Source organism: Nocardia sp. NPDC050713 (genome assembly GCF_040654315.1).
In the GTDB taxonomy this organism is placed as follows: Bacteria; Actinomycetota; Actinomycetes; order Mycobacteriales; family Mycobacteriaceae; genus Nocardia.
Genome location: NZ_JBFAHS010000014.1, coordinates 56,351 through 171,693, shown reverse-complemented (window position 1 = coordinate 171,693; position 115,343 = coordinate 56,351). Strand labels below are relative to the sequence as shown.

The following is a 115,343-nucleotide window of genomic DNA, read 5'->3' as shown; positions in this document are numbered from 1 at the left end:
CGGGCGATCGCCGCCGAGCACGGCCGCACGTACTTCCTCGCGACCAGGCTGTTGTCGGCTCCGCGAAGACCCGCCGTGCACGCGCTCTACGCCTTCGCGCGGATGGTGGACGACATCGTCGACCACGCGGACGCGAGCCATGGACGGCAGCCGAATCCAGCGGAGACATCGCGCCAGAGCCCGGCGAAGACACGGCAGTCGAGCCCCTCGGCCGAACTCGACCTGATCGAGAAACAACTGCGCGTCGCCCTCGATCACCGCACACCCACGGAACCGGTCCCGCCGCTACACGCCCTGGTGCTGGCCGCGCTCGCCGACACCGTCGACCGCTACGCCATCGATCCCGCGCACTTCTGGACCTTCTTGGACTCCATGCGCATGGACGTCCCCGGCACGGCGCACTTCCGCACTCGCTACGCCACGCTGGCCGAGCTGCGCGAGTACATGCGCGGCTCGGCGGCCGCCATCGGCTTGCAGCTGCTTCCGGTGCTCGGCACCGTCGCGCCGCCCGCCGAGGCCGAACCCGCGGCCGCCGCGCTCGGCGAGGCGTTCCAGCTCACCAACTTCCTGCGCGATATCGGCGAGGATCTCGATCGCGGCCGCGTCTACCTGCCCGGCGACCACCTGGCCGCCTTCGGCGTGGACGACGACCTGCTCGCCCATTGCCGCCACACCGGCCGCACCGATCCGCGGGTACGCCGCGCGCTGGCACATCTGATAGCGATCAACCGCGGCGTCTACCGCACCGCCGATCCAGGGATCGACCTGCTGAACCCGCGGGTCCGCCCCGCCATTCGCGCGGCGAGCGCGCTCTACGCGGGAATTCTCGACCGGATCGAGGAATCCGGGTACGCGGTGTTCCAGGGGCGAGCGGTGGTGCCGACCGGGCGGCGGCTGCTCGTCGCGGGTACCGAATTCGTAGCGGGCGCGTTCCACCGCCGTTGACGGTGACTTCCCGTGCGGTGTCGTTCACACGCCGCACAGCGCCACCGGCCCTGCGCGGAGTGCGAAACCTGGAGTTCAGAAGGGGTCGGCGGCGGCGCGGCGCAGCACCTCACGGGCGAGCGGGCCGTGCAGCGCGTCGATCGGCTTGCCGGGAAGGCTGGCGTCGTCGGTGAAGATCCACTCGAGGATCTCCTCGTCGGTGTACTTGGCGTCCTTCATGACGGTGATCAGCCCGGGTAGGGGCTTGACGACCGCGCCGGTGTCGTCGAAGAAGACCTCCGGAACACTCGCCACTCCATTGCGGCGCAGGGCGAGGAGCTGATGGTCACGCAGCATCTGGTGCACCCGCGTCACCACGATCCCGAGGCGGTCGGCCACCTCGGGCAGCGGCAGCACGGCCACGGAATCCGGAAGGACATCCTCGCTGCAGGGAAATGCACTCACCCGCACAACGGTAGACGGTGTGGCGGCGCGCGTCGTGTGACACCCGGGCGACAGACCGGTTCGGCCGCTCGGCACGGTTACGATCGTGGGGGCCGCACGGGGCGGCCTGTCGCTGTTCGCGTCACAAGCGAGGGGTGAGCACTTTTGTGAAAGCCGGAGGACATCACTTGATCGGGCAGATGCTGGAAGGGCGCTACCGGATTGACGCGCCGATTGCTCGGGGCGGGATGTCGATGGTCTTCCGCGGCGAGGACACCCGCTTGGACCGTCCGGTCGCGATCAAGGTGATGGACCCCAAGTTCGCCGCGGATCCGCAGTTCCTTTCCCGGTTCGAGTTCGAGGCCCGCGCCGTCGCCAAGCTCAAGCATCCGTCGCTGGTGGCGGTGTACGACCAAGGCGTGGACGGCGACCATCCGTTCCTGATCATGGAGCTCGTCGAGGGCGGCACCCTGCGCGAGCTGCTGCGCGAACGTGGACCGATGCCGCCGCACGCCGTGCGCGCCGTCGCCGAACCGGTGCTCGCCGCGATCGGCGTCGCGCACTCCGCCGGCCTGGTGCACCGCGACGTCAAGCCGGAGAACGTGCTCATCTCCGATTCCGGCGAGGTGAAGATCGCCGACTTCGGCCTGGTGCGCGCGGTGGCGGCCGCGACGACCACCTCGGCGAGCGTCATCCTCGGCACCGCCGCCTACCTCTCCCCCGAGCAGGTGACCAGCGGCACCGCCGACTCGCGCAGCGACGTGTACTCGTTCGGCGTACTGATCTTCGAGTTGCTCACCGGCCGGGTGCCATTCACCGGCGACACCTCGATATCGGTGGCGTATCAGCGGATCGAGAACGACGTGCCGAGCCCGAGCCAGTTCATCTCGGGCGTTCCGCCGGAGTTCGGCGAGCTGGTGGCCCGCGCGACCAACCGGGAGCCCGCGCACCGCTTCGCCGACGCCAACGAGATGGCCGCGCAGCTGCGCTCGATCGCCGCGGAGCTGAATCTGCCGCCCTACCGGGTGCCCGCGCCCCGAGAGTCGGCCGAGCATCTGAGCGCGAGCTTCCGCGCGTTGCCCGATCACGGCGGCCGGCCCGCGCCGTCGCGTCCCGCCCCCGCGCCGGACCCGCACACACCGCAGGCGACGCAGCACACCAAGGTGGTCACCGCGGCGCGACCGCGGGTTCCCGACTACGGACCGTCCGGGGAGTACGGGCCGCCTTCCGACTACGACCCGCAGACCAGCGGCCTGCGCCAACCGCCGTATCAGCCGTACGACGACGACCGGCGCAAGTCGCGCCGGACCACGCTGCTGTGGGTGGCGATCGTCGCGATCCTCACGCTGGTCGTCGGTATCGGCGGCTGGTGGTTCGGCGCGGGCCGCTACGAGCCGGTGCCGCCGATCGCGGGGCTGAGCAGCGAGCAGGCCACCGCGAAGCTCCAAGAGGCGGGCTTCGAAACCGAGATCAGGCAGAAGGCCTCGGACACCATCCCGGTGGGGGGCGTGGTCGGCAGCGACCCGTCGGCCGGATCCAAGCTCACCAAGGGCTCCACGGTGTCGGTGCTGGTCTCCAGCGGCAAGCCTCGGGTGCCCGACATCAATCCCGGTGACGACGTGCGCAAGGTGAACCAGCTCATCAAGGACGCCGGACTCCAGCCCGTCGACGCGGGCGAGGTCGGCAGTCAGGCGCCCAAGGGCTCGCTGGCCAAGGTCGAGCCCGCGCCGGGCACGGTGCTGCCGACGGGCGGACAGGTCAAGGTCTACCGCAGCAACGGCGCGCAGCCGGTGAAGGTGCCGGACGTACGCGGCAAGACCACCGAAGAAGCCGTCGCGGCGCTCAGCGCGGCGGGCATCAAGGTTCGTGAGACTCGCTCCGAATACGACAAGGCCATCGCGGCCGACGAGGTCATCGGCACCGACCCGGCTGCGGGCAGCACGGTGAACTCGGGCGAGGGCGTCGCGCTGATCGTCTCCAACGCGGTCAAACTGCCGCTGCTGGTCGGCGACAGCGTCGGCGAGGCCCGCCAGAAGCTGGAGGGCCTCGGCCTGCGCGTCCAGGTCCAGCAGCTGACCCCGTCGGACAACTCCGTGGTCATCGGCCAGAGCCCCGGCGCGTCGGCCAAGGTCCAGCCGGGGAGCACCGTCACCCTCACCGCACTGCCCTGAGCCACCGGCGACTGCGTCGGCGGCCATCGGTCGGCGGTGTCGGCCGCGCCGCTAGGCCCTAGAGGGTCAGCGTGACCTTGCCGAGCGCGGCGACGACATCGCGGTACATCCACCGCTTCATCGCCGCGAGCGCGGGACCCGCGGTGCCTGCCAGCGCGCCCGCCCTGGCCAGCGCGACCGACAGCACCCGATCGTGCTCCTCGACCGCGTCCACGATGCCCGCGGCCAGCGCGTCGGGCCCGCCGTAGCGGCGGCCGGTCAGCATCGCCTCGTGCGCGGCGGGCCCCAGCCGAGCGGTCAGCAAGTCGGCCATGCCGCCGGGGATGACGAGGCCGTCGTCGGATGCGGCCAGTGGCAAGGTGATCTCGGGCAGGCAGAAGAAGCCACGATCACCGCGCATGACCCGCCCGTCGTGGGCCATGGCGAGGATCGCGCCCGCACCGAACGCGTGCCCCTGGACCGCCGCGACGGTCGGCGCGGGGAAGGTCAGCAGGCGCTCGAACACCCGCTGTCCGGCCATCAGGTAGTCGGCGACGTCCGGCCGCAGGAACCGCTCGGGCTCGAAACCGTTGGAGAAGAACTTGCCCGATCCGGTGGTGACCAGCGCCTTCGGCCCGTCGGCTGCCTGCACTTCGTCGAGGCAGGCGTGGACGGCGTCCATCCATCCGGGGGTGAAGCGGTTCTCGGTGTCGAGCTGATCCGGTTCGCCGAGATCGAGCACGAAGACGGCGTCTTCGCGGCGTAGGTGAGGCATCAATACTCCAGGGGTGCGATGTGTTTCGGGTCAGGCGGGCGGGTCGACGAAGATGTCGTAGCCGAGCTCGCCGCTCGGGCCGTAGCCGGACAGATCCGTGATGCCGTGGGCGGCGAGGACTTCCACGTCCAGGTAGGTGTTGCCGGTGGTCGTCGCGGCCGGGCTCTCCAGGATCAGCGCCGCGGCGTCGGCGACGATCTCCGGGGTGCGCGCGGTCGCGGCCACCTCCTCCCCACCGAGCAGGTTGCGCACCGCGGCGGTGGCGATGAGCGTCTCGGGCCACAGGCAGTTCGCGGCGATGCCCGACTCGCGGTGTTCGGCGGCCACACCGAGCGTCAGCAGGGTCATGCCGTACTTGGCCAGCATGTAGGGCGGGTGCGCGCCGAGCCACTTCGGGTCCAGGTTCAGCGGCGGCGAAAGCGACAGCACGTGCGGGTTCGCCGACTTGCGCAGGTGTGGCAGCGCGGCGCGGGTGAGCAGGAAGGTGCCGCGCAGCTGGATCTGCTGCATCAGGTCGAACTTCTTCGCGGGCAACGTCTCGGTGCCCTGCAGATCGATGGCGCTGGCGTTGTTGACCACGATGTCGATGCCGCCGAAGCGGTCGACGGCCTGGTCGACGGCGGCCTGCACCGAGTCTTCGTCGCGCACGTCGCCGACCACAGCGAGCGCCGATCCGCCCGCGGCCTCGATCTCCGCGGCCGCGGTGTGCACGGTGCCGTCCAGCTTCGGGTGCGGGACATCGGTTTTGGCGAGCAGCACGATATCGGCGCCGCGCCGGGCGGCCGCGAGTGCGATGGCCAGGCCGATGCCCCGGCTGCCGCCGGACATCACCAGGGTGCGGCCGGACAGAGTCTGTGGAGTCATGAGGTGCCTTTCGGTGTCGGCGGCGGCTGCGCATTCGTGCGCCCGGCGCCACGGCGTTGAGCAACGCATATAATTGGCTAAACAAATCGTTTGCGCTACTACCCTTTTATAGACGCAACGGTTTGTCAAGGGCACCGGCCGCTGGGCATGATGTGACGGGAGGTGAACGATGTCCGAAGACTCGGCGCTGGTTCCTGGGACCATCGCGGCGCACACGGTGTGCCTGCTACAGAAGATGGGACAGGTCGCCTTCCGGCTGGCCGAGGAACGTCTGCTCGGCCTCGGCCTGCGGGTACGGCACTACAGCGTGCTCCAGGCGCTGGCCGACCGCGGCGGCATGGCGCAGGCCGAACTCGGCGGCTACCTGCGCATCGACGCGGCCACCATGGTCTCCACCCTCGACGACCTGGAACGCCACGGCTACGCCGAGCGGCAACGCGATCCCGGCGACCGCAGGCGCTACCTGGTCATCCTCACCGACAAGGGCGGCGAAACGCTCGCGGGCATCCAGACCGCCCTGCGCGAGGTGCACGAGGAGATGTTCGCCGACCTGCCCGAGGAACGGCGCGACCTGCTCTATGCGGTCCTCTGCGAGTTGAACGATTCGGAGCAGTTGCGCGCGCGCTTCGACGCGACGCGGGGCTGAGAGCTACCGCGCTCGCGGCGATTTGGTTCGAAAGCGTCGAAACAGCTGACTGCGCAAAGAGATCCGCACTGCCAGGACGACAGTGCGGATCTCGATGTATCGAATTAGACCTACCCGCGCGGTGTTTCGAATTCAGCGCAGCATTTCGGCGACCAGGAACGACAGCTCCAGCGACTGCTGGGTGTTCAGGCGCGGGTCGCAGGCGGTCTCGTAGCGGCCGGACAGGTCCAGATCGGAGATGTCCTGGGCGCCGCCGAGGCACTCGGTGACGTCCTCGCCGGTCAACTCGATGTGCAGGCCGCCGGGGTGGGTGCCGAGCGCGCGGTGCACCTCGAAGAAGCCCTGCACCTCGTCGACGATGCGGTCGAAGTGGCGGGTCTTGAAGCCGGTGGAGGCCTCGTGGGTGTTGCCGTGCATCGGGTCGCACTGCCAGATCACCTGGTGGCCGGTCGCCTGCACCTTCTCGATGATGGGCGGCAGCACGTCGCGGACCTTGGCGTTGCCCATGCGCGAGACGATGGTGAGGCGGCCCGGCTCGTTGTTCGGATCCAGCCGCTCGACGTACTCCACTGCCTGGTCCGGTGTGGTGGTCGGGCCGATCTTGAGGCCGATCGGGTTGGCGAGCAGTTCCGCCAGCGCGATGTGCGCGCCGTCGAGCTGACGGGTGCGCTCACCGATCCACAGGAAGTGCGCCGACAGGTCGTAGAGCACCGGCTCGCCCGAGACCGGGTGCTCGCTCAGGCGCAGCATGGCGCGCTCGTAATCGAGAACGAGCGCCTCGTGGCTGGCGTAGATGCGGGCCGACTGCAAGCTGGGGTCGTTCACGCGGCAGGCGGTCATGAACGCGAGACCGCGGTCGATCTCCTCGGCCAGCGCCTCGTACCGCGCGCCCGCCGGGGACTGCGCGACGAAGTCGCGGTTCCAGTCGTGCACCTTGTGCAGGTCGGCCATGCCCGCGCTGGTCAGCGCGCGGACCAGGTTCATCGCCGCGCTGGCGTTGGCGTAGGCGCGCACCAGGCGGGACGGGTCGTGCTCGCGCATCTTCTCGTCGGCCACCAGCGCGTTCACCATGTCGCCCCGGTAGGACTTCAGGCCGAGCGCATCGGTGTCGGAGGAGCGCGGCTTCGCGTACTGGCCCGCGATGCGCGCCACCTTCACCACGGGAAGGCTGGCGCCGTAGGTCAGCACCACGGCCATCTGCAACAGCGTGCGGATATTGCCGCGGATGTGCGGTTCGGTGTTGTCGGCGAACGTCTCCGCGCAGTCACCGCCCTGCATCAGGAACGCCTCGCCCCGCGCGACCTCGGCGAGCTGGCCGCGCAGCTCCTCCACCTCGGCAGGCACGCAGATCGGCGGCACGCTCTCCAGCACGGTGCGCATCATCGCCGCCTGTTCGGGATCCCACGACGGCTGCTGTAGCGCGGGCCGGGCCAGCGCCTCGTCCAATCTCCGGCGCAGCTCGGCGGGCAGCGGTGGCAGTTCCGGCAGGCGATCGATGGGTACGTCGACGGTCCAGTTCACGAGTTCAGAATACGGACCGCGCGGTCGTGCAGACAGCAGAGGTAGGGGTGGATATCGATCCCCGGAGGTGTGGGCGATCCCCACCCGCGGTAGCCCCTCGCGTACGCCGCCCACATCGCCGCATAGGGTGACAACGACCGGCACATGCCACCGCCCGCCCGATCGAGGAGAGGTCGATCTCGCTGAGGTATTTCTATGATTGCGAGTTCATCGAGGACGGGGTCGTCATCGACCTGGTGTCCATCGGCGTCGTCTGCGAGGACGGCCGCGAATACTACGCGGTGTCCACCGAATTCGACCCCGAGCGCGCGGGGCCGTGGGTGCGCAAGTTCGTGCTTCCGCAGCTACCTCCGCCCGCCTCGCCGCGCTGGCGCAGCCGCGAACAGATCCGCGACGACCTCTACAAGTTCCTGATTCCGCGGCCCTCCGTGCAGCCGGAGCTGTGGGCCTGGGTCGGCGCCTACGACCACGTGGCGCTGTGCCAGCTCTGGGGTTCGATGGTCGACCTGCCCACCGCCCTCCCCCGCTACACCAACGAACTGCGCCAGCACTGGGAGGCACACGGCCGCCCCGCACTGCCGCCGGTCCCGCCGGACGCGCACGACGCGCTCGCCGACGCCCGCCACAACTACGCCAAATTCGAGGCCATCGAAGCCGCGCGCAGGCGCTGAGGCCCCCAGATGACAGGCCCGGGTCCGGACTCGGGGCCTTCGTGTTCGAAAAAAGGGGAAGGCCCCGAGTCGTAGTCGACTCGGGGCCTTCCCGCCTACCGTGGCTCAGTGGCCGTGCTTGCCGTTGGCCTTCTCCTGTGCCTTCTGGAGCACCGCCAGCTGCCGGTGTTCCTCGGCGTGGTCGAGCTCGAAGTTCCGCTCCGACTCCTCGTGCGGGTCGGGGCGCAGGAAGCTACCGGTGCCCGGCTTGCCCGCCGAACCCAGCTGGTTCATCTTCTTGGGCACCGGGGCGCCCTGGTATGCCAGCGGGATCGGGTGGCCGTGGTCGTCGACCGGGCCGAGCGGCTGGTGCACCTCGATGTACTCGCCGTGCGGCAGGCGCTTGATCACGCCGGTCTCGATGCCGTGCTCGAGCACCGCCCGGTCGCTGCGCTGCAGGCCGATGCAGAACCGGTAGGTGAGGAAGTACGCCACCGGCGGGGCCACGAGCAGACCGATACGACCGATCCAGGTCGTCGCGTTCAGCGAGATGTCGAACTTCAGCGCGATGATGTCGTTGACGCAGGACAGCGTCAGCACCACGTAGAAGGCGATCGCCATGGCGCCGATCGCGGTACGGACCGGCACGTCGCGCGGACGCTGCAGCAGGTTGTGGTGCGCGTCGTCGCCGGTGAGGCGCTTCTCGATCCACGGGTAGGCGATCAGCAGCGTGAACACCAGACCCATGATCAGCGCGACCCAGAACACGGCGGGAACCGTGTAGTTGCCGATGTAGAGCTCCCACGGCGGCATCAGACGCGCCATGCCGTCGGTCCACATCATGTAGAAGTCCGGCTGCGAACCCGCGGAGACCTGAGCCGGGTTGTACGGGCCGAGGTTCCAGATCGGGTTGATCTGCAGGACGCCGCCCATGATGCCCACGATGCCGAGGGTGAAGGCGAAGAACGCGCCCTGGTCCGCGGCGAACACCGGCACGATGCGGGCGCCGACCACGTTGTTCTCGGTGCGGCCGGGGCCGGGGAACTGGGTGTGCTTCTGGTACCAGACCAGCGCGACGTGCGCCGCGATCAGCGCCAGGATGATGCCCGGGAAGAGCAGCACGTGGGCGATGTAGAGGCGCGGGATGATGATGTCGCCGGGGAAGTCGCCGCCGAACATCAGCCAGTGCATCCAGGTGCCGATCACCGGAATGGAGATGGTGATGCCGGAGAACGCGGCGCGCAGGCCGGTGCCGGAGAGCAGGTCGTCGGGCAGCGAGTAGCCGAAGAAGCCTTCGAACATCGCCAGGATCAGCAGCAGCGAGCCGATCACCCAGTTCGCCTCACGCGGCTTGCGGAACGCGCCGGTGAAGAAGATACGGAACAGGTGCACGATGATCGAGGCCGCGAACAGCAGCGCCGCCCAGTGATGGACCTGGCGCACGAACAGACCACCACGCACCTCGAAGGAGATGTTCAACGCGGTCTCGTAGGCCCGTGACATCCCGACGCCGCGCAGCGGCTGGTAGGCGCCGTCGTAGGTGACGTGCGCCATCGACGGGTCGAAGTACAGCGTGAGATAGACGCCCGACAGCAGCAGGATGATGAAGCTGTAGAGCGCGATCTCACCGAGCAGGAACGACCAGTGGGTCGGGAAGACCTTGTTGATCGACCGCTTCACGAACGCCGCGGCGCGATACCGCTCGTCCATCTCGTTGGCTTGGGCTGCGACTGAAGGGCTCATGAACGACGCTCCCAGTAGGCCGGTCCGAGCGGCTCGATGAAGTCGCCGTTGGCGACGAGGAAGCCCTCGGAGTTGACGGTGATCGGCAGCTGCGGCAGTGCGCGAGCGGCGGGACCGAAGATCGGCTTACCCCATTCGGTCGCCGAGAACTGCGACTGGTGGCAGGGGCAGAGGATCCGGTTGGTCTGCTGCTCGAACAGCGAGGTCGGGCAGCCGAGGTGGGTGCAGATCTTCGAGTAGGCGAAGTAGTCGCCGAAGTTGAAGCTCTCCTGGCCCTTGCGCTTGATCGCCGACTCGGCGTCCTCGGTGCGCAGACGGATCAGCATGACCGCGTTGCGGATGCCGCGCAGCGACTGCAGCATCTCGTGGGAGTCGCCGCGCCACTTCTCCTTCCACGGGAACACCGTCTCCATGCTGCCCGCGTCCAGGTCCTCCGGACGCACCAGCACGATGTCCTCCGGACGGCCGGTGTCGCGGCGCAGGTAGATGGTCTCGCCAGGGAAGTCCGGCGTCCAGCCCGAGACCCACAGCGGCGACTTGTCGCCCTTGGCCCACGGGTTCTTGATCATGCCCCCGACGAAGAGGAACAGCGAGCCGAGGCCGAGGATACCGACGCCCGCGCCCGCGGTGCGGGTGATCATCTTGCGACGACCCAGTGTGGAGGTGTCGAGCGCGTCCGACAGCTCGGCGACCAGGGTGCGCCGCTCGACCTCCGGCGACCGACCGTCGTGACGGTCCTGGATGGAGATCTCGGCCGGGATGAACTTCTTGCGGATCAGCACCACGGCGATGCCGATGACCAGCACCGAGATGCCGAAGGTCAGACCGACCAGCGGCGTGAACAGCGAGTAGGCGTTGTGGCCTTCCTCGTTCGTGCCCTTGAACTCCCAGGGCCAGAACAGGAAGACACCGACAAGCGCGGCCGCCGCGAGACCGGAGATGGCGAACCAGAAGGTGACTTCGCGCTCGGCCCGCTTCTCGGCCCGGGTGCCCGGGATCGGGAAGCGCTCGCGCCGGTAGGCGACGTCGACGCCGTCGCGCTCGGTGCCGAGCTTGACCAGCTCGTCACGCGACATCGCGTCCAGTTCGTCTTCGGTCGGGTCGGCGGGGGTGTTCACCGGCCCCTTCTTCGACAGCTCGGTCCCCTCATCCGGGCGACTCACGTCGTCTCGCTCCTGTTCACTCATGACCGGGACCCGATCCACATAGCCGCACCGACGGTGAGCACGATGCCGACCACCCAGATCGCCAGACCCTCGGTCGCGGGGCCGAAGCCGCCGAGGCCGTAGCCACCGGGGGTCTTCTCTTCGGCGGCGTTCTTGATGTACGCGATGATGTCGCGCTTCTCTTCGGGCGTGAGCTGGCGGTCGGAGAACTTCGGCATGTTCTCCGGGCCGGTCAGCATGGCCGCGTAGATCTGCTGCTCGCTGGCGGGCTCCAGCGGCGGCGCGTACTTGCCGGAGGACAGCGCGCCGCCCTTGCCGGTGAAGTTGTGGCAGGACGCGCAGTTCATGCGGAACAGCTCGGAACCGCGGGCGATGTCGTCGCCGCGCAGCGATTCCTGGGCGATCTCGCCGTTGGCGTCGCGCACCACGGACGGTCCGCCGCCGTTCGCGGCGATGTAGGCGCCGAGCGCGTCGATCTGCTGGGCGTCGAACTTCGCGGGCTTGCGCGTGGCCTGCGCCTGGTTGGCGGCCAGCGGCATGCGCCCGGAGGACACCTGGAAGTAGACGGCGGCCTCGCCGACGCCGATCAGGCTGGGGCCGCGGTCCTGCACACCCTGCAGGTTCGCGCCGTGGCAGGTGATGCAGGACGTGTCGTAGAGCTGCTTGCCCTCGCGGATCAGCGCGGACTGGTCCTGGTGGGCCGTCGCCACCTGGGGCTCGGGCGTGAGAGCCGTCGCGAGGAAGCCGGCTCCGACCAGACCCACCAGGAGCGCGAGACCGCCCGCGATGCGCCTGCGAAGGCGACGCTGCTTGCGGGTCTTGCTGGCCTCGCCGTTCCCGGGGCTGGCGGGCTCAGGCGCTGACGGGGGAGATGAACTCATCTGTGTCCCTTTGGAGTAGACGGAACCGACTTGTGCAAAAGATTCGGGGCTGGCTCAGCGGACGAAGTAGATCGTGGCGAACAGCCCGATCCACACGATGTCGACGAAGTGCCAGTAGTACGAGACGACGATCGCGGCGGTGGCCTGCGCGGGCGTGAACTTGCTGAGCTTGGTGCGGATCAGCAGGAACACGAAGGCGATCAGACCACCGATGACGTGCAGACCGTGGAAGCCAGTGGTGATGTAGAACACCGAGCCGTAGGCGCTGCTCGAGATCGAGGTGCCCTCGTGGACCAGGTGGTAGTACTCGTAGGCCTGGCCGCCGACGAAGAACGCGCCCATCAGGAAGGTGAGGACGTACCAGCGGCGCAGGCCGAACACGTCGCCCTTCTCCGCGGCGAACACACCCATCTGGCAGGTGAACGACGACGCGACCAGCACGGCCGTGACCGGCACGGCGAGCTTCAGGTTCAGCTCGGTCGGTTCCGGCGGCCAGTTGCCGTGGGCCTGGGCGCGCGCGACGAAGTACATGGCGAAGAGGCCGGCGAAGAACATCAGCTCGCTCGACAGCCAGATGATGGTACCGACGCTGACCATGTTGGGCCGGTTCAGCGAGTGCACACGCTGGGTAATGGCCGATCCTGGGGTCCCTACTGCGGTCGTCACGGGGGTAAGTATGACTCGTCGTAGTACGACAGCAGTAGGCGGGTACGAAACTTGGCCGTCCGTGTCGGAAAACGCACGGACGGACCGGGACTGGCATGTCCGAGTCCGATCCACGGGAAGCCGCCGCACCGAACGCGCCGACCTGCGCGGACGCGGTCATGATGACAGGCGAGAGTAAGTAGAAGCTGAGACGAGGAGGCGGATGTGGCACCGCGTATCTGGCGGCGGTTGTTCGGGCGCGACGCACCGGCGCCGCTGGACCCGGCCCGTGCGGACCTGGTGGTGGTCGCGGCCAGTTTCGACGACGCCGAGGCCTGCTCGGCCGCGCTGGCCAGGGCCGAAGGGCTGACCGAGGACGCGCCCGCGGTGCTGCGGCATCACCTGCGGATTCCGGCGGAGCAGGTCGAGCGGGTGTGCGAGATCGCGGCGCAGGAGGGGTACGCGCCCGCCCCGCGACCCGATGCGACGGGCGATGCACTGGAGATGTTGATCCTGCAACGGGTGCAGCTCGTCGACGCGCTGCATTGTTCGCAGGAGCGGTCGAGGATGGCCGGGCTGGCGCAGCGCCACGACGGTTTCGCCGACGGGTGGGACGTGCTGCAACCGGGTGGGGCGGCCACTCCGCGCTGAAAACGCCTTTCCGGCCGGGCGCGCCCCCGCTTACGCTCCGGCGCGTACCCAACCCGGCGTCCGGCCGCGCAGGCCAGGCGTGGACCGTCGACGGCGCGCCGTCAGGCGCACCTCCGCCTCCGCTCCGGCCGGGCGCGAGGCTGTTGACGGACCTCGCACGACCGCGCCGATTAGGCTGCTTGCTACAGAAGTGACGGGAGAAATCGAATGAGCGTGCGCAGCTGGCCCCAGGTGCTCGGAACCCTTGCCGACGGCGGCGACCTGGCCGCGGACGACACGGCGTGGGTCATCAACGAGATCTTCACCGACAACGCGACGCAGGCCCAGATCGCCGCGTTCGGCGTTGCGATGAAGATCAAGGGTCCGACGCCCGCCGAGCTCTCCGGCATGGCCTCCGGCATGCTCTCGCACGCCCGTCTCGTGCACATCGACGGCGACGCGGTCGACATCGTCGGCACCGGCGGCGACCGCTCCGGCTCGGTGAACATCTCCACCATGTCCTCGGTCGTGGTCGCCTCGGCCGGGGTGCCGGTGGTCAAGCACGGCAATCGCGCGGCCTCGTCCAAGAGCGGCGGCGCCGACGTGCTCGAGGCGCTCGGCGTGCGGCTCACCCTCGGTCCGGACGCGGTGGCGCAGTGCGTCCGCGAGGTCGGGATCGGCTTCTGCTTCGCGCCGCTGTTCCATCCCGCGCTGCGCTTCGCGGGCCCGGCGCGCAAGGAGATCGGGATTCCCACTGTCTTCAACGTGCTCGGTCCGCTGACCAACCCGGCTCAGCCGCGCGCGGGCCTGGTGGGTTGCGCCTTCCCCGATCTGCTTCCGGTGGTCGCGGGCGTGTTCGCCGAGCGCGGGGCGAGCGCCCTCGTGGTGCGCGGCAACGACGGGCTCGACGAGATCACCACCTCCGACACCACCGACGCCTGGGTGGTGTCGGGCGGCCGGAAGCGACAGACCACCATCGACCCGACCCGCCTCGGCATCCCACGCGTCGAACTGGACGCGCTGCGCGGCGGTGACGCCGAGACCAACGCCGGTGTGGCGCGGTCGGTGTTCGCGGGCGCGCCGGGCCCCGTGCGCGACGCGGTACTGGTGAACTCCGCCGCGGCCATCGTCGCCTACGACCTCTCGCGCGGGGAGGGCGATCCCGAGGCCGACGTACACGACGCGCTTGCCGCCGGTATCGAGCGCGCGGCCGCCGCGATCGACGGTGGCCAGGCGGTAGCGCTACTGGACAGCTGGGTCAAACTCTCGAACACGCTCGGCGATCGGTGAACTTCAGGCAAACGCTCGATCCGATTGTCGCCGAACCTCTTCCACGCACGTAACAGACGGCTAGACTGACCCGGCGCGGGATGGATCGACCGCAGCGATGCGCCCGTGGCAATGAGTCTGCATATCACGATCCCGGCGGTTATCCGACCGCCGGGCACCTCTCCGGCACGGCATCCCGACGCGAATCGGTGTGCCGTCCGGTCCGACACGTGAGGAGCCGACTATGAAGCGCGCACTATTCGGAATCATGGCTGCCGGCCTGCTGCTGGCCGCGCCGACAGCCAACGCCCAGGAGGGCGACGTGATCGTGAACGGGAAGGCGATCCAGGCCCCGGTGGGCTGTGTTCAGGTCGCCGACCAACCGGATGAGCTCTCCGTGGAGAACAACACGGACAAGGTCATCAGCGTGTATAGCGACGACCAGTGCACGGGCGACGCGGCCGCCATGGTCGACCCGGGTGAGACCCGCTCGGTCACCGGCTGGTCCATCAGCGCGTCCTGACCGGTCATTCTCCCAGCGAGAAACCGGCCTCCACGTCGGCGCGGGAGTACGACTTGAACGCGATGTGGGTGGTTGTGCGCAGCACGCCGGGCGTCTTGTCGATCCGGTGCGTCACCACCTCGGCGACCTGCTCGTGATCGCGCACCCGCACGATCGCGATCAGGTCCACATCGCCCGCGCAGGAGTACACCTCGGTGACGCCTTCGGTGTCGGCGACCGCCTGCGCGGTCTCCGGGATACGGCCGTTGTCGGCGTGGATCAGCACGATCGCGTTAATCATGCTGCCAGCGTAATCGGCGCTGTCGGCCGAAGTCCGTCCTCGGACCGTGCACGGCCGGAGCGAATGCGGAGGTACGCCTGACGGACACAACCGGACGCAGCCGCCCACCGACCGCGCACGGCCACAGCGAATACGCAGGGATGCCCGACGGACGCCCCACCCAGCCCGCGCCGACCTCGCTCGAGAAGGCGGTCACCGAAGGTGGCGCGACGCTGAGCGACCTCGCCGATGCCAGGGCGCTGATCTGGGCGGGCGGCCCCGGCGAGTTTCCCGAGGAGCTGCCCGGCACCCGCCGAGTGGGTGCCAGCTGCTCGCGGCGGGCGTCGAGTACTGGTTCACCGGAGGTCTGATCGCCCGCCATCCGAGTCGGATGCAGGCCGCCCCCATACCGCGCATGGCTCGAAGCGAATGCGCATCTACGCCTAACGCTCGGCGTAGTCCGCCTCGGCCGACCGCGTCCTGGCCGCAGTGTCGGCCACCTCGGCCCAACCCAACCATCGGCCCGCGCCGTAGCGCGGCTCGTGATACCCGTCCGTGGTCCGCACGATGCGCACGCCGGGCCGCGCCAGCCAGCGCGTGACGAGGCCCGCCTCCTCGGGCGAAGCGCCGCGCAGCGGGGGCGCATCGTCCGGATCCGCGCCTCCCGCGCCGTCCGGGACGACCGTCTCCGCAGCCGCGACGATCTGCTCCACGATCGCCATCGGCGGCGTGCCGCGCCGCGCCACCCCCGATCCCGCGAGGCGGCCGTAGCGGATGACGGCGAACTCCCAGCCGCCCGCGCCGTCCGGGTGCGCGGCGATCAACTCGGTGATCCGGGCGACCGCCGCGAGCCGCTGGGTGCGCCGCAGCGCCCTGATCACCGCGACGGTGCGATCGCGCAGGCGCGCGGCGGCCTCGAAATGCTCGGCGGCGGAGTGCGTTTCGATGCGGTCTAGCATCACCCGCACAGTGGCGTCGGAATCGCCGCGAAACAGCGCGCGCACCGCGGCGGGAGCGGGTGCGTATTCCGTTGTATCTATAGGGATTCCGGAAGGGGTCGCCGCAGGGCAACCGCCGACCACCGCGGGCGGGCATTCGTGGCGGCCGCCGCGGGGCAGTCGGGTAGTGCAGGTGCGCAGTCCGGCGTGCTCGGCGACGGTGGCCGCGACATCGGCGGCATTCAGCCGAGAAGTGAAGGGGCCCAGCGCGTCTTGCGTCGGTGTACGGACGATCGCGAACCGCGGGAACGGCTCGTCGGTCAACGCGATCCACCATCCCCGCTTGGGGAACTTCGAGCGCCGGTTGTAGGGCGGGGCATGCGCGACGAGCAGCCGCAGCTCGCGCACCCCGGCCTCCAGCGCGTGCGCGCACACCACGTGGTCGACGCGAGTCGCCAGCGCGACCATCTCCTTCATCCGGCCCCTCGTCTCCGAGCCGGTGAAGTAATTGCGCACGCGGCGACGCAGATTCACCGCGGTGCCTATATAGAGGACCTCGTCGGTGGGACCGCGGAAGAGGTAGACCCCAGGCTCGGCGGGCAGGTCGGTGGCGAACACCCGCTTGGCACGCTGCCCGGAACTCACGTCCGGCAGATAGTCCATCAGCTCGGTGAGGCTGTGCACGCCTTGGTTTCCCACCCGGGCGATCAGCGCGTGCAGCACGTCGACGGTGGCGCGCGCGTCGTCCAGTGCGCGGTGCGTCGGCTGCGTGCTCGCGCCGAGCAACCGGGCCAGCGACGCGAGCCGGACCGAGGGCGCCTCGTCCCTGCCGAGCACCCGTCGCGCCAGCTTCACCGTGCACAGCACCGGCGCCTTGGGCCACTCGGTCTCGCAGCGCGCCGCGGCCGCGCGCAGGAAGGCCATGTCGAATCGGGCGTTGTGCGCGACGAGCACCGCGCCCGCCGCGAACTCGAGGAATCCCGGCAGCACCGACTCGATGCGCGGCGCGGCATAGACCATGGCCGTGGTGATCCCGGTGACGTGCACGACCGCGGGCGGTATCTCCCTGCCGGGATTCACCAGCGTCGCGAACTCGCCGAGTACCTCGCCGCCGCGCACCTTGACCGCGCCGATCTCGGTGATCGCGTCGCCGTCCGCGCGGGTTCCCGTGGTCTCCAGGTCGACGACCACGAAAGTGGTGTCGTAGAGCGGCGTATCGAGTTCGTCGAAGGCCAGCTGCTTGGCGGCGGCCTGGCGCGGCACGGGGTCGGGCACGGCGAGCAGCGTAGGACCTCGGTACGACAACTTCCGCGCGCGCGAAACCGTGCGCCATTCGTCCGATTTGTCGCGCGAGGTTCTCATTGCGATACCCCCGAAATGATCTAGATCACCGAAAAGCGATCCAGATCACATTTCCGCCGCGAAGGAATCAGCGCCCGGGCGTGTCCGGTACAGCCGACCAGTCGTCCTGGACATGCTGCGGCACTGCCGGGCCACTCTGGTCAACCGCCCGGATGGAGGACGCGTCAAGCAGCAGAGTGAGCGCTTTCACCTGCGAAAACAACGGTCATGCACGCCGCGCATGGGCCGGGCCACCACCTGGGACAGCTGAGGGTAGCGACATGGACGCCCGTCGATAACCGGCCCTCGTTATCGTTTCGTGATTGGTGTGAGATACCTCGCAGATATGCCTGGCGGAAATTGTTGATCATCGCCATTTCGGATGCCCTGGGCTTTACAAAACACCGTGATGTGTTCGTAACCTTTTCGAGACCTCACGGAGTCCGCCGCACCGAACGGAGCGGCAGCACGCAGTCCGCTGCACCACCGGGTGTGGCGTCGTGGGGCAGATTGGAAGTAACCGCATCATGGCGACCAACACCGTCAAGCGACAGGCGCAGCGTGCCGTTGCCGCCGGAGCCGTCGGCGCTGCCACCATCGGCGCGTTCCTCCTTCCGGCCGCCCCCGCGTCGGCTCAGCCGGTGACCATCCCCGGCGTGGGAACGTTCGATGTTCCGAACGAGATCCCGATCCCGGCCGACATCCCGGGCGTGCAGCTGGGCACCCCGCCCGGCGGCGCTCCCCTGCCGTTCGTCGCGCCGCAGAAGACCCTCGGCGAGGTCGCCCTGGACGCGGCCATGTCCAAGCTCGGCTCCCCTTACGTGTACGGCGCCGCGGGCCCCAACGCCTTCGACTGCTCCGGCCTCGTGCAGTGGTCCTACCGCCAGGCGGGCATGGAGCTGCCGCGCACCAGCGGCGCCCAGCTGGCCTCCGGCACCCCGGTCTCGCTGAACGACCTGCAGCCGGGCGACCTGGTGTCGTTCTACGGCGGCGGCCACTCGGGCCTGTACGCGGGCGACGGCAACATCATCCACGCCTCCACCTCCGGCACCCCGGTGATGATCGCCTCGCTGGACTCCATGCCGGTCGCGGGCGCGCGCCGCTTCTGATTCCGAGTCGAGCCGGGCCGCCCACGCGGCCCGGCTCGATCTCCCCGCGGCCGTGATCGGTTCGTTCCCCACTGGACACCGACCGCTGCCGTTTCGTAACCTAAATGAGACATACCCGGGTTGCGGAGCCGCCGAACTCGTTTCCGCGAACCGGGGTGTGGACGACAGCGTCGCTTTCGATTTCACGATTCGGCATTACGAGAGAACGGGGCACGCCAGTGGCTGCTGGTCACCGGAGACCGCGCACCAATCGTCTGGTGAGTGGAGTACTGGCGGCGGGAGCGCTGGCCACGGCCCTCTACGCGAGCGGTCCCGCGGTCGCCGATCCCGTGGCACTGCCGGGCACCGCGAGCGAGGCGGTGCAGCGGATGATCGATCTCTCGCGTCAGTCCGAGCAACTCAATCAGCAGGCGCTGAGCGCCCAGGACGAGCTCGACGCCAAACTCGCGGTGCAAGAGGAAGCCGACGCGAAGCTGGCCGCGACCACCCAGGTCGCCGACGCCGCCCGCGCCGAGGTCCGCAAGTTCCAGCCGGTCATCGACCGCACCGCGATCGCCACTTATACCGGCGCGCGTACCAACCGCATGTACGCCGTGCTGGTCAGCGATTCCCCGCAGCAGCTGCTCGACCAGATGTCCACGCTGGACGTGCTCAGCGCGCAGACCGCCGATCAACTCAAAGAGTTCAAGAAGGCGACCGACGCGGCCGAGACCGCCGAGTCCGCCGCACGCGCCGCCGCCGACGCGGCCCGCGGCGCCGCCGAGAAGGCCGAGCAGGTGCGCGCCGATCTGGAGCGCAAGCGCAGCGAGCTGGGCGGCGCGATCGCCCAGGTGATCGAGGCGTGGAGCTCGCTGTCCGTCAAGGACAGGTCCGCGCTGGCCGGATCGCCGTTCCCGCCCGGTTTCGATCGGGACACGTTGCTGCAAGGACTGGTTCCCGGCAGCGGAACCAGCGCGCTGGCCGCCGGGCTCACCCGCGTCGGCGACCCGTACGTCTGGGGCGCGACCGGACCGGACCAGTTCGACTGCTCGGGCCTGGTGCAGTGGGCGTTCAAACAGGTCGGCAAGAACGTGCCGCGCACCAGTTCCGCGCAGGCGTCCTACGGCACGCCCGTGCCGAAGGAGAACATGCAGCCCGGCGACGTGGTGTTCTTCTACTCCGACATCTCGCATGTCGGCATCTACGCGGGCAACGGACTCATGTTGCACGCCTCCACTTTCGGCGTGCCGGTGGCCGTAGCGCCCATGGGGACGACACCGTTCCACTCCGCTAGGCGATACTGATCCGCTATGGAGGGTTGGCGACGGGCACGCGGCTGGTGCATGGCCAAGGGGCGGTGTCAGTTCGTTCTCACCGTCGCGATGATCACCTTGTTGACGGGCACCTGCTGCGCACTGGCGATGGCGCCCAAGTGGGCGATGCCGAAAATCCGCGCGGCCCAGCACGTCTCCACCGAGAGCCTGGGGCAAGCGCCCGCCGACGACCCGCGCCTGGCCGCGGTGCGCCGCACCCTGGAACCGTTCGGGCCGATCGAAACGCTGCGCGTCCCCGGCGGTGACGGCACGGAGTCGCTGGTGGTCGGCCACCCCGGTCACCGCGCCGAGCTCGAGATTCTCGCGCGCGAGCTGCCCGACGCCACGGCCGCGACCACCGAACTGTGGGGACCGGAATGGGCGCAGTCGGCGCTCGTCCTGGTCGCCGCCAATCCGTCGGAGTTCGCCGCGCTGGTGCGCGCGGGAGCCGACATGCCCGAAGAGGTCGCCGCGGCCTCGGTGGCCGATCCGTTCGTGCGGGGCAGCCAACCGACCGGTCAGCGAGTGGTTTTCAGCCCCGACGCGGGTCGGCGCCTATCCCCCGCCGGATTGCGCACGCTGCTGCGCCACGAACTGACGCATATCGCGGCCCGCGCCGTGACCGCCGACGGCGCTCCGCAGTGGATGCTGGAGGGCTTCGCCGAGTACGCCGCCCACCGCGGCGAGGGCCACGCCTTCGCCGACATCGCGCCGACGGTGGTCGCCGCACTGCGCGCCGGGACGCTGCCCGCCGACCTGCCGCGGGACACCGCGTTCGCCGGTGGCACTGCCGTCGCCGCCTACGAGGAGGCCTGGACGGTCTCCGCGTTCGTCGCCGAGAAGTACGACGAACACCGCCTCGTCGAGCTCTACCGGCGCATCGCCGCGGACCGCCTCGACACCGCGGGCGAGGATCGCGTGCTGCGCGAGGTGCTCGGCGTCGGGCGCGCCGATTTCGTCGCGGACTGGCGCGCTTGGCTCTCCGCTCAGGCCATGTGAGCAGGCCCCCGCGCAGCCCGACCGGATCGGCGGCGAGCCGATCGCACCAAGTAGGTTGTCCCCATGGCCCGAACTCTGCTGGTTACCAATGATTTCCCGCCGCGGCCGGGCGGTATCCAGTCGTATCTGCAGACGCTCGTCGGCGAGCTGCCGCCCGACGATCTGGTGGTCTACGCGCCGCGCTGGCGCGGTGACTCGCACCTGAAGTTCGATGCCAAGCAGAAGTTCCAGGTGGTACGCCATCCCACCACCCTGATGCTGCCGACGCCGCTGGTCCTGCGCCGGGCCGCGCGGCTGCTGCGCGACGAGAAGTGCGACACCGTCTGGTTCGGCGCGGCGGCGCCGCTCGCCCTGCTCTCACCACGGCTGCGCCGGGCGGGCGCCGAGCGAATCCTGGCCAGCACGCACGGACACGAGGTCGGCTGGTCGATGCTGCCGGGCGCGAGACAGGCGCTGCGCGCGATCGGCGACCACACCGACGTCGTCACCTACGTCAGCAAGTACACCCGGGGCCGGTTCGCCTCGGCCTTCGGCGCCGGCGCGGCGCTGGAATACCTGCCGCCGGGCGTCGACACCGAGACGTTCCGCCCCGATCCCGCGGCCCGCGCCGAACTGCGCGAGCGCTACGGGCTCGGCGATCGCCCGACCATCCTGTGCCTCTCCCGGCTCGTCCCGCGCAAAGGCCAGGACGTGCTGATCGCGGCGATGCGCGAGATCCGCGATCGTGTCGACGGCGCGGTGCTGGTCATCGCGGGCGGCGGCCCCTACGAGGACAAGTTGCGCGGTCTGGCGGCCGCGCTCGAGGTGAGCGACAGCGTGGTCTTCACCGGCCGGGTCCCGTCGGCCGAACTCGCCGCGCACCACACCATCGCCGACGTCTTCGCCATGCCGTGCCGCACCCGCGGCGCCGGACTCGACGTCGAAGGTCTCGGCATCGTCTACCTGGAGGCCTCGGCCACGGGCGTCCCGGTGGTCGCGGGTCGCTCCGGCGGTGCGCCGGAAACCGTGCTGGAGGGCAAGACCGGCCGAGTGGTGGACGGACGCAAGGTCACCGAGATCGCCGACGCGCTCGTCGACATCCTCGCCGACCGCGACGCCGCCGCGGCCATGGGCGCCGCGGGACGCGCGTGGGTGGAGCAGAACTGGCGCTGGGACACCCTCGGCGCGCGCCTCCGCCACCTCCTCCGCTGAGCGAACCCCGATCAACTACGCTCAGCGGTGTGAGCAGCATTCAGGTCGCGGACCAGACGTTCGTCGCCGCCTCGGGCGCGGCGGTCGCCGAAGTGCTCGATGGTCCGAACAGATGGCGCCAGTGGTGGCCGGATCTCACCCTCGAGGTGCGGGAGGACCGCGGCGACAAGGGAATTCGCTGGTCGGTGTCCGGAGCGCTGACGGGCAGCATGGAGGTGTGGCTGGAACCCTCGCTGGACGGGGTGATCCTGCACTACTTCCTGCACTGTGAACCGCAGGGCGCCGAACGGATGTCGCCGCGCGAGTTGCTCGCCGCCAACCGGGCCCGCCGAGTCGCGGGCAAGAACATGTCCTTCGAGATCAAGGCGCGGCTCGAGGCGGGCCGCCCGGCCGGAGTGACGCCCGCCGCGACACCCGCAGCCTGAGGACGGGCGGCACGCAGGCCGCGCCCGCGCGGCCACTCAACACCGAAAGGAACCGTTGACCACCATGGCCGACCGGACCCAGAGGTCGATCCTCATCGAGGCCCCCTCGCAGCGGGTGATGGCCGTCATCGCCGACCTGGAGTCCTACCCGGAGTGGGTCTCGGCGGCGAAGTCCGTCGAGGTGCTGGACAAGGGCGCGGACGGCCGGGCGCGCACCGCCCGCTTCGTGCTCGACGCGGGCGTCGTCAAGGACACTTACGTGCTGACCTACACCTGGCGCGCCGACGACAAGGCGGTCAGCTGGAAGCTGATCAGCGGTGATCTGCAGAAGGCGCAGGACGGGACCTACGAACTCGTCGACCAGCCCGACGGAAGCACCCAGGTGATCTACGAACTCACCGTGGATCTCAACATCCCGATGATCGGCATGTTCAAGCGCAAGGCCGAGAAGGTCATCACCGATACCGCACTGAAGGAACTGAAGAAACGGGTCGAAGGCTGACCGGGCAGCGCAAGCCCGGCGAGCGGACCCGGCTCGAGCTGTTCGTCGGCAAAGGCGGCGTCGGCAAGACGACCCTGGCGTGCGCCACCGCCATGTCCTACGCCCGCGCCGGGCAGACTGTCCTGCTGGCCTCCCTCGATCAGGCGCATTCGCTCGGCGACGCGCTCGGTTTCCGTTTCCCGCACGATCCGGGCACGGTCACCGGAATCACCAGGGTGCTGCCGGGACTCGACGTCATCGAGGTGGATTCCCTGGCGCTGCTGGAGGATCGGTTCCGCGAGGTGACCCGCATGCTGTCGGCGGGCGGCGCCCATACCCACGACCACGGCATCGATCTGGCCGCGCTCGACCCCGCCGAGCTGACCGGCCTGCCCGGCGTGCAGGAACTGCTGATGCTGGTGGAGATCGCCCAGTTCGCCGACGACGACGAGTGGGACGTCGTCGTCGTGGACTGCCCACCCTCGGCGGACATGCTGCGCATCGTCACCGCGCCCGACACCCTGCTCGGCTACCTGGAACGCATCTGGCCCCCGCACGCGCGGGCGATGAGCACCATCGGCACCGACCTGCGCAAGGCGGTGCTCGCCGCCACCGTGGACCGGATCGTCAAGGCCGTCGGCGCGGTGCGCGACCTGCTCGCCGACCACGACCGCACCGGCGCGCGACTGGTCACCGTCGCCGAGCGGGTCGCCCTCGCCGAGTCCGGGCGGGTGCGTTCGGCGACCGCGTTGCTCGGACTGCGGCTGGACGCGGTGATCGTCAACAAGGTGCTGCCGCCGATGCCCGAACCGACCGGCCCGGCCGAGGAGGCGCATCCCGCGGTGCACTGGTATCACAACCGCAGGGCCGAGCAGTTCGACGTGATCGAGGCGCTCGGCAAGGCCATGCGCGACATTCCGGTGCTGATCGCCCAGCACACCGGCGCGGAACCGGTGGGTCTCGGGTCGCTGCAGGCGCTGTCCTTCGGCGTCGGTTCCGCCGCGTCGGACACCGAAACTGCACCTATGCTGGGCGACAATCCGGCGGAGGTTCGCACACGTTCCGGTGAACCGGTGGTTCGATTGGAATCGGGCACGGGTCTGCATTCGGTGTACGCGATGCGGATGCACCTGCCCGTCGTCGATCCGGCGACGCTGCGACTGGGACGAGTGGAGGACGATTTGATCGTGGGAGCGGACGGTGTGCGGCGCCGGTTGCGCCTGGCGCCGGTATTGCGGCGGTGCACGGTCGACGACGCCGAACTCGACAGCGGCTACCTGGTCGTGCGATTCCGCCCGGACCCGGACGTGTGGCCGCTGACGTCCGAGGGCCGCTGAGATGGAGCGCGAGATGCCGGCCGGCGACGGATTCAGCGAATTCGCCGAGGAACTCAAGCTGCTGGCGGAAGCGGTGCTCGAACGCGTCGAGCCGGTGCTGCGGCGCAGCGCGGCGCAGGGTCAGCCGGACTGGTCGGCGTGCAGCTGGTGCCCGGTCTGCGCGGCCGCGGCGCTGGTGCGCGGGGAGCACCACGACGTGGTCGCGGCCATCGCCGATCACGGCACCGCCATCGTCACGGTGCTGCGCGAGGCGCTGGCCGGGGTGCCGGTGGATCCGCTGCTGCCGGACGACGAGGATGCGGAAAGCGGTGTGGGGCAGCGTCATCCGGGGGGAGACGATGGGACGCGGTCGGATGCGCGGCGCGGCGCCGGGGACGGTCGATCGGGTGCGGCGCACCGTTCGGCTCACCAGCGCACGGGCGCGGCCGATCGACACGACGCCGGGTCCCCCTCGGATGGCCGGAGCACGGCTACATCGCGGGACGGTCACCGGCACGGCGATGCGTCGCGGTCGAGCGGCGCGCATGTTTCCGTCGGTGGCCGGGAGAACAAGGCGGGCGACGTCCGAGGCGCGGCGTCCCGCTCCGGAAATCGACACAGCGACGAGGCCCACTCGAGCGGTCCGCGCAACGGCGCCGCTCGCTCCGACGACGAGCGCAGCGACAGCTCCGGCGCACCGCCCGACCAGCGCACCAACACACCGCTGTCGTCCGACACGCCTTCCTCCGCCCGAAGCAAACGGTCCGGATACGTCGGTATCCCCGTGACGATCAAGGCATGACACACCAGGTGGCAGCCGCGCTCCCGCTGACCGTCGGTATCGACGTCGGCGGCACCAACATTCGCGCCTCGGTGGTGGACGGCGACGGCGAGGTGCTCGACACCGTGCAGTCGCCGACCCCGCACAGCGCACGCGCGCTGGAGGACGCGCTCGACCGCGCCGTGCGCGAGCTGTGCCGCCGCCACCCGATCGGCGCGGTCGGTCTGGCCGTCGCCGGTTTCATCAACGACGATCGCTCCACCGTCCGGTTCGCACCGCACCTGCCCTGGCAGGACGCGCCCGTCGCGGCGCGGCTCGGCGAGCGCCTCGACCTGCCGGTCATCCTCGAGCACGACGCCAACGCCGCGGCGTGGGCCGAGTACCGGTTCGGCGCGGCGGCGGGCGGGCACAACGTGGTGCTCGTCGCGATCGGCACCGGCATCGGGGCGGCGCTGCTCATCGAGGGCAAGCTCTATCGCGGCTCGCACGGCGTCGCGCCGGAACTCGGTCATCTGCAGGTGGTGCCGCAGGGACGGGTCTGCCCGTGCGGCAAGCACGGTTGCTGGGAAAGGTATTGCAGCGGAACGGCGCTCGCCGACACCGCGATCGAGCTGCTGGCCACCGACCCCGGGCGCTCGACGGTGCTGGCCAGGGAGGTCTACCGCGATCCCGGTTCGCTGACGGGTCGTCGGGTGGCGGGCGCTGCCCAGGACGGCGATCCGGTCGCGCTCGCCGCGATGGCCGATTTCGCGCGCTGGCTGGGGCTCGGGCTCGCGTTCGTCAGCGACATCTTCGATCCCGATCTGGTCGTCATCGCGGGCGGGGTGAGCAGTTCGGCTCCGCTGTTCCTCGACGAGGCGCGCGAGGAGTACGCCCGAGCACTCACCGGCGCGGGCCACCGACCGCTGGCTCGTATTCGCACCACCCAGCTCGGCGAAGCGGCGGGCATGATCGGCGCCGCCGAACTGGCCCGCGCGGTGCTCGACGAGCCGGGGCGGCGGCCGTCGCGCGTCGCGCGCAGCGGGCGCTGACTTCGGCGCGCAAGGGCACACCCGTTCGAATCAATCGGCGGCGGAGGGACCTTCGAGAGCCGCTTCGGCCCGATTGTGGTGAGATACACCGCTGTAATTGGATGTGATCTCCAGCCAGCGGTAAAGTCGGCAACTGACGCAGGTTGCCCGCTACTATCCCGGTCCCGGGGGAAGGACGTCATGTTCTACTGGCTGCTGAAGTTCGTGCTCGTGGGACCCTTCATTCGCCTCTACAATCGGCCGACCGTAGAAGGCGTGGAGAACATCCCGGCGCACGGGCCGGCCATCATGGCGGGTAATCACCTATCCTTCGCCGACTGGCTGTTCGCTCCGCTATCGAGCCCGCGGCGCATCAACTATCTCGCCAAGGCCGAGTACTTCACCACTCCCGGCTTCAAGGGTCGCCTGCAGAAGTTCTTCTTCAGCGGCACCGGCCAGTACCCGATCGACCGCAGCGGCGCCTCCGCCGCCGAAGACGCGCTGAACGCCGCGCGCAAGCTGCTCGACGAGGGTCGTCTGGTCGGCCTCTACCCCGAGGGCACCCGCTCCCCCGACGGCCGCCTCTACAAGGGCAAGACCGGCCTGGCCCGGCTCGCGCTCGAAACCGGCGTGCCCGTCATCCCCGTCGCGGTCATCGGCACCAACGAGGTCTCCCCGCCCGGCCCCTTCAAGTGGCGCCGCCGCAAGGTGACCATCAAGTACGGCGCCCCCATCGACTTCTCCCGCTACGAGGGCATGAGCGGCAACCGCTTCGTCGAACGCGCGGTCACCGACGAAGTCATGTACGAACTCATGCGACTGAGCGGCCAGGAATACGTCGACGTCTACGCCCACAGCCTCAAGGGCGTCCCCTCCGGCTCGAAGCCCGAAGCCGCCCGCATCCCCGACACCGCCGCCAGCTGACCTCCCCGAGAACGGCCCCGGAGACCGAAAAGTCCCGGGGCCGTTCTCGTTTCCGCGACGGTATCGTGGCCGCGTGTCGGTGCGTGCGAAGCTATGCGGAATCAGGTCCCAAGGTGATTTGCGGATCGCGATCGCGGCGGGCGCCGACGCGGTCGGTTTCATCGCGGGCGTCACCCACGTCAGCGAGGACGCACTCGACGCCGACCGGGCAGCATGGCTCGCCGGGCAGACGCCGCCGTTCGTCACCAGGGTTCTGGTCACCCATATGGAGAGCGCCGAGGCGATCCTCGAGCTCGCCGAACATGTCGGCGTGGACGCCGTTCAGATCCACGGCTTGGTGACCGACGAGACCGTTCGACAGGTTCGCGCGGCCTCGCCGCACCGGATCATCCGAGCCGTGCACGTCACCGGTCCCGAGGCCGTGGACGCCGCCCGTTCCGCAGCGGCGAATTGCGATGCGGTCCTGCTCGATTCGCGTACGACCGAGCGCCTGGGCGGCACCGGCCGAACCCACGACTGGTCAGTGAGTGCGGCGATCGTCGACGACCTGCGCGGGCTCGGCCGCCCCGTCATCCTCGCGGGTGGCCTGAGCACGGCCAATGTCGCCGACGCCATCCGTACGGTCCGCCCCTTCGCCGTCGACGTCAACAGCGGAGTCGAGCACCCCTCCGGCGACAAGTCCCCCGATGCCTGCGCTGACTTCGTCACTACCGCCCGCCGCTCCTTCTCCTGACCTTCCCTATGTTTCGCACACGAGGCGACCTCGTGCGGCGTACGACGGCAGGGCCGCGGATGACGTTGGTCACAGCGCAAGGCAACGACAAGGTGTCGGTAAGGCGGGGCGGGGAGACTGCGGGGCATGTTCAAGAAGTTGTTGGCGGCGGCAGGGGTCGGCGGGGCCGAGGTCGAGACCGAGTTGTTCACACCGGGCGTGCAGCCGGGCGGGGTGGTCGAGGGCGTGGTTCGGCTGCGCGGCGGACAGGTCGGGCAGGACATCGCGCAGGTCGCGGTGGAATTCGTGACCAGGGCCGAGCAGGAGTACGAGGACCACGAGGGCTTGCGCGACATCGCGTTCGGGCGCACCGGGGTGCACGGTCCGCTGCACCTGCCGCCCGGCGCGGTGCTGGATTTCCGTTTCGCGGCGCGCGCGCCGATGGAAACGCCGATCACGTTCTACAACGGCAGGCATCTGCCGGGCACAGTGGTCTCGCTGCGCACGATCGTGGAGATCCACGGCGCGGTGGACGCCGCCGACACCGACCCCATCGGAGTCGGCGCGCTGCCCGCACAGCACGTGCTGCTGGCGGCCGTGGAGCGCTTGGGTTTTCACCTGCGCAGCGCCGACGTGGAGTCGGGCCGGGTGCACAACACGCCCCAGACATTGCCGTTCTATCAGGAGATCGAGTTCGCCGGATCGCCGCACTATCCGCGGCTGAACCAGCTGGAGGTGACCTTCATCGCCACCGAGACCGGCATGAGCGTCGTGCTGGAGGCGGACAAGCGCGGCGGCTGGATCTCCGAGGGTCGCGACGTCTTCGACGCGCTGTGGGTCGACTACCAGCGTCTCGAGGGCGTCGACTGGGCTGGAGAACTGCACCAACGCCTGGCACGGCTCGCGCACTGAGGCCTCGTTGGTAGCCTTGTCACGCACAACGTCGACGCGGGACCACGGGTAGGGGTGGTCTTTCTCGGCGTGCGAGTGAGGTGACCATGGCCCGCCGCGACAACGGTGGTCGAATTCTGAAGCTGCCCAGGCGTATCGACGCCGAGCCCGCCGGTGATCCGCCGACGGGCCGACTCGCCCGCACCACGAAGCTGGCCGGTCTACCGGTCGCGTTCGCGGGCAGGCGGGTCGCGGGCGCGGGCAAACGCATGCTCGGCCGTTCCGCCGACGAGGTGAACCGCGAGATCCAGGCGCGGACCGCCCAGCACCTGTTCGACGTGCTCGGCGAGCTCAAAGGCTGTGTGGCCAAGCTCGGGCAGCTGATGTCGCTGTACGAGCTGGCGCTGCCCGCGGATTTCGCCGCGCCGTACCGCGACGCGCTGAACCAGTTGCAGGATTCGGCGCCCGCCATGTTGCCCCCGATGGTGCACGCGGCGCTGGCGGCCCAGCTCGGTCCGGACTGGCGCGGGCTGTTCCTGGAGTTCGAGGACCGGCATGCGGCGGCGGCGTCGGTCGGTCAGGTGCACCGCGCGGTGTGGCACGACGGCCGCCGGGTGGCGGTGAAGGTGATGTATCCCGGCGCGCGCGAGGCGGTGCTCAGCGATCTACAGGCGCTGCGCCAGATCGCGCCGCTGTTCACCGCCTTGCTGCCCGGCGCGGATTCGCGCGCGGTGATCGAGGCGCTGTGCGCCTACATCGGCGAGGAGCTGGACTACGAGATCGAGGCCGCGCACCAGCGCAGCTTCGCCGCGGCCTACGCGAACGACCCGGATTTCGTGGTGCCCGACGTGGTCGCGCAACAGGGCGACGTGCTGATCACCGAATGGCTGGACGGCGTCTCGCTGTCGCGGATGGTCGCGCAGGGCGCGCCGTTCGACCGCGACCGGATCGGTTTGCTCGTGCTGCGCTTCCTGCTCTCCGGTCCGACGAAAGCCGGTCTGCTGTACGGCGATCCGCACCCCGGCAATTTCCGCATCATGCCCGACGGCAGACTGGGGGTCGTCGACTTCGGCGCGTGCGCGCCGTTCCCGCCCGGCTACCTGGAGGCGCTGACCGACATCGCCCGCGCGATCCTCTCCGGCGACCCGACCGACCTGGAGGCCGCGATCCGCCGCCGCGGTTACGTCGAACCGGACCGCGCGCTGGACAGCCACACCGTGCTCGAGCAGCTGGCGCCGATGCGCGACGCCATGCTCGACCCGACCTTCCGCCTGACCACCGACTGGCTGCGCAAACGGGTCTCGGCGACGGTGGACCTGAGCCTGTCCAACGTCATCCGCCAGCTCACCATGCCCGCCGAACACACCCCCATGCTGCGCACCTTCCTCGCCGGCGTGAGCGTGATGTCGCAACTCCAGCCCGAACTGCCCCTGCGCACCGAATGCATCCGCTGGTTCCCGGACGTCACCGCGGCCCTCGGCCTGGACGACGCGAATTTTCCGTGGATGCCGGACCGCCCGACCGAACCGCTGCGCCGAGTACGTCCAGCCGCACCGAGCGCACGACTGTCGGTGGCCCCACCTGCCCCAACCACCAACCCGGCCCGGCCAGCAACCGCGCTCGGCCCCGGGGCACCCACCGCGTGCGGACCTGGCGCTGCCGACGAGCCACCGACCAATCGGCCACCCGAACCCTGAACGCCCAACGCCCAACCGAGCTCGCGGCACCCGGTTGCCCGACGGCCGCCCCCTGACAACCGAGCGCGCCGAGCCGCCCGACTTCAGGCACGCGCCGCCGAACCCAGCAGCCAGGTCTGGCGCTACCGACGAACTGAACAGCCGCCGTCGAAACCGCCGCGTGATGGGCGACCACTACCGACGACCTCGGGCGGCAAACATCCGACCCGAGCCGTGAACGAAGGCCGCCGAATGCGCGCGCGACCGACAGTTGCGCCGATGGCCGCCACCGATGGTTCAGTGCGGCGAACGGTTATGCCGAACAAAGCGCGCCGGGCGGCGACCCCACTCACCTGTTGGCCCCGCGGACCACACCCGTTCACCCCGCGTTGAATTCCCTGCGTGAGGGTGAAATCCATGGCTCCCGGTCATTCGGAACTCTCCCGGCGCACCCTGCTGCGCACCTCCGCGCTCGGTCTGGTGGCCGCGCCAGCGCTGGCCGCCTGCGGCACGGACGACGGTCCGGTGCTGGTCCGGCAGCGTCCCACCCTGACGCACGGGGTCGCGGTCGGCGATCCGCGCTCGGACGGCGCGCTGATCTGGGCCCGCTCGGACCGGCCCGCCACGCTGATCGTGGAGACGGCCGCCACCGAATCCTTCGCCGACGCGCGCCGTTTCACCGGCCCGCTGCTCACCCCCGACACCGACGGCACCGGACGCGTCCGCGTCGCCGGTCTCCCTTCCGGCTCGCTGGTGCACTACCGCGTCACCCTCGAAGCCGAGGACGGCGCCACCTCCGAGCCACTGCGAGGCGTGTTCCGCACCGCGCCGACCACCCAGTCCGGCATCAGGATTCAGTGGTCGGGCGACGTCGCGGGCCAGGGGTACGGCATCAACCCGGACCTCGGCGGGATGACGATCTTCGCCACCATGGCCGCGCGCGACCCGCACCTGTTCCTGCATTCCGGCGATGTCGTCTACGCCGATGTCCCGCTCCAGGAGTCGGTCACCCTGCCCGACGGCCGGATCTGGCGCAACACCGTCACCGAGGCCAAGAGCGCGGTCGCGCAGACCCTCGACCAGTTCCGCGGCCAGTACGCCTACAACCTGACCGATCAGAACTATCGAAGGTTCAACTCCTCGGTGGCGCAACTGGTCCAGTGGGACGACCACGAGACGGTCAACAACTGGTTTCCCGGCGGCACCGTCGCCGCGGACAAGGGCTACACCGAACGCAGCATGGACACCCTCGCCACCCGCGCCTGGCAAGCGTTCCACGAGTGGATGCCGCTCGATCCGAAGGAAGCCGTCGACGGCAGGCTGTATCGCAGAATCTCCTATGGCCCGCTGCTGGACGTGTTCGTCCTGGACATGCGCGCCTACAAGGACGCCAACGGCGCCAACACCGCGCCCGAGGGCAGGATCTTCGGTGCGGCACAGACGAAATGGCTGATCGAGGGCCTGCGCGACTCCCGGGCCACCTGGAAGATCGTCGCCAACGACCTGCCGCTCGGCGTGATCGTGCCGGACGGCAAGACCGCGTTCGAGGGCCCCGCCAACGGCGCACCCGGCGCGCCCTCGGGCCGGGAAACCGAGATCGCGCAGGTGCTTTCGGCGATCAAAGCGAACCGGGTGACCGGCGTGGTGTGGCTGACCGCCGACGTGCACTACACCGCGGCGCACCGCTACTCCCCCGAGCGCGCGGCGTTCACCGATTTCGACGAGTTCTGGGAGTTCGTCTCCGGACCGCTCAACGCGGGCGCCTTCGGCCCCAACCAACTCGATCTCACGTTCGGTCCCGAGGCGGTGTTCGTGCACGCGCCGCCCGCGCCGAACACCTCGCCGCTGGACGCCGCCTATCAGCATTTCGGCGAGGTCCACATCGACGGCCGCACCGCCGAACTGACGGTGAATCTGTGCGACGCGACGGGCGCGGTGCTGTTCGCTCAGCGCCTGCCCGCGCCCGGTCGCTGAGCCGCGATCGGAAGCCGATGCGCGCCGTGCCGATTCGGGCGTCCGGCGGACCGATTCCCGAGGTGGACGAGATACGCATAACCGCAGGTCGAAGGGGGTTGTCCGGGTGCGAGGAAAGAGCCTCCGACTTCGGGTGCGCACCGAGCGCCAGACTGTGGTTAGCTGTCGTGCCATGAGCACGCCGCAGTCTGTCTCCGCCGAAGAATATCTACCTCGTGACACCGCGGATGTCGTTCGCACGGTGCGGGATTCACGCGGTCGCGCGGAACGTCTGACGGTCCGCGGCGGCGAGCCGCTCGACGACAACCTGACGCTGCCCGATCAGCGCACCGTGGTCTCGCTGCGCCGGATGAACTCGGTGCTCGACATCAACCTGGGTCGTCGCACCGTCCGCGTGCAGGCGGGCGCCAAGCTCTCCGACATCGACCGCCGCCTCGGCGCGCACGGGCTCGGCCTGCCCATCGTCGGCGACCACCGCGACATCACCGCGGGCGGGTTCGCCTCGGTCGGCGGCGTGAGCAGCGCCTCGCACCGGTACGGGCTGTTCATCGACCAGATCGTGGATCTGGAATACGTCGACCCGGACGGGCGCATCGGCACCTGCGGACGCCACCACCACACCGAGCGCTTCCACCGCATCCTCGGCGCGGGTGGGCGCGCGGGCATCATCACCGCGCTCACCCTGGACGCGGTCGACATCGACAAGGACCACACCTGGCTCACCACCGACGCCGACCGGTTCCTCGATTTCGATTCCTTCGTCGAGCACGCGCATTCGGAGATCTTGCGCCCGGGCAACGCGGCGTTGCAGGTCGGCCGCTGGGTCGACACCGCGCCGCTGAAGGTGGCCCGGCCGGTCGGCACCGGCCACGTGCAGCTCGGCACCGTGCGCTTCGGCCAGTGGTCCAGCCTGTACCCCACCACGCCAACCCGTTCGCTGCGCGCGCGCCGCGAGGTCGGCACGCGTACCCGGAAGTCGTTGGGCGCCATCGCCTCGCACGCGGGCGGCAAGGCGGGCATGCCGGTGCGCAACGCCGCGGCGGGCGCGCTGATGTTCGCCCCCAAGGTGCTCACGCTGCGCGACGCGGAATACCTCGCCGACACCGTGATCAGCTCCTCCGAGCGCGGACCCGCCTATCGCGTCGGCATTTTCGCGCCGCTGTCGACCTACGCCTCGGTGTTCTACCGGCTGCACGACCTGTTCTCCGGCCACCGGGAACGCACCGGCTGCTTCACCGTCATCTCCGCGATGACCTACGGCGTGCGCTCGACCTACCTGCGGTCCGAGGCGGCCGCGCGCAGTCTGCCCGCCGAGGACCACGGTCTGATCACCTTCACCTGCCGGTTGCGTCCGTCCGCGCTGCCCTCGGAACTGCTGCGCGACATCGTCGCCGGAATCGATGAGATCTGCGCGTCCGAACACGCCATGCGCTACGAATCGGCCGATTAGACTGTGCCGCACCGTATTGGTCGCCGAGTGGTAGCTCCGTAGCCACTCGGCGACCGCGGTCGACTCGGCATTGTCGGCGGGGTGCCGATGGGTTCGTTCAGCATGTCATCGGATGCGAAGGTAGCTGTATCGATGCTCGAATTCCGCCCCGCCCCGGCCCGTTTCGTCGAACGCAAACTCCGCGCGTCAGCATCACGCGCCGAACAATCCGGCAGCCGCCGAAGCGGCGCGGACCGGCCCGGTAGAGATCGGCTCGGTACGAATCGGCCCGATACAGACCAGCCCAGCACGGATCGCCCCGCCGGGAAGCACACAGGCGCGGACCAATCCCTCGCGGGCAAGCGCGTCCTGGTCACCGACGCCTGCTCCGAGGTCGGCCGCGCCACCGCCACTCTCTTGGCCGACCGGGGCGCCCAACTGCTACTGGTCGCCCGGCGCGGCGACCAGCTGATCACGACCTGCGCGGAGATCACGTCCGCGGGCGGTCGGGCGCACTGGTTCCGGTGCGACATCTCCGCGCTCGGCGATGTCGACCAGCTGGTCACCTGGGTGCTCACCGAGTTCGGCTCGGTCGACGTCCTGGTGAACAACGCGGGTCGCCCACAGCACCGCCCGGTCGTGCAATCCCTGGACCGCTTCCGCGACTATCAGCGCATGATGGCGATCAACTACTTCGGCCCGCTGCGGCTGACCCTCGGCCTGCTGCCAGCGATGCTCAATTCCGGCTCCGGCCACGTCGTGAATGTCGGCCCGGCGCACCACAACGCCACGGCGGCGGCCAGTTTCGCCTCCTACGCGAGTTCCCAAGCCGCGTGGACCACCTTCGCCGAGTGCGCCGAGGCCGAACTCGGGTCACACGGCATCCAGGTCACCGCGATCGACTATCCGGCCGTACACGCCGATCCCGCCGCGGCCGGAACCGAGGTGGCATTCGCCGACCAGTACGACCGCGACCCCGCCGAAGTCGCCCGCGCGGTCGAGACCGCCATCACCGCCCGCGACGAGGAACACCCGCGCCTCGCCCGCACCCTACGCGGCCTTGCGGGCGTCGCGCCCCGCTCCACCACTCGCCTTCGGCACGCTTTCGGCCTCTGAGGTCTCCCGGGAACAGCAAAGCGCCCCACCGGAAACCGGTGGGGCGCTCGGTGCTTACGCTCAGTGCTTCTCGGGACCGAGGTGGTACTCGAACACCAGCCCCGCGGCCGCGGCGAGCACACACAGCACGCCGACCGCGATCAGCCACGGCTCGAAGAAGGCCAGGCCAAGGGCGGTGACCGAACCGGCGGCCGCCAGGGTGATGGGCCAGAAGCTGCCCGGCGAGAAGAAGCCGAGGTCACCGGCGCCGTCCACGATCTCGGCGTCCTCGTAGTCCTCTGGACGCAGGTCAAGGCGACGGGCGACGAACCGGAAGTAGGTGCCGACGATCAGCGACAGGCCCGCGGTCAGCACGATCGCGGTGGTGCCCGCCCACTCGACGCCGGTGCGCGACTGGGCGGTGAAGAAGCCGTACACCACGCCCACGATGACGAAGAACACCGTGAGCAGTTCGAAAATGCGCGCTTCGATCTTCATGTCAGATCAGTCCTCACTTGGTCTCGGGCGCGGCCGCGCTCTTGACCGAGCGGTCGGTGTTGAACGGCCGGGTGGAGGTGGCGACGGGGGACTCACCGATGGCCTCGAGCGCCTGGGCATTGGTCTTGCCCGCGCGACGCTCGTCCAGGTACCGGGTGAACTTCTCCGGCGAAACGGCGCGGACCTCGAAGTTCATCATCGAGTGGAAAGTACCGCACATCTCGGCGCAGCGGCCGACGAACGCGCCTTCCTTCTCGATCTTGGTGATCTGGAAGACGTTGTCCGACTGGTTTTCCTTCGGGTTCGGCATCACGTCGCGCTTGAACAGGAACTCCGGCACCCAGAAGGAGTGGATCACGTCGGCGGCGGCGAGCTGGAACTCGATGATCTTGCCGGTCGGCAGCACCAGGACCGGGATCTCGCTGCTGGAGCCGACGGTCTCGACGGTGTCGTAGTGCAGGTAGGAGAGGATGTCGTTCTCCGGCTTGCCGTGCACCGGGCCCGGCTGCGGGTGACCGTCCTTGGTCCGCTCCTCGTACTCCGCCAGCTGCGCCTGCGCGGCGTCCTCGCGGACAGAGTCGATGCCGTTGAACTGGTAGCCGTCCTTGAAGTCGACCTCGCGGTAGCCGAACTTCCAGTTCCACTGGAAGGCGGTGACGTCGACCGTCACGTCCGGGTTGTCGACCTTCTCGTGGACGTAGTTCTGCACGACCACGGTGAAGTAGAACAGCACGGCGATGATGACGAAGGGGATCGCCGTGTAGGTCAGCTCGAGCGGCACGTTGTAACCGGTCTGCCGCGGGAACTCCGGGGAGTCCTTCTTCTTGCGGTGGAACGCGATCGTCCAGAAGGTCAGACCCCAGACCAGCACACCCATCGCCAGCGCGGCGACGACCGACCAGGTCCACAGCTCCCGCATCCGGGTGGCCTGCGGCGTGACACCGGAGGGCCAGCCGAACCGCAGCCAAACATTGTCGATCGAGCAGCCCGAGACGAGCATCGCGGTGATCCCCAAGGACACCGCCAGCCCGGCCCGCCGAAGGACGCGGCCCTGCCGACCCTTCACGGGTCGTGCCCCGATCTCTTCGCTCGCCTTGTGCGCCACGCTCACGCCTTCCTGGTCGCCACACATTCCGACAGTGCGCCGCCGGGGCCGCGATCGCCCTGACGACACTTTCCAAGCACATGTCAGGCCGTCTCGACTCCGCGCACGCGTCGCCTGAGAATGGCCTGAGTACTACGCAGCGTAGACCAAACCGGCGTCTTGCTTGTCGTCGGGTCGCCCTCGACACTCCGCCGGGGCGGGGACGAGGGCGATCACCAGCGCATCCGCGCAGGACAAGACGCGCGCGCCGCGCGGATCCCCCGCGTGCGGCATACTCGGACACAATATTTCGGCCCGCGGTGTGCGTGGCGCGCGCCGCAGCTCCCCCAGCCATTTCGGACGCCCGGACGGGTGGCGTCCCCACCGGAGAAACGAGGTTGCCGACACCGTGTGCGGACTGCTCGGATTCCTGACATCTGACGCGGCGACATCCGACGTGGTCGACCAGGTCTACAACGCGCTGCACTGCATGCGCCACCGCGGCCCCGACGAGCGCGGCACCTGGCACGACGACCACCTCGTCGTCGGCTTCAACCGCCTGTCGATCATCGATATCGAGCACTCGCACCAGCCGCTGCGCTGGGGTCCCGCCGAGAACCCGGAGCGCTACGCGCTGACCTTCAACGGCGAGATCTACAACTACATCGAGCTGCGCGAGGAACTGGCGGCGGCGCACGGCGCCGAGTTCCCGGACGGGAAGATGTTCGCCACCGAGGGCGACAGCGAGGCGATCGTCGCGGCCTTCCACTACTGGGGCGCCGACGCGGTGCGGCGACTGCGCGGCATGTTCGCCTTCGCGATCTGGGACACCGAGACCAGCGAGCTGTTCCTGGCCCGCGATCCGTTCGGCATCAAGCCGCTGTTCCTGGCCACCGGCCCCGGCGGGACGGCCTTCGGCAGCGAGAAGAAGAGCCTGCTCGACCTGCTGCCCGCGCTGCGCTCGTCCGACGAACTGGACCCGCGCGCGCTGGAGCACTACACGGTGCTGCAGTACGTCCCGGAGCCCGAGACGCTGCACAAGGGCATCCGGCGGCTGGAGTCGGGCACCTACGCCACGGTCCGTCCCGGTGCGGAGCCGAAGATCACCCGCTACTTCCGGCCGTCCTTCAAGGTGCGTCCGTTCGCGGCGGGTTCGGAAGCCGCCCGCTATCGCGAGATCGCGGCGGCGCTCGAGGACTCGGTCGCCAAGCACATGCGCGCCGACGTGACGGTCGGGTCGTTCCTGTCCGGCGGCATCGACTCCACCGCGGTCGCGGCGCTGGCCATGCGGCACAACCCGAAGCTGATCACCTTCACCACCGGCTTCGAGCGCGAGGGCTACTCCGAGGTGGACGTGGCCGCCGAGAGCGCCGAGGCGATCGGCGCTCGCCACATCGTGAAGGTGGTCTCCCCCGCCGAATTCGCCGCCGCCATCCCCGAGATCGTCTGGTACCTGGACGACCCCGTGGCCGACCCGGCGCTGGTTCCGCTGTACTTCGTCGCCAAGGAGGCGCGCAAGCACGTCAAGGTGGTGCTCTCCGGCGAGGGCGCCGACGAGCTGTTCGGCGGATACACCATCTACCGGGAGCCCTTGTCGCTCAAGCCTTTCGAGTACCTACCGAAGGGTGTGCGCAAGCTGGCGGGCAAGCTGTCCGAGCGCATTCCGGACGGCACCCGCGGCAAGAGCCTGCTGCACCGCGGCTCGCTCACGCTGGAGGAGCGCTACTACGGCAACGCCCGCAGCTTCAACGACGCCCAGCTGCGCGCTGTGCTGCGCGAGTTCCGCCCGGAGTGGACCCACCAGGACGTCACCGCCCCGCTCTATGCCCAGTCCCGCGGCTGGGACCCGGTGGCGCGGATGCAGCACCTGGACCTGTTCACCTGGTTGCGCGGCGACATCCTGGTCAAGGCCGACAAGATGACCATGGCCAACTCGCTCGAGCTGCGGGTGCCGTTCCTGGACGCCGAGGTGCTGAAGGTCGCCGAGCAGCTGCCCTTCGAGCAGAAGATCACCAAGGAGACCACCAAGTACGCGCTGCGCCAGGCGCTGGAGGGCATCGTGCCCCCGCACGTGCTGCACCGCGCCAAGCTGGGTTTCCCGGTTCCGCTGCGGCACTGGCTGCGCGGCACCGAGCTCTACGACTGGGCGCAGGTGCAGATCGCCGACTCGCAGACCGACCACCTGCTGGACAAGGCCGCGATCAAGACCATGCTCGACGACCACCGCGCCGGTCGTTCCGACCACAGCAGGCGGCTGTGGACGCTGCTGGTGTTCATGGTGTGGCACGGCATCTTCGTCGAGGATCGGATCAAGCCGGAGATCCAGGAGCCGGTGTACCCGGTGTCGCTGTAGGCCCGCGCGAACGCGCGCGGTGTAAAGCCCCGAATACGACAGCGCCCCTCGGTAGACCGAGGGGCGCTGTGCTTGTACGGCCGGAGTCCGGCGTCATCCGATGGGCAACGCAGCCTGGTGCTGCGACGGGGATTTGTCCGATGCGGCCGCCTTTCGACGGACGGCCGCTAGGCGACCATTCAGAGCAGCGGCTTGATCTCGGCGGCGGCTTCCGCGCCGTACGCCTGGGTGAGGCGCTCGAGCGCGTCGTCCTTGTTGAGCGTCCACTCCTGGGTGCCCATGGTCTCCAGGACCAGGACCGCGACCAGCGACCCGAGCTGGGCGGAGCGCTCCAGGCTCAGTCCGGCGGTGTGGCCGGTGAGGAAGCCGGCACGGAAGGCGTCGCCGACGCCGGTCGGCTCGACCTTGGTGCGCTCGGGGACCACGCCGACGTGGATCTCGGTGCCGTCGTTGTCGACGATCTGCACACCGTCGCCGCTGAGGGTGGTGATCCGGATCCCGACGCGCTTGGCGACCTCGTCCTCGCTCAGGCCGGTCTTCTGCAGCAGCAGCGCCCACTCGTACTTGTTGGTGAAAAGGTAAGCGGCGCCGTCGATCAGGCGCACCGCCTGGTCGCCGTCCAGGCGAGCCAGCTGCTGAGAGGGGTCGGCCGCGAACGGGATGCCGAGCTCGCGGCATTCCTCGGTGTGGCGCAGCATCGCCTCGGGATCGTTGGCGCCGACGAGCACCAGATCCAGCCGCTTGGTCTCGGCGAGTTCGGCCAGGGAGATGTCGCGAGCCTCGCTCATCGCGCCGGGGTAGAAGGACGCGATCTGCGCCATGTCGTCGTCGGTGGTGCAGACGAACCGGGCGGTGTGCGCGCGATCGGAGATGTGCACGGTCGAGCAGTCGACGCCGTGCCGCTCCAGCCAGGCGCGGTAGTCGGCGAAATCGGCGCCGACCGCGCCGACCAGCAGCGGCTCGCGGTTGAGCACGCCCATGGCGTAGGCGATGTTGCCCGCCACACCGCCGCGGCGGATCTGCAGGTCGTCGACGAGGAAGCTCAGCGAGACATGGTCGAGCTGATCGGCCAGGAGCACATCGGCGAACCGTCCGGGGAAACGCATGAGGTGGTCGGTCGCGATGGACGCGGACACGGCGATAGACACGAGGCTGAGCCCTTCAACGGTAGGCGGCAGGCGGTGGAAGCGGAGATCGAGATCCCGCTCCCACCGTAGCCGATCCGCAGTGCGCTACAGAGGCACTGGCGTCAGCTCGCGCGGCTGCACGCGGGTGGTCGACAGCCGCGCATACTCCGAGCTAACGCTCGGCTCGGCTGCGCGCCGAATCACAGGCCGTCGATTTCCGCGCATGGCCGGAGCGAAGGCGGACGTTCGCCTTTCGCGGGTCAGTTGAAGGAGTCGCCGCAGGCGCAGGAGCCCGTGGCGTTCGGGTTGTCGATGGTGAAACCCTGCTTCTCGATGGTGTCGACGAAGTCGATCGAGGCGCCCTGCACGTAGGGGGCGCTCATCCGGTCGACGGCCAGGGTGACGCCGCCGAAGTCGACGGTCAGGTCGCCGTCGAGCGAGCGGTCGTCGAAGAAGAGCTGGTAGCGCAGGCCCGCGCAACCACCCGGCTGCACGGCGATGCGCAGCGCCAAGTCGTCGCGGCCCTCCTGATCCAGCAGCGCCTTGGCCTTCGAGGCGGCGGCATCCGTCAGAGTCACACCGTGGGTGGTCGTCTCGTTCGGCACAGTCATGAACTCTCCTAAGGACAGCTGTGGGTCAACCCGTGAACAGCGCACGGCTCGTGGAGTCAACACCACTCAGCGGGCTGCTATTCCCCATCTTGCCACTCGGCCCCTCGCGCGTTGACACAACCTCGGTGTTCGGTGGCCGGACTCACGGCCGCATTTCCGGCTGGCTGGCACATCGAATAGCCTGGTTGCTGTGAAATTGTTCCGTCGCGGCGAGTCCAGCACCACCGACGCGACCGCCGACAGCACGGCGGACGCGAACGGCGGCTCGACCGCCATCACCACCAAGACGCCCCCCACGCTCACCCCGGGCAAGGGCCGCCCCACCCCGAAACGCCGTGAGGCCGAAGGCAAGCGGCGCGGACCGGTCGCGCCCGCGCCGTTGACCGCCAAGGAGGCCAGGGCCCGCCGTAAGGCCACCCGTGGCACCAAGGAGGAACGCAAGGCCGCGAGCGCCGAGCGCAGGCAGGCGGCCCAGGAGCGCCGGGCCCGCATGCTCGCGGGCGAGGACAAGTACCTGCTGCCGCGCGACCAGGGTCCGGTCCGCGCCTACGTGCGGGATCTCGTCGACGCCCGGCGCAACCTGGTCGGCCTGTTCATGCCGATGGCGCTGGTGCTGATCATGTCGATGTTCGCCGCGCCCGGTCTGCAGACGATCGTGACGTTGGCCATGCTGGTGATGATGCTGTTCATGGCCATCGAGGGCGTCGTCCTCGGCCGGATCGTGAACAACCGGGTCCGCGAGCGGTTCCCCGACAACACCGACACCGGCTTCCGTCTCGGCTGGTACGCCTTCGTCCGCGCGTCGCAGATCCGCAAGATGCGGGCGCCTAAGCCGCGGGTCTCACCCGGTGAGGCCGTATAGGCGTACCTCCGCCTTCGCTCCGGCCATGTGCGGTCCGTCGACGGACTGTGCCCGGCAGCGCATAGGCACTCCGAAGTTCGGCCGTTCGTGGCGAGTGCCGCGAACGGCCGTTTTCGTTCTCAGCGGTGGTGCGAGAAGCGAATGGCGTTCAGCTCGGCTTGCAGGCGCTGGGCGTCCCGGTCGACCACATGCGCGGAGCCGGCGAGTCCCCGCCCGCGCGCCAGGAAGACGGAAACAGCTACCACGACGATCGCGATGAGAAGGAAAGTCAACATGGCAGAAATTTTTCGCCTATAAACTTTCCGCCGAAAGTGGCAGCCAAGCCATTGTTCGCAAAGATCCAGCCAGGTACCCTCGGACCATGCTGTCGAAGGTCGCCGTCGTGCTGTTCGAGAAGCTGGCCATGTTCGAGTTCGGGGTGGTCTGCGAGGTCTTCGGGCTCGACCGGACCGCCGACGGACTGCCCGGCTTCGACTTCAAGGTCTGCGGCGCCGAACCAGGCCGCGCGCTTCGCTCCACCACCCCCGGCGTGACGATCACACCGGAGTTCGCGCTGGACGAACTGCCCAAGGCGGATCTGGTCGCCATCCCCGCCGCTCCCGCCACCGCGCTGACCGACGGACTCGACCCCCGGATCGTCGACGCCGTGCGCGCGGCATCGGAGGCGGGCGCGATCATCCTGACCGTCTGCTCGGGCGCGTTCGTCGCGGGCGCGGCCGGTCTGCTCGACGGACGCAAATGCACCACGCACTGGCGCTACGTCGACCAGCTCGCCGCTCGCTACCCGTCCGCCACCGTGGACCCGGACGTGCTCTTCGTCGACGAAGGCAACCTCATCACCAGCGCGGGCACCGCCGCGGGCATCGACGCCTGCCTGCACCTGGTGCGCAGGGAGATCGGCAGCGCCGCCGCCAACGGCATCGCCCGCCGCATGGTGGTGCCGCCCCAGCGCGACGGCGGACAACGCCAGTTCATCGAACGCCCGGTCCCCGCCTGCACCTCCGACAGTCTCGCCACCACCTTGCAATGGATGAGCGAGAACCTGGATCTGCCGCACACCATCGACGACCTGGCCGCGCGCTCGATGATGTCGACGCGCACCTTCGCCCGCCGCTTCGCCGCCGAGACCGGGACGACCCCGGTGAAATGGCTCACCAACCAGCGCGTCCTCTACGCCAAGCACCTGCTGGAAGACACCGAACAGGGTCTCGAACAGATCGCCGCCCGCGCGGGCTTCGGCTCCGGCGCGCTCCTCCGCCACCACTTCCAACGCCTGGTCGGCATCTCCCCGACGGAATACCGCCGCCGCTTCGGGGCCACCGCGTCGACTAGCTGAGTCATTCGCCCGATCGCTAGCGGACGAGTCCGTCCGACAGCGGCCGGAGCAGGCGAATCCGCTGCCCGCGCTTGGGCCGCAACGACGTTCCGGTGGTGCTCGCCCCTCCCCTGTCTCGCTTCGACGCCTGCGACCGGCGGCGCCCGTCCTGTTTCGAGAGCAGCCGTTCACGCTCGGCACCGCGCAGCCGGTATCAGCAAACGTGCGACACGCGCGGCAGAGTTAGCTCGGGACCGCCGACCGCCCTCGGCGGCTCAACCACCCGGCATCGCGCCGATGATGGCGAGCAGCAGGCCCGGACGGCCGCACGGCCTCTCCCTCGGATCAGCGAGTTCAACGATCGAGGCCAGCGGCAAGCAGGTCGAGCCCTCGGGCTCGCCGCCAGGTCCCGGCAAGGCTAGTGCCGCGTCCACAAAGGTGCGCCAAATCGCCGCATTCCGGCTCAGCGACGCCGGGCGAGCCGCTACACCCGAGCGGGGCTGCCAGCACTCCGTCGAAAGTCGCGGGGATGGCTCGGGCAAGCCTGTTGATAGCGTGCGGGGGTGTCGCAGGATTCCGGAACCGCGCGTCCTCCGCGGACGCTTGTGCTCGGCGGGGCTCGCTCGGGAAAGTCGGCGTTCGCGGAGCGACTCGCCGCGGCCTCGGGTGCGGTGCGATACCTGGCGACCTCGGTCCCCGATCCCGACGACCACGACTTCGCCGAACGCATCGCCCGCCATCGCGACCGCAGACCCGGCGACTGGTCGGTGGTCGAAAGCGCCGACGCCGCAGCGGTTCTCGCCGACCCCGCGCCCGGAGCCGCGACGTTGGTCGATGACATCGGCACCTGGCTGACCGCGCGCATCGACGCTCTGAACGCTTGGGGCTCCCCGCGCGGCACCGTCGGCCCGGATGCCGACGCCCTGGTCTCCGCCGTCGCCGACTACCGCGACCGCCTGATCATCGTCAGCCCGGAGGTCGGCATGGGCGTCATCCCCGCGACTCGCTCCGGTCGTCTGTTCCGCGACGAGATCGGCCTCCTCAACCAGCGCCTCGCCGCGGTCTGCGACGAAGCGTTCCTCATCGTCGCCGGGCTGCCCCTCCGCCTGAAGTAGATCCGAGCGGCTCCCGTCGAATCCGTATGAGTCCGCTCGGTAGCGAAACGACGGTCGGTGGCGGAGGTTGGTGCGGTGCGGGCGGCGGGCTCCGGGCAAGATTGGGCGTCGGAAGCACGTGCGGCGGACGCCGCCCGACCGGAGAGGCTCGACAGTGACACACGGATTCGGACCGGTTGCGCCCCCCGACGCGCGGATTCGCGCGGCCGCCGAACAGCGGCAGACGCAACTGACCAAACCCGCTGGCGCGCTGGGCCGCCTGGAAACGCTGGGCAATTGGGTGGCCGCGTGCCAGGGCGTGTGCCCGCCGAAGCAGTTCGAGCGCGCCAGGGTCGTCGTCTTCGCCGGTGATCACGGCGTCGCGCGGCACGGTGTGTCGGCGTATCCGAGCGAGGTGACCGTGCAGATGGTCGCCAACTTCCTCGCGGGCGGCGCGGCGGTGAACGCGCTGGCCGCCGTCGCGGGTGCGACCGTGCGGGTCGCCGACATCTCGGTCGACGCCGAGACCGATCCGCTCGTGGGCAAGCACAAGGTGCGCAGGTCGAGCGGTTCCATCGACCGCGAGGACGCGCTGAGCCAGGCGGAGGTCGAGGCCGCCATCGCCGCGGGCCGGGCCATCGCCGACGAGGAGATCGACGGCGGCGCCGACCTTCTCGTCGCGGGCGACATGGGCATCGGCAACACCACGCCCGCCACCGTGCTCATCGCCACGCTCACCGACACCGAGCCGGTGGTCGCGGTCGGACGCGGCACCGGCGTGGACGACGCGGGCTGGTCGCGCAAGGTCGCGGCGATCCGCGACGCGATGCGCCGCGCTCGGCCCGTCCTGAAGGATCCGGTGGATTTGCTGCGCGTCGCCGCGGGCGCCGACATCGCCGCCATCGCCGGATTCCTCGCGCAGGCCGCGACCCGGCGCACGCCGGTGATCCTGGACGGCGTCGTGGTCACCGCGGCGGCCTTGGTCGCCGAGGATCTGGCCGCGGGCGCGAGCGCGTGGTGGCTGGCCGGGCACCGCTCCACCGAACCCGCGCACAACCTCGCGCTGAAACAGCTGCGCATGGAACCGCTGGTCGACCTGAGCATGCGACTCGGCGAAGGCTCCGGCGCGCTCACGGTCTTGCCGATTCTGCGCGCCGCGGTCGCCGCGCTCACCGAGATGGCCACCTTCGGCGAGGCGGGCGTCAGCACCTCCGACGCCGAGATCCCGGCCGCGCCCGATCTGACCAAATGACGCCCGGGGTTCGCCTGGCCGTCTCGTGGCTGACCGTGCTCCCGGTGCGGGGCCCGGACGACGTCGATCGGGCCGCGGCGGGCCGCGCGATCGCGCTCGCCCCGCTGGTCGGTGCGCTGCTCGGTGCAATCGCGGCGGGGCTGGCGTGGGCGCTGACCTCGGCCGGGGCGAGCGCCCCGCTGTCCGGACTGCTGACCGTGGCGGCGCTGGCGCTGCTCACGCGGGGCATGCACCTCGATGGCTTGTCCGACTCGATGGACGGTCTCGGCAGTTACGGGCCGCCGGAGCGGGCGCGGCAGATCATGAAGAGCGGCGGGGTCGGGCCGTTCGGGGCGGCCGCGCTGGTGTTCGCCATCGGGGTGCAGGCGTTCGCCTTCGCCGCGCTGGCCGACGCGGGACGGTGGTTCGCGGTGGCGCTGGCCGTCGCGATCGGACGGGTCGTCGTCGTCCTGGCTTGTCGCCGCGGCATTCCCGCCGCGCCGGGCACCGCCTTCGGCGCGCTCGTGGCGGGCACCCAGTCCCCGCTGACCGGGGCGGCGTGGGTGATCGTCGCGCTGGCGTGCGGCGTCGTCGCGGTGCCGGAGCATCCCTGGCTCGGACCGCTCGCGATCGCGGTGGCGGTCGGTATCGCCGCGGTGGTGGTGCGGCACATGCTGCGCCGGTTCGGCGGTTTGTCCGGTGACGTGCTCGGCGCGGCGATCGAGATTTCGGTCACCCTCTCCGCTGTCGGACTCTCGCTCGCCGGATAATTCACGAATTCACGTAACCGTCGGTATCACGCGAATTCATATCTTGTTGGACAGTGTATGAACTTCGTCTCTTCTCCGAGCGCCGAGAATGGGCGCATGGCGTTGCGGGGCGGTTCGCTGACCACTGTTTTCGGGAAGGCTCGGGCGGAGTCGCGCGGTGCGGCGACGCGCGGCCCGATTCGCGCGCCTGGCGCGCAAGCCCGGAAAACCTTTGGCAGACAACCGAAGTCGGCGCCGGTGTGGCGGCAGGGTACAGGCGCGACGACGATCAGGGCCTGCACCGCGCGCCCGAAGACGGCGACCCTACCCACTCGCCACCAGTTTGCGCACGCCGTGATCCGACCTATCGGAATCTTTCACGCACTTGGCGCACGAACCGTCTGGGTCAGGATCTAATGTGTGCGGTATGTCTTCCGAGCGCCTCTATTTTCGGCAACTGTTGTCCGGGCGGGACTACGCCGTCGGTGATCCGATCGCGACGCAGATGCGAAATTTCGCCTACTTGATCGGTGATCGGGAGACGGGCGAATGCGTTGTGGTGGATCCGGCGTACGCCGCGGGCGATCTGGTGTCCATCGCCGAGGCCGACGGCCTGCGCCTCACCGGCGTCCTCGCCACCCACCACCATCCCGACCACGTCGGCGGCACCATGCTCGGCTTCACCCTGCGCGGTGTGCGCGAACTGCTCGAGAAGACCAGCGTCCCGGTGCACGTGAACAACAAGGAACTGGCCTGGGTCGCCAACGTCACCGGCATCGCGCCCAGCGAACTCACCGGCCACGAGCACGGCGACAAGGTCGAGGTCGGCGCGTTCGAGATCGAGCTATTACACACCCCTGGCCATACGCCAGGCAGCCAGTGTTTCCTGTTCGACAACCGCCTCATCGCGGGTGACACCCTCTTCGTCGACGGCTGCGGCCGCACCGACTTCCCCGGCGGCGACTCCGACGAGATGTTCCGCAGCCTGCGCTACCTCGCCGGCCTGCACGGCGACCCGGTCGTCTACCCCGGCCACTGGTACTCCCACGAGCCCAGCGCCGCCTTGTCGACCATCCGCGACAACAACTACGTCATGCGCCCGCAGACGCTGGAGCAGTGGCAGATGCTGATGCCGGGCTGAGCCCGCGCGACGCAGCGGCATCCTCGGCCGGCCCGCGCTGCCGGTACCCGACGACATCGGCCGCTCGGCCGCCCTACGGCGAGACGTGGCGTTCCGCCGCCCGCGTCGCCCTCGGACCCCGGCCACGCCCGCCGTCCAGCGGGCCCGCGCTGCCCATTCGGGCCTGGTGGCGTCGGGCATGACCGCCGAGGCGGGGGCCACGCAACGGCCACCACGAAACGGCGACCGAGGCTCGAGAACGCGGCGGGTGACCTTCCCGGCTCAGCGATGGAACTCCAGCACCGGCTTCCCGTCCCACTCGCCAGGATCCGGCAACGGCCTCGATCACCTCCACCAACGCCGGGTCGCCGGGTTTGCCCTGGTCCTCCAGGAAGACGACGGCGTCGCCGCTCACCCGGTAGGAGTACTTCTCGGGCCGCTTGGGTTCCCTGCGCCACAGCTCGGAACCGGTCGATCGATTCACCGCGACCAGCGCGTCCTGAGCCGGGACCGGCACCGCGTCACCGGCGTAGAGATTTACGAGAGCGGTGTATTGCCGATCCCCAGGGCGGCTTTCGACCACACCGGTTCGGGATTGGCGGGACGTCCGGTGCTGGTCGGCGCGGCAACGACGGTGGTGCTGCGTTGTCCGGCACCGACGCGTCACCCCCTGCACGCCGAAACACCCAGACTCGGCAACGCGATTCCGGCCACTACCGATCGACGCCCGATGCCCCTCCCCAATCTCCGGCTGTCCGACAGCCGGAGCCCTACGGCCCGCCCTCAGGGCGAGCCTTGCTCACATACCGCGCATCCAGCCGTGGATGTCCGCGAAGGTACCGCGCTGGATTCCGGTCAACGTGTCGCGCAGCGCCATGGTGACCTCACCCGGTTCGCCACCGCCGATGGTGAATTCGCCCTCGGCGGAACGCACCCAGCCGACGGGGGTGATCACGGCGGCGGTGCCGCAGGCGAAAACCTCGGTGATCGCGCCGGATTCGGCGCCCTTGCGCCACTCCTCCACCGAGATCTTGCGCTCCTCCACGGGGTAGCCCGCGTCGGCGGCGAGGGTCAGCAGCGAGTCTCGGGTGATGCCGGGCAGCAGCGAGCCGGACAGTTCGGGGGTCACCAGCCGCGCTTCGGAGCCGGAGCCGAAGACGAAGAACAGGTTGTTGGTGCCCATCTCCTCGACGTAGCGGCGCTCGCACGCGTCCAGCCACACCACCTGGTCGCAGCCCTTCTCGGAGGCCTGCGCCTGGGCGAGCAGCGAGGCGGCGTAATTGCCCGCCACCTTGGCCTCGCCGGTACCACCGGGCGCGGCGCGCACGTACTCCGTGGACAGCCACACCCGCACCGGCTTCACACCGCGCGGGAAGTACGCTCCGGCGGGCGATCCCAGCAGCAGGTACTTGTAGGCGGCCGCGGGCTTCACGCCGAGTCCCGCTTCGGTGGCGAACATGAAGGGCCGCAAGTAGAGCGAATCCTCGCCGCCCGCGGCGGGCACCCAGCGCTCATCGACCGCGAGCAGCTGGCGCACCGACTCGATGAACAGTTCCTCCGGCAGCTCGGCCATCGCCATGCGGCGCGCGGACTTGCGGAAGCGGGTCGCGTTGGCGTCGATACGGAAGCAGGACACACTGCCGTCGCTCTGCCGGTACGCCTTCAGCCCCTCGAAGATGGCCTGGCCGTAGTGGAAGACCATGGTGGCCGGGTCCATCGGCAGCGGCCCGTACGGCTCGACCCGCGCGTTGCTCCAGCCCTCACCCGCGGTGTAGTCGATCGACACCATGTGATCGGTGAAGAACCGGCCGAACCCCGGCGCCGCCAGAATCTCCTGTACCCGCTGCGCCGGTGCGGGCGCAGGATGGGGAACATGGGCGAACTGTGCGGCAACGGTCATGCAGGTGATCCTATCGGTGCCCGATTCGCGTCCGTCCACCTGTCGGGATTCGGCTCGGCCTCCACGCGGTTCCCGCCGTCACGCCCTCAGTTGGACCGTAGGCCCCGAGTGACCACACGCAGCGCGCGGCGAGCCCGAGGATGCCCGGCGCTCAGGCGGTACGCGCCTGCACGAACGGCGGCTTGACGACCTCACAGCGCAACCGGCGGCCGCGCACATCCACCTCCACCTCTTCACCCGGCTGGAGATCGGCATCGGTATCCAGCAGGGCGAGCGCGATGCCGACCTTGAGCGTGGGCGAGAAAGTGCCCGAGGTGGTCTCGCCGACGGGTTCGCCATCGCGCAGCACCGACTGTCCCTGACGCAGCACGCCGCGGTCGAGTGCCTTGAGCCCCAGCAGGGTTCGCTGCGGTCCCGCCGACTTCTCCTGTTCCAGTGCGGACTTGCCCCAGAACTCCGGCTTCTTCCAGCCGACCGCCCAGCCCGCTCGCGCCTGCACCGGCGAAATGCGCAGGGACAGTTCGTGTCCGTGCAGCGGGTAGCCCATCTCGGTGCGCAGGGTGTCGCGCGCGCCGAGACCGGCGGGCTGGCCGTCGGCGGCCTTCACCTGTGCCGCGAGGGCGCGGAACACCGCCTCGGCGTCGGCCCAGCGCGGCAGCAGCTCGTAGCCGTGCTCGCCGGTGTAGCCGGTCCGGCAGACGCGGACCGGACGCCCGTCCCACTCGGCGTCGGCGTAGGCCATGTACTCCATGTCGGTGGGCAGGCCGAGCGCACCGAGCACCTCGGCCGAGCGCGGGCCCTGCACCGCGAACACCGCGTACTCCCGGTGCTCGTCGGTGACGGTGATCCCCTCGGGCGCCGCCGCGCGCAGGGCCGCGACCACCGCCGCGGTGTTGGCCGCGTTCGGGACGAGGAAGATCTCGTCGTCACTGACGTAATAGGCGATCAGGTCGTCGATCACGCCGCCCTCCGGCGTGCAGCACAGCGTGTACTGCGCCTTGCCGGGACGGATCCGGCCGAGATCGTTGGTCAGCGCCGAATTCACGAACGCCGCCGCACCGGGACCCGCGACCGTCGCCTTGCCGAGATGACTCACGTCGAACAACCCGACGGCAGTCCGCACCGCCTGATGTTCCCCGACCGTCCCCGCGTACGAGACCGGCATCTCCCACCCGCCGAACGGCGCGAACGTCGCGCCCAACTCGACGTGGACTCGGTGAATCGGGCCTTGCAGCAGGTTCGTCTCGGTCACCCGGCGAGCTTAACCGCTCGGCGCACGCGCCACGGCGACCCGAACAGCCGGACGCGGGTCGACCGGGGAACCCATCGCACCTCAGGGTGCGCCAGCGGCAACGAACGGGAACCGTTCAGGTTCGCTGGAGAGGCGGCAGCAGCGCGTGTTCGCGCGAGTCGGTTACCGTCGGTCGGGTGGACATGCCGCCCGCCATCGATTCGGCTGAGCCTCTGACGCGTCGGGGTGAGTGGTTTGTTTCGACGCAGTGTGTTCGCGTCGAAACGCCCAGTTTCGAGAAGCTGGGGGACCAGTGGCTCGAGTTCGGCATTCCCGCAACACAGGTCGATCGCATCCTGGATTTTCAGAAGCGCTGGGGTGGACTGGTCCTGCCGCCGTCGGTGGACTACGACGGCGGGCCGAAAATGCTGTGGGGCGACCTGCCCGCGGGGAAGCCCGATCGTGTCGGGTGGTTCGACGCGGGTGTGCAGCGTGTGTCGATGGGCTACGCGTTCATGATCGGTCCCGCAGGGGAGTTCGGCATCGACGCAGATCAATGGGTGCCCTTGCACGCGAGCATCGAAGGCTGGATCGAATCGGTCGCGCTGGCTCACCACGCATCGACTCGAGCTCGACAGATCACCACAATTCGCGGTGACGCGATCGATGAGCTGCCGCCCCGCGACTTCGAACCCGTGCCCGAGGTTCGCGGCCTTGCCGATACCTGGTGGCGAGGGCCGGATTCGCTGATCGCGATCCATACCGGAGAGGCCGCAGGATTCGACCAACCAAGGTTGCGGGTCGCCCGCGTCTACAACGGTGATTTCGTCAGTCATCTGTGATAGCGGTGTCGACGAATGGGGACCACGCGGCGGACCACGATGAGCGGGCCGCGCGACCGGCACCGCTCCTCCACACGTCAGCCCCGGAACCACAGCGTGATCAGGACGAACCGGGACGCCCCGCCCACACCGGAGCCGCCTCCGCTGCTCGTCAGCCTCGGAACCACATCGGGATCAGCGTCGGGCCGTTGTCGGGCAACGTATGAGTGACGCCGGTTCGGACGAACCCGTTGCGGGCATAGAGGCGGGACGAGCGTTCGGTGCTCGCCTCCAGGAAAGCGGTCTCGGAGGCGTCGGAATACGCCTTGATCCGGTCGGCGAGGATGGCGCCGCCCGCGCCTTTGCCGCGGTGCTCGGGCACGGTGACGATCGCCTGGAGGTAGCGGTGCGGGAACTCGCGCGGATGATGTTCCGCGAGCAGCGCCGTGACCGCCACCAACCTCTCCATCGGACGAACGTTCGGGACCGCCTTCGCCATGGCGCGCGCCTCGGCCGCCTCGGCGAGCACCCGATCGGCCGAGGTCACCTTCTGCCAGAGCGAGACCGCCCAGATCTCGTCGCCGGTTCCCGCTAGCCAGACCTCGTCGTCGTGGATCGCGCGTTCGACGAGGCGCGGCGTGTGTTCGGTCCGGAAGGCCTCCGCCACCTCGGGATGGTCGGCGAGTACCCAGGCCGTCACCGCCTCGTCCGTGGACCCTCTCGCGAAGGCGGCCGCGACGGCGTCGATCTCCTGAATTCCCGCTCGGCGAACTGTGGGCTGCATGATCAACCTCCCGTTGTGAACGACGTCAACGTTCGCCAATTTATGGAGCACGGTGCGGTTTAGCCACCATTTCGTCACACTTGTTGGTGTGTCGAAATCATCGGCCTGCGCCACCTGCCGACAGGCTTTGACCCAGCCGAGCCGCGGCCGGTCACGCCGCTACTGCTCACGCTCCTGTCAGGCCCGTGCCTACCGCGCTCGCCGCGACCGGCGCGTGCCCGCCGCGCGTCCGCGTCCCGCCCGGCTCACCGCGGTCGCGATCGCCCGGACCGCGGTCGAGCTGACCAATCGCGAGGGCATCGACGGCCTCACCATGCGCCGCCTCGCCAGCGAGCTCGGCGTCGCGACGGCTGCTCTCTACCGGCACTTCCCCGACCGGGAAGCGCTGCTGACCGCGATGACCGAACTCGTCCTCGCCGAAAGCCCGCCGCCCCCGGTCACCCCGACCGACTGGCGTGCCGCGCTCACTCACGAGGCCGAGCAGGAGTGGCTGCTCTACCAGCGCCATCCGTGGGTGCTGCCGGTGCTGGCCCGCACCAAGCCGCCGATCGGACCCGCCCTCTTCGACGTCCTCGAGCGCGCGTTCACCGCGCTGGACGACAGCGGCCTCACCCGTGACGAGGTGATCACGGTCTATCTCGCCTACTCCGGCCTGGTTCAAGGCTTGGCGCTGCTGCGTTCCGATCGCGGGGAGCAGTTCGAGACGCTGCCCGAGTCGCTGCGAGCCGAATTCGCCGAACTTGTCGATACTCGGCCGACCATGCGCAAACTGTTCGCCGACGGGCCGCCCGGCCCCGAGCTGGACCTCGACGCGCTGGTCGCCACCGGCGTCGAACTGCTGCTGGACGGCGTCGCCATGCGGCTGTCGAAGCAGACCGAATAGCCTGTGCCAATGACCGCTGTTGCAGATCGCTCACTCGGACCGGAATTGGCGCGCACCCTGACCATCGGGCCGGACACCGACGTGCTGGTGATCGGATTGACGTCTTCGGAGAACGGTCCGTCGATCGCGCCCGACGACCTGTTCGGCGATGTGCTCACCGCCGAGGTCCGCGCGGAGCTGCTCGACCAGCTGGGCGCGGTGGGCGCCAAGGGCAAGGCCGAAGAGCTGACCAGGGTGCCCGCACCGGCCGGGCTGGACAACGTCACCAGCGTGCTCGCCGTCGGGCTCGGCGCCGCCGACAAAGTGGACGCAGAGCAGATCCGCCGCTCCGCGGGTGTCGCGGGTCGCTCGCTCAACGGCACCGAATTGGTGGCGACCACGCTGTCGGGCCTGGATCTCGGCGCCGCCGCGGAGGGCTTCTACCTCGGCGCCTACTCGTTCAACCCGTTCCGGTCCGAGAAGTCCGCGCCCAAGCCGGACGAACAGCCGGTCGCCCGCATCGAATTCCTGGTCCCCGAAGCGGATTTCGGTGAGGAGGCGTTGTTCCGCGCCGAGCTGATCGCCGAAGCCGTCGCCACCGCACGCGATTTCGTGAACACCCCGCCCAGCCACCTGTTCCCCGCCGAATTCGCCTCGCGCGCCCAGGTATTGGCCGAAGCCGCGGGTCTCGAGGTCGAGGTACTCGACGAAAAGGCCTTGGCGGCGGGCGGTTACGGCGGCGTGCTCGGCGTCGGCAAAGGCTCGTCGCGGCCGCCGCGCCTGATTCGGCTCAGCTACTCCGGTGGGCCGAAGAAGATCGCGCTGGTCGGCAAGGGCATCACCTTCGACACCGGCGGCATCTCCATCAAGCCCGCGCAGAACATGGAGAACATGACCTCGGACATGGCGGGCGCCGCCGCGGTCATCGCCACCACCCTGCTCGCCGCGCGACTCAGCCTGCCGATCACCGTGACCGCCACTGTCCCGATGGCCGAGAACATGCCGTCGGCCACCGCGCAGCGCCCCGGCGACGTGCTCACCCAGTACGGCGGCACCACCGTCGAGGTGCTCAACACCGACGCCGAGGGCCGCCTGATCCTCGCCGACGCCATCGTCCGCGCCGCCGAGGACTCCCCCGACTACCTCATCGACGTCGCCACCCTCACCGGCGCCCAGATGGTCGCCCTCGGCACCCGCACCCCGGGCGTGATGGGCACCGACGACTTCCGCGACCGCGTCGCCCGCCTCTCCCGCGAGGTCGGCGAAAACGGCTGGGCCATGCCCCTTCCCGCCGAACTCCGCGCCGACCTGAACTCCAAGATCGCCGACCTCGCCAACGTCGCGCAACACCGCTGGGGCGGCATGCTCTCCGCGGCGCTGTTCCTGAAGGAGTTCGTGCCGGAGGGCGTGGAGTGGGCGCACCTGGATGTCGCGGGGCCCGCGTACAACACGGGTGGGCCGTTCGGGTACATCGGGAAGGGTGGTACCGGCGTGCCGGTGCGGACGTTGATCGCGGTGATCGAGGACATCGTCGGAGAGTGAGTTCGGGTGCGCCGTTCGGGTTGTCTCGGGCGGCGCACTCCTCGTTCTCTGCTGTGGTGCGGGGGTTGACCGCGTCGTCCTGACGCGCTGCGTGAGGGCGCGGTGCGGGGCGGAACGAGCAATTCCGGCGCGCTCCGCGAGCATTTCGCGCGAGGCGGGGGCAAAGCGAGCAATTCCGGCGCGGTGCTGTTCGCGACGTCACCCAGCGTATGCGTGTCCAGATCGATTACGTCCCAAGGTATTCCTCGAACAGGACTGGGCGCGTTGGGAGCCGTACCGGACCAACCTCCCGCAGTCGGTGAGCGCGCGTGCGGCGTCCGGCGTGGTCGACTGGCTGTGGTTGCGTTTCTTGGCTCGGGTCGGTCGTTCGATCGTCGTGTCTGCCGGTCCGTGCGTTGATAGACATTGTTTCTCGAATGAACCTGCGGATGGCGCACGTTATCCGGGTTTCCGCCAACGACGCTAGGCGCAAGTGTCACATACTGGCGGCCTCGCCGAAGCTGCTCGACGAGCCCAGTCGCGTGAGGCTGGCGACGGGCGAAATACGCGGGCGGAGAAACACGTCGAAAATCGACGGTAGTCAAATGGCTACTATTCGATCTTCAATTGCCGCCATATGACTACCGTCGAATCCATTTCTCTATCGATGGTAGAGAAATGGTGGTCAGGGGGTTTACAAGGCAAGGGCATTCACTTCGACAAAGCTCTCTGAACGCAACCAGAGCCGGTCGACCGGACGGAAGCCGCACCCCCGCACAATGACTGCGGAAGGTAAGCCGGGTACGGCACCCGCCGCGCCCAGCACTGCCGAACTCACAAATCCCGCAACTCCTCCTCGAACGCCCGCTGCCGCTCAATCCTCTTCCGAGCGTCGTAATCCCGCATCCGCTGCGGATACCCCGTCTTCCGAACCTCGTACACCGGAATGCTCAGATCCCGCGCCAACCGCTGAGCCCCGCGCTCCCCGACGATCCGTCGCGTCCACTCCCCGTCGGCGGCGACCAACACCACCGTGACATCCGTCATAGTGGTCTTCGGCTCCAAGTACCCCTCGACACCGATGTGGGTGCGCACCCAGTCGGCGAGGTAGCGGGCGTCGTCGTTGCCCGAGGTCGACGCACGTGCGGCGGGACCGCCCCGGTTCAGAGCGCCACGGAAACGATCCAGCAGACCCATCGACGCCGACCTCCTTTTGTACACCGGACAAATGCTCACACCCGGTCCTCCCATACTGCCAGCTTCCCGGTAGAGACATGCCCTGTGCTACACGCCACGCGGACGAGTGCAAGGATGGACCGCGGTACAAGAACCGCACAGATCTCCGGTGCCACTCAGAATGATGGTGGCTTCCGGGTTTTCACCGCGACCAGCGGAGGGCGACCCGCCAGAGATCAACTGTTGTAGAACCCGTCGAGCAGTCAGAGGAGTCAACGGACATGGCCTTCTCCGTCCAGATGCCGGCTCTTGGTGAGAGCGTCACCGAGGGAACGGTGACCAGGTGGCTGAAGCAGGAAGGAGACACGGTCGAGGTCGACGAGCCGCTGCTCGAGGTCTCCACCGACAAGGTCGACACCGAGATCCCGTCCCCGGCGGCGGGTGTGCTGTCGAAGATCGTCGCCCAGGAAGACGACGTGGTCGAGGTCGGCGGTGAGCTCGGCGTGATCAGCGACGCCGGTGAGGCGCCCGCAGCCGAAACCGCGCCCGCGCCCGAAGCCGCCGCACCGGCCGCCGCCGAAGAGTCGGTCGAAGCCGAACCCGAACCCGAGCCCGCCGCACCGGCTCCCGCCGAGCAGCCCGCCGCCGCGTCGGCAGGCGCCGCCGACGGCACTCCGGTGAAGATGCCCGAGCTGGGCGAGTCGGTCACCGAAGGCACCGTCACCCGCTGGCTGAAGTCGGTCGGCGACACGATCGAGGTCGACGAGCCGCTGCTCGAGGTCTCGACGGACAAGGTCGACACCGAAATCCCCTCGCCCGTCGCGGGCACCCTGCTGGAGATCACCGCGCAGGAAGACGACGTGGTCTCCGTCGGCGGACAGCTCGGCGTGATCGGCAGCGGTTCCCCCGCCGCCTCCGCCCCCGCGCCCGCTCCGGCCCCCGCGCCCGAAGCCAAGCCCGAACCGGCCCCGGCCCCGGCTCCCGAGCCCAAGCCCGAACCGGCCCCCGCCGCCGCGGCTCCCAAGCCCGCCCCGGCTCCCGCCCCGGCCCCCAAGCCCGCCCCGGCTCCGGCCAAGGCTCCGGCCGCCGACGGCAACGGCGCCACCCCGTACGTCACCCCGCTGGTGCGCAAGCTCGCCGAGGAGAACAACGTCGACCTGGCCTCCGTGCAGGGTTCCGGCGTCGGTGGTCGCATCCGCAAGCAGGACGTGCTCGCCGCCGCCGAGGCCAAGAAGGCTCCGGCTCCGGCCGCCGCGCCCGCTCCGGCCGCCGCCGCGCCCGCCGCCAAGGCTCCGTCGGCTCCGGCCGCCTCGCAGCTGGCGCACCTGCGCGGAACCACCCAAAAGGCCAACCGGATCCGGCAGATCACCGCCACCAAGACCCGCGAATCGCTGCAGACCACCGCGCAGCTGACCCAGGTCCACGAGGCCGACGTCACCAAGATCGCGGCGCTGCGCGCGCAGGCCAAGCGCGCGTTCAAGGACCGCGAGGGCGTCAACCTGACGTTCCTGCCGTTCTTCGCGAAGGCGGTCGTCGAGGCGCTCGGCGTGCACCCGAACGTCAACGCCTCCTACGACGAGGGCGCCAAGGAGATCACCTACCACGCCTCGGTGCACCTCGGCATCGCCGTCGACACCGAGCAGGGCCTGCTCTCCCCGGTGATCCACAACGCCAGCGACCTGTCGCTGGCCGGTCTGGCCCGCGCCATCGCCGACATCGCCGACCGGGCCCGCAACGGCGGCCTGAAGCCGGACGAACTGTCGGGCGGCACCTTCACCATCACCAACATCGGCAGCCAGGGCGCGCTGTTCGACACCCCGATCCTGGTCCCGCCGCAGGCGGCCATGCTCGGCACCGGCGCGATCGTCAAGCGCCCGGTGGTGGTGACCGACGAGACCGGTAACGAGTCGATCGGCGTGCGCTCCATGTGCTACCTGCCGCTCACCTACGATCACCGCCTCATCGACGGCGCGGACGCCGGTCGCTTCCTGACCACGATCCGCCACCGCCTCGAAGAGGCCGCGTTCGAGGCCGATCTGGGCCTCTGACCCGGGGAAGGTTCGTCCCGCATGAAGGTCGTGATCGCCGGTTCGTCCGGGCTGATCGGGACGGCGCTCGTCGCGGCACTGCGCCGCGACGGGCACGAGGTGGCTCGGCTGGTGCGCCGTCCCGCCGCCGCTCCGGACGAGTTCGTCTGGAATCCCGCCCGCGCCGAGCTCGACGAGCGGGCGTTGCGCGGAGCGGACGCGGTGGTCAACCTGTGCGGGGCGAGCCTCGGACGACGCCGCTGGAACGGCAGCTACAAACAGGAGTTGCGCGACAGCCGCATCACCCCGACCGACGTCCTCGCCAACAAGGTGGCCGCCGCGGGCGTGCCGGTGCTGGTCAACGCCAGCGGCGTGCACTACTACGGCGGCGCCACCGGCGACCGCGTCGTGGACGAATCCTCCCCCGCCGGTTCGGGTTTCCTCGCCACGCTGTGCCGTGACTGGGAAGCCGCGACCGGTCCCGCCACCGCCGCGGGCGTGCGCACGGTGCTGTTGCGCAGCGCCGTCGTGCTGTCCAAGCACGGCGGGATGCTCGGCATGCTGCACCCGCTGTACTGGCTCGGCCTCGGCGGACGGCTGGGCAACGGGCGTCAGTACACCCCGTGGATCTCGCTGGACGACGAGATCGGCGCGATCGTCTTCGCGCTCACCAACGACACCGTGTCCGGGCCGATCAACACGGTCGGCCCGGCCCCGGTCACCAACGCCGAATTCAATCGCGCACTCGGCCGCGCGCTGCACCGCCCCACCCCGCTGGTGCTGCCCGCGTTCGCGCTGCGTGGGCTCATCGGCGAGTTCGCCGACGAGGCTATTCTGCGCGGGCCGCGGGCGATCCCGACGGCGTTGGAGGAGGCGGGGTATCCCTTCCGTCACCCCACGATCGGCGCGGCGTTGGCGGCGACCATCGGTCGCGACGGCGACGACAGGTGATCCAGCCCGCATTGCCGCAGGTTCCCGGACGCGCGATGATCGGGTTCGAACACCGACGGTAGGCCCGCACACAGCGCGCTCGCCGCCGACCTCCTTCGCCGAACCACGGAGCACACCGTTGACCGCCATGGACACCCGTCACGCCACCGTCATCCGCGACGCGCGCGAAGGTGACCTGCCCGCGATCCTCGACATCCACAACGCCAACATCGCCACCTCCACCGCCATCTGGGACATCGACGAAGTCGGCATCGACGAGCGCCACACCTGGTTCCGCTCCCGGGTCGAGGCGGGCATGCCCGTCCTCGTCGCCGAGGTCGACGGCGAAGTCGCCGGATACGCCAGCTACGGCCAGTGGCGGCCGAGGGTCGGATACCGCTACTCCGTGGAGAACTCGGTCTACATCGCCGACCGCTTCCAACGCCGCGGCCTGGCCAGCGCCCTGCTCACCGAATTGATCGACCGCGCCGCGACATCCGGACGCGTGCACGCGATGATCGCCGCCATCGAATCGGGGAACGCCGCGTCGATCGTGCTGCACGAGCGATTCGGTTTCATGGTGGTCGGCCAATTGCCCGAGGTGGGACACAAATTCGGCCGCTGGATGGACCTGACGTTGATGCAGCTGACGCTGCCGGTCGAGGTGGGCTGAATCCGCCGCGTTACCGGATCACGGCAAATCCGTAGAGTCTGCTGCCCGCCAGGATGAACCGTCCCATCGTCGACGCCCTCGGCGATGCGGGCTCCCTCGCCGACTACCAGGTCTGGCCCACCGGCCACCTCGGCAACATCGAGGCGGCCGACCGCTGCCTGCCGATCGAGGCGGGCACCGTTTCAGCTGACGGGGTAAGCCCCTGGCGTACACGAATTCGGTCGTAACTAGGTCACCACGTAACGGACCACCGCGCCGACGATGCTGCCGCCGTTCCCGACCACGCCGTTACCGAGAGAACTCACACCCAACCCGCTTCAGACCCTGCCGGCGCGCTGGCTACCTCGCGCTCACGCCACATCGCGACTCGCTCGCCGGACCCGTGGCGTGCTCACAGCTGGAACGGAGTTGCTCCGGACAAGCCCTTCCCCGCGGAGCTCCCGAGCCCGACCGAGCCATCCGTCCGGCGATGCACCCCGCAGCGCGAAGCACGTCCCGCGGCGCCCTGACGATTCCGTCCGGACCTACCATTTCACTCGGGCGGATGAGCCCGAACCTCGGCGGCCGACGGGACGCACCCGGGCGGCACCGCAAGCCTGTGGCATACCGCACACCCAGTCCCTACCGGCCTCCAAACCGCGGGGCGTACCGTCAACGGCGTGAACGACACGCGCACCACTTGGTCCGCCCGCTTCGATCGCACCCCGATCGTCGTCGAGGATCTCGGTCTCATCGACTACCACGCCGCCTGGGACCTGCAGCGAACCATCGCCGCCGAACGTGCCGAAGGCCTCGGCTCCGACCACCTGCTGCTCCTCGAACACCCCTCCGTCTACACCGCGGGCCGCCGCACCGAGGACGCGGACCTGCCGATCGACGGCAGCCCCGTGGTGCAGGTCGACCGCGGCGGGAAGATCACCTGGCACGGTCCAGGACAACTCGTCGGCTACCCGATCATCCGGCTGGCGGAGCCCGTCGACGTCGTCCAGTACGTGCGTCGCCTCGAGGAGGCGCTGATCTCGGTGTGCACCGAACTCGGCCTCATCGTCGGCCGCGTCGAGGGCCGCTCCGGCGTCTGGCTGCCCGCCAACGACTGGTCCCCCGAACGCAAGATCGCCGCCATCGGTGTGCGCGTGCAGCGCGGCGTTGCCCTGCACGGCCTTTCGTTCAACTGCAATTCCATGGACGGTTTCGGGGCCATCGTCCCCTGCGGCATCCGCGACGCGGGCGTCACCACGTTGACCCGCGAACTCGGCCGTGAAGTCACCGTCGCCGAGATCAAGCCACTGGTCGCCGATGCGATCGTGCGCGCGCTGAACGGCGATCTCCCGGTCAGCGACCACGACATCAACCGGCCCGCGGCCAGCCCCACCGCCGGCATCACGGCGACCACGACCGCCATAAAAGCCGCCGACGGCGCAGGCGAGGCTGCCGCAGACTCCGCGGCACCGAAGAGTTCGACAGCGGACGTGAAGGTCGCGGACAACGGCACCGCGCCCGCGGGCGCGGCCACCGCCTCGACGGCAGACCGCGCCATCGACGCATCCCACAGCGCGGCTCCCGCCACCCCGACGGCGGCCGACACCCGAGGCGTAAGGTCGATCAAGTGACCTCAGTCGACACCCCGACACCGCACAACGCGTCCGCACCCAACGGCCGCAAACTCCTGCGCATCGAAGCCCGCAACGCGGAAACCCCCATCGAGCGCAAACCCAAGTGGATCCGCACCCGCGCCACCATGGGCCCCGAGTACACCGAACTCAAGGGCCTGGTGAAGCGCGAGGGTCTGCACACCGTGTGCGAAGAAGCAGGCTGCCCCAACATCTTCGAATGCTGGGAAGACCGCGAGGCCACCTTCCTCATCGGCGGCGAACAGTGCACCCGCCGCTGCGACTTCTGCCAGATCGACACCGGCAAACCCGCCGCCCTCGACCGCGACGAACCCCGCCGCGTCGCCGAAAGCGTCCAGGCCATGGGCCTGCGCTACTCCACCATCACCGGCGTCGCCCGCGACGACCTGGAAGACGGCGGCGCCTGGCTCTACGCCGAAACCGTCCGGGCCATCAAGGCTTTGAACCCCAACACCGGCGTGGAGTTGTTGATTCCGGACTTCAACGCCGACCCGGACCAGCTCGCCGAGGTCTTCTCCTCACGCCCAGAAGTCCTGGCGCACAACCTCGAAACGGTTCCGCGCATCTTCAAGCGCATCCGCCCGGCGTTCCGCTACGAGCGCTCCCTTGCCGTCCTGACCGCCGCCCGCGAAGCAGGCCTGGTCACGAAGTCCAACCTCATCCTCGGTATGGGCGAAACGCCGGAGGAAGTCACCCAGGCCATGCGCGACCTGCACGAGGCGGGCTGCGACATCCTCACCATCACGCAGTACCTCCGCCCCTCCCCCCGCCACCACCCCGTGGACCGCTGGGTGAAGCCGGAGGAATTCGTCGAACACTCGAAGGTCGCCGAAGAAATCGGCTTCGCCGGAGTCATGGCAGGCCCCCTCGTCCGCTCCTCCTACCGCGCAGGCCGCCTCTACGCCCAGGCGATGACCCACCACGGCCGCGAAATCGCCCCCACCATGGCCCATCTCGCCGAGGAAGGCACCGCCTCCCAGGAAGCCTCCTCCGTCCTCGCCCGCTTCGGGAGTTGATTCCCGACCGTCACGTCGACGCACAGACAGCGAGCCGGCCAGAACCTCACAAGTTCCTCGGTAACCGCGGAAAACGTCAGCGCCGTGGGCGTCGCGCCCGGCGGATGGTCAGAATGGCCGAACTTGGTTGTCGACAACACCGACCCAGATGTAGTCGCGTGCTCTGGTCAGCGCGACCATCGTCTGTCGGGCAGCCAGTTCGGCTCTGTCGCGTTCGGCCCCCGTCAGCTCGGCGACCGGTGCGCCGGAGCGAGTGGTGATGTGGAAGACCGCGGCGAAATCCACTCCCTTCGCCCGGTGCACGGTGCCGGTCTTCACCGCTCCGTGCTGTGTGCCGTCGTAGCGGGTGAGCGGCAAGGTCGGTATACCGGCCTTGGTGAGCCGGTCGGCCAGCCGTGCCGCTTCACTCTTCGTGTTCGTCAACACGGCGATGTCGGTGATCGTCGCGGCCGCGTTCTCGACCGCCTCGATCAATCGCGTCTCGACATCCGACCGTCGCCCCGTGTATCCGTCGGCGCGGCCGCCGGGTAGGACCACCTCGGTGTCGCGCAGGACGAATCCCGGGCCACCATCGAGATCGTCGACGACGTTGGTGGCGTCGATGGACTTCGCATAGTCGTGTACGGCCATGCGGTTGCGGTAGTTGACCCGCAGAACAGCACCGCGGCCGACAATCGGGATGCCCGCATCCGACAGCGTCCAGCCACCGGGATACACCTGCTGCTGGCCATCCCCCACCAGCAAAGCTGAGAATCGGCGCGCCCACCCGCGATCTGGTGCACGAGCTGGAGTTCCAAGAGGGTGAAATCTTGGACCTCATCGACAACGACCAGCCCGTACGGTTCCTCGAACGGACGACGCCTCAGTTCCGCCAGAGCGGCGCTGACCACGTCGTTCAGATCGCAGACTTCGTGCTGCTCCAAAATGGCCTGGTAGGGCTCATATATTGCCTTCCACACGGTTTCGCGCCGACTATCGGTGAGGATGACACGGTTCCGGCCGGTGCGGTTGATCCCCTGATACTCCTTCAAGGAGGTGACACCGCGCCCCTTGATGACGCGTTCGAGTTCGTCTTTCCAGTATTCGACACCGGTGCCTTTGATATCGGCCAGGTGTTCGCGCGCCTTCAACCAGGTATGGGAGTAGGCGTTGTCGCATACGTCGGTGTTCAGCCGGGGCATGACATCGCGTTGGCGGAGAAAGCGAACCGCCCATGCGTGCAGACTGGTGAACTCGGCACGATCGCCGACGTGCGGCGCGAGCCTTTCGAATCCCGACCGATGGTAGGTAGGCAGCGTCTTGACGAAGCTGGTGAACAGCAGGCGCCCGGAATTGTGTTTAGCGAACCGGGCCATCCGATGCAGCGCGACTACGGTCTTTCCGGTACCGGCTGGCCCGCTGAACCTCGCCGGGCCATTGAAATTGCGGTTGACGAGGGCGAGTTGCTCGGGATCCAGGAACGTCATCCACTCGGCGAACGGGCGTCCGAGCATGCGGTCACGCTCATGCTCACGCACCTCGACCTCGGTGAAAAGACCTTCCGCTTCGACAGTTTCCGCGGCCGGCGCTTCGTCGGTGGTAATGCGTTCGTACCCACTCAGCCGAGCGGAGGCTGTCTTGGCAAGGTGGCGAGCAGAATTCGACTGCAGCGCCTTGTCGTTTCCGAGCAGGTTCGAGCGCAGAGTCGCCGCGGTCGCCACCCGAAATCGGCCGTCGGCCGCCATCGGCGTGTCGGCCGAAGACACCAGAACCACTTGTATCATGTGCGGAACATATTGCCTGCGACCGGAATAGAGATTCGCGAACGTCTCCTCCGCATGCCGTCGCACCGAACGCAGTTCCGATTCACCCGGCACCTCATCGGCGAAGACGAGCGCGAACACCCCGGTCCGTCCCACCGCGAATGCCGCCGCACGGTCGACAGGCGGATACTCCGGTTCCCGCGCCACAAGCAGATGCCACCCGGATTCCATCAGAGCAACCGACAGAATCCGACGATGCCATGGCCCCAACCCGGTGAGTGTGGCGAGCTTTCCCTCGACCCAATGCCTGCGACGTTCCCGTGCGATCGAGACCATCGCACCCCCTCCCATTCGAATCAACCCCTACCGAGCAGAATAACCGCGAACCCGTCTGCTGTCCCGAGTTATGCCCAGCTTCAATACATTTCGCGCTGTCAACAGGTTCGCTGATCAACGATTCAGCGCACGCGATCGCCGGTACGTCATCAGCGGCGGGAGGCTGGGCGGTGAGCGCCTCGGTGCACGCACCCGCCCGGACTCGGCCAACGCCACCGCCGCCAGCGCGGCGGTGGGTCGCCCGCCAGCTGCCTCGCTTCCGCGATGAGCGCGCTCGCCTCCTCCAGTGGCAGGGCGAGGGTGATCCGGCTCTGCCCACGCCCGCTGCGGTCACCCCGAAAGAGATCGACCCCCCGGACCACCAGCGCGATGTGCGGCTGGAACGGTGCCTGCTGTTCGTCGCATGCACCCCCGCCGGTGAGGAATTGTCGTCACCTAGCACGGAGCACCGAGCCGATTCCTCAGCGCTGGCATCCGCACAGCGCTCGATCGGTCGCTACGGTGTTCACCAAATGAACGGTTACGGTCGATGAAAGCAATACGCGCGCGGTTCCGAAAGTCCTTGATAGCCAGCATCATCACCCTCGCCTGCGGTGCGACGCTCACAGTGTCGCTCACCTCCTGCACAAAAGAATCCCGGACCGACGGCCGCGGCTATCAGCACTCGATCGATCCCGATCACATCAGAGAGGCACTGGAATTCGCCCGGTTCGAGCTCGCGCCCGGCGTCACCGTTCTCGGCGTGAGCTTCACGAGCGGACTCGACGACTATTACGACATGTCGATGACAGCAACGCGAGAAGCGATCGACGAAACGCTGCGAATATCCGACTTCCACGGCGAATTCCAGACCTCGTACGCCAGGTATCCGGATGTCGTCGATGGGCCACGGCTGGTCGACAACTCACCGCTCGTCCGAGCTGCATGGGATCGGAGCAGGACCCCGGACGGTAACCATCGAACGTCCCGCACAGTTCGCGTCGACGAGCGGGAACCTCAGCGGATCCTGCTGCACGTCATGGTCGCCGAGATATAGAGCCTCTCGGATGCCATGTTTCGAATGACGACGAACTCCGCGATTACCGTATTGCGGCCCGGCTCAGCGATGCTCGGCCGCGCGGGTGAATCGCGCGCCCCATTCCTGCACGCGGTCCACGAGCACCGCTGGGCTCAGCACGCGGAACTCGGCGCCCACGGTGCCCAAGGCCAAGAGCGGCCAATGTAGTTCGTCGGCGGTGAGGTCGATGCGGGAGCGGTTGTCCGGGAGGTCGGTGACGGTGCACCAGCGGCCGATGCGGGAGCGGACGAGGTCGGCGGGCGCTTCGATTTCGGCAGAGACCTCGTAAGAGGGTCGGAGGGAGCCGATTCCGTTGCGGACGAAGGTGGCGGCGTCGGGGGCGGGGAGATCACGGGGGCGGAAACGAGCGCCGGTGGGGACGGAGCCGGAAATGCGATCGACGCGGAAGCTGCGCCAACCGTGGCGGGTGAGGTCGTAGGCAACCAGATACCAGCGGCGGCCGAGGGAGACCAGCCGGTGGGGTTCGACTTCGCGATCAGTGGTGGCGTTGCCAGCGGCGGTGTAGGTGAAGCGCAGGCGTTCCTCCGCGCGGCAGGTCATCGCGAGGTCAGTGAGGACGGCCGGGTCGACGTCGGCGAGCGGGACGGTCCAGCCGGTGGAGACGGTCATCGCGCGCAGGGCGTCGACACGGCGGCGCAGGCGGGTCGGCAGGACAGTAACCACTTTGGCCAGGGCGCGGATCGATGGTTCGGCCAGACCGTCGACGGCGCCCTGGGAACCAGCCTGAAGACAGACGGTCAACGCGACTGCTTCCTCGTCGTCGACGACGAGCGGGGGCAGCGCGGCGCCCGCGGCGAGCTGGTAGCCCCCGTCAACACCGGGGCGGGCATCGACGGGGTAGCCGAGGTCGCGCAGGCGGTCGATATCGCGGCGCAGGGTGCGGGCGGAGACGCCCAGGCGCTCAGCCAGTTCCGCTCCCGGCCAGTAGCGATGGGTCTGCAGCAGCGACAGCAGTCGCAACGTGCGCGCACTCGTATCAGCCATATTCTCAGTATCGCGGACATTGCGGACGAAAACTGGCCGCAATTGCTTCTACCTTGGGATTCACACCGATCACGAGAGGAACCCGCTCATGACCACCGCCACGCTCCCCCAGCTCGACTCCGAACGCGCCGACATCCTCGAAACCCTCACCAAGGCCCGGCATTTCCTGCGCTTTACCGCTCGGGATCTCACCGACGAGCAGGCCGGTCAGCGCACCACCGCCAGCGAACTGTGTGTGGGCGGGCTCATCAAGCACGTGACGCTGGTAGAGCGGAAATGGGCGCAGTTCATCGTGGAGGGGCCCACGGCGCAGCCGGACTTCGAATCGATGACCGAGGCGGATATCGCCGAGTGGAGCAGCCAGTTCACGATGCTGCCGGGTGAGACCCTCGCCGACGTGCTCGCCGAGTACGAGAAGGTCGCGGCCGAAACCGACCAGCTGCTGCGCGAACTGCCCGACCTCGACGTCTCCCATCCGCTGCCGAATGCGCCGTGGTTCGAGCCCGGTGCGCGGTGGAGCGCGCGGCGGACGCTGCTGCATATCGCCACCGAAACCGCCCAGCACGCAGGGCATGCCGATATCATCCGCGAATCGCTCGATGGTGCGAAGTCGATGGGCTGAGCGGAAACGGTTGCGGCGGAGTCGAGTCGGGACATCACCTGTCGGTGGCATTGGCACCGACAGGTGACAACCGGTAGCAAGTTCGAGATCGCCGAAACTCGCCTGCAGAACCCTCCAGGCAAGCACCGAACCAGCGCGAGTGAACTCCCGATTGCCGTAGCCCGCACCCGCAGTCGTTTCCAAGAAACCGCTGCCGCAGCATCGGCGTGATGCTTTGGAACGCCCAGTTCGCTCGCACTGCGGACAGCAAGGGTCGTCCGTCCAGCTCCAGTCGCGAGTCGGCACACTTATACCTATCCGAATCGTGGCGCTCGCCGGATCTCAGGACGCGGAAAAGACATCGCCGCAGCCGAGGCGAGGTCACTTCGCCATTGAGTGAGATCACCTGTTCTATCTAGCTTCTGGATAGACTCTCGCCGTGCTTTCCCAGAAGAAGATCCGATTCGGGTCAGGTCGGCGCGGCGGTGTCCGTCTGCGGCAGTTGATGATTCGGCTGAGCATGGGCGTGGCTCCCGTGCTTGTCGCCACGGCGGCTGGGTCGGCCGCGCTATCCCACGAACGGCTGACCGAACCGAATCATGCGGTGGCGGTGCCGGTTCCAGCGGTGCATGAGATCCGCCTGATGTCCGCACAGACAATTGTCGCGGTGGATGGCAAATCGCAGGTGACCGTGCCCGACAGTTGGGGGATGTCCCCGCAGAACGTCTGGGGCAAAGGGGAGACTCTTCAGGTCGCGGACTCCGCGGGCCACGGCAACCTGATGATCGCGCCGCAACCCAACCGCGGGGACTTCGCCGCCTTCACGCGAAATGTCCGTGCAAACCTGGTCAACGGCAAGGTATTCCGCACCGGCCATGTCTCGGAGGATCGCCCCCTGTCGATCGCGGGCAGGGCCGCGGTCCAATGGGAACTGACCACCACCCACAACGGCATCGACGCGGTCGGATGGATGACCGCAATCGAGGGCGACAGCTCCTACTTCCTGGTCTTCGGCTGGACCTCCCCCGATCGAGCGGCTGCGGACGGGGATACCATCCAGAACATCATCCTGTCGTTCCGGGAACTGTCCTGACTCCTGTGTATTGAGCGAGTGCGCGATTCGGAAGGGCCGGGTACGGCCGGAACGGGACGAGCGGGCGACAATTGCTCACGATGATCCACCCGACCCGAGCCAATCGCCCCGAGGCCACACGTTGAACGCCGAGCACGCGATAGCTCGGCTTTCTCCCGACCTCGCGCCGCTGTGGGACGCGCTCTATCAACGCTTCGCCTCGGGTCGTGCGGTCCAGCGGGTGCGCGTGGGTCCCCTGACCGCCGCGCAGCAGGTCGCGGTGGCCGACCTGCTCGGGCTCGCTCGCCTACCGGTGAGTACGCGACCGTGTCTCTGGCCACCGTCGGCAATGCCCGGAGCTGAGCGGTATCGGGATATATCAGATCATCAGCGGGGATGGGCAGGACGCGGTAACTACGGCGAGGTTCACGTGGGATGGGGAGGAGCTACTGCCGGTGTGAGCGCCACACCTGGCGGCGCGGCCGTAGGCCGAGCGTTCACGATCCGTGCCGGAGCTTGGCTGCGGCGATCGCCTCTCGGGTGTCCACCAGCTCGGCAGCCGACAGCTCCACCGGACGATGAACGAACGTATTGTCCTCCACCGTCTCCATCGTCATCCCGCCCGTGCGCAGCGCCTTCTGGATCCAGCCCGTCGCACTCAGCAGCAGACCGATGGCTTCGGTACCCTTGTCTACCGACTGATGCTGTTCGAAGCTCTCCGAGAGAGCCTCGAACGCGGCAACGATTTCTGGGCCGGAGTCAGAGTCGAGCGCAGCAGCGGCCTCGGCGAACCGATATCCCCAGTTCTCCCACGTCCAGCCATTCCATCGTGCGGCGATCGCCTCCAGATCGCCGGCCGTGCCGTCGAGAGCCCACAACGCACCGGATCGTCGCGCGGGATCGAGGTGCAGCCCGTGGGCAGGGACGGCAGGTATCCGTGTCGCCTCCGCCCACCCGGCGATCGTCTCGACCACCGCTGGCCCCTGCGCCACGAGCGAGGCGAGATCGATTGCCGGTGTGTAACAGCGGGCCCGTTCCACCCCGGAGACGAGAACCAGGCATCTCGGCCACCGGCCGTCGCAATAGTCGGCAAGGTCCCGCTCCCGGTATCCCGCCCAGCGCACCTCCCATTGTGGCCAGGTGATCGCCATCGTCTCGAACACCGCACTCCGGATGGCATCTTCGGCACACGCGTTCGAAAACCACAGCAGCACTCGCCGATCGATGTCGATCACCGCCGCCGCCTCCAGGTCGTAGACCCACGCATCGAGGGCACTCTGCGCGGACGCGAACCGGACCGCGGCCTGCGGCCCCGGCAGCAGATCTAGATGCAGCGACCCACCACCCCAGTGGGTGTAGTACTTCTGCTGCGATCCCCCCTCGATGACGACAATTTCGCCCCGTGACCCCATGCCGAACCACGATACGCTTCGGCATCGTCAGCCACGCCGAGGCGTCACGGGTGCCGAGACGTCCGCCAGACAGGGCTTAGTCCGCCGGTTGTTCGATGTGCTCGCACCCGGCATAGGCCCCAATCAGCTTGGTACACAGCAGAAAACCGCTCAACCCGACCGATCCTCGGATACGGTTGCCGACAAACTGCGCACCAGGCAGGAACCGGGGGCCTCCTATGCCGAACATCAACCGCGAGCGCCGCATGCGCTGGGCCGAGCGCAGACTCGCGCAACTGCCGATCGCACCGCACAGCAACGTCGTTTCCTGTCGGTGCCGCTGACCGCACGCGGCTGGCAGCTGCTCATCGACCGCTCACCGGCCAGATCCGGACGTGCGCCCGCATTCGCGGTCGGCTCGACGGGCGTGTACGCCTTGGTATTCACCGACGCGGTTCCGGATCGCGCCGAGCTGCGCGCGATCCGCAAGCACGCCGAGGAATCATTCGCGGGGCTACTGTTCGAACGCTCCCAATTCGTCGCGCACATGCTGGAGATCGCACTGCTGATGCCGCGCGCCGTGGCCACGAGGCGCACGACCCGTTTCTCGCGGTCGACGAATCCACGATGTGCAGCACCCTGATTTCGGGTGAGCACCGCCTGTCCTCGCGTCGTGTCCGCGAGATCGCTGCCACCGTTGCGGAGCGTTCGACGTGGTACGAGTGGATCTCCGCCGACGACGCGCCCGCCGCCGAATCGGTCACCTCCGACGGCCTCTTCACCGCCGGAGAACTGCGGTCCGACACTCGCGGGAATGCGCTCGCAATCGGTTCCGGGAATGGATGACCTTCCTCGATCCCGATCAGCTTGCCCTCGTGCACACGAACTTCACCGGACCGGCGCGGTTCAGCGGGCCTGCGGGAACCGGCAAATCCATTGTGGTACTGCACCGTATGGCGCATTTCGCCAAACGCAATCCCGGTCGCCTGCTGTTCACCAGTTTCGTCAAGACCCTGCCGACCTAGCATCGGTCGGGATTTGCGCAGCTGGCCCCGCACTCGGCGGACCGCGCCCAGTTCACCGGTCTGCACGCGTGGACGATAACGTTCCTCAATCGACGCGGAGTCGCCTACAACCTCGACGACGCGGCCAGACAGGATTGTCTCGCCCGGGCGTGGCAAGGCGCTCGCGAGGTGCTCGGCAACATCGACGCTACCGACTACGCCTACTGGACCGACGAGATCGACCGCGTGATCAAAGGCCGAGGCCTACGAGATCTCGACGCCTACAAGGAGATCGAGCGAACCGGTCGCGAAGGCATCAGTTTGCACGGCAACCGCCGCAAGTACGTCTGGGAGAACTGGTATCTGCCGTATCAGCAGCGCATGGACACGAGAGGTGTGCACGACTTCAACGACGTCGTCGCCCTCGCAGTCGACGAACTGCGGCAGCGCCCGCTCGACAACAGCGAGGACTACGCGCTGGTGGTCGTCGACGAGGTGCAGGATTTCACCCTGATGGAACTGCGTCTGGTGCACTTGATCGCAGGCGGCGGACCCGACGCCCAACTGCTGCTGGTCGGCGATGGGCAACAGCAGGTCTACGCGGGCGGCTGGCGACTCTCCGACGCGGGAATCCCCCTGGCTGCACACCAACTACCGCAATCGCGAAGCGATCCTGCGCTACATTAAACGCATAGAAGCGGGCAATACCGTCGATGACCTCGACGGCGGCCCCGGCTTCGTCCTGCGCGACAGCGACGCCACGTTGTCGGACGGCACCGCGGTGGAACGACGCCTATCGCGCAAGGACCTCGACACCGAGCTTCCCCGTGCGATTACCGAATCCGGCCTACCGATCTCCGACATGGCCGTCATCGTTCATTCCAACAAGGAAGCCGAGCACTATCAAAGAGTGCTGGAGCGATCCGGCTTCCCCACACTGTCCCTGGAAAAGTACGACGGCACCCAATTCGACGCCATCAAGGTCGGCACGGTACACCGCGCCAAAGGTATGGACTTCGCCGCGGTCTTCCACATCGCCGACGAACCACCGGCCAACTCGACCCAACTCACCGGCGCCGCCCGCGACCGCGCCGAACTACTCGCTCGCCAGACCTTGGTGGCTACGAGCCGACCTCGCGACTACCTATGGGTCGCTTACGTTTCGGGTTGAACCGCTGGCAGCTCGGCCAGCCCGCACGGACAGCGCACCATCGGCAACGGACGAAGGTGACTACAGCGAACGCAGTTTGCAGCGCAACGGCGATCTCCCACTCGGTTCGGGGTTTTGGCAGAACACCCGGGTGCACAGGTATCGGCCAGTCCGTTCGCGCCCGCGCAGCAGCGGCGTCGTCGACTGGGCAAAGAGCCGAAGCAATTCGACCGCAGCGGCCCAGTGGAACTTCCAACCCTCGCGAAGGACGGATTGGGCCACCTCGGCAAGAACCTCTCGCGCACAACGTCGTCAGCCGATTCTGTTGCGGCCACGACGAATACCGCCTGCACAGTGCGAGAACTTCCGATACCGTTGCCCGCGGACTGTTCTACAGGAGGGATTCGGGGCCTCCTATCGCGGAATCGCTCGGGGGCGCCGCCGGCCCACGATTCGGATCCGTGTCGGCGGCACCGGAAAGGGAGACCGATACATGTCGAACGATACGCGACAGCCGCAGGCGTGGCTGATCCGTGCCGGTAGCGTCGGCGAACGGGAGCGCCGCGCCCTGGACGAGGGACTTGCGATCATCGGCTGGGACGAAGTCGGCGACCTCGGCCGGTACCCGACCTGGCACGACCTCAAGGTAGGGTTGCGGTCCGCCTATCCGGACGCGACCAGCACGGTGATCGGCAACTGGACCGGCCAGCTGTGGAAATTCGACACCACAATCCAAGACGGTGACCTCGTCGTCATGCCGCTCAAGACCCACCCGGGACACGTCGCGATCGGCAGGGTGAGCGGTCCATACGAGTACCGCGCCGACGAACCGAAGGGCTTCCGTCAGGTCAGGAAGGTCGATTGGATTCGTCCCGACGTGTCGTGGGACGCGATCCGCCCTGACCTGCGAGCCAGTCTGGGCTCCCTGCTCACCGTGTGCGGCCTTACCCGCCACGACGCCGCGGCCCGCATCCAGCATCTCGCGACTTATGGCACCGACCCCGGTTTCGACGGCGACGAAGAAGCCACGGATTCCACCAAACTGCTGGAGGAAGCTACGGCCAGGGACGCCTCGAACCCGCGAGAACTCACCATCCGGAGCCTCCTCGAACACTGGGGCGCCGAACGCCGGACCGCCGCGGCGGTCTCGACGATCAAGGCGGATCTCGCGAGCAACGGCCTGACCACTCGCCCGGCTTTCACCGAGGGGGCGCTCAGCGATGTTGTCGCCCTGGTGCCGATCGACACCGAGCCAGGTGTCGACGCGGGCAACGGGAAAATCGAGAACGTCGAGAACGTGATCGAGCCCGAGCCGATGTCTCGCCGCCTCGGCGACCTACCCGCGCGCTTGGAGTCGGTGACCTCGACGGCCGATCTCACTTACGCGAAAACCAAGATGCTGCGGTACCAGTTTTCGCAGCTCGCGGTCATCGATGAGGACGAGACGTACCACGGTGCGGTTACATGGGAATCGATCGGGCAGGCGCACATCTCCAGCGACGATCCCACGCTCGCCGACGCGACGGTCCCTGCCCTGGTCGTCGACCACGACGCGCTACTGCTCGATCAGATCGATTCTATCTACGACCGAGGGTTCATCTTCGTCCGCAACCCCGACCGGGTCCGGGTCACCGGCATTCTCACTGCCTCCGATCTGACTCGTCAATTCGGGACTCTGGCAAGGCCTTTCGTGCTCATCGAAGAAGCAGAGAACCGGCTGCGCCGCGCGGCTGAGGACCACTTCGACCTCGACGACCTGAAGGACGCGGTACCCAATCACCAGAAATCGCGCGTCCACGACGCTTCCGACCTCACCTTCGGCAACTACGTCCAGCTGCTGAAGGATCCCGACCGGTGGCGCAAACTCGGCTGGCGGCTCGACCGCAACCAAGTCGTCGAACTTCTGGAACAGGTCAGGAACGTGCGCAACGACCTGATGCACTTCGCCACCGACCCACTCTCGGAGGAGAAGTACGCCGTAGTGAACGGTCTTCTGCAGCTGTTGCGCACAGCCGAACCGAACCCGTAACGCAGAGAGGGAACCAAGTCACGATCGTTCTGCTCCACGCGCTGCTGGATCATCGTCGATGAGCCGCTCCAGCGCTGCCCCGGCTTCCTGGGTCAGGAGATCATCGATCCCGCGCAGGAGCAGCAGATCCTCATACAGCTCACTCAACGTGGTGCGCGCCTCCGCGTGATGACCGATGAGCGCGAGTAAGCGCCCGAGAGCCAGCCGCAGCTCGAGTGCCATCTCGCTGCCGTCGCTCTGGGTAGCGCGCACGTCGTCGAGTACCGCGCGCATCCCCGACAGGGCTTCGGTGAGTTCGCCGAGCTCGACGCGGCAGTTCGCGGCGAACTTCCGACATTCGATCGTCAGCTCGTCGGCGAAACCCTTCACCCTGGCCGATGCCGTGGCAAGAGCATCGAATTCCATTCTTGCCTTGCGGAATTCGCCACCATGGAAACGGGCCAGCGCGATATCGAACCGTAGTTCCAGTACCCGCGGGCTATCGGCGCCGAAGACACGGCCCGCCGGCTCCAGGATGCCGCTGAGAACATCAGCCGCCTGCAGTGTGCGGCCCGCGGCCACCAAGTCGCGAAACTCGGCCAGCCGATGTTCCAGCCGTTGCTCGAGCACCTTGTCGCTGATCGGCGCGGTGGCCGGCAACGCACCCCGAAACTGGACAGTGGGCGCCGCCTGCTCCGGACGCAGCGGTGCGTTGGGACGTCGGAAGATCACGGTCGGATCGGGCATGCCCGTCAGATGCGCCTCGCTCGGTCCGGGAACCGACCCCGGCGGGGGTAACAACGGGAGTAGCCGCTCATACACCTCCGCGGCGTCACCTGGTCGTTTTTCGGGCTTCTTGGCGAGAAGTTCCAAGACCAACCGGTCCAGCTCGGCGGGCACCTCGGCACGCAGTTCCCGGGGCGGAACCGGCGCGGTGGAAGCGTGGTGGTGCAACACGATCGGCCCCGCACCGTCGAACACTGGGTAACCGCACAGCATTTCGTAGAGGATGCAGCCGAGCGCATACAAGTCGGTGCGCGGTGTCGGCTTGGCGCCGATGGCCTGCTCCGGCGACATATAGGGCATCGAACCGAGGAGCGCACCCGTCATGGTCAGCTTCGGCGCGCCTGCCGTCAGCAGGGCGGCGATGCCGAAGTCGATGATCTTCACGGCGCCACCAGGCGTGAGGAGGATGTTGTCGGGTTTGAGATCGCGGTGGACAACCGGCAGCGCGTGCGCGTACGACAGCGCGGTGGCGATCTGCGCGGTCACCGAGACCGCCCATGCGATCGGCAGCGGGGCGCTGGGTTCTAGATAGTGCCGCAACGTGTTGGCGCCCTCGACGAGTTCCATCACGAGGTACACCTCGCTCAGGTCCGCGCCGAGGACCGCGTCGTACACCTGCGGCACGCCATGGTGGCGGATCTGCGCGGTGATCCTGGCTTCCCGACGGAACCGTGCGGCGAACTCGGCGGCATCGGTCGGCGAGTGGATCTGGGTGTATCGGATCATCTTCACAGCGATCTCACGGTCGAGCACGGTGTCGTACCCGCGCCATACCGACCCCATCCCACCGAACCCGATCTCTTCGATCAGGTCGTACCGCCTGCCGATGCGCCGAGCCGGCACCGTCTACCCCCTGCCATACCGCGACGGCCGCATCACCGTCGGCTACATCTCGGGCAGTCCATGCCGCCGCCCGAGCAGCCGGAACGCCGCGGTGCGCGCCTGCCGATCCAGGTCCTTCTTGAACTCGTTGTCCCGGGCGAAGTACCGCTCGCCCAGGTCATTGAGAGTATCGAAGTGTTCGACCATCTTCTCGGCGAACACCTTGTCGAAGACAACGCCGAAGTCGTCGACATTCTTGTTCGCCAAGCGCGCCTGCTCCACCTGCGGTTCGTTCATGGCGGCGTTGAACGGCACAGCGAGATGTTCCTCGGAGAACTCTGTGCCGAACCGTTCGTTGAACCGCTCGATCAGCGCGGACAACAGCGACTTCTCGGGCTCCTTGGCCGGCCCGGCGCCGTCACCGAATCCTCGTAATTCCTGTGCGCCTTCCGGCGCGAGTCCGAGATCGTGCTCCCCGGTCTGCTCGAGCCGAAGGTGGCTCAAGTCGACCTCGCCGATGTCGATGCCGCCATCGGCGCGTCGCGGCAACCGATTCAGCAGGTGACGCCCGTACAGGTGCAGGAGTTCGAGGTCTGGGTCCTGATATGGCACGATCTGCGCGAGGAACCCGTACTTGCGGACGTAATCGTTGAGATCGGCCCGGAACGACTCAGCGAGTGCGACATCGTCTTCCTCCTCCCTGTTGAGAAAGACAGTGAACCGGTCGACAGCCGGTGCGAGGTGCCGATACAGCTCGGCATGCAGCTTGGTCCACTTCGCGGCCGATCCGGCCGCCTTCTGCTCGGCGACGAGATATGCCGCCGCGAAATCCTTCATCTCCTGCGTGATCAGAATCGGTGCGGCCAGCACCCGGTCGCGTGCGACGTACAGCAGATTCGGGTCCGTCGGCATGGTGAACGCGTCCTCGTAGTACGGCGCGAACGATTTCTGGATCTTCTCGGCGTCGTTGACGAAGTCGAGCACCACCAGATCCTGCTGTGATTTGCCTTCGCGGGTGCGGTTGAGTCGCGACAGCGTCTGCACGGCGGCGATACCGGTGAGCGTCTTGTTCACGTACATGGTGGTGAGCAGCGGCTCGTCGAACCCGGTCTGATACTTCTCGGCGACCACCAAGATCCGGTATTCCCGCTGCCCCTTGCCGCCCGCCTGGGTCGCCCGGTCGTCGGCCCGCGTGTACCGGAATGCCTTGGGCAGCGCGGATTCGGCGAGCCCGCCGTTCTCCGACGACTCGGTGACCTCCTCACCATCGACATCGAGGCTGCCGGAGAAAGCCACCAGCACGCCGACATCCGGGTACTTGATGTCGTACTCGCGAACCTTCAGGTATTCCTTGATCGCCCGAGCCATCGCGACCGCGCTTTGCCGGGAGGCGGTCACCACCATCGACTTCGCTCGGCCGCCGAGCCGCCCGCGGGTATGCGCGATGAAGTGCTCGACGATCACCTGCGCGTGCTGTTCCACCGCGTACGGATGCATGAACGCGAACCGTGCGAGCAAGCTCGAGGCTTTGGCCTCGGGCACCTCGACATCGTCGGGGTTCTGGTTCACCAGCCGGTAGTAGGCCTTGTAGGTGATGTAGTTGCGCAGCGGGTCGAGGATGAACCCTTCCTCGATCGCCTGCCGCATCGAATAGGTGTGGAACGGGCGGTATTGATTGCCGTCGGGAGTGCCGAAGTTCTCGAGCGTCTTCGCCTTCGGAGTCGCGGTGAACGCGAAATAGGAGATGTTGGCGGCCTTCGCCCGCGCCTCGGCCTTACGCCGCAGGCGTTCGTCGATGGGCACCTCGACCGCGCCCTCTTCCTCGTCATCCGCGTCGAGGCCCATATCGCGCAACGCGGTTCGCACCGCGGCGGCGGCGTCGCCGGACTGGGAGGAGTGCGCCTCATCAATGATGACGGCGTAGCGGCCACCGGCTAGCTTGGCTCGCTCGCGCCGCAGATAGTCCAGCAGCGCCGGGAAGGTGTGCAGCGTGACGGTGATGATCTTGCCGCTCTGCGAGTTCAATGCCTTCGCCAGTTGCTCGGACTTCGAGCCTGCCTTGTCGTCGATCTTCACCACCAGCCCGGAGACCTGCTCGAACCCGCCGACGGTGTCGCGCAGCTGCGAGTCCAGGTTGCGCCGGTCGGTGATGATGATGATCTTGTCGAAAACGGGCACGCCCGGCGGCAATTCGGCCGCTCGCGCTTCGGAGTCGAGGTTTTCCAGCCGCTCGGTGTGCAGATCACTGAGCCGGTGCGCGAGCCAGCCGATGGTGTTCGACTTGCCGGAGCCTGCCGAGGCCATCACGAGGTAGTCGTGCCCGGAACCGTGCGTCGCGGCGTGCGCGGCGAGCTTCTTGACCACATCCCACTGGTGGAATCGGGGGAAGATCGTCGAGCGAGTCGCCTTGCCGGCCGACCCCTTCTTCTCGGTGGTGTGCACGAACCGTTCCAGCAGGTCCAGCCAGTTGTCCGGCTGCCACACCTGCTCCCACAGGTACGAAGTCGCGTACTTGCCTGCCACGGTGGCGGGCGGATTCCCCTTGCCGCCAGCATTTCCCGGCCCTTCCGAACCGGTGTTGAACGGCAGGAACACCGTCTTCTCCGCGCGCAGCTGGGTGGTGACGAACACCAGATCCGGGTCGACGGCGAAGTTGGCGATCACCCGGTGCTTGAAGATCAGCTCGGTGGGATCCCGGTCCTCCCGATACTGTCGCTTCGCTTCCTCGACCCCCTGCCCGGTAAGCGGGTTCTTCAACTCCGCCGTCGCCACCGGAATCCCGTTGAGCAGCAACGCCAGATCCAGGCGGGGGCGCGATGCGCCGGGCTTGGTGGCGTAGGGCAGTTCCCGAACTACCGTTAGCCGATTCGCTTTATAGGCTTTCAGCACCTCCTCGGAGCCGACCAGGTTCGGCTTGAAGTAGGCAACTCGGATCAACACACCGCGGTCCTTCACCCCCTCCCGAAGCACCTTCACCAGCCCCTTGGCCGCCAACTCCTGCCCCAGCCGCTTCGCGAACCCCCGCTGCGCCTCATCCTGATCGTCTCCGTAGGTGGCAACCAGGTCATCCCACTCCGTCTGCTGAGTCTGCGAGATGAAGGTCAGCAGCTCCCCCATATCCAGCCCGAGCTCCGTTTTGTACTCGTGCGGATTCCCCTCCCGCCAGCCGTTCTCCACCATCGCCTGGACGATGGCCTCCCCGAACACCTGCTCACTGTGCACGGACATGTTTCGTTATACCCCCTGGGTGAGATTCCGCCGGGAGGCGGTGGTGACGTCGAATTGGCCGGTGACGGCGGCGGTGATAAGAGACTGGCGACGTTCCAAAAGTAGACCGACGCCTCTCTCCAGCACTGAAACACAAGAATCGATATGATCGGAGTATAAATCAATCTTTTCGACTACACTTGCTTGACGATCCAACGGAAGTAGCGGCATAATTCGCTTGTGCACATCGTTGCGATTAATACCCGGAACCGCTGATCGCGCCTGCTCCATATCATACGGAATATTCCGTAAAACATAATAGCAGTAGCGTGGCAAGTTTCCATAGAAGTTTTTGACGTAGAGCGTCGTGTTATGCGGCCAATAGTCCTGGCCCACCCAGTGAACCGATCCAGCTGAACCGTAACGGCCAACGACAACGCCAGGACCCTTTGCGATACTCACATCATGAAATCCGGAAACTCCGGCGGTAGTAATGACCGGAATTGTTCCTGGATTGCGTTGGCCCTCGGTCAGGTCAACCCCGCGTTGAAGTTGCAGAATTCGCTGGAGCGGAACCAATGAAACGCTGGGGTCGACCAGTCCTATCCATGCGATTCCAGACTCAACCGCACATGAGTCGAAGGCACCGGCGATCGCCCCGCGTTCAAATTCTGCACCCCGCTCGCGCAGTAAGCTTATCTGTTTCGTGCGCGCAGCCACTAATTCCTCGATACGGGAACTTTCGGCGTCGAGGAAGTCGGCGATGCGGCGCTGCTCCTCCAGCGATGGCAAGGCCACTCGAATGTCGCCAAGCTCGTCCGCATTAATCCGTGGTGTTCGAACAACACCGTTGTCAATACCGCCGATACCCCGGAGGCGCAACGACATCTGACCTACAAACCACCGCGACCGAAACAGATGATGCAGGTACCGGCTTTCCACTCCATCCACCGGCCGAATTACTAGATAGTCAGGACTAACGAGTCCATCCTCCGAGCTCCGACCAACGGCACCCTGGTACGCACTCATTCTATTTAGGACGATATCGCCTGCCCGGCAAATCTTATAATTGCTCAGGTCGTCGGCTCGATGTGGTCCATCAGAAATATCCGACCTGCGAATCACCCCATAGCGTGCGGAAACCGATAACAAGGGAAGCGCACTACTTCCGGCTCGCTCATCACGGATTGAGTATGAATACTTAATTCTAGCTTCACTGCTCACGTGTCACCTCTCCCAGCAGCTCCTGGATATCAGCCTCAAGCTCCTTCAGTTCCGAGTCGATCTCTGCAAGCGACCGAGGCGGCGTGTACACGTAGAAGTGCCGAGTAAATGGGATTTCATAGCCCACTTTGGTTTTGGCATGATCGATCCATGCATCAGGAACGTGCGGCAGGACCTCGCGCCTCAGGTATTCATCGACGTCCTCGGTCAACGGAACGTTCTCGTAGTCGCGCAGCTCAGGGTCCGGTTCGGGGGCGCCCTTCACCAGCTGAACCTCCCCCTCTGGATCGCGCACGCCAACCGCCTCACGGAAGACTTTGGCAAATGGCGCACCGCTGGGCCACGTTTCACCCGCACCGACCACAGCGTCGCGCATGGCGGACACGGCCTCGGCCTTCGTCTGCCAGGAGGCGCCGACCAGCGGCGTGAGGAGGACGCGGAACGCGTCGGATTCGCCGTAGTGCTTCCGGACCGGCGCCGAGGAGGCCAGCTTGTCCAACCCTTCGCTGGTGAGCTCGAACCGCAGCTTCAGCGGCCGTTCCACGGTGATGCGGCGGTACCCGAAGTCCTCGTTGTTGAAGACCTTCACCTTGCCGTGCAGCGGGTGGGTCGGGTCCTTGGCGACCGTAAGCGCTTCCCCGTACAGCCGGGTGATCTCCTCGATCTGCTCATCGCTGATCTTCTTACGCTTGTCACCCAGCGACTTTCGCATCTTCACCCAGTAGTCCCGCGCATCGAGCAGCACCACCTTGCCCAGATGATCGGGCTTCTTGCGGTTGGTGAGAATCCAGAAGTAGGTGGAGATGCCGGTGTTGTAGAACAGCTGATCCGGCAGTGCGACAACGGCTTCCAGCCAATCGTTCTCGATGATCCACCGGCGGATCTCGGACTCGCCGGACCCAGCGGCGCCGGTGAACAGCGGGGAACCATTGAAGACGATGGCGATCCGGCTGCCGCCCTCGCCGGTGGCGGTCACTGGCTTCATCTTCGAGATCATGTGCTGTAGGAACAGCAGGGAGCCGTCGTTGATGCGGGGGAGCCCGGCGCCGTAGCGACCCGCCTCGCCGAGGTTGGCCGCCTCCCACTCGACGTCGTCTTTGATCTTCTTCCACTCCACACCGAACGGCGGGTTGGCAAGCATGTAGTCGAACTTGGTCTTCGGGTGACCGTCGTTGTCGTCGAGAGAGTTGCCGAGCACGATGTTCTCGGAGTCCTCACCCTTGATCATGAGGTCGGACCGGCAGATCGCCCACGACTCCGGGTTCAGTTCCTGCCCGTACAGGTCCACCGTCGCCTGGGGGTTCACCTTGGTGATGTGGGCTTCCGCGGAGCTGAGCATGCCGCCGGTGCCGCAGGCCGGGTCGAGGACGCGGCGGACCACGCCGGGCACACCGAGCAGTTCGGCGTCCGGCGCGATCAGCAGGTTCACCATCAGCTCGATGACTTCGCGCGGGGTGAAGTGTTCACCGGCGGTCTCGTTGGACTGTTCGGCGAAGCGGCGGATCAGTTCCTCGAATACGTAGCCCACCTGATGGTTGGACACCACTTCGGGGCGCAGGTCCAGATCGGCGAACTTGCCGACCACCTGGTACAGCAGCCCCGCCGCGTCGAGTTTGCGAATCTGCTGGGCGAATTCGTACTTCTCCAGCACCTCGCGCGCGTTCTCGGAGAAGGCCCCGATGTAGGTGATCAGGTTCTTCGACGCGTAGGTCGGATCGGCGGCGATCTTCTTCAAGGTGAGGTCGCTGGTGTTGTAGAACACCGCGCCGGCCGCCATGGTCAAAAACTTGTGGACATCGATGTCCTTGCCCGCCAATGACCTCGCTTTGGCGAGGACCGCCTCCCGCGTCGGCTCGAGCACGCACTCCAGTCGTCGCAGGACCGTGAACGGCAGGATCACCTTGCCGTAATCGGACTGTTTGTAGTCGCCGCGCAACAGGTCCGCGACCGACCACGCGTGGTCGGCCAGCTCTCTGTGCTTGCCGGTGTTCACTCACTGCCTCCTCGGCGATCATTGATGTCTTCGTTCAACGCGCTGCTCGCGGCCGGTTCCAGCGCACCGGCGACCAGACCGGTGGTCACCACCTCGGCGATCTGATCCACTGCCGCGCTGACCTCGGCCAACGCCGCCCGCAGCTGGTGCACGCGGCGGAACGCTTCGCCGTAACGCTGTTGCTGGTCCAACGGCAACAACGGTATTCGCGTTCGGTGCAGTGCGGCGTGAATCGCGGTCGTGCCTGGGGCAGGACCGTCGTCGAGGCCGCCGATGAAACCGGCGACGAACCACGGGTCGAGCCGTCGCGGGTCCGTGCGCACGAGTTGCACGTTAGGGCCGAGCGCGGTCCCCGCCTCATCGGGCCCCGCGATCCGGAAGGTATGGCCGCGAGGTGCGCGCACGGTCGGCACCAGGACATCGCCGATCTCGATGTCGACCGCCGAGCTGCCAGGTTCCCCCCGTACCGTGCCGGATGGCGGGCTGCCGGTGGCGATATCGCGGCCGGTCAGGGCAGGCCGGGGTTCTTCCTTGCCAGCCGCGGGCCGCGATGGCTGAGCACGCAGGATACGCACAGCCCCTCCCGAAGCGAGATCGGAGATGGTCGCGGTCCGCCACGCCGGACCCGAGATCGGCGCGACCTGCCCGACGTCCTCGGACGCGTGCGTCAGCTCCGCTACGCGGGCGCGCAGCCGCGCGAGTGCCGAATCGGCCTCGTCTGCGACGATTCCGGGGTCGATCGCCAGTTTCACCCGCGGGCCGGGCGCGAGGTCGACCTCCTCGTCGAGGAGATCGACAACCCGGACAACGGTCGACACGTTGGGCTCTTCGGCCTGCGCTAGTCGACTCGCGACGAATGCCGTCCATACGCGCAGTACCGTGTCGGCGACCGGCGGCCAGTCGACGGCATCACCGACGCCGCTCTGCGCGGCCTCGCCCGCGGCAGGCGCGGTATCGACCAGCAACACGCTGTCGGGCACCGCTGCGCCGGGGTCGGGCTTCTCCAGGATCCAGATCTGCAGATTCAGTCGAGTCCACAGCAGCTGAGGCAGTCTCGGCGGCAGGTTGACGACGGCGCGAAGCGCTCCCGCCCGCAGCAGCGAACCACGGATTCGCCTGCCGGATGCCTTCGACGCGACCGGCGCGGGGAGCAGGAGGACCGCGAGTCCACCCGGACGCAGGTGCGCGAGCGCGTGTTGGACCCACGCGAGCTCCGAATCCGTCCGCCCCGGCGTGCCATACCCCCATCGTGGGTCGTCGATATGCACCCGATCCGCGGCCCAGTCCCGAAGGCTCGGTGGACTGCTCAGCACCGCGTCCACTTCCAGGTCGGGGAACGCGTCGTCGTGCAAACTGTCGCCCGCGGCGATGGTCGCGTCGACCTCGGTTTCGGCCTGCACCACCAGACGAGCCAGGGCTGCTTGGATCTCCGAAATGTCCTGTCCGTAAAGCTCAGTGGCACCGCGCTCCGCCGCGGCGACGAGCAACGAACCACCACCGCAAGCCGGGTCGAGCACCCGTCCCTTCCCAGCCTCGAGCGGCTGCAGCAGATTTGCCATGAGGCCGGCGACCAACTCTGGCGTGCGGTAGAGGGCGATGTTCTGCTCACTGCCGTGCGCATGGTCGGCCAGCGCCTGAAGCGCGGCTTGTGGCCCCTCGGCCTCGGCGGCACGCGCCAAAGTTTTCAGGACGCGAGACAAGGCATCGGTCGTCGCGGAGCCCGGCGACACCCAACCGGATCCGGAGGGCTTCAGGTCGGCGAGCAGAGCCCGCGCGTCGTCGCTGGACAACGACGAGCGCAACACCGTCCGCAGCGACAAGATCGGCGCTTCGGTGGCATCTTGGCCGCGGTCGGCCAACCACGCCTGCACCGCGTTCCAGTCGAAGACGGGCCGGAACTCCGTGCCGCCCACCGGCTTCGGGAAGTCCTCATGACGCTTGCGCCAGTTGCTCACGGTCGCGCGGGTCACGCCGACCAGTTTGGAGATTTCCGTGGCGGTCACGGGTGGAACCAGGTCCGACATGTCACCCCTCTCGTGTACATCACGATCCTGGCGCATGTTGGTGTGAAAATCAAGGCGACGCGAACCGCTTGACAACATTCACACCGTATCGCACGATGTGTACATCACCGACGGCGCTCAAACGCCGCGCTCCCTCTGGCTCCACCCGAATCACCTACACGAAAAGGGTTCACCGCCATGACCGATCCGCTTCCGGACAGCACTCGCCTCGCACCATGGCTCGCCGAACAGATCGACGCATCGAACCTCCCCGATGAGGTGGGACTGCTGATCCTGGCGGCCTTTGAAGGCGACCAGGCACTCGACGACTACCTCGGAGGCGCAACACCGGCCCAGCACGCCGCCGAATCTCCCTCCGCTGCAACCTCATCAGAGGCTCGCGGCACATTCCTCACTTCGGTGCAGGTTGAGGGATTCCGGGGGATCGGACCGGCCACCACCTTGAATCTGCGGCCCGAACCGGGGCTGACGATTGTGGCGGGACGCAACGGATCTGGAAAGTCCAGCATCTCCGAAGCAGTCGAACTCACGCTCACCAATAGCGCTTTTCGCTGGACCGGCAAGAAGTCGACACAGTGGCGTGACCAGTGGCGCAATCTGCACCATCGGACCGCACGCATCGCGGTGAGCTTGGTGGAGGAGAACAACGAGCCGGTCGTGGTGACCCTCGACTGGCCCGACGACGAGACCGACGTGAACCGGCATACCACCCGCACCCAACGACGCGGCGGCAAACAGCGGCTCGGTCGCGGCGACCTCGGATGGGACGCACCGCTGCAGCGATTCCGCCCGATCCTGTCCTATGACGAGCTCGGCGCGATGCTCAACGGCACCCCCAGCGATCTGCACGACGCAATCTCACGGGTCCTGGGGGTCGAACAGCTCACCGAGGTGATCAATCGAATCGCGCTGCGGCACAAGAACCGCAAGACGCCCGGTGACGAACTGGCAAAACGACGTAAGACGCTTGCCGACGCGGTCGCAGAGCTCGACGACGAGCGCGCCGCCGCGGTGGCGCCGCTGCTGAAGAAGACCGCGCCCGATCTGCTCCGGCTGCGCGCGTCGCTGCACGAGACCGAAACCGGTGCGAGCGGGCCGGTTCCCCGGCTGCGCGAGCTCGCGAACCTGACGGCCCCGGTAGCGCCGGGAGAAGCCGTCGCGATCGCGACGCGGTTGCGCGAAAGCCACGCCGAGTTGGCCGAACTCGCTGATGGGGCCAGTGAGCGCAAGCTGTCCACCTTGCGGTTGCTCGAGCAGGCTCTGCGAGTCCACGACGAGCACGGCGACATGCCATGTCCCGTGTGTCACGAAGGCACACTCGACGCGAACTGGGCTCGTGCCGGCCGTGCCGCGGTGAACGCGGACCGCCAGCGCCTGGCTGCACTGAGCGAGGCCCGGAAATCCGCGGAACTGGCGCGCTCCGAGGCTCTTCGCGTGCTGCGGCCCGCGCCGACCATCCTCGACCACTCCCCTGTTCAGGAACTCGAGGAGACCGTGGCCGCCGCCCGCGACGCGTGGCAACAGTTGGCCGCGATCGCGCACGACCAGGTCGCACAGACAGCGACCAAGCTGGCCGACCACCTGGAGGCCAACGCCGTGGCGCTCAGCGAGGCGGTCGACGCGCTCATCAAGGCAGCGGCGGCCTCTCTGGCGGAGCGCGAGGACCGGTGGCAACCCCTGAACGCCGAGCTGCATGCCTGGTGCGCGGATTGGGAGGTTTGGCTCGCGGACAAGCCCGCGGTCGATCAGCTCAACGAGGCCAAGAAGTGGCTGCAGGACAACGATCGCCGCCTGCGCAACGAACGCCTCGCACCGATACGCGACGGCGTCCAGCACGCGTGGTCAATGCTGCGGCAGGAAAGCAACGTTGAGATCGGGGACCTGTGCCTGGAAGGCACCGCGACCCGGCGCAAGCTGCGCATCGATTCGCTGGTCGACGGTGTGGCCGCGGATGGGCTCACCGTGCTGAGCCAGGGCGAGCTCCACGCACTGGCACTGGCTCTGTTCCTGCCTCGCGCCACCATGGCAGAGTCACCATTCAGATTCCTGGTTCTCGATGATCCCGTGCAAGCCATGGACCCGGCCAAGGTGGACGGGCTCGTGACGTTGCTGAGCGAACTCGCCCAGACCCGGCAGGTCGTGGTTTTCTCCCACGATGACCGCCTGCCGGCCGCGGTGCGGCGCGGCAACTTCGCGGCCACCATCGTCGAGGTCAGCCGCGGCAAGGACTCTCAGGTGTCGATCACGACACTCACCGATCCCGCGCGCCGCTACATCCAGGACGCGTTCGGTCTGGTGGCCGAATACGAGAATGACAGGCTCCCCGAGGAGGCGATGCGCCGGACGCTGCCCGGCATGCTTCGCTTTGCCGTCGAAACAGCCGCTCGGCACGCCTATTTCACCCGCAACATCAGGGCCGGACGGTCGTTGGAAACGCTCGAGAGCGAATGGGGCGCGGCGGCCACCACGCGATCGAAAGTGATCCTCGGAGTTTTCGGCGAAGCACGCGAACCCCAGGTGCTCGACCAGTGGGCACGCGCGCCGTATCAAAAGTCCGCGCTGCGAATCACCGGACCCCAGATGCACTACGGGCTCAGCCCGACCACCGATCCACGCGTTGCGACCAGGGAAGTCGAGCGGCTGGTCGACGACATCGAGAAGGCGGGAATGTGATGACCAACCTCCTGACCCTGGCCGGTGCGCAGATCGCCCGGCAATCCCCGCACAGCAATCGGATCGCCGCCTGGCTGACCCGCACCGCGCTGGAACAAATCGTCGATGAACTCCTGCGCGCCAAGGGAATCGAAGCTGGGAAAGCCAGCGGCCGAGCCCGCTTGGCCTGCCTCGAGGTCGCCTACCGCGATCAGCATGAGGTCCCGTCTCGGTCCCAGTACGCGTGGACGCGACTGTCGGAGGCATGTCACCAGCACGCCTACCAGCTGTCCCCCACATACCAGGAAGTGCGGCATTTGCTCGAGATCGTGCGAAATCTGCAGGCGAGCCGGCCACCAGTCCCCGTCGCCCGGAGTCGCCGATCACCGATCAGTTCGGAGCCATGCGCCGGCGGTGATGGCGGGGTCCACGAAGCATGACGGACTCGCTTTCATGAGCATGGAGATCACGAGCAACGCCATAGCGCTCGGTTCTCGAGCGTGCGGCGCGGTAGCGCTGCACGCTCTCGCCGAGAGAACTGAGCAAGGCTGCTCGAGTTCCGTTCCAGCACAGTACGATTCGGGACCTAGCGCAGCCGGTCGGGAATCCCGTGACCCGCTCCGGCTCAACAGCGTCCGAGGGGGAAGAATGCTCGACTTCACAACGATCGATTTCGAAACCGCCAACTCCTACCGCGGATCACCGTGCTCGGTCGGCCTGGTGCGGGTCCGTGACGGCAAAGCCGTCGATGATCGCCATTGGCTCATCCGCCCGCCGGAGCGAGCGGGCCATTTCGATCGTTTCAACGTCGGTCTGCACGGGATCACGGCCGACCATGTTTTCGACGCGGCTCCGTGGAAGGAGATCCTGCCGGACATCGTCGACTTCCTCGGTGGTGACGTCGTGGTCGCCCACAACGCGGCCTTCGACATGGGCGTCATGCGCGGCGCGTGTGTTGCCGATCAGATCCCCGGGCCGGAGCTGATTTTCCTGTGCTCACTGGTCATTTCTCGACGCGCACTCTCCCTGCCGTCTTACCGACTGCCATACGTCGTCGAATCGCTCGGCGGCATTCACCCCGGTCATCACGATGCGCTCGCCGATGCCCAGGCCGTCGCGGATGTGGTCGTGCGGCTGGCCGCCGACCGCGAAGCCAGCGACCTCGCCGAGCTTGCCGGGTCGGTGGATGTTCGATTCGGACGGATGGCAGGCGGCGAATACCGGGGCAGCGTGGCCATTTCGAGCGGAGGTGGCAGCGCCCGCCTCATTCAGGGTGAGCTCAACCCCGACGCCGATCCAGACGGCTACCTTTACGGCCGGGTAGTGGTCTTCACCGGAACCCTGTCCTCGATGGGTCGAGAGGCCGCCTGGCAAGAATGCGCGCGACTCGGCGCGACAGCAGAGAACAACGTCACGCGCAGGACCAATGTCTTGGTCATCGGCGAGATCAATCCCGCGGTCCTCCGCCCAGGCGCCGAGCTAACCGGCAAGGCCCGACGCGCAGTCAATTTGCAGCGGGACGGTCAAAGGATCGAGCTGATGACCGAGGAGGATTTTCTGCGCTGCCTCGCCGACAAGCCGCTGGACGAGCTTGGCCCAATCATGTCGGGTCGCTGACCACCCGACTCGATACGACGCCCCCGTCCCTGCGCCGGTCCGTCCGAACAAGCGGATCGCTCGATCCGCGCCCAGAACACCTGTTGAAGAAAGCTGATCCCATCGTGAATTCGCCGACCCTGCCCCTCCCGCCTCGACGTAGGGACATTCGGGCGCTGAAGGCATCGCTCACTGCCCTCGGTCCTGGTGGGCCTGCGACAGCGGTCTTCCGATCCGAGCTCTACGGCACCTACGCCGTCCGCGGAACAGTAGTTCGTTCCGTCGCGACCGATGGCCTGCTCATCGGCGGCCAGGCACTCGACACCGCGTCATCGACTGTGAACCCCGTACCGGACCTGTTGGATTTGACCGCCGATCCCGTCGAAGTCGGCGATCCGCCGACTGGACTGGCCGGTGCACTCGCCGACCTGAGTCACGGCGATGCCGTTGTCGGCTACTTCGAGCAGAAGCCATACGGAATATTCACGGTCACCGGCTTCGCCGTCGAAGCGCCGACGGCCCAGATGTACCTGGTAGGTGGTCTGCTCTTGACATCGAAGGGCAGCCGGATGCCTGGAGCTCTGCTCATCGCCCTTCACCGATTCACCGACGCGAACGCCTGCCCCAATCCGGCCCGAATCACGCGCTGGCCGGACGCGGATAACGACTGACCCCCGAACAACCCACTTGGAGCAAGGAGAATAATGCTGGGGTTCGCAACCGTCGATCGGCAACCGCTCGCCGAATCCACCGCCGTGTGGTTGACCAGCCGCACCGACAACAACTTCGTCCGCAATACGAACGCTGTCGTCATCCGGCACGACGATCCCGACTACCTCGACAAGGTCCGATCACTCACCCGCGAACGCTCGGTGGTCCTCACCGACGGAACCGAGCCTCCGGTCACGTTCGCCCACGCGGTACGGATCGACGCTTTCGACGATCTCATCGAGCAGACAACTCGGCGCCAGGAATCCATCTGCGCCGCGATTTCCGACTACGCCAGACGCAAACGCACCGAACTCGTCGTTCCCCGGTTCCTGCCGGTTCCGGCTCTTACCACTCTTGAGCGAAACGAGCCGCAGTTGCGCGCCCTGTCCGTTGCCAACTACATCGGGGCGGTCTGGACGGCCTGGCTGTTCACCGAAGATCAGCGCCTGCGGCGCACCGTCTCGCCGAGGACCCAGGAGACGCCGTGGATTATGCCGGCCGAGCTGAACAGCCCGACCATTGCCGTCCTTCCGGCGGATTTTGCGGACCGAGTGAAACCCGAGCCACTGTCATGACAGATCACCCGACCCCGACCACGGATCGTTCCCTCACCCTCACACCGGAATTCGCCGAAGGACTCGAGCGCCTGGAACGTGGCGAAAACATGTTCCTCACAGGACGTGCGGGTACCGGCAAGTCGACCTTGATCCGCCACTTTCTGGCCACGACGAACCGCAACGTTGTCGTGGCCGCACCTACCGGGGTCGCCGCTCTCAATGTCGAGGGCTACACCATCCACCGACTGTTCTCCTTCTGGGCGGGCATCACGGTCGGGGACGTCCGCTCGGAGCGTTATTTTCCTTCCAGATTCCGGAAGACCCTCGGTCGACTCGATACGCTGATCCTCGATGAGGCGTCGATGATCCGCGCCGACCTGTTCGACTGCTTGGCCGTCGCGCTGGAAAGGTTCGGACCCAAGCGCGGAACTCCTTTCGGCGGAGTGCAATTGGTGCTGGTCGGCGATCTGTTCCAGCTGCCGCCCGTCGTCACCGAAGGCGAGAAGGAGTACTTCACACACCGATACCCTTCGCCATACTTCTTCTCAGCCGATCACTACGAACGCGAGCAGCTTCCACTCGTCGAGCTGACCACCGTCTTCCGGCAGATCGGAGACGCTCGGCTGGTCGAACTCTTGAACGACGTCCGCGACGGCACGCTATTGGAAAACGCTCGAGCCGAGCTGAATACGCGAACCAAACCCGCGTTCCAGCCACCGGTCGACGAGTTCTGGCTCACGCTGGCCACCACCAACAGAATTGCCGACAAGCGGAACAAGGACATGCTCGGTCGCGTGCCCGGTGAAGAGTTCACTCATCTCGCAGTCACGACCGGCGATGTGGACGGCTTCGACCGCCCAGCCGCGCACATCCTCACCTACAAAGTCGGCGCCCAAGTCATGCTGCTCACCAACGACCCGTCAGGCCGCTGGGTGAACGGGACCATCGGCCGCATCACCGGATGCAGGGACAACCACGGCAATCCGATCGTGACCGTCGCCATGCCCAACGGCAGGCAGGTCGACGTCGGCCCGCATACCTGGGAAATCACGCGTCCGGTGATCGAGAACGGCACGCTGCGACACGAAGTCGTCGGCACCTACAGTCAGCTGCCCTTTCAGCTCGCCTGGTCGATCACCATTCACAAAAGTCAGGGCCAGACCTTGGACCGGCTCGTCGTCGACCTTAGCGGTGGCACATTCGCCGACGGTCAGCTCTATGTGGCGCTCAGCCGGTGCACGTCGATGGAGGGGCTCGTCCTGACGCGCGACGTCCAACCCAAGGACCTGAGAACCGATATCCGTGTGCGGCGTTTCCTCGCCACCAGTCGGCCGCGGGGCCCGCACGGCGGAAAGGTTTATTTCGGCGTCTGCACAGTTGGGGACGAGGGGCGTATGTGGAGACCACGCCCGGTGGAGATCGCACTGGTCACCGACGACGGATTCGAAATCACCACACTCGTCAACCCGCTCCGCGACCTCGGCGACGCCCGCCTTGCCTACGGCATCACGGCCGCCGATGTCCTGTTGGCCCCTACCTTGGACCAAGCCTGGGCGGCGTTGGGACCGTACCTCACCGGACGAACCCCCGTCGGCATAGACATCGACAACCAATTGCGCGACATCGACTTCGAGCTCAAACGCCAAGGCTGCGTCGTGCCGATGCCATTAGGCATTTCTGTCGACACCGACTTACTGCCTGAAGGCGACCTCGCTCGGATCGAGGCGCCGAATGCCCTCGACCGTGCGCAGGCAGTTCGCGACATCGCAGCGCGGACGCACTCGGAGGCGCTCACCGCCGTCGACGCATTCCCAGCTCATGACGACCACTTCGGATACACACTCGAACGCGGCGGGAAGCCGGACTGCTTCCGGGCAGGAGGGAAGGCGCCGACCTCCTCCACACCGGAAGCCGAACTCGCGAAAGCGCTCCGCCGCAACCTTCAACGTATTCAACAGGACGAACGCGTCCACGCGCTGCTGCGCGATCTCGGGCTGGCCCTGGGACACACCATCGTGGATTCCACAGACGTTCGCCCGTCAACCGACATCGCCGCGACGCTTGCACCCGGTGCCCGGGTTTGTTTCACCGGCTCCGTCGTCGACGCCTTCGGCAGGGAGTTGACCCGCACCGACATAGAAGAATTGGCTGTGAAATGCGGCCTCACTCCGGTCGACAGCGTCACGAAGAAGCGATGCGACGCCCTGATCGCCGCCGAGTGCGGAACGATGTCGGGCAAAGGCCGCAAGGCCGCCCAATACGGCAAGCCGGTCTTCACGGCACAGCAGTTCATCACCTGGGCGACCGCTTCCGCACCCAGTGCGTCCGAGCAGTGACACAACACCGGTACAGCTCTCGGCTCGACACGGCGGCGACAGGGCACGTGGCAGATACGGGTGTCGTGCTGGCCCGGCCTCCGTCCGGGGGTCACCACCACCGACCGGGCACCCCGTGCCCCGGATTCACAACCCCACCGGATCTGCCCGCGGCAGATGCCCGGCAAGCGTGTCGAAGTAGCGTTGGGTCGACCAGGATCGATGATCGCCGATCACGTACAGCCGCCGTTTCGCCCGGGTCACGGCGACATTTGCTCGCCGCCCACGGCCGGGCGCCGGGCCGGGCCGGATCGCCGCCGAGGACCAGGATCACCACATCGGCTTCTTTCCCTTGTGCGGTGTGGATCGTGCCGGCTGTCAGGCTGGGATAGGGGCGGGCCCGTCGGCCGATCCGCGGGCCGCATCCCGGAACTGGCTGATGACCATGACTTCCGAAATATCGATACCGAGACCGGCGAGGGAGCTCAGAATCCGATCCAGTTGCGAGCCCTCGTCGGGTATCCAATGTCCGTGCGCGGCGGCACCGACCAGATCGATCCACTTGGATTCAGGAAGGGTGGGATAGGTCGTGGCGAAACGTTCCCGGGCAGCGGTGCCGTTGCCGTTGATCATCAGCCCGTCGTAGGCGATGGCGTTGACGATGTCGAACATCGGACCATCGCAGCGCCGGTGCACGGTGAGCGGGACACCCACCCAAGCTGTCCCCTCGTCGTCGGGCAGCGAAGTCCCAACGGGGTGAGCCGATCGGCGATGAGCAACCAGCCTAGTGCCGAGTCGCGACTGGATGAACGTCGAGAGCATCGTCCGCAGCAGGTCAGGACTCGCGGCGGCGAGTTGATCGGACAACATCCTGGAGGGGTCGATAGGCTCGACAGAGGTCATCGCGTGAACTTGCCTTCGTTGAGCTTGGCGGTTCAAGAAGGATCACGCGGTGACCGCCCACTACCCGGCTACGACATGCTCCCGTGTTCGCGCCGATGTCGCTGCTACACCACTCTGGCGGACGCAACCGCGACGGCGTAGGCCAAACACCCCAGTGCCCTGACTTCCTCGAGATCGATCGACAACGATGCTTCGGTCACGGCAGCCCCCTTCCAACCGAACTGGTCCCAACGCAACGACACCCGAGGCTCATAGAATTTCTCGGCAAGAGGCGCATCAACCAGCACGTCGTGCAACCTACCTTTGACATGCGGAAATACGACTGCGGCGGCAACCTGCGCACTCTCCGAAGACTTTGAGCGCTCACCAACCGGGCGACATGACCGATCCCGATCAGAACAGCTCCGCGGATGCCCGTTCTTCCCTCTCTATCTCGTCGACCTCCCACATGCACGAATCGCAGAGGACCGGAAACGGTCGGCGCCGGGATCGGGTGTGCACCAAACCCTGTCCACGTCCGAGGCCGTCGCCGCACATCACACACGCCGCGTCGAACTCATTTCTCATCACGCCCACCTCTCAGTCGAGGACCGAATGACGCCACCAGCGTCTACGAGCCAGGATGACTCGTGCCACCGACAAGTACGCCCAGGTATCACCTACGGCCTGCACGCGGCACTCACGCTGCTCAGCTGCGGCATGTGAGCACCGAAATGGATCGGTCCGTGGTCCGTAGACGCCATGAAATGCAAGTGACCGGAGTCTTGCCCCCTGTCCCCTAGACAACTTTCGGCCAACTCACACGCCTCCGTCACGGACGAGCCCTCGATACGAAATCAAGCACATCGATTCGCTCGATGGTTCGGGGTGAATTACCGCCCGGTACTGCATGATCCGTGGGCAGATACGTGGCAAACTCTCGACCGCAACACAACTGGATGGAGAACAATGAAGTACATCGTCACCCTCGCTTCGGCCGCGATCGCCGCCTTCGGCTTCGCTCTCGCAACCCCGCAGACGGCCACCGCCGAACCGTCCAACTGCCACGACTCCTACATCCCCTGCCTGCCCATCGTCAGCGACGTGGACTGCGAAGGCGGCAGCGGCAACGGTCCCGTCTACACCGGTCGCGTCCAGGTCATCGGTCCCGATGAGTACGGCCTCGATCGCGACGGCAACGGCATCGGCTGCGAGTAAACGACAGGGGCGCCCGCTTCGGTACGGGCGCCCCTCCCCCCAACGGCGAACTCCGCGCACACCGGAGAAACAAAGTTGTCGGCCCCTGCGGATACGGTGCGGGCATCCTTCCGCAGTCACCGAGTTCCACCATCGGGCAAATGCTGGAAGTTACTGGATTTCACTGGAAGATATGGATACGCTCGCGCCATGACCGACGCCGCCGAGAAGCTGGAGGCGCGCATCGCCGAACTGCGCGCCGAGGTGCGGCGAGCGGTGACCGCTGGGGATCGCGCGACCGCCCGCCAACTTCGAGCCGAGTTGCGGCGGACCGAGGATGCCTGGGACTCAGCGGTTTTGGGCGCCGAAGCGCCGCAGGCGGAGGAGTCGGCGGAACGAACGGAAGCGGCCGCGATGCCGATCCGCGAGCACGTCCACCGCGCACTCACACTGATCGGAGTGCCCGCGTCGCCGAAACTGGTTCTCGCGGTCCATGAATCGTTCTTCTCCGGCGCCGTCGCTCCCGCTCGGCTGACCAGCCTTCGCCGCGACGAGGAGCGCTCGTTCCGCGCTTCGCCGTTCACGCGCCCGTACTACATCTGCGCGGCACTCACCGCTGATCATCTCGCCCCGGCGCGCGGGCTCATGGCGGTGAGCTCTTGGCCGTTGGCGCAACGGATGATCGGGCCACTCAGCCCGCGCGTGGATCTGCTCAGCGTGGCAATCCGGCTCGCCGAACACATCGCCGCACAGCCCGACTGCGGCGCTGGTGCGCGGCGGGTGTTGTGGAAGCTGGCGGTTACCGTTCCCGGCGTGCAGGGTTCGCCGGACACGATCGACCATGCGGCGGTGATCGACGCCGCCACCAGGGAACTCGAGGTCCACCGTGAGGAGGACACGCGCCGCCGCGCCGATGCCGCGCGACGCGCGAATCAGCAGCTCGACGAGGCCGCCCGGTTGTTCGGTGTCCGGCTCGGCATGGCCAATAGAAGACGAAACGAGGTGGGATGAACACACTTTCGGCACGGCTGGACGAACTGCGCGGTGCAGCGCCGGCGTGCCGCCACAACGCCCGCACCATCGCGGCGTTGACGGCGAACCCCGGCTGCGCGCGGCGCGCACTGCTGGACGCGGCAGCGGCCGACAAGGCCGCCATCGCCAGGGAGCTGGGCTTTCCACCCCGATTCGGTCAGTCGCAGTTCGCGATCACGCGCGGTAACGCGTTCGAGGTGATGGTGAAGGAGAACGGCTGCGCGGAGCTGCTCGCGTTGCTGCGCGACAAGCTGAACCTCCCGATTCCCGAGGTCGGCTATCACGATCTGAACTCTGTCGGCGACAACGCGGGTAATGCCGTGCGCTACAAGCGGACCCGTCAGCTGCTCGCCCACGCGATCAACTCCGGCGAAGGCACCCTGTTCGACCATCCGATGCTGCGGCTCGATATCGCGGGCGCCGCGGCCTATCTGGAGCCGGACGTGGTCGCCTTGCAGATCGGCGGCCGCTTCCACGTGGTGGAGATCAAGTCGTTCCCGGTGGTCGACGGCCAGGCCGATCCGGTGCAGGTCGCCGCTGCCGCGCGGCAGTCCGCCGTCTACGTCATCGCGCTGCGCGAACTCATGACCGAGATCGGCGAGTCACCGGACCTGGTGTCGCACAATGCGATCCTGGTCTGCGCCAGGGATTTCACCAACCGGCCCACCGCCGAGCTAGTCGACCTGCGCAAGCAGATCGCGGTGATCTCGCGTCAGCTGTCGCGGCTGACGTCCATCAGCGAGCTGATCGAAACCCTTCCGGAGGGTGCGTCGTTCGCACCCGGTGAGCACCTGACGAAGACGATCACGGATATCCCCGCCCGCTACGCCCCCGAATGTATGTCGTCGTGCGAGCTGGCTTTCGCGTGCCGTGCGGACGCGCGGGCGAACGGCTCGGTGGACGTACTCGGCCGCGGTGTCTGCGACGATCTCGGCGGCCTGGACGACATCGATACCGTGCTCGCCGTCGCGAACGGTTCGCGCGACCTCGGGCCCGAGTTCGCCGACATCACCCGGATGCTGAGGGAAGCCGACCGGCTTCGGCTGGAGATCGCGGGATGAGCAAACGGAGTGAGCGAATCAATGTGCCAACGCACATGCCGGAACTGAGTGTCGGCGAGGTGCAGGCAGGGGCGAACCGATCAGGAAGCGGCGCATGAGCAAGTGCATCGCTCGCCGGTGCGCGATACGCATGCCGACGCTCGGCGACGGTGAGCCTCGGAAATGAGTGTCCTGACCGCCCTCGCTCGCTTGCACGCGGTACGCGCGGGCCGCGCCCAGCCGATCGCCGACGTGCGCCACACCCACGTTTCGGACAATCCGCTCGTCCTGGTGCCGCTGAAGCTGGCAGGTGAGGCCGCCGCACCGCTGGCGGTCATGGTGGGCACCGATCCCGCCGCACCGACACTGCTGACCGTGCCGCAGCCACGAGACCGGGTGCTGCGCTTGGGTTTCCTCGCCGAACTCGCCGAGATCGTGCTCCCCTACCTCGCGGCCTACGCCGAGAACACCGAGGAGGTGACCACCAAATCGGGCGAAACCTACGAGCGGTGCCTCGACGCACCTCAGCTGTGGGTGCCGAACTCGGGCGGGGTCGGGTTCCTGAAACTGCTCGGCCGCTCGGTGCGTTTTCATCGAACCGAGGGCGACAACCCTGTCCCCGAATCGATTCCACTGCTCGGTCGTTGGCTCACCTGGTTCTGCGATCGCGCCGAGCATCCCGGCTCCAGCACGCTGGTTCCCCTCACTTCGGCGCTGTCGGCGCATTGGGCAACCGGCCAGTCCGCCCTCGAGGATGCGAACCTCGCCGCGTTGCTCGGGTGGATCGCTCCCCCGCCCGGCAGCACCGGCGCCGAAGCCGCCGCGCGGGCGGAAGACCCGCTGTCGGTGCCGCCTGCCGGTCCCGCAACCGACCCCGGCTTCGACAACGAAGAGCTCGCGCCGCTCATCGCCGCCTACGACGCGGCCGAGGACGACGCGACGAAATCCGCTGCGGTACGACGCATCGAGCGTGCGCTGCACGCCCAGGTCGAGCCGACCTGGCAGCTCATGTGGCAGGGGCTCGCGCTACTGCGTGAACTCCCGGCCGGTGCGCGAGTCGCCCGGCGGTGGAACGAGGACGTCGGGTCGTTCTCCTACTTCGCCGGATCGGTGTCCGAAGGTGTGCCGCAAGCGCGGCGGGATTCGGCGGTGTCGGCCGTGCGGAAGTTGCTCGATCGGGAGCGAGCACTCGAGAAGTACGAGGCGGAAAAGGCGTTCGACGATCCGCGGATCATGCTCGAACACCGTTTGACCGGAACGGCTTTCGTGGGATCCGTGATCGGTGTCGATCCGGCCCGTGTGGTGATGAGTGAGAAGAACCGTCCCCTGCTGCGACCGATTCTTCAGGTGCGCACCGCCGATCCGATCATCGCGGCCGAGGGCGACGAGTTCTGCAATGTCGACAATCCCAGCCAAACGGCAACGGTATTGCCGGTGGACGGCGATCACGACTACATCGTGCTGGAGCTGTCCGGCGGGATGGGCACCGGGAAGGCCGCCCGTCCAGGAACCGTCCCCGACCTCGGCGCCACCGTCCGCTTCGCCGGTTTCAAGATCGGTAGTGGCGGGCCGCCCGCGAAGCTTCCCGCCCGCGAAGACACTCCGTGGACGCACGGCGGTCCGCCGCCGGAGTGGACGCCGGACTCCGAACCCCTCGAGGAACTGTGATGCGAACAGCGGATGCGGCCGTCGACGGCATCCTCACCGACCTCGCCGACACCTCGCACCGCGCCGTCGTGGTCGACTCACCGCCCGGCGCGGGCAAATCCACGCTCGTGGTGCGTGCGGCGCGACAGCTCGCCGAATCCGGTGGGCAGCACATCGTCGTAGCCCAGACCAACGAGCAGGTCGACGACCTCATCGACCGCCTCGCCACCGCCGATCCGGCATTGCGTATCGGAAGGCTTTCCCGCACCGGCTATCTCAAACCGGAACGCATCGATCGGCCCAACGTGACCGTCGGACAGAAGGTCACGGACCTCACCGAGAGCACCATTCTCATCGGCACCGCCGCCAAATGGGCGACAATCGACGACGGTCGCTGGCCGCACGCGATCGTCGACGAGGCGTATCAGATGCGGTCGGACATGTTGCTGCGCATCGCGAATCGCTTCGACCACGGACTGTTCGTCGGTGACCCCGGTCAGCTCGATCCGTTCGCGACCGTCGAGGTCGGTCGGTGGGCGGGCCTGGACTGGGATCCCACGATGAGTGCGGTCACAGTGATGCTCGCGAACAACGACGACATCCCCGTGCACAGCCTGCCCGTGTCCTGGCGGCTGTCCGCGACGGCGGCGCCGGTGGTCTCGAAGGCGTTCTACCCCTTCAACGAATTCCGAGCGGGAACCGGCATCCACGATCGCCGAATGGAATTCGCGGCAGCCGGTTTGCGAGGTCCGATCGATGACGTGCTCGATGAAGCGGCCGAACACGGTTGGGGCTGGTATGAACTGCCCGCCCGGCACACCCTGCGCACCGACAGCGAAGCCGTCCGCGCGATCGCCGAGATCACCTGCCGCCTGCTCGAACGCGGCGCGACCGCCCATTCCGAACAAGGCTCCCGCCCGGTGACGGCCGAACGAGTCGCCGTCGGCACCGCCCACCGCGACCAGGCCGATGCCGTGCGCACCGCGCTGCGCGGCACCCCGGGCGAGACGGTCACCGTCGACACCGCCAACCGCCTGCAAGGCCGCGAATACGACGTCACCGTGGTCCTGCACCCACTGTCCGGCCGCCGGGACGCCAGTGCGTTCCACCTCGAAGCGGGACGTCTCTGCGTCCTCGCCTCCCGTCACCGTCACGCCTGCATCCTCGTCGGACGCGCCGGCATCCCAGAACTCCTCGACGCCCATCCCTCCGCCGAACCCGTGCACTTGGGCGTTCCCGTGAAATTCCCCGACGGCTGGGAGGCCAACCAGGCCATCCTCACCCACCTGTCGCACCACCGTGTCGCGGCCAACGTCTGACGTCGCAAACGCCGTTCACGCCTGCCCTGGCGAAGAACGCCTATCGGGCTGAACTCTGGGGCCCGGTCCGACGTTTTCCGCGCTGACCTACCGACCCTGAAAGACGGCGACCGCTGCTCGAGTCACGGCGATGATCTTGTCGCAGCTGCCGCCGACGACTTCCACAGCATTCATGTCGTACACGATGCTGGAGTCCACTGGAGGTAGTGGGCGAAGTAGTCCCACGAAAACCTTTATTCGGCACCAGCCTGTGCTGGTGTCCTCCACAGCTGGGACACCGTCGACCAAGACCCGTCGCTTCCCGTTCGAGAGCGGGTACGACGGACTTGTCGCCTGGTCACGGCTGGTGTTGGAGTGCAGGATTCGGATCTTTTCGGCGTATCGATCCGGGCGGTCGAGAATGAAAGCGCATTCGTACGATGAGGTTCCATCGACCACGTACGGCGTGTGGTTCGGTACGAACGCCGCCAGAGCCGCGCACAGGTCCGCGGTTGCTGCCAGGCCGCGAACCGCCGCCGCCGGAGCCGGTTTCGTATCGATAAGCCGAACCGATGTTCCGACCATCTGCTCGAGTACCGAACAGTCTTCCCGCCCATCGGGATCCAACCCTTGCGTGTACACGATCGCGGCCGTGGAACCGTCGGTGAGTTGGCCGATCGGAATCGAGAATTGGCACAGGCCGACGGTCAGTGCGCTCGCGTTCCGCCCGGCGATCTCGATCGGCCGTTGATCCGACGATCGCGCGCGTGCGGGCGACACGAGTTCGATATCGACGGTCACATCGTTGGCCCGTTTGCCCTTGGTCGGCCAGTCGAACATCACGACACATCGTTCGAGAGGTTCAGCCGGAACGATCCGGGCGGGCCCAACAGCAGAGATCGACGTCTCGTCGATCAGGCCACACGGGTCGATGGTGCGCATCTCGTCGAGTACGACGAGATCCGCCAGAGCTGTTGTCGGCTGGACATGGTCGCGGTATCCGGTGGCAACTGATAAGAGGGGTCCACCATGGCCGATCTCCGGCGCCGCCGCGAAATGCGGCGCCAGCGACACGACGTTCGCGGGACCAGTTGCCGAATTGTCGGGCTTCCCGTCCTCGGATTCGTGCGTCGTACATGCGCTGAGCAGCGCAGCCGCACCGACCATCGCGAGCACGCGAAGGATTGATCTGCCAGACAACATCCCACCCCTTTTGAGTTCCGATCGACAGAACATGGATCGGGTGGAGCATAGTTCGCGTGGGATCAGGTGAACGACCACACCGGACCACCAACGATCACAGTCGAACTGCATTGCATGCTCCGGGCGGGTGCCCAGCCACCTCCGCCGCACCGTATACCGCGATTAGGGCAAGGGTTCCGCACTCCTTCGACGCCAGTATTTCGCGTGGCTCAATATCGTTCGCGCAGAGCGGTTTCCACCAGTTCTCATCGACCGGCTCGGCCTGCCCACCTCCCGAGCCAACCGCGACTTCCCGACCACACTCGCCACCAACGCCTCTTCCCGCGCCGCGTCCGCGCTCCCCTGCGCGATCACTTTGCTGTACCGAACCGCGTCGACAATGACGGACTTCACCCGCTCATGCTCGAGATAGATCCGCAGATCACGCAGCCACTCCCCGATGGCGGCCTCGGTTTCGGCGGCGGTCCACGCAGCAAGAAACGCCTCCTGATCCTCCGGAAGGTAACCGATCTTGTGCAGGTGGGACGCCACGTCGTACACCGGGCTTCTTGTCGACCCGCCTGCGCAGCTCGGTGATCAGCCGTGACTTGCCGATTCCCCCGACACCGCTGAGCAGCATGACCCGGGGATGTTCGGCGGTTTCGGTCAGCAGCTGGTCGAATCGCGTCAGGACCGGAACACGGTCGACGAACGGGCGGCTGGAAGCTCCCGGCTGGAATCGCGCGGTCAACACCATGGTGTGGTCCCCCTCGTGACGAGCACCGCACAAGTCTGCCAGAACGCATATCGCGAACAGCCCTGAAACACGCAGGACTTCAACCGGTGGAAAGAGCCGGTGCGATCGCGGCGGGATCGGGCAGGTGCTGCGTCGAAGTCTCCCCAGGTAGTGAGGAAAAGTGATGGAACCCGACGCGGGGTTGGTGCGTCCAACCTGAGCATGAGGAATGACAGGGACAACGTGGGCGAGGATATTCCTGCTGGTGGTGCCCACCGCCGGGAGGCGCACCGGAAAGGGCGGCAGGTGGGGTGTCGGGTCAAGAGAGAAGGCGGGTGCGTGCCGCTTCCCCGCCACAGGAGGTCACGCCGATGAGCTCGGTCGGGCACTGCGCGGGTGCGACGAGCCTGTCATGGGAGGACGTAGCAACCCATTTCGACCCGCGTGACGGTGGTGTTCTCCCTGATGTCCATGTACCGGGCACGTCTGTCGAGGATTGGCAGTCGTTGTTCGATCTGTTTCGGGAGAACAAGTGGGGATGTGAATATCGGGAAGGGTTCGCGCGCCTGCCATTTCCTACGGCCGCCGAAGTGTTCTCGCGTTCCGCGGATGGTGAGTGCGTGGAAATGTATGTGCGGCCGGTGCCGGACATGTTGGCGATCTTTCGTGCGTATTCGGCGGATGAGATCGATTTCGACGTCGACCTGAGGGAACTTCAGGGGCAGGATCGGCTGGATATCCTGTGCGATTTCCTGAGTGCGGTCGGGCGGCGGCTGGGCAAGCCGGTGATCATGACGGCGGAAGGGTTTCGCGAGTTTCCGATACTCGGGTTCGATCCCGAGGTCGACCGTGTGGTGCTTTTGGCCGCGGACGCGGAAGGTTGAAAGGCACTTGGCCCCGCGCAATCTCGGGTAACAGTCAGCAGTCCGGAGGGAATGGGAGACACAAAGGCGGCCAGGGCATCGCGCCCGACTGCTCGACGACTTGCGGCGGTGGCGGGACGACTTCCGACTGCGGAACAGGCTGGGGTGATTCGACGGCGTTTCCGGTCCGCGCTGAGCAGGTGGAGGCCATGAGCCAGACCGCGCAGAGAGTCGCCGCGATGACGGCACAGGCGGCCAGTTGCTGGAGACGATGCCCCTCGAGCGGTATCGAACCCCTGACGGACTCGAATGTGCGCGAAGGAGAAATCGTCCGGCCGAGGACCATCGCGCTCTGCCGAGGTTCCGGAGCGGGTGTCGAGACGCGGCGCAGCGGTTTCGGTTCGATCTTCGGTGTGGCCCAGGTGCGGCGGGGAAGGGGTGCGGCGGTGGCGAGCGGCCGGGCAGGGCTTTCGGTTTCCGGCAGTATCCAGGACGACCAACGGTCCGTGAACTGCGGTTCCGAGGCGCTCTCCGGGGGCGTGGGAGCGGGAACGTCGGCGCTTACGGGATTGGGGGCGTCCTCGACCAGAACCGCGGGCCCCGACGACGATGGCATCTCGACCTCGTCGGAGCGCGAAGACCGTTGGAGATCCACCGCGTACGGGACAACAGGCGCGGATACCTCTTCCGCTTCGGCGAATTCGTCTTCTGGCGGGTTCACGTCCTCCGGTTCGATCAAGGGCGCGTGTCCGGTGCCGATTCCGGACCTGCGTGGCTGCGGGATCGGTTCGACGTCGGGGTCGGGCTCGATCCACGGCGGTTGCTGTTCGCGCGGCCGCCGATCCGACACCGCGTCGGGAAGCTGCTTTCGCTCCTTCGGAAAACCCTCGGCCACAAGGTCTTCCACCATGACCCACGCACCGACATTCAGCTCCGCCAGCAAAGCGTGGACATCCTCGGCGGTCCACACGAACCTCCTGCCCGCGGTGCGGTGAAACCAGGCACGCAGTTCGCTCGGCGTGGAGCCGAGCACGACAGCGCAGCCCTGCGGCCGCGATTCGACGTCCAAGAGCACGGTGGATTCCCGCGGCGGCACGACGACGACCATGCCGTCGACGAACGCTTCGGGATGGCGACGGTCTACCAACGCCTTCAGGCTCGCGACGTTGTCCGTGACTCGGTCGAATGGGCTCTGGTCTCGAATCGGATCCCCTTCGAGCCCCGAGAGTCGCCAGCGGCCGTCGGCCTCGACGGTGAGCGTTCCGGAACTCGCCTCGGGAACCATGTCGACGGTCTCCAGGACCACGACCGCACGGGGCGTGATCACCACCAGGTCCGCTTCCAGCGCTCCGCCCTCGGGATCACCCTGCGGAAGAGGGCAGCCGGAGATGGCCAGTCCGACAATGACGTACTGACCCGTCCAAGTCCGTACCCACTCGAGCACACGCTGCTCGGTGCCCGGCATCGTCGTTCGTTCGTCGATGACCAACATCGGCGGCCACCTCCATCGCGTCCCAGACCAATCGACGGTTCAACGTTATTCGCCGCCGCGCCACACAGCGAATCGAAAGGCACTGCAAGAACAGGGGATTGGCGACACCAGGGCAGACAAGGGCAGCGTGTCGGCAGGACACGCCCGCGCTTCCCCGGCCGGGAGTTCGGGAGCTAGCCCACATCCGACCAGGTCCGTCCGATCCTGCCGACTGAAACGAATACCTCCCCGAGTTCGACAGACCCAACGACCTGTTCGGCCACATCGAGTCCGAGGAGTATTCGCGTATGGAACGCATCGTGAGGAAGATCGCCGGGGTCGCGGCGGCCGCCGCTGTGGCGCCGGTGGTGGTGGCGGCGACCGCGCAGGCGGATCCGGGGCCGTTGTATTTCAGCGTGGGCGGCACCAACTGCGCGATCCACGACAACGGCACTGTCGGGTGCGATCTCGGGTCCCCGACGCGGTTGCAGTACAGCTTCCTGCCCTTCCTGCTGACCGTGAACGAGATCGTTATCGACCAGCAGTGGCTGCCCGCACACCCGATGTTCGATGCCGGAACGTCGTACACGCTGCCCGGCGGCAATCCGTCGATCAACGACGTGAAAACCGGCGACGGGCAGTGGGGTCCGTTCGTCGAGTACGCGGGGGCGCGGTGTTCGGTCGGCTTCCACGGCAGCTTCGGCTGCCAGTCGAAGGGACGGTCGTTCACATCCTGGAGTGGGACGATCTCGGCCTGAAAACGTCGGACCCAGAAACACCGAACCCGCTGGCACCTAGGACAACTCGGGCGCCAGCGGGTTCGGGACGGATCAGGCGCGGCGCCGGGCGACGAACCAGATCGCCACCCCGATGCCGATCACAGCGACCACGCCGACACCGATGGCGACCCACAACGTGTTCGAGTTCGAACCGCTCACGGCCACCGGCTTCTCGGCGCCGGGCCCGGACTGCTCACCGAGGACGTCGGCGCTGCCGGTCGGGTAGATCGGCCCGGCTTCCGGGGTACCGGCGACGGTCAGATCGAGTTCGACCGGAGTCGGCGGCATCGCCGTCGCGCCGGATGGCAGACCCACCTTGACCGCGATGTAGTACCACCCGGCCACCGACTGACGCTGCACCTCAGCGTCGTTGGCCTCCCGGTTGGCGTAGCGGATCGGCACCGACGCGAGTTCCAGCTCGGCGGCCGCCCGGCCGGTGTAGGCGCCGGTGTCGGAGTCGACCCGGCGGCCGAGCGGCGAGTACAGCGTGGTCTCGACATTCGTGGCCGAGGTGTATCCCGCCCCTCCCGTCTCGCCGAAGCGCACCCGGTAGGCCAGGCCCTGGCCCCAGTCCAGCCGGACTTTGTAGAAGACGTACTCGCCGGATTGCACGGTGTCGGTGTACTTGCCGCTGCCCTCGAGCGTCGAGGCGACGGTGAACGACCCGCCACCGCTGACCGGCCGCGCGGCTCCGGCCGGATCGGTGAATGTGGTGGCCGTGCCGATCGTGGACGGCCCCGGATCGGTGACGCCGGGTTCGATGCCGACGAGGATCTCCACCGGCAGGCGCGCGGGCGCACCCTGCGGTGCGATGTCCCAGTGCAGCTCGTAGTAATACCGGCCGCCGCCCTTGCACTTGTCCGAGCTGCCACCGGACGGTGTCGCGGCCGCACCCTCGAAGGTGCTGCTGACGGTGATCGCGACACCGTCGCTGGCCCTGGACTCCAGCTCTCGTTCCCTGACATTGCAATCGGTGCCGTCGCGACCGTAGACGCGCAGTTCCAGCACACCCATGTCGTCGGTGACGGATACGCCGGTCGTCCGCGGGAACGAGACGATGCCGGTGAAGTAGGCGGTCGCGCCCGCGGGCACATCCACGGCGTAGAAACGCTTCTCGTGCTGGCCGATGGTGTCGAGGTACTGACCCGGCTTCGCGACCGGCGCGGTCTGGTAGCCGTCGGTGCCGGTGATGGGCGTGCCGGTGGCCTGGTAGTTACGCAGGGCGGCCGAACTCACCCGGGGCAGAATGCGTTTCAGCGCGGCGCCGTCGGTGGCGTCGCTGTAGCTGCCACCGGTCGCCTGGGCCATGCAGGTCAGCTGGGCGCGCGCCTTGTCGTCGACGGCGAAACCGATCGAGTGGACGACGAGGTCGACACCCTTCTGCTTCAGTTCCTTGGCGACGTCGCACGGATCGGGCGGCGCGCAGGTGTCGTCACCGTCGGAGACGAGCACGATCGAGCGCGGCCCCGAGGACGGCAGGGCGTCGGCGGCCTGGCGCAGCGCGGTGCCCATGGGCGTCCAGCCGCGGGCCTGGATGCCGTCTACGGCGCTGGTGAGCGCGGGCTTGTCGACGGTGTCCGGCTGCCGCAGGATCTGGACGTCGCGGCAGCCCGCCGCCTTGTCGGCCTCGTCGTTGCCGGTGCCGGTGCCGTAGGTGGTGAGCCCGACCTTCGCCTCGGCAGGCGCCGAGTCGACGAAGGTGCGCACGGCCTGCTTCGCGGAATCCATCATCGTGGCGCCCTGATCGGGCCGCTGCATGGACCCGGACGCGTCCAGGATGAGCATGGTCGGGGCGTACTGCGCGGGTTCGGCGTGCGCGACGGCCGATAGCGCCGCGGGCGCGAAGGTGAGCGCCGCGACGGTCAGCGCCGCGGTCAGCGTGCGGTATCTCGACATTGTCCTCGATTTCGTCTACCGAATGAAACCGGACAGACGTTACCGGTGGCGTGACCCACCCTCTACCCCCAAAACAATTGGCACCAGCCACGTTTGCCGCGCGAAATCGACACTGTCCAGGTCCGCGGGCGCGTCTTAGCCGCACATATCCGCGAGAGCCGCTCGTTCCCTGACCTGGCCGAAGTGCGGTACGAGCGGCCAGTTGCCGCCGTCAGCGACCTTGCGGCCCGCCCGTCGCGCCGATCGGGCGCTGCGACGGCTGTCGGGTACGAGTCCATCGGCGGAAGGAACCGATGCGATCGTCGATCACCACGGACCTTCGGCACAGCTCCTCGCCCTTCTCCCCCGATTCGTGGACGCACACCTCCCGATGGTGGGAAGCTCGATACAACCGCGGTGTCGAGGCGAGGAAGCGTGACACATGGTGGACAAATCGAGTGGACCTGCCGGAGGCAACGGCAGAGTGGTGACGGTGGATCGGCCGGAACGCATTCGAAATGTGGTCCTGGTCGGTCACAGCGGGGCGGGGAAGACGACGCTGGTCGAGGCGATGGCGCTGACGGCGGGCGCGGTGAATCGCGCGGGGCGGGTGGAGGACGGCACGTCGCTGTCGGATTACGACGAGATCGAACATCGGCAGCACCGGTCGGTGCAGGTGTCGGTGGTGCCGGTGGCGTGGCAGGAGGTGAAGGTCAACCTGGTGGACACGCCGGGATACGCGGATTTCGTCGGCGAGTTGCGGGCCGGGTTGCGCGCGGCGGACGCGGCGTTGTTCGTCATCTCGGCGGCCGAGGGCGCGGAGGGGGTGAGCGGGGCGACGCGCGCGCTGTGGGAGGAGTGCGCGGCCGTCGGCATGCCGCGGGCGATCGTGATCACGCACCTGGACACCGCGCGCGCGGACTTCGACGAGATGGTGCAGACGTGCCGTGACGTGCTCGGCGGCGGAGCGTCGGAGAACATCCTGCCGCTGCACCTGCCGGTATACGGGCCGCGCGGCGCGGACGGTCATCGGCCGGTGACAGGGTTGATCGAGTTGCTGCCCAACTGCGTGGCCGACTACGCCTCCGGTGAAGGAGTGCGCGGCGAGCCGTCGGCGGAGCAGGCCGCGGAGCTGGACGAGGCGCGCAATCGGCTCATCGAGGGCATCATCGCCGAGAGCGAGGACGAGTCGCTCATGGAGCGCTACCTCGGCGGCGAGCCCATCGAGCTCGACACACTGGTCGCCGATCTGGAGCGCGCGGTGGCGCGCGGCAGTTTCCACCCGGTGCTGTTCGGCGCACCCGCGCCGGAGGGCGCGCGGCAGGGCCTGGGCACGATGGAGTTGCTCGACCTGATCACCGGCGGTTTCCCGCCCCCGACCGAGCACATCGTCTCGGCGGCGCCCGCCACCAACGGCGCAGCACCGACCCCGCTGGCCTGCGACCCGAGCGGCGCGCTTGCCGCGGAGGTCATCCGCACCGCGTCGGACCCGTACGTCGGCCGGATCTCGCTGGTGCGGATCTTCTCCGGCACCCTGCACGCCGACGACACCGTGCACGTCTGCGGGCACGGACTGGCCGATCGCGGGCACCCGGATCACGACGTGGACGAGCGCGTCGGTGCGGTAACAGCGCCCTTCGGCAAGCAGCAGCGCCCGCTGGGCGAGGCCATCGCGGGTGACATCGCGTGCGTCACCAAGCTCGGTCACGCGGAGACCGGCGACACCCTCTCCGGCACCGGCAAGCCGCTGGTCATCGAACCGTGGCCGATGCCGGATCCGTTGCTGCCCATCGCGATTCGCGCGCACAGCAAGGCCGACGAGGACAAGCTCTCGCAGGGGCTCGCGCGGCTGGCGGCGGAGGATCCGGCCCTGCGCGTCGAAAACAACAGCCAGACACACCAATTGGTGCTGTGGTGTCTGGGCGAGGCGCATCGCGATGTCGCGCTGGAGCGGCTGCGCACCCGGTTCGGAGTGCAGGTGGACACCGTCGATCACAAGGTCGCGCTGCGGGAGACGTTCGCGGGCAAGGCGACAGCGCGCGGCAGGCACGTCAAGCAGTCCGGCGGGCACGGGCAGTACGCGGTGTGCGAGATCGAGGTGGAGCCGCTGCCGGGTGGTTCGGGGATCGAGTTCGTGGACAAGGTGGTCGGCGGCGTGGTGCCGCGCCAGTTCATCCCTTCGGTGGAGAAGGGCGTGCGTGCGCAGGCGGCGCGCGGGGTGGCCGCGGGGTATCCGCTGGTGGACGTGCGGGTCACGCTGTTCGACGGCAAGGCGCATTCGGTCGACTCGTCCGACGCCGCGTTCCAGACCGCGGGCGCGCTGGCGTTGCGTGAGGCGGCGGCCGTCGCGGGCATCGATTTGCTGGAGCCGTTCGCCGAGGTCTGGGTGGTGGTCTCCGACGACTACCTCGGGCCGGTGTTGAGCGATCTGTCGAGCCGTCGCGGACGGGTGCTCGGCACGGAACCGCACGGGACCGGTCGCACCAGGATCCGCGCCGAGGTGCCGGAATTGGAACTCAGCCGCTACGCGATCGACCTGCGATCGCTGTCGCACGGGACCGGGGATTTCAGCCGGACCTACGCGCGGCACGAGGCGATGCCATCGCAGATCGCGGGGGCGCTCCGGGAAAACGGCAAGGGCTGAATCCGACCGCCGTCCCGGCGCAAATGGTGGGCTCGGCGGCCACTATTCTGAAACACATGGCAGCAGGCAAGGGCGGTAACCCGTCGAAGGAAGCGAAGGCCGCGGCGAAGGCGGCGCGCAAGAAGGCGTCGAAGGAGCGGCGCCAGCAGCTCTGGCAGGCGTTCCAGATGCAGCGCAAGGAAGACAAGCTCCTGCTGCCCCTGATGATCGGCGCGGTGCTCGGCATCACCGTGTTGTTCCTGGTGATCGGCCTGATCTTCGATCTGCAGTGGTTCCTGCTTCCGGTCGGCATCCTGCTCGGCGTACTGGTGGCGTTCATCGTCTTCGGGCGTCGCGTGCAGAAGAACGTCTACGCCAAGGCCGAGGGCCAAGCGGGCGCGGCCGCGTGGGTGCTGGACAACCTGCAGGGCAAGTGGCGGGTCAGCAACGGCGTCGCGGCGACCACCCAACTGGACGCGGTGCACCGCGTGATCGGCCTGCCCGGCGTGATCTTCGTCGGTGAGGGTTCGCCGCAGCGACTCAAGGCGCTGCTCGCCCAGGAGAAGAAGCGCACCGCGCGGCTCATCGGCGACACCCCGATCTACGACGTCATCATCGGCAACGAGGAGGGCCAGGTCCCGCTGAAGGAACTCCAGCGCTACCTGACCAAGCTGCCGCGCAACATCGACACCAAGCGCATCGACAACATCGAGGGTCGGCTCGCCGCCCTCAGCTCGCGCAGCGGGCCCGCGCTGCCGAAGGGTCCGATGCCCGCGGGCGCCAAGATGCGCGGGGTGCAGCGCACCATTCGCAGGCGCTGAGTTCGGTTTCGAGAGGCCCGCGTTCCACAGCTCGGGACGCGGGCCTTCGCCATTTCCGTGGTCTCGAGACCACGCGCTGGAGACTGAACTCGGCAGTGGTCACTCCGCGCGACCGGGCGGCCAATCGTCCGGTGAACGCCGATGAGTTTCGAGCGCGTAGGAGGTCTACCCGTCATGAGGAAACTGATCTACGGGTTCAGCGTGTCCCTCGACGGTTACATCAACGACCGCGACGGCAGCATCGACTGGACCAACCCGGACGACGAGTTGCACCAGTTCCACAACGACCGCTACCGCGAGATCGAGATCTCGCTGCACGGGCGTCGCCTGTACGAGCTGATGGCCGAGTACTGGCCGCACGTGCCCGAGGACGCGCCACGCATCCAGCGTGAGTTCAGCAGGCTCTGGACGGAGAAGCCGAAGGTCGTCGTGTCCCGGACGCTCACCGAGGTCCGCTGGAACAGCACGCTGATCAGCGAGAACGTGGTCGAGGAGGTCCGCAGGCTCAAGGCCGGAGGCGAGGGCGTCATCGAAGTCGGTGGCGCGAGCCTCGCGGCCTCGCTGATGCCGCACGGGCTCATCGACGAGTACCAGCTGTTCGTCTTGCCCGTAGTGCTCGGCGGCGGCACACCGCTGTTCCCAGCACTGGACAAACGCATCCCGCTTCGATTGGCCGAGACGAGGCACTTCGACACCGCGGTGATGCTGCGTTATCTCGTCGACTGAGGTCCGCTCGACCCAGCAGCACCCCTCCGCCGCCGTCCAGCCTCGAGCCCGCCGCGTTCACGCGCTCCAGCCCGCCGCCTTCGCCTTCGGATGCCGTCATATGCGCGGCGGTAGTAGCGAACGCCGGGCCGGAAGCAGCGGCCAGCTGAGACGGATGACATTGGCGACGGCCCGAAACAGCCGTTCGTCACGACCAGCCCAGGTCAGGGGGCGTTGGTCGCCGATCCGCAAGCGTTCGCCTCAGCGGCAGGGTCAGCCTTGACCCAGCGCTGGCCTCAGCGTCTGCGCGTCAGCGCGATTTCACCAGCGCTGTCCCCGTCGCCCGATCGTGCATACCCCGGCCGTCACCATCGGTGAACAACGCGGGCACCACGAAAATCAGCAACACCTGGCGGGCCAACGCTCGCACGAACCCGACCGGCGCGGCCGCATCGATCCGCACCACCCGCAACCGCAGGAAGTACTGCCCCGGCGTGAAGCCGAACAGCGTGACCGCGGCGACGCCGATGACGAACCAGATGAGCAGCGGGAGGTTGGCGTTCACCCCGCGCACGATCAGCGCCGAGACGCCGACGGCGATCATCCAGTCGACGAACAGCGCGGCGATCCGGCGGCCCATCCCGGCCAGCGAACCGGCGCCATCGCGGGGCAGACCGAGGTGTTCGCCGGGAAACTCGGGCGTAGCCGGGTCACCGGGGTCCGCCGAAGGTCCGGAAAGCCAGGATCCGGTGATACGCGCCATGGCCTCCAGAATAGGCTGCCGCCTCCCCCGCCCTCGGCCCGGCGCAGGTTTGTGGACGTACTGCGTCCGACGGCGCCTGACATGCGGCTACCGCGGTTCGCCGACGGGAGTTCAGCCTCACAGGACGCGTCGCGAACAGCAGGACTACCATGCTTGTCGAGCCCGGGTGGCCATCGCCACTCGACCAGGCGCACGTGTAACACTGGCGAAACACAGCCTTGACTGTAGGGAAACACCGCATCCATAGCGTCTGGTCGCGACGAACCCATGCAATCGACACTGGCTGGGAACCGATCCGTAAGGAGAACAAGTGACGTTCAGCACGGCCGATGAGGTCATCCAGTACATCAAGGAAGAGGACATCGAGTACGTCGATATCCGCTTCAGCGATCTTCCCGGTGTGCAGCAGCACTTCTCGATCCCGGCCAAGGCCTTCACGGCCGACCTTGCCGAAGAGGGTCTAGCGTTCGACGGTTCGTCCGTCCGCGGCTTCCAGTCGATCGACGAGTCGGACATGCTCCTGCTCCCCGACTACACCACCGCGCGCATCGACCCGTTCCGCGCCGCCAAGACGCTGAACCTGAACTTCTTCGTCCACGACCCGTTCACCCGCGAGGCCTACTCCCGCGACCCGCGCAACATCGCGCGCAAGGCGGAGGAGTACCTGCGGTCGACCGGCATCGCCGACACCGCGTACTTCGGCCCCGAGGCCGAGTTCTACATCTTCGACTCGATCCGTTACGAGTCGAACATGAACGGCGCCTTCTACGAGATCGACTCGATCTCCGGCTCCTGGAACACCGGCGCCGAGTTCAACCTCGACGGCACCCCGAACCGCGGCTACAAGGTCCGCAACAAGGGTGGTTACTTCCCGGTCGCGCCGTACGACCACTACGTCGACCTGCGCGACAAGATCTCGACCAACCTGCAGAACGCGGGCTTCGAGCTCGAGCGCGGCCACCACGAGGTCGGCACCGCGGGCCAGGCGGAGATCAACTACCGCTTCAACACCCTGCTGCACGCTGCCGACGACCTGCAGCTGTTCAAGTACATCGTGAAGAACACCGCGTGGCAGGAAGGCAAGACCGTCACCTTCATGCCGAAGCCGCTCTTCGGTGACAACGGCTCGGGCATGCACGTGCACCAGTCGCTGTGGAAGGACGGCAAGCCGCTGTTCCACGACGAGGCCGGCTACGGCGGTCTGTCGGACATCGCGCGTCACTACATCGGCGGCATCCTGCACCACGCGCCGTCGCTGCTGGCGTTCACCAACCCGACCGTGAACTCCTACCACCGTCTGGTTCCGGGCTACGAGGCCCCGATCAACCTGGTGTACTCGCAGCGCAACCGCTCCGCCGCGGTCCGCATCCCGGTCACCGGCAACAACCCGAAGGCCAAGCGCATCGAGTTCCGCGCGCCGGACTCCTCGGGCAACCCGTACCTGGCCTTCGCCGCCATGCTGATGGCCGGCCTGGACGGCATCAAGAAGAAGATCGAGCCGCTGGCCCCGGTCGACAAGGACCTCTACGAGCTCCCGCCGGAGGAGGCCAAGAACATCCCGCAGGCCCCCACCAGCCTGGCGTCGGTCATCGACCGCCTCGAGCAGGACCACGACTACCTCACCGAGGGCAACGTCTTCACCCCGGACCTGATCGAGACCTGGATCGACATCAAGCGCACCCAGGAGATCGCGCCGGTGAACCTGCGTCCGCACCCGTACGAGTTCGAGCTGTACTTCGACGTGTAAGTCGTCGTACGGCAAGACGTTTCGAGCCCTTCCGCACTTCGGTGCGGGAGGGCTCGTCCCGTTTTCGGGATATCGTCCTGTCGCTGACGGCTGCGAAAGAGTCCGCGCAAGCTCCAAGCCGATAGCGGCGACAACCGCGGAGGTGTGCCTGGAAGTAGCCGGGCAGCGGCGCGGCTGTGTGGCGGAAACACCCGATCCCGTTGGGCGGGTTGGGGTTCCCGGTGAGTGGGTGGGTTGGGCGGGAAGCTGAGAGGTTCCTTAGAACGCGTTCTAGTGTCGCCTCGCATGAAGATTTCTTTCATTGCTCTCATCGGTGCGGCGTTCAGTGCGCTGGCCCTCGTTTCCACTCCCCTTCCGCCGAGCGCGGTGGCCGAGCCGACGGTCGAGGCGTCGGCGACGCGGATCGACTTGCAGGGGGCCGTCAATGTTCGGGATATCGGCGGGTATCGGACGTATGACGGGGCAAGGGTCAAGTCGGGCAAGGCGTTTCGGGCCGATTCGCTGGAGAAGTTGACCGACGCGGACGTGCAGAAGCTCGGGACGCTGAATTTGCGTGCGGCCGTGGATCTGCGGACTCCGGCCGAGGTGCAGTTCGCCGGACGAGACAAGCTGCCCCCGGGAGTCCAGGCGGTGGCGCGGCCGATCGACGACACCGGTCTGTTCCAGCAGATGTTGCAGGCGATCCAGTCGCGGGATCCGCAGAAGCAGGAGGAGTTGCTCGGCAACGGACGGGCCGAGCAGATCATGGCCGGGGTGTATCGCAGCTTCCTGAGTGACGCCTCCCGCAATGCATTCGGGCAGACCATCCGCGATCTGGCGAACTCCGACCGGGCGACGCTCTACCACTGCACGGCGGGCAAGGACCGCACCGGCTGGCTCACCTACGTGGTGCTGCGCGCGGTCGGCGTGCCGGAACGCACCGCGCGCCAGGACTACCTGCTGTCCAACCAGTACCGCGCGGCCGCCGACGCCAAACTTCGCGAGCAGGTGAAACAAGCTGGGCTGATGCAGAATCCGGACCTGCTGATCCCACTGCAGGAGGTGCGCGACGCCTACCTGGACACCGCGATCCAGCAGATGGAGCAGAGCTACGGCGATTTCGGCAAGTTCCTCACCCAGGGACTCGGCCTCGATCCGGGCACGATCCTGAAATTGCGCAAGAACCTCGTCAGCTGACACGTCCCGATCCCGAGCCCTCGCCACACGGGTGGCGGGGGCTCGGTGGTGTTCAGTTGTGCGTGCTGGGTTTCGAAACGAGGCCGAGGACGGTGAGATCGAGGTCGCCGGAGGCTTCGGTCCAGCCCATGGCGCGCAGTTCGGTGGGCGCTGCGACACCGAGCGCGTGGTGCAGGCCGAGGGCGACGGATCGGGCGAATTCGAGCAGCACGTTGTCGGCGAGCGGCCAGAAGAGGCTGCGCTGCCAGTTGTCGATCTCGCGCCGGGAAACCGGTTCCTGCCAACCGAGTTCGCGCAGCATTCGCTCGGCGTCCGACGACATCGGCTGGTCCAGATAGCGATTGCCCGCGAGTTCGGCGGACAGCTTGATGTCGTACTGCACGAATTGGACGTAGCGGTTGCCGGGCGCGGCGATGATCAGCGTCGCGCGCGAGGGCAGTTGGGCCAGACAACGGGCCAGTGCCTGCACGAATCGGTCCCAATCCGTGGTCACCGGCTCGCTCATACTTCCCCCGGTCGATCGCACTGGAGCACGATCATACGCCGACCTGGCTGAGACACCAGAGTGAATCTTTTTGGCGCGACGCAAGGTTCGCGAGATTGATGCACTTCGGCAACAACTCTCGCCGCCGGATGACGCCGCAGGTGATCTCGACGACCCCGCAGGCTCTGCGACGGCTGGACGCCTGCACTGGCCGCCAGGCAGCTGCCGATCGCGGGCGATGACCAGCCGGTGCCCCTCGGAGAACCTTCCGCGGCGGGTCTCGGGCACCCACCACCGTTGACTCGACCTGGACGGCGACATTTCCCTCCGCACCCCAGATTCCGGGGCTGGACGCAAGCCCAGGTGACACACCATAGTCCTCTGGTGCGAGTGGGTTCTGTGGTGGCGCGGGTCGTAGCCGGGGTGGCGTTGATGCTTGGGATGGCGATGCCCGCTGTGGCCGAGCCGCCCGACGTTCCGTTCACCTGGTGGCAGACGTTCTTGACCACCCCGGACGGCACTCGCCTGCACGCCGACGTGCTGCGTCCACCCGGCATCGCCGACGACGCCAAGACGCCGGTGCTGCTCACGGTGAGTCCGTACCGCTCGCACCTGGCCTACCTGACCCATCCGCTGCCCGAGGGCGGGCCGTCGGTCGAGAACCTGCCGGTCGAGCAGGCGCTGCGCGCGGGCTACACCTACGTGCTGGTGGATCTGCGCGGGTTCGGCGGCTCGAACGGCTGTCCGGACTACGGCGGGCCCGGCGAGCGGTCGGATGTGGCGACCGCGGTGGAATGGGCGGCTGCCCAGCCGTGGTCGACCGGGCGGGTCGGCATGACCGGCACCTCCTACGAGGCATGGACGGGCATGCTGGCGCTGGCGGCCAAGCCGAAGGGGCTGGCGGCGGTAGCCGCGTTCGCGCCGGTGGTCGACCCGTACTCCTACCTGTACATGCGCGGCGTCTCCTGGAAGTTCTCCGGAAAACCGGTGACCGACAACGGCATCCGTCCCGCCGACCAGGTCGGGTTGGAGCATCTCGCGATCGCCTCGACCCCGGCGCACTGGGGCGACTCCCCCGAATACCAGGCCAACGCCGTGAGTATGCCGCCGGGCTGCGCCGAGCGCTACGTCGACCTCACCACCGACCACGACGCCGCCAATCCCGGATGGATCGAGCGCGACCTCGTCGACGACTTGCGCGGCAACACCATTCCGCTGTTCGTCAGCCAGGGCTTCCTCGACGGGAACACGCGGGCGGATCGCGTCTTCGAGATGTGGCAAGGCCTCGGCCCCGGCGAACACCGCGCCTGGTTCGGCCAGTGGGGTCACACCGACTGCCACGAGAAGTGCGGCACACCGTTTTTCGACGCCGAGCTCATGGCGTTCTTCGACCGGCACGTCGCGGGCAAGGACGTCGAGGTGCCCGGGCCGACGATCAGGGTCAACCAGTTCGACGGCGGGTGGCGTTCCGAAACCGCCTGGCCACCCACGGATTCCGAGCGCGTCACCGTGCAGCTGCGTACCGGCTCCTATACCGACCGTGGGCTGCTGCCGGGCCGCGACCGCGAGATCTGGTCGGTATCACAACCTTTGACGGAACCGACGCACCTGTCCGGCGTCGCGACGGCGAAGCTCCAGCTCGCGGGTCCCGAGTCCGCCACGGTCACCGTCGAGCTCTACGACATCGCTCCGGACGGCCGCGCCACCATCATCACCCGTGGCGTCGCCCCGGTTCGTCCGGACACCGACATCCGGCTGCTGGGCCAGGACTGGCCGCTGGCCGCGGGACACCGGCTCGGCGCGAAGATCACCGACGTGATCGACGACGTGTGGTCGCACGCGCCGAGCAACGCGGTCGTCACCGTGCATTCCGCGCGACTCGAACTGCCAGCGCTCACCACACCGCGCAGCCCCGACCTCCCTGGCGGCACACCCGACTGGCACGCCAGGTGGCGCGCGGAGAAGACCTTCCCGATCGACCCGGACCTCTTGAACAACCCGGCTACCGCCATCGACCTGCCGACGACACGGTGACCGAGAAGGCACACCGACCGGCCGGTCTGCCTTCCCGCTCCGAGTGTTGAAGAATGCAGTGATGCTCACGAACCCCACCGGCGCCCGATGACGCCGGAGACCACCCCCGCCGACGTCGACGACCGCGTCGCCGAGCGGCTCGCCGCGGCCCTGCGCTGCGCCACGGTCTCCACCGAGGACTCGACCGGCGCCGCCGACGAAGCCTTCGAACAGCTCGCCGCGCATCTGGAGCGCTCGTTCCCGCTGGTGCACGCGGAACTCGAACTCGAACTCTTCGGCCACAGCAGGCTCTACCGCTGGCCGGGCGCGGAGCCGGATCGGGTGTCCGCGATCCTGCTTGCCCACCAAGACGTGGTGCCGGTCGACGACGCGCGCCGGTGGACGCACCCGCCGTTCGACGGCGTCGTGGACGAGGAGTTCGTCTGGGGTCGCGGCGCCATCGACG

At 67.7% G+C, this 115,343-nt stretch carries 101 protein-coding genes and 2 pseudogenes (2 of these 103 running past the window's edge); 67 read left to right on the top strand and 36 right to left on the bottom strand.

Annotation, left to right across the window (positions count from 1 at the left end):
• Positions 1–945, top strand: the 3' portion of a protein-coding gene (locus AB0H49_RS25020; protein WP_357254781.1) for a phytoene/squalene synthase family protein. It extends 156 nt beyond the left edge of the window; the window shows 945 of its 1,101 coding nt (coding positions 157–1,101); its start codon lies off the left edge, out of view; the stop codon is at positions 943–945.
• 75 nt (positions 946–1,020) lie between these two features.
• On the opposite strand, the gene AB0H49_RS25015 is transcribed toward AB0H49_RS25020, so the two are convergent.
• The gene (locus AB0H49_RS25015; protein ID WP_355004230.1) at positions 1,021–1,389 is read right to left on the bottom strand and encodes an Rv2175c family DNA-binding protein; all 369 of its coding nucleotides are present in this window, start codon (positions 1,387–1,389) and stop codon (positions 1,021–1,023) included.
• A 167-nt stretch (positions 1,390–1,556) separates the two neighbouring features.
• Here AB0H49_RS25015 and pknB point away from each other — a divergent pair, with 167 nt between their 5' ends.
• Complete coding sequence (gene pknB, locus AB0H49_RS25010; RefSeq protein WP_357254779.1) at positions 1,557–3,539, top strand: Stk1 family PASTA domain-containing Ser/Thr kinase; 1,983 nt, start codon at positions 1,557–1,559, stop codon at positions 3,537–3,539.
• 58 nt (positions 3,540–3,597) lie between these two features.
• On the opposite strand, the gene AB0H49_RS25005 is transcribed toward pknB, so the two are convergent.
• Positions 3,598–4,293, bottom strand: coding sequence for an enoyl-CoA hydratase/isomerase family protein (locus AB0H49_RS25005; protein ID WP_355004228.1), 696 nt, complete (start codon positions 4,291–4,293; stop codon positions 3,598–3,600).
• Positions 4,294–4,323: 30 nt separating this feature from the next.
• Complete coding sequence (locus tag AB0H49_RS25000; RefSeq protein WP_357254777.1) at positions 4,324–5,157, bottom strand: NAD(P)-dependent oxidoreductase; 834 nt, start codon at positions 5,155–5,157, stop codon at positions 4,324–4,326.
• A gap of 169 nt (positions 5,158–5,326) precedes the next feature.
• Between AB0H49_RS25000 and AB0H49_RS24995 the strand changes: the two genes are divergently transcribed.
• Positions 5,327–5,803 (top strand): MarR family transcriptional regulator, encoded by a 477-nt coding sequence (locus AB0H49_RS24995; RefSeq protein WP_357254775.1) that lies wholly within the window; start codon positions 5,327–5,329, stop codon positions 5,801–5,803.
• A gap of 132 nt (positions 5,804–5,935) precedes the next feature.
• On the opposite strand, the gene AB0H49_RS24990 is transcribed toward AB0H49_RS24995, so the two are convergent.
• Positions 5,936–7,324 (bottom strand): class II 3-deoxy-7-phosphoheptulonate synthase, encoded by a 1,389-nt coding sequence (locus AB0H49_RS24990; protein ID WP_355004225.1) that lies wholly within the window; start codon positions 7,322–7,324, stop codon positions 5,936–5,938.
• Positions 7,325–7,506: 182 nt separating this feature from the next.
• On the opposite strand from AB0H49_RS24990, the gene AB0H49_RS24985 reads away from it, so the two are divergent.
• A complete protein-coding gene (locus AB0H49_RS24985; RefSeq protein ID WP_141812579.1) occupies positions 7,507–7,995 on the top strand; it encodes a polyadenylate-specific 3'-exoribonuclease AS in 489 nt (162 codons plus the stop codon).
• 105 nt (positions 7,996–8,100) lie between these two features.
• Here AB0H49_RS24985 and AB0H49_RS24980 read toward each other — a convergent pair whose 3' ends face one another.
• Genes AB0H49_RS24980 through AB0H49_RS24965 form a run of 4 tightly spaced genes read right to left on the bottom strand, consistent with a single transcriptional unit; the run spans position 8,101 to position 12,430 of the window.
• Complete coding sequence (locus tag AB0H49_RS24980; protein WP_357254773.1) at positions 8,101–9,717, bottom strand: cytochrome bc complex cytochrome b subunit; 1,617 nt, start codon at positions 9,715–9,717, stop codon at positions 8,101–8,103.
• A complete protein-coding gene (locus AB0H49_RS24975) occupies positions 9,714–10,904 on the bottom strand; it encodes a ubiquinol-cytochrome c reductase iron-sulfur subunit (protein WP_355004223.1) in 1,191 nt (396 codons plus the stop codon). The genes AB0H49_RS24980 and AB0H49_RS24975 overlap by 4 nt, the downstream gene beginning before the upstream one ends.
• Entirely contained in the window at positions 10,901–11,764 is an 864-nt protein-coding gene (locus tag AB0H49_RS24970) for a cytochrome c (protein ID WP_355004222.1), read from the bottom strand. The genes AB0H49_RS24975 and AB0H49_RS24970 overlap by 4 nt, the downstream gene beginning before the upstream one ends.
• A 54-nt stretch (positions 11,765–11,818) precedes the next feature.
• Positions 11,819–12,430 carry a heme-copper oxidase subunit III gene (locus tag AB0H49_RS24965; protein WP_355004221.1) on the bottom strand — a complete coding sequence of 204 codons (612 nt, stop codon included), beginning with the start codon at positions 12,428–12,430 and terminating at the stop codon, positions 11,819–11,821.
• 204 nt (positions 12,431–12,634) lie between these two features.
• Here AB0H49_RS24965 and AB0H49_RS24960 point away from each other — a divergent pair, with 204 nt between their 5' ends.
• From AB0H49_RS24960 to AB0H49_RS24950, 3 genes are all read left to right on the top strand, one after another.
• A complete protein-coding gene (locus AB0H49_RS24960; protein ID WP_357254770.1) occupies positions 12,635–13,060 on the top strand; it encodes a hypothetical protein in 426 nt (141 codons plus the stop codon).
• A 207-nt stretch (positions 13,061–13,267) separates the two neighbouring features.
• Entirely contained in the window at positions 13,268–14,329 is a 1,062-nt protein-coding gene (trpD, locus tag AB0H49_RS24955; protein WP_357254768.1) for an anthranilate phosphoribosyltransferase, read from the top strand.
• A 223-nt stretch (positions 14,330–14,552) separates the two neighbouring features.
• A complete protein-coding gene (locus tag AB0H49_RS24950; protein ID WP_357254766.1) occupies positions 14,553–14,831 on the top strand; it encodes a hypothetical protein in 279 nt (92 codons plus the stop codon).
• A 4-nt stretch (positions 14,832–14,835) separates the two neighbouring features.
• Here AB0H49_RS24950 and AB0H49_RS24945 read toward each other — a convergent pair whose 3' ends face one another.
• The gene (locus AB0H49_RS24945; protein ID WP_067785820.1) at positions 14,836–15,111 is read right to left on the bottom strand and encodes an Lrp/AsnC ligand binding domain-containing protein; all 276 of its coding nucleotides are present in this window, start codon (positions 15,109–15,111) and stop codon (positions 14,836–14,838) included.
• A 140-nt stretch (positions 15,112–15,251) separates the two neighbouring features.
• On the opposite strand from AB0H49_RS24945, the gene AB0H49_RS24940 reads away from it, so the two are divergent.
• The gene (locus AB0H49_RS24940) at positions 15,252–15,461 is read left to right on the top strand and encodes a hypothetical protein (protein ID WP_357254764.1); all 210 of its coding nucleotides are present in this window, start codon (positions 15,252–15,254) and stop codon (positions 15,459–15,461) included.
• Between the two features lie 72 nt (positions 15,462–15,533).
• Here the strand turns inward: AB0H49_RS24940 and AB0H49_RS24935 are convergent, their stop codons facing one another.
• Positions 15,534–17,303, bottom strand: a complete 1,770-nt coding sequence (locus AB0H49_RS24935; RefSeq protein WP_357254762.1) for a DEDD exonuclease domain-containing protein — start codon at positions 17,301–17,303, stop codon at positions 15,534–15,536.
• A 593-nt stretch (positions 17,304–17,896) separates the two neighbouring features.
• On the opposite strand from AB0H49_RS24935, the gene AB0H49_RS24930 reads away from it, so the two are divergent.
• The 16 genes from AB0H49_RS24930 (at position 17,897) to AB0H49_RS24855 (ending at position 34,695) form a co-directional block, all read left to right on the top strand.
• Complete coding sequence (locus AB0H49_RS24930; RefSeq protein ID WP_355004215.1) at positions 17,897–18,478, top strand: C40 family peptidase; 582 nt, start codon at positions 17,897–17,899, stop codon at positions 18,476–18,478.
• Positions 18,479–18,735: 257 nt separating this feature from the next.
• Positions 18,736–19,761, top strand: coding sequence for an NlpC/P60 family protein (locus AB0H49_RS24925; RefSeq protein WP_357254760.1), 1,026 nt, complete (start codon positions 18,736–18,738; stop codon positions 19,759–19,761).
• Between the two features lie 6 nt (positions 19,762–19,767).
• The gene (locus AB0H49_RS24920) at positions 19,768–20,769 is read left to right on the top strand and encodes a hypothetical protein (protein ID WP_357254758.1); all 1,002 of its coding nucleotides are present in this window, start codon (positions 19,768–19,770) and stop codon (positions 20,767–20,769) included.
• A 63-nt stretch (positions 20,770–20,832) separates the two neighbouring features.
• Positions 20,833–21,960 carry a glycosyltransferase family 4 protein gene (locus tag AB0H49_RS24915; protein WP_355004212.1) on the top strand — a complete coding sequence of 376 codons (1,128 nt, stop codon included), beginning with the start codon at positions 20,833–20,835 and terminating at the stop codon, positions 21,958–21,960.
• 29 nt (positions 21,961–21,989) lie between these two features.
• Positions 21,990–22,385, top strand: a complete 396-nt coding sequence (locus AB0H49_RS24910) for a polyketide cyclase / dehydrase and lipid transport (protein ID WP_357254756.1) — start codon at positions 21,990–21,992, stop codon at positions 22,383–22,385.
• A gap of 64 nt (positions 22,386–22,449) precedes the next feature.
• Positions 22,450–22,887, top strand: coding sequence for an SRPBCC family protein (locus AB0H49_RS24905; protein WP_355004210.1), 438 nt, complete (start codon positions 22,450–22,452; stop codon positions 22,885–22,887).
• The gene (locus AB0H49_RS24900; protein ID WP_357254856.1) at positions 22,884–24,203 is read left to right on the top strand and encodes an ArsA family ATPase; all 1,320 of its coding nucleotides are present in this window, start codon (positions 22,884–22,886) and stop codon (positions 24,201–24,203) included. The genes AB0H49_RS24905 and AB0H49_RS24900 overlap by 4 nt, the downstream gene beginning before the upstream one ends.
• 13 nt (positions 24,204–24,216) lie before the next feature.
• Positions 24,217–24,984 carry a hypothetical protein gene (locus tag AB0H49_RS24895; protein ID WP_357254754.1) on the top strand — a complete coding sequence of 256 codons (768 nt, stop codon included), beginning with the start codon at positions 24,217–24,219 and terminating at the stop codon, positions 24,982–24,984.
• Positions 24,981–25,994, top strand: coding sequence for an ROK family protein (locus AB0H49_RS24890; RefSeq protein ID WP_355004208.1), 1,014 nt, complete (start codon positions 24,981–24,983; stop codon positions 25,992–25,994). Before AB0H49_RS24895 ends, AB0H49_RS24890 begins: the two co-directional genes overlap by 4 nt.
• Positions 25,995–26,174: 180 nt before the next feature.
• On the top strand, positions 26,175–26,897 hold the full coding sequence (locus AB0H49_RS24885) for a lysophospholipid acyltransferase family protein (protein WP_355004207.1): 723 nt from the start codon (positions 26,175–26,177) through the stop codon (positions 26,895–26,897).
• Positions 26,898–26,970: 73 nt separating this feature from the next.
• Positions 26,971–27,630 (top strand): phosphoribosylanthranilate isomerase, encoded by a 660-nt coding sequence (locus tag AB0H49_RS24880; protein ID WP_357254752.1) that lies wholly within the window; start codon positions 26,971–26,973, stop codon positions 27,628–27,630.
• Between the two features lie 126 nt (positions 27,631–27,756).
• Positions 27,757–28,521, top strand: coding sequence for a sporulation protein (locus AB0H49_RS24875; RefSeq protein WP_357254751.1), 765 nt, complete (start codon positions 27,757–27,759; stop codon positions 28,519–28,521).
• A gap of 86 nt (positions 28,522–28,607) precedes the next feature.
• Positions 28,608–30,197, top strand: coding sequence for an AarF/ABC1/UbiB kinase family protein (locus AB0H49_RS24870; protein WP_357254749.1), 1,590 nt, complete (start codon positions 28,608–28,610; stop codon positions 30,195–30,197).
• A gap of 396 nt (positions 30,198–30,593) precedes the next feature.
• Positions 30,594–32,150 (top strand): alkaline phosphatase D family protein, encoded by a 1,557-nt coding sequence (locus tag AB0H49_RS24865; protein ID WP_357254747.1) that lies wholly within the window; start codon positions 30,594–30,596, stop codon positions 32,148–32,150.
• 172 nt (positions 32,151–32,322) lie between these two features.
• Positions 32,323–33,600 carry an FAD-binding oxidoreductase gene (locus tag AB0H49_RS24860; RefSeq protein ID WP_355004201.1) on the top strand — a complete coding sequence of 426 codons (1,278 nt, stop codon included), beginning with the start codon at positions 32,323–32,325 and terminating at the stop codon, positions 33,598–33,600.
• A 132-nt stretch (positions 33,601–33,732) separates the two neighbouring features.
• A complete protein-coding gene (locus AB0H49_RS24855; protein ID WP_357254745.1) occupies positions 33,733–34,695 on the top strand; it encodes an SDR family NAD(P)-dependent oxidoreductase in 963 nt (320 codons plus the stop codon).
• A gap of 60 nt (positions 34,696–34,755) precedes the next feature.
• On the opposite strand, the gene AB0H49_RS24850 is transcribed toward AB0H49_RS24855, so the two are convergent.
• Together AB0H49_RS24850 and AB0H49_RS24845 are read right to left on the bottom strand one after the other, a co-directional pair.
• The gene (locus AB0H49_RS24850; RefSeq protein WP_355004199.1) at positions 34,756–35,172 is read right to left on the bottom strand and encodes a cytochrome c oxidase subunit 4; all 417 of its coding nucleotides are present in this window, start codon (positions 35,170–35,172) and stop codon (positions 34,756–34,758) included.
• A 13-nt stretch (positions 35,173–35,185) separates the two neighbouring features.
• Positions 35,186–36,238, bottom strand: a complete 1,053-nt coding sequence (locus tag AB0H49_RS24845; RefSeq protein ID WP_357254854.1) for a cytochrome c oxidase subunit II — start codon at positions 36,236–36,238, stop codon at positions 35,186–35,188.
• Between the two features lie 427 nt (positions 36,239–36,665).
• On the opposite strand from AB0H49_RS24845, the gene asnB reads away from it, so the two are divergent.
• Positions 36,666–38,609 carry an asparagine synthase (glutamine-hydrolyzing) gene (gene asnB / locus AB0H49_RS24840; RefSeq protein ID WP_357254743.1) on the top strand — a complete coding sequence of 648 codons (1,944 nt, stop codon included), beginning with the start codon at positions 36,666–36,668 and terminating at the stop codon, positions 38,607–38,609.
• Positions 38,610–38,788: 179 nt separating this feature from the next.
• Here the strand turns inward: asnB and AB0H49_RS24835 are convergent, their stop codons facing one another.
• On the bottom strand, positions 38,789–39,757 hold the full coding sequence (locus AB0H49_RS24835; protein ID WP_357254741.1) for a carbohydrate kinase family protein: 969 nt from the start codon (positions 39,755–39,757) through the stop codon (positions 38,789–38,791).
• 239 nt (positions 39,758–39,996) lie between these two features.
• Entirely contained in the window at positions 39,997–40,347 is a 351-nt protein-coding gene (locus AB0H49_RS24830) for an iron-sulfur cluster assembly accessory protein (RefSeq protein WP_067785873.1), read from the bottom strand.
• Positions 40,348–40,537: 190 nt separating this feature from the next.
• Here AB0H49_RS24830 and AB0H49_RS24825 point away from each other — a divergent pair, with 190 nt between their 5' ends.
• Positions 40,538–41,209 carry a DUF3043 domain-containing protein gene (locus AB0H49_RS24825; protein ID WP_355004196.1) on the top strand — a complete coding sequence of 224 codons (672 nt, stop codon included), beginning with the start codon at positions 40,538–40,540 and terminating at the stop codon, positions 41,207–41,209.
• A gap of 119 nt (positions 41,210–41,328) precedes the next feature.
• Here AB0H49_RS24825 and AB0H49_RS24820 read toward each other — a convergent pair whose 3' ends face one another.
• A complete protein-coding gene (locus AB0H49_RS24820) occupies positions 41,329–41,484 on the bottom strand; it encodes a hypothetical protein (RefSeq protein ID WP_355004195.1) in 156 nt (51 codons plus the stop codon).
• Between the two features lie 86 nt (positions 41,485–41,570).
• Here AB0H49_RS24820 and AB0H49_RS24815 point away from each other — a divergent pair, with 86 nt between their 5' ends.
• The 5 genes from AB0H49_RS24815 to AB0H49_RS24795 all read left to right on the top strand — a co-directional run bounded on the left by AB0H49_RS24815 (position 41,571) and on the right by AB0H49_RS24795 (position 46,739).
• The gene (locus tag AB0H49_RS24815) at positions 41,571–42,545 is read left to right on the top strand and encodes a helix-turn-helix domain-containing protein (RefSeq protein ID WP_357254738.1); all 975 of its coding nucleotides are present in this window, start codon (positions 41,571–41,573) and stop codon (positions 42,543–42,545) included.
• A gap of 542 nt (positions 42,546–43,087) precedes the next feature.
• Positions 43,088–43,639, top strand: coding sequence for a bifunctional adenosylcobinamide kinase/adenosylcobinamide-phosphate guanylyltransferase (locus tag AB0H49_RS24810; protein ID WP_357254736.1), 552 nt, complete (start codon positions 43,088–43,090; stop codon positions 43,637–43,639).
• A 154-nt stretch (positions 43,640–43,793) separates the two neighbouring features.
• A complete protein-coding gene (cobT, locus tag AB0H49_RS24805) occupies positions 43,794–44,870 on the top strand; it encodes a nicotinate-nucleotide--dimethylbenzimidazole phosphoribosyltransferase (protein WP_357254734.1) in 1,077 nt (358 codons plus the stop codon).
• Positions 44,867–45,619 (top strand): adenosylcobinamide-GDP ribazoletransferase, encoded by a 753-nt coding sequence (locus tag AB0H49_RS24800; protein ID WP_357254732.1) that lies wholly within the window; start codon positions 44,867–44,869, stop codon positions 45,617–45,619. The genes cobT and AB0H49_RS24800 overlap by 4 nt, the downstream gene beginning before the upstream one ends.
• Positions 45,620–46,025: 406 nt before the next feature.
• A complete protein-coding gene (locus AB0H49_RS24795; protein WP_355004190.1) occupies positions 46,026–46,739 on the top strand; it encodes an MBL fold metallo-hydrolase in 714 nt (237 codons plus the stop codon).
• A 73-nt stretch (positions 46,740–46,812) separates the two neighbouring features.
• On the opposite strand, the gene AB0H49_RS24790 is transcribed toward AB0H49_RS24795, so the two are convergent.
• From AB0H49_RS24790 to gcvT, 3 genes are all read right to left on the bottom strand, one after another.
• A complete protein-coding gene (locus AB0H49_RS24790) occupies positions 46,813–47,235 on the bottom strand; it encodes a hypothetical protein (RefSeq protein WP_357254730.1) in 423 nt (140 codons plus the stop codon).
• Between the two features lie 282 nt (positions 47,236–47,517).
• Entirely contained in the window at positions 47,518–48,618 is a 1,101-nt protein-coding gene (locus AB0H49_RS24785) for a branched-chain amino acid aminotransferase (RefSeq protein WP_355004187.1), read from the bottom strand.
• Positions 48,619–48,769: 151 nt separating this feature from the next.
• Positions 48,770–49,870 carry a glycine cleavage system aminomethyltransferase GcvT gene (gcvT, locus tag AB0H49_RS24780; RefSeq protein WP_355004186.1) on the bottom strand — a complete coding sequence of 367 codons (1,101 nt, stop codon included), beginning with the start codon at positions 49,868–49,870 and terminating at the stop codon, positions 48,770–48,772.
• A 176-nt stretch (positions 49,871–50,046) separates the two neighbouring features.
• On the opposite strand from gcvT, the gene AB0H49_RS24775 reads away from it, so the two are divergent.
• Complete coding sequence (locus tag AB0H49_RS24775; protein ID WP_357254727.1) at positions 50,047–50,691, top strand: hypothetical protein; 645 nt, start codon at positions 50,047–50,049, stop codon at positions 50,689–50,691.
• A 151-nt stretch (positions 50,692–50,842) separates the two neighbouring features.
• On the opposite strand, the gene AB0H49_RS24770 is transcribed toward AB0H49_RS24775, so the two are convergent.
• Entirely contained in the window at positions 50,843–51,454 is a 612-nt protein-coding gene (locus AB0H49_RS24770; RefSeq protein WP_357254725.1) for a GNAT family N-acetyltransferase, read from the bottom strand.
• A gap of 88 nt (positions 51,455–51,542) precedes the next feature.
• Here AB0H49_RS24770 and AB0H49_RS24765 point away from each other — a divergent pair, with 88 nt between their 5' ends.
• Together AB0H49_RS24765 and AB0H49_RS24760 are read left to right on the top strand one after the other, a co-directional pair.
• The gene (locus AB0H49_RS24765) at positions 51,543–52,337 is read left to right on the top strand and encodes a helix-turn-helix domain-containing protein (RefSeq protein ID WP_357254723.1); all 795 of its coding nucleotides are present in this window, start codon (positions 51,543–51,545) and stop codon (positions 52,335–52,337) included.
• 9 nt (positions 52,338–52,346) lie between these two features.
• Complete coding sequence (locus AB0H49_RS24760; RefSeq protein ID WP_357254721.1) at positions 52,347–53,858, top strand: leucyl aminopeptidase; 1,512 nt, start codon at positions 52,347–52,349, stop codon at positions 53,856–53,858.
• Positions 53,859–54,671: 813 nt separating this feature from the next.
• Here the strand turns inward: AB0H49_RS24760 and AB0H49_RS24755 are convergent.
• Entirely contained in the window at positions 54,672–55,034 is a 363-nt protein-coding gene (locus AB0H49_RS24755) for an oxidoreductase (protein WP_355004180.1), read from the bottom strand.
• 260 nt (positions 55,035–55,294) lie between these two features.
• Here AB0H49_RS24755 and sucB point away from each other — a divergent pair, with 260 nt between their 5' ends.
• The 5 genes and pseudogenes from sucB (at position 55,295) to lipA (ending at position 61,290) form a co-directional block, all read left to right on the top strand.
• Positions 55,295–57,061, top strand: coding sequence for a 2-oxoglutarate dehydrogenase, E2 component, dihydrolipoamide succinyltransferase (gene sucB, locus AB0H49_RS24750; RefSeq protein WP_357254718.1), 1,767 nt, complete (start codon positions 55,295–55,297; stop codon positions 57,059–57,061).
• A 21-nt stretch (positions 57,062–57,082) separates the two neighbouring features.
• Positions 57,083–57,991: a TIGR01777 family oxidoreductase gene (locus tag AB0H49_RS24745; protein WP_357254716.1), complete on the top strand. Its 909-nt coding sequence runs from the start codon at positions 57,083–57,085 to the stop codon at positions 57,989–57,991.
• A gap of 127 nt (positions 57,992–58,118) precedes the next feature.
• A complete protein-coding gene (locus tag AB0H49_RS24740) occupies positions 58,119–58,643 on the top strand; it encodes an N-acetyltransferase family protein (RefSeq protein ID WP_357254852.1) in 525 nt (174 codons plus the stop codon).
• Between the two features lie 659 nt (positions 58,644–59,302).
• A pseudogene (gene lipB / locus AB0H49_RS24735) lies at positions 59,303–59,998 on the top strand (lipoyl(octanoyl) transferase LipB); the annotation flags it as partial.
• 251 nt (positions 59,999–60,249) lie between these two features.
• The gene (gene lipA, locus AB0H49_RS24730; protein ID WP_357254714.1) at positions 60,250–61,290 is read left to right on the top strand and encodes a lipoyl synthase; all 1,041 of its coding nucleotides are present in this window, start codon (positions 60,250–60,252) and stop codon (positions 61,288–61,290) included.
• Between the two features lie 108 nt (positions 61,291–61,398).
• On the opposite strand, the gene AB0H49_RS24725 is transcribed toward lipA, so the two are convergent.
• Complete coding sequence (locus AB0H49_RS24725) at positions 61,399–61,764, bottom strand: hypothetical protein (protein ID WP_357254712.1); 366 nt, start codon at positions 61,762–61,764, stop codon at positions 61,399–61,401.
• Entirely contained in the window at positions 61,761–63,368 is a 1,608-nt protein-coding gene (locus AB0H49_RS24720; protein WP_357254710.1) for a UvrD-helicase domain-containing protein, read from the bottom strand. The genes AB0H49_RS24725 and AB0H49_RS24720 overlap by 4 nt, the downstream gene beginning before the upstream one ends.
• 529 nt (positions 63,369–63,897) lie before the next feature.
• On the opposite strand from AB0H49_RS24720, the gene AB0H49_RS24715 reads away from it, so the two are divergent.
• Complete coding sequence (locus AB0H49_RS24715) at positions 63,898–64,404, top strand: hypothetical protein (protein WP_357254708.1); 507 nt, start codon at positions 63,898–63,900, stop codon at positions 64,402–64,404.
• A 63-nt stretch (positions 64,405–64,467) separates the two neighbouring features.
• On the opposite strand, the gene AB0H49_RS24710 is transcribed toward AB0H49_RS24715, so the two are convergent.
• On the bottom strand, positions 64,468–65,430 hold the full coding sequence (locus AB0H49_RS24710) for a YafY family protein (protein WP_357254706.1): 963 nt from the start codon (positions 65,428–65,430) through the stop codon (positions 64,468–64,470).
• A gap of 88 nt (positions 65,431–65,518) precedes the next feature.
• Between AB0H49_RS24710 and AB0H49_RS24705 the strand changes: the two genes are divergently transcribed.
• Positions 65,519–66,052 (top strand): DinB family protein, encoded by a 534-nt coding sequence (locus AB0H49_RS24705; RefSeq protein ID WP_355004173.1) that lies wholly within the window; start codon positions 65,519–65,521, stop codon positions 66,050–66,052.
• 418 nt (positions 66,053–66,470) lie between these two features.
• On the top strand, positions 66,471–67,124 hold the full coding sequence (locus AB0H49_RS24700; protein WP_357254704.1) for a hypothetical protein: 654 nt from the start codon (positions 66,471–66,473) through the stop codon (positions 67,122–67,124).
• 476 nt (positions 67,125–67,600) lie between these two features.
• Here the strand turns inward: AB0H49_RS24700 and AB0H49_RS24695 are convergent, their stop codons facing one another.
• Positions 67,601–68,515 carry a hypothetical protein gene (locus AB0H49_RS24695; protein ID WP_357254702.1) on the bottom strand — a complete coding sequence of 305 codons (915 nt, stop codon included), beginning with the start codon at positions 68,513–68,515 and terminating at the stop codon, positions 67,601–67,603.
• Positions 68,516–68,603: 88 nt separating this feature from the next.
• Here AB0H49_RS24695 and AB0H49_RS24690 point away from each other — a divergent pair, with 88 nt between their 5' ends.
• The 5 genes from AB0H49_RS24690 (at position 68,604) to AB0H49_RS24670 (ending at position 72,677) form a co-directional block, all read left to right on the top strand.
• Positions 68,604–69,137, top strand: a complete 534-nt coding sequence (locus AB0H49_RS24690; RefSeq protein ID WP_357254700.1) for a hypothetical protein — start codon at positions 68,604–68,606, stop codon at positions 69,135–69,137.
• 199 nt (positions 69,138–69,336) lie between these two features.
• Complete coding sequence (locus AB0H49_RS24685; RefSeq protein WP_357254698.1) at positions 69,337–69,519, top strand: hypothetical protein; 183 nt, start codon at positions 69,337–69,339, stop codon at positions 69,517–69,519.
• A gap of 168 nt (positions 69,520–69,687) precedes the next feature.
• Entirely contained in the window at positions 69,688–70,185 is a 498-nt protein-coding gene (locus AB0H49_RS24680) for a UvrD-helicase domain-containing protein (protein ID WP_357254696.1), read from the top strand.
• Complete coding sequence (locus AB0H49_RS24675) at positions 70,079–70,669, top strand: hypothetical protein (protein WP_357254694.1); 591 nt, start codon at positions 70,079–70,081, stop codon at positions 70,667–70,669. Before AB0H49_RS24680 ends, AB0H49_RS24675 begins: the two co-directional genes overlap by 107 nt.
• A gap of 472 nt (positions 70,670–71,141) precedes the next feature.
• Positions 71,142–72,677, top strand: a complete 1,536-nt coding sequence (locus tag AB0H49_RS24670) for a hypothetical protein (RefSeq protein ID WP_357254692.1) — start codon at positions 71,142–71,144, stop codon at positions 72,675–72,677.
• Positions 72,678–72,695: 18 nt separating this feature from the next.
• Here the strand turns inward: AB0H49_RS24670 and AB0H49_RS24665 are convergent, their stop codons facing one another.
• The 5 genes from AB0H49_RS24665 to AB0H49_RS24645 form a co-directional block, all read right to left on the bottom strand.
• Positions 72,696–74,285, bottom strand: a complete 1,590-nt coding sequence (locus AB0H49_RS24665; protein ID WP_357254690.1) for a serine/threonine-protein kinase — start codon at positions 74,283–74,285, stop codon at positions 72,696–72,698.
• Between the two features lie 42 nt (positions 74,286–74,327).
• Positions 74,328–77,492 carry a type I restriction endonuclease gene (locus AB0H49_RS24660; RefSeq protein WP_357254688.1) on the bottom strand — a complete coding sequence of 1,055 codons (3,165 nt, stop codon included), beginning with the start codon at positions 77,490–77,492 and terminating at the stop codon, positions 74,328–74,330.
• Positions 77,493–77,498: 6 nt separating this feature from the next.
• Positions 77,499–78,596 (bottom strand): restriction endonuclease subunit S, encoded by a 1,098-nt coding sequence (locus AB0H49_RS24655; RefSeq protein WP_357254850.1) that lies wholly within the window; start codon positions 78,594–78,596, stop codon positions 77,499–77,501.
• A gap of 88 nt (positions 78,597–78,684) precedes the next feature.
• On the bottom strand, positions 78,685–80,688 hold the full coding sequence (locus tag AB0H49_RS24650) for a class I SAM-dependent DNA methyltransferase (RefSeq protein ID WP_357254686.1): 2,004 nt from the start codon (positions 80,686–80,688) through the stop codon (positions 78,685–78,687).
• Entirely contained in the window at positions 80,685–82,691 is a 2,007-nt protein-coding gene (locus AB0H49_RS24645; protein ID WP_357254684.1) for an N-6 DNA methylase, read from the bottom strand. The genes AB0H49_RS24650 and AB0H49_RS24645 overlap by 4 nt, the downstream gene beginning before the upstream one ends.
• Positions 82,692–82,889: 198 nt before the next feature.
• Between AB0H49_RS24645 and AB0H49_RS24640 the strand changes: the two genes are divergently transcribed.
• From AB0H49_RS24640 to AB0H49_RS24615, 6 genes are all read left to right on the top strand, one after another.
• Positions 82,890–85,385, top strand: coding sequence for an AAA family ATPase (locus tag AB0H49_RS24640; RefSeq protein ID WP_357254682.1), 2,496 nt, complete (start codon positions 82,890–82,892; stop codon positions 85,383–85,385).
• Entirely contained in the window at positions 85,385–85,804 is a 420-nt protein-coding gene (locus AB0H49_RS24635) for a hypothetical protein (RefSeq protein ID WP_357254680.1), read from the top strand. The genes AB0H49_RS24640 and AB0H49_RS24635 overlap by 1 nt, the downstream gene beginning before the upstream one ends.
• Before the next feature lie 208 nt (positions 85,805–86,012).
• Positions 86,013–86,981, top strand: a complete 969-nt coding sequence (locus AB0H49_RS24630) for an exonuclease domain-containing protein (protein ID WP_357254678.1) — start codon at positions 86,013–86,015, stop codon at positions 86,979–86,981.
• Positions 86,982–87,298: 317 nt separating this feature from the next.
• Positions 87,299–87,631 carry a hypothetical protein gene (locus AB0H49_RS24625; protein WP_357254676.1) on the top strand — a complete coding sequence of 111 codons (333 nt, stop codon included), beginning with the start codon at positions 87,299–87,301 and terminating at the stop codon, positions 87,629–87,631.
• Positions 87,632–87,721: 90 nt separating this feature from the next.
• Positions 87,722–88,246, top strand: coding sequence for a hypothetical protein (locus tag AB0H49_RS24620; protein WP_357254674.1), 525 nt, complete (start codon positions 87,722–87,724; stop codon positions 88,244–88,246).
• Positions 88,243–90,564, top strand: a complete 2,322-nt coding sequence (locus AB0H49_RS24615; RefSeq protein ID WP_357254672.1) for an AAA family ATPase — start codon at positions 88,243–88,245, stop codon at positions 90,562–90,564. Before AB0H49_RS24620 ends, AB0H49_RS24615 begins: the two co-directional genes overlap by 4 nt.
• Positions 90,565–91,335: 771 nt before the next feature.
• On the opposite strand, the pseudogene AB0H49_RS24610 reads toward AB0H49_RS24615, so the two are convergent.
• Positions 91,336–91,446, bottom strand: a pseudogene (locus AB0H49_RS24610) (hypothetical protein); the annotation flags it as partial.
• Positions 91,447–92,394: 948 nt separating this feature from the next.
• On the opposite strand from AB0H49_RS24610, the gene AB0H49_RS24605 reads away from it, so the two are divergent.
• From AB0H49_RS24605 to AB0H49_RS24585, 5 genes are all read left to right on the top strand, one after another.
• Positions 92,395–92,643, top strand: coding sequence for a hypothetical protein (locus AB0H49_RS24605; RefSeq protein WP_355000583.1), 249 nt, complete (start codon positions 92,395–92,397; stop codon positions 92,641–92,643).
• A gap of 189 nt (positions 92,644–92,832) precedes the next feature.
• On the top strand, positions 92,833–93,633 hold the full coding sequence (locus tag AB0H49_RS24600) for a hypothetical protein (protein ID WP_357254670.1): 801 nt from the start codon (positions 92,833–92,835) through the stop codon (positions 93,631–93,633).
• A complete protein-coding gene (locus AB0H49_RS24595) occupies positions 93,630–94,715 on the top strand; it encodes a hypothetical protein (protein ID WP_357254668.1) in 1,086 nt (361 codons plus the stop codon). Before AB0H49_RS24600 ends, AB0H49_RS24595 begins: the two co-directional genes overlap by 4 nt.
• Positions 94,716–94,877: 162 nt before the next feature.
• The gene (locus AB0H49_RS24590; RefSeq protein WP_357254667.1) at positions 94,878–96,362 is read left to right on the top strand and encodes a hypothetical protein; all 1,485 of its coding nucleotides are present in this window, start codon (positions 94,878–94,880) and stop codon (positions 96,360–96,362) included.
• Positions 96,362–97,660, top strand: a complete 1,299-nt coding sequence (locus AB0H49_RS24585) for an AAA domain-containing protein (RefSeq protein WP_357254665.1) — start codon at positions 96,362–96,364, stop codon at positions 97,658–97,660. Before AB0H49_RS24590 ends, AB0H49_RS24585 begins: the two co-directional genes overlap by 1 nt.
• A gap of 87 nt (positions 97,661–97,747) precedes the next feature.
• On the opposite strand, the gene AB0H49_RS24580 is transcribed toward AB0H49_RS24585, so the two are convergent.
• A complete protein-coding gene (locus AB0H49_RS24580) occupies positions 97,748–98,815 on the bottom strand; it encodes a hypothetical protein (protein WP_357254663.1) in 1,068 nt (355 codons plus the stop codon).
• 189 nt (positions 98,816–99,004) lie between these two features.
• The gene (locus AB0H49_RS24575) at positions 99,005–99,382 is read right to left on the bottom strand and encodes a hypothetical protein (protein ID WP_357254661.1); all 378 of its coding nucleotides are present in this window, start codon (positions 99,380–99,382) and stop codon (positions 99,005–99,007) included.
• 546 nt (positions 99,383–99,928) lie between these two features.
• Between AB0H49_RS24575 and AB0H49_RS24570 the strand changes: the two genes are divergently transcribed.
• Complete coding sequence (locus AB0H49_RS24570) at positions 99,929–100,441, top strand: hypothetical protein (RefSeq protein ID WP_357254659.1); 513 nt, start codon at positions 99,929–99,931, stop codon at positions 100,439–100,441.
• Between the two features lie 34 nt (positions 100,442–100,475).
• Here the strand turns inward: AB0H49_RS24570 and AB0H49_RS24565 are convergent, their stop codons facing one another.
• Entirely contained in the window at positions 100,476–101,912 is a 1,437-nt protein-coding gene (locus AB0H49_RS24565) for an NERD domain-containing protein (RefSeq protein WP_357254657.1), read from the bottom strand.
• A 287-nt stretch (positions 101,913–102,199) separates the two neighbouring features.
• Here AB0H49_RS24565 and AB0H49_RS24560 point away from each other — a divergent pair, with 287 nt between their 5' ends.
• Entirely contained in the window at positions 102,200–102,649 is a 450-nt protein-coding gene (locus AB0H49_RS24560) for a hypothetical protein (RefSeq protein WP_355000595.1), read from the top strand.
• 72 nt (positions 102,650–102,721) lie between these two features.
• On the opposite strand, the gene AB0H49_RS24555 is transcribed toward AB0H49_RS24560, so the two are convergent.
• On the bottom strand, positions 102,722–104,566 hold the full coding sequence (locus AB0H49_RS24555) for a VWA domain-containing protein (protein WP_357254655.1): 1,845 nt from the start codon (positions 104,564–104,566) through the stop codon (positions 102,722–102,724).
• Positions 104,567–104,987: 421 nt separating this feature from the next.
• Between AB0H49_RS24555 and AB0H49_RS24550 the strand changes: the two genes are divergently transcribed.
• The 3 genes from AB0H49_RS24550 to AB0H49_RS24540 all read left to right on the top strand — a co-directional run bounded on the left by AB0H49_RS24550 (position 104,988) and on the right by AB0H49_RS24540 (position 108,715).
• Positions 104,988–107,189, top strand: coding sequence for an elongation factor G-like protein EF-G2 (locus AB0H49_RS24550; protein WP_357254653.1), 2,202 nt, complete (start codon positions 104,988–104,990; stop codon positions 107,187–107,189).
• A 56-nt stretch (positions 107,190–107,245) separates the two neighbouring features.
• Positions 107,246–107,989: a DUF4191 domain-containing protein gene (locus tag AB0H49_RS24545; protein ID WP_355000598.1), complete on the top strand. Its 744-nt coding sequence runs from the start codon at positions 107,246–107,248 to the stop codon at positions 107,987–107,989.
• A gap of 174 nt (positions 107,990–108,163) precedes the next feature.
• Positions 108,164–108,715, top strand: a complete 552-nt coding sequence (locus tag AB0H49_RS24540) for a dihydrofolate reductase family protein (protein WP_355000599.1) — start codon at positions 108,164–108,166, stop codon at positions 108,713–108,715.
• Between the two features lie 289 nt (positions 108,716–109,004).
• Here the strand turns inward: AB0H49_RS24540 and AB0H49_RS24535 are convergent, their stop codons facing one another.
• On the bottom strand, positions 109,005–109,457 hold the full coding sequence (locus AB0H49_RS24535; protein ID WP_141812511.1) for an RDD family protein: 453 nt from the start codon (positions 109,455–109,457) through the stop codon (positions 109,005–109,007).
• A 310-nt stretch (positions 109,458–109,767) separates the two neighbouring features.
• On the opposite strand from AB0H49_RS24535, the gene glnA reads away from it, so the two are divergent.
• Positions 109,768–111,204 (top strand): type I glutamate--ammonia ligase, encoded by a 1,437-nt coding sequence (gene glnA / locus AB0H49_RS24530; RefSeq protein ID WP_141812510.1) that lies wholly within the window; start codon positions 109,768–109,770, stop codon positions 111,202–111,204.
• Between the two features lie 285 nt (positions 111,205–111,489).
• A complete protein-coding gene (locus tag AB0H49_RS24525; protein WP_357254650.1) occupies positions 111,490–112,380 on the top strand; it encodes a tyrosine-protein phosphatase in 891 nt (296 codons plus the stop codon).
• A 52-nt stretch (positions 112,381–112,432) separates the two neighbouring features.
• Here AB0H49_RS24525 and AB0H49_RS24520 read toward each other — a convergent pair whose 3' ends face one another.
• Positions 112,433–112,873 carry a hypothetical protein gene (locus AB0H49_RS24520; RefSeq protein ID WP_357254648.1) on the bottom strand — a complete coding sequence of 147 codons (441 nt, stop codon included), beginning with the start codon at positions 112,871–112,873 and terminating at the stop codon, positions 112,433–112,435.
• Positions 112,874–113,248: 375 nt separating this feature from the next.
• Between AB0H49_RS24520 and AB0H49_RS24515 the strand changes: the two genes are divergently transcribed.
• Positions 113,249–114,898, top strand: a complete 1,650-nt coding sequence (locus AB0H49_RS24515) for a CocE/NonD family hydrolase (protein ID WP_357254646.1) — start codon at positions 113,249–113,251, stop codon at positions 114,896–114,898.
• Between the two features lie 87 nt (positions 114,899–114,985).
• Positions 114,986–115,343: the beginning of a M20 family peptidase gene (locus tag AB0H49_RS24510; protein ID WP_357254644.1), read on the top strand. The gene runs 1,019 nt beyond the window's last position; 358 of the gene's 1,377 nt are visible here — the first part of the coding sequence; its start codon is at positions 114,986–114,988; its stop codon lies beyond the right edge, outside the window.

Coding starts and splice junctions, on each gene's coding strand:
- AB0H49_RS25005 (WP_355004228.1), bottom strand. CDS start 4,293: ATGCCTCACCTACGCCGCGAAGACGCCGTCTTCGTGCTCGATCTCGGC.
- AB0H49_RS25000 (WP_357254777.1), bottom strand. CDS start 5,157: ATGACTCCACAGACTCTGTCCGGCCGCACCCTGGTGATGTCCGGCGGC.
- AB0H49_RS24995 (WP_357254775.1), top strand. CDS start 5,327: ATGTCCGAAGACTCGGCGCTGGTTCCTGGGACCATCGCGGCGCACACG.
- AB0H49_RS24980 (WP_357254773.1), bottom strand. CDS start 9,717: ATGAGCCCTTCAGTCGCAGCCCAAGCCAACGAGATGGACGAGCGGTAT.
- AB0H49_RS24975 (WP_355004223.1), bottom strand. CDS start 10,904: ATGAGTGAACAGGAGCGAGACGACGTGAGTCGCCCGGATGAGGGGACC.
- AB0H49_RS24970 (WP_355004222.1), bottom strand. CDS start 11,764: ATGAGTTCATCTCCCCCGTCAGCGCCTGAGCCCGCCAGCCCCGGGAAC.
- trpD (WP_357254768.1), top strand. CDS start 13,268: ATGAGCGTGCGCAGCTGGCCCCAGGTGCTCGGAACCCTTGCCGACGGC.
- AB0H49_RS24950 (WP_357254766.1), top strand. CDS start 14,553: ATGAAGCGCGCACTATTCGGAATCATGGCTGCCGGCCTGCTGCTGGCC.
- AB0H49_RS24945 (WP_067785820.1), bottom strand. CDS start 15,111: ATGATTAACGCGATCGTGCTGATCCACGCCGACAACGGCCGTATCCCG.
- AB0H49_RS24940 (WP_357254764.1), top strand. CDS start 15,252: ATGCCCGACGGACGCCCCACCCAGCCCGCGCCGACCTCGCTCGAGAAG.
- AB0H49_RS24930 (WP_355004215.1), top strand. CDS start 17,897: ATGGCGACCAACACCGTCAAGCGACAGGCGCAGCGTGCCGTTGCCGCC.
- AB0H49_RS24920 (WP_357254758.1), top strand. CDS start 19,768: ATGGAGGGTTGGCGACGGGCACGCGGCTGGTGCATGGCCAAGGGGCGG.
- AB0H49_RS24915 (WP_355004212.1), top strand. CDS start 20,833: ATGGCCCGAACTCTGCTGGTTACCAATGATTTCCCGCCGCGGCCGGGC.
- AB0H49_RS24905 (WP_355004210.1), top strand. CDS start 22,450: ATGGCCGACCGGACCCAGAGGTCGATCCTCATCGAGGCCCCCTCGCAG.
- AB0H49_RS24895 (WP_357254754.1), top strand. CDS start 24,217: ATGCCGGCCGGCGACGGATTCAGCGAATTCGCCGAGGAACTCAAGCTG.
- AB0H49_RS24890 (WP_355004208.1), top strand. CDS start 24,981: ATGACACACCAGGTGGCAGCCGCGCTCCCGCTGACCGTCGGTATCGAC.
- AB0H49_RS24885 (WP_355004207.1), top strand. CDS start 26,175: ATGTTCTACTGGCTGCTGAAGTTCGTGCTCGTGGGACCCTTCATTCGC.
- AB0H49_RS24875 (WP_357254751.1), top strand. CDS start 27,757: ATGTTCAAGAAGTTGTTGGCGGCGGCAGGGGTCGGCGGGGCCGAGGTC.
- AB0H49_RS24870 (WP_357254749.1), top strand. CDS start 28,608: ATGGCCCGCCGCGACAACGGTGGTCGAATTCTGAAGCTGCCCAGGCGT.
- AB0H49_RS24865 (WP_357254747.1), top strand. CDS start 30,594: ATGGCTCCCGGTCATTCGGAACTCTCCCGGCGCACCCTGCTGCGCACC.
- AB0H49_RS24860 (WP_355004201.1), top strand. CDS start 32,323: ATGAGCACGCCGCAGTCTGTCTCCGCCGAAGAATATCTACCTCGTGAC.
- AB0H49_RS24855 (WP_357254745.1), top strand. CDS start 33,733: ATGCTCGAATTCCGCCCCGCCCCGGCCCGTTTCGTCGAACGCAAACTC.
- AB0H49_RS24850 (WP_355004199.1), bottom strand. CDS start 35,172: ATGAAGATCGAAGCGCGCATTTTCGAACTGCTCACGGTGTTCTTCGTC.
- AB0H49_RS24830 (WP_067785873.1), bottom strand. CDS start 40,347: ATGACTGTGCCGAACGAGACGACCACCCACGGTGTGACTCTGACGGAT.
- AB0H49_RS24820 (WP_355004195.1), bottom strand. CDS start 41,484: ATGTTGACTTTCCTTCTCATCGCGATCGTCGTGGTAGCTGTTTCCGTC.
- AB0H49_RS24815 (WP_357254738.1), top strand. CDS start 41,571: ATGCTGTCGAAGGTCGCCGTCGTGCTGTTCGAGAAGCTGGCCATGTTC.
- AB0H49_RS24800 (WP_357254732.1), top strand. CDS start 44,867: ATGACGCCCGGGGTTCGCCTGGCCGTCTCGTGGCTGACCGTGCTCCCG.
- AB0H49_RS24795 (WP_355004190.1), top strand. CDS start 46,026: ATGTCTTCCGAGCGCCTCTATTTTCGGCAACTGTTGTCCGGGCGGGAC.
- AB0H49_RS24785 (WP_355004187.1), bottom strand. CDS start 48,618: ATGACCGTTGCCGCACAGTTCGCCCATGTTCCCCATCCTGCGCCCGCA.
- AB0H49_RS24770 (WP_357254725.1), bottom strand. CDS start 51,454: ATGCAGCCCACAGTTCGCCGAGCGGGAATTCAGGAGATCGACGCCGTC.
- AB0H49_RS24760 (WP_357254721.1), top strand. CDS start 52,347: ATGACCGCTGTTGCAGATCGCTCACTCGGACCGGAATTGGCGCGCACC.
- AB0H49_RS24755 (WP_355004180.1), bottom strand. CDS start 55,034: ATGGGTCTGCTGGATCGTTTCCGTGGCGCTCTGAACCGGGGCGGTCCC.
- sucB (WP_357254718.1), top strand. CDS start 55,295: ATGGCCTTCTCCGTCCAGATGCCGGCTCTTGGTGAGAGCGTCACCGAG.
- AB0H49_RS24745 (WP_357254716.1), top strand. CDS start 57,083: ATGAAGGTCGTGATCGCCGGTTCGTCCGGGCTGATCGGGACGGCGCTC.
- AB0H49_RS24740 (WP_357254852.1), top strand. CDS start 58,119: ATGGACACCCGTCACGCCACCGTCATCCGCGACGCGCGCGAAGGTGAC.
- AB0H49_RS24720 (WP_357254710.1), bottom strand. CDS start 63,368: ATGGTCTCGATCGCACGGGAACGTCGCAGGCATTGGGTCGAGGGAAAG.
- AB0H49_RS24715 (WP_357254708.1), top strand. CDS start 63,898: ATGAAAGCAATACGCGCGCGGTTCCGAAAGTCCTTGATAGCCAGCATC.
- AB0H49_RS24710 (WP_357254706.1), bottom strand. CDS start 65,430: ATGGCTGATACGAGTGCGCGCACGTTGCGACTGCTGTCGCTGCTGCAG.
- AB0H49_RS24705 (WP_355004173.1), top strand. CDS start 65,519: ATGACCACCGCCACGCTCCCCCAGCTCGACTCCGAACGCGCCGACATC.
- AB0H49_RS24695 (WP_357254702.1), bottom strand. CDS start 68,515: ATGGGGTCACGGGGCGAAATTGTCGTCATCGAGGGGGGATCGCAGCAG.
- AB0H49_RS24685 (WP_357254698.1), top strand. CDS start 69,337: ATGACCTTCCTCGATCCCGATCAGCTTGCCCTCGTGCACACGAACTTC.
- AB0H49_RS24675 (WP_357254694.1), top strand. CDS start 70,079: ATGGGCAACAGCAGGTCTACGCGGGCGGCTGGCGACTCTCCGACGCGG.
- AB0H49_RS24670 (WP_357254692.1), top strand. CDS start 71,142: ATGTCGAACGATACGCGACAGCCGCAGGCGTGGCTGATCCGTGCCGGT.
- AB0H49_RS24660 (WP_357254688.1), bottom strand. CDS start 77,492: ATGTCCGTGCACAGTGAGCAGGTGTTCGGGGAGGCCATCGTCCAGGCG.
- AB0H49_RS24640 (WP_357254682.1), top strand. CDS start 82,890: ATGACCGATCCGCTTCCGGACAGCACTCGCCTCGCACCATGGCTCGCC.
- AB0H49_RS24635 (WP_357254680.1), top strand. CDS start 85,385: ATGACCAACCTCCTGACCCTGGCCGGTGCGCAGATCGCCCGGCAATCC.
- AB0H49_RS24630 (WP_357254678.1), top strand. CDS start 86,013: ATGCTCGACTTCACAACGATCGATTTCGAAACCGCCAACTCCTACCGC.
- AB0H49_RS24615 (WP_357254672.1), top strand. CDS start 88,243: ATGACAGATCACCCGACCCCGACCACGGATCGTTCCCTCACCCTCACA.
- AB0H49_RS24605 (WP_355000583.1), top strand. CDS start 92,395: ATGAAGTACATCGTCACCCTCGCTTCGGCCGCGATCGCCGCCTTCGGC.
- AB0H49_RS24600 (WP_357254670.1), top strand. CDS start 92,833: ATGACCGACGCCGCCGAGAAGCTGGAGGCGCGCATCGCCGAACTGCGC.
- AB0H49_RS24595 (WP_357254668.1), top strand. CDS start 93,630: ATGAACACACTTTCGGCACGGCTGGACGAACTGCGCGGTGCAGCGCCG.
- AB0H49_RS24590 (WP_357254667.1), top strand. CDS start 94,878: ATGAGTGTCCTGACCGCCCTCGCTCGCTTGCACGCGGTACGCGCGGGC.
- AB0H49_RS24585 (WP_357254665.1), top strand. CDS start 96,362: ATGCGAACAGCGGATGCGGCCGTCGACGGCATCCTCACCGACCTCGCC.
- AB0H49_RS24570 (WP_357254659.1), top strand. CDS start 99,929: ATGAGCTCGGTCGGGCACTGCGCGGGTGCGACGAGCCTGTCATGGGAG.
- AB0H49_RS24565 (WP_357254657.1), bottom strand. CDS start 101,912: ATGTTGGTCATCGACGAACGAACGACGATGCCGGGCACCGAGCAGCGT.
- AB0H49_RS24560 (WP_355000595.1), top strand. CDS start 102,200: ATGGAACGCATCGTGAGGAAGATCGCCGGGGTCGCGGCGGCCGCCGCT.
- AB0H49_RS24555 (WP_357254655.1), bottom strand. CDS start 104,566: ATGTCGAGATACCGCACGCTGACCGCGGCGCTGACCGTCGCGGCGCTC.
- AB0H49_RS24550 (WP_357254653.1), top strand. CDS start 104,988: ATGGTGGACAAATCGAGTGGACCTGCCGGAGGCAACGGCAGAGTGGTG.
- AB0H49_RS24545 (WP_355000598.1), top strand. CDS start 107,246: ATGGCAGCAGGCAAGGGCGGTAACCCGTCGAAGGAAGCGAAGGCCGCG.
- AB0H49_RS24540 (WP_355000599.1), top strand. CDS start 108,164: ATGAGGAAACTGATCTACGGGTTCAGCGTGTCCCTCGACGGTTACATC.
- AB0H49_RS24535 (WP_141812511.1), bottom strand. CDS start 109,457: ATGGCGCGTATCACCGGATCCTGGCTTTCCGGACCTTCGGCGGACCCC.
- AB0H49_RS24525 (WP_357254650.1), top strand. CDS start 111,490: ATGAAGATTTCTTTCATTGCTCTCATCGGTGCGGCGTTCAGTGCGCTG.